The sequence below is a fragment of the Photobacterium satsumensis genome (assembly GCF_050336935.1).
Lineage (GTDB): Bacteria > Pseudomonadota > Gammaproteobacteria > Enterobacterales > Vibrionaceae > Photobacterium > Photobacterium satsumensis.
In genome coordinates this window covers 57,672-173,014 of sequence record NZ_JAKJSK010000009.1, presented here as the reverse complement: position 1 = coordinate 173,014, position 115,343 = coordinate 57,672, and the positions used below count along the sequence as shown (strand labels likewise).

General features: G+C 49.6%; 98 protein-coding genes (2 of these 98 cut by a window edge). 38 read left to right on the top strand and 60 right to left on the bottom strand.

The window, feature by feature from the left end; translation table 11 throughout:
* The 4 genes from L4D79_RS19295 to L4D79_RS19280 form a co-directional block, all read right to left on the bottom strand.
* Positions 1 to 72 carry the 5' portion of a hypothetical protein gene (locus tag L4D79_RS19295; protein WP_428653324.1) on the bottom strand. The gene continues 210 nt to the left of window position 1, outside the view, so the window shows 72 of its 282 coding nt (coding positions 1-72); the start codon lies at positions 70 to 72; its stop codon lies off the left edge, out of view.
* A 78-nt stretch (positions 73 to 150) separates the two neighbouring features.
* The gene (gene tsaB / locus L4D79_RS19290; protein WP_428653322.1) at positions 151 to 852 is read right to left on the bottom strand and encodes a tRNA (adenosine(37)-N6)-threonylcarbamoyltransferase complex dimerization subunit type 1 TsaB; all 702 of its coding nucleotides are present in this window, start codon (positions 850 to 852) and stop codon (positions 151 to 153) included.
* Entirely contained in the window at positions 853 to 2,811 is a 1,959-nt protein-coding gene (gene yoaA / locus L4D79_RS19285; protein WP_428653320.1) for a DNA repair helicase YoaA, read from the bottom strand.
* Positions 2,812 to 2,956: 145 nt separating this feature from the next.
* Positions 2,957 to 3,418 (bottom strand): group I truncated hemoglobin, encoded by a 462-nt coding sequence (locus L4D79_RS19280; protein WP_428653318.1) that lies wholly within the window; start codon positions 3,416 to 3,418, stop codon positions 2,957 to 2,959.
* A 174-nt stretch (positions 3,419 to 3,592) separates the two neighbouring features.
* On the opposite strand from L4D79_RS19280, the gene purU reads away from it, so the two are divergent.
* Positions 3,593 to 4,426 (top strand): formyltetrahydrofolate deformylase, encoded by an 834-nt coding sequence (purU, locus tag L4D79_RS19275; protein ID WP_428653316.1) that lies wholly within the window; start codon positions 3,593 to 3,595, stop codon positions 4,424 to 4,426.
* 151 nt (positions 4,427 to 4,577) lie between these two features.
* Here the strand turns inward: purU and L4D79_RS19270 are convergent, their stop codons facing one another.
* Positions 4,578 to 5,168 carry a VOC family protein gene (locus L4D79_RS19270; RefSeq protein ID WP_428653314.1) on the bottom strand — a complete coding sequence of 197 codons (591 nt, stop codon included), beginning with the start codon at positions 5,166 to 5,168 and terminating at the stop codon, positions 4,578 to 4,580.
* A gap of 423 nt (positions 5,169 to 5,591) precedes the next feature.
* Here L4D79_RS19270 and argS point away from each other — a divergent pair, with 423 nt between their 5' ends.
* Both argS and L4D79_RS19260 read left to right on the top strand, forming a co-directional pair.
* On the top strand, positions 5,592 to 7,322 hold the full coding sequence (argS, locus tag L4D79_RS19265) for an arginine--tRNA ligase (protein ID WP_428653312.1): 1,731 nt from the start codon (positions 5,592 to 5,594) through the stop codon (positions 7,320 to 7,322).
* A gap of 134 nt (positions 7,323 to 7,456) precedes the next feature.
* Positions 7,457 to 8,476 carry a GGDEF domain-containing protein gene (locus L4D79_RS19260; RefSeq protein ID WP_428653309.1) on the top strand — a complete coding sequence of 340 codons (1,020 nt, stop codon included), beginning with the start codon at positions 7,457 to 7,459 and terminating at the stop codon, positions 8,474 to 8,476.
* Positions 8,477 to 8,564: 88 nt separating this feature from the next.
* On the opposite strand, the gene L4D79_RS19255 is transcribed toward L4D79_RS19260, so the two are convergent.
* Positions 8,565 to 9,170, bottom strand: coding sequence for a DUF924 family protein (locus tag L4D79_RS19255; RefSeq protein WP_428653307.1), 606 nt, complete (start codon positions 9,168 to 9,170; stop codon positions 8,565 to 8,567).
* Here L4D79_RS19255 and L4D79_RS19250 point away from each other — a divergent pair.
* Positions 9,169 to 9,585, top strand: coding sequence for a hypothetical protein (locus tag L4D79_RS19250; protein ID WP_428653305.1), 417 nt, complete (start codon positions 9,169 to 9,171; stop codon positions 9,583 to 9,585). The two genes, L4D79_RS19255 and L4D79_RS19250, sit on opposite strands and share 2 nt — an antisense overlap.
* Before the next feature lie 118 nt (positions 9,586 to 9,703).
* Positions 9,704 to 10,135: an HIT domain-containing protein gene (locus L4D79_RS19245; RefSeq protein WP_428653303.1), complete on the top strand. Its 432-nt coding sequence runs from the start codon at positions 9,704 to 9,706 to the stop codon at positions 10,133 to 10,135.
* A 53-nt stretch (positions 10,136 to 10,188) separates the two neighbouring features.
* On the opposite strand, the gene L4D79_RS19240 is transcribed toward L4D79_RS19245, so the two are convergent.
* The 5 genes from L4D79_RS19240 to znuA all read right to left on the bottom strand — a co-directional run bounded on the left by L4D79_RS19240 (position 10,189) and on the right by znuA (position 18,409).
* Positions 10,189 to 10,434, bottom strand: a complete 246-nt coding sequence (locus L4D79_RS19240) for a FeoC-like transcriptional regulator (RefSeq protein WP_428653301.1) — start codon at positions 10,432 to 10,434, stop codon at positions 10,189 to 10,191.
* Complete coding sequence (feoB, locus tag L4D79_RS19235) at positions 10,431 to 12,710, bottom strand: Fe(2+) transporter permease subunit FeoB (protein ID WP_428653298.1); 2,280 nt, start codon at positions 12,708 to 12,710, stop codon at positions 10,431 to 10,433. The genes L4D79_RS19240 and feoB overlap by 4 nt, the downstream gene beginning before the upstream one ends.
* Positions 12,710 to 12,937, bottom strand: coding sequence for a FeoA family protein (locus L4D79_RS19230; RefSeq protein WP_428653296.1), 228 nt, complete (start codon positions 12,935 to 12,937; stop codon positions 12,710 to 12,712). Before L4D79_RS19230 ends, feoB begins: the two co-directional genes overlap by 1 nt.
* A gap of 361 nt (positions 12,938 to 13,298) precedes the next feature.
* Positions 13,299 to 17,111 (bottom strand): ATP-binding protein, encoded by a 3,813-nt coding sequence (locus L4D79_RS19225; RefSeq protein ID WP_428653294.1) that lies wholly within the window; start codon positions 17,109 to 17,111, stop codon positions 13,299 to 13,301.
* Between the two features lie 170 nt (positions 17,112 to 17,281).
* Positions 17,282 to 18,409: a zinc ABC transporter substrate-binding protein ZnuA gene (znuA, locus tag L4D79_RS19220; protein ID WP_428653292.1), complete on the bottom strand. Its 1,128-nt coding sequence runs from the start codon at positions 18,407 to 18,409 to the stop codon at positions 17,282 to 17,284.
* 93 nt (positions 18,410 to 18,502) lie between these two features.
* Here znuA and znuC point away from each other — a divergent pair, with 93 nt between their 5' ends.
* Together znuC and znuB are read left to right on the top strand one after the other, a co-directional pair.
* Positions 18,503 to 19,288, top strand: a complete 786-nt coding sequence (gene znuC, locus L4D79_RS19215) for a zinc ABC transporter ATP-binding protein ZnuC (protein ID WP_428653289.1) — start codon at positions 18,503 to 18,505, stop codon at positions 19,286 to 19,288.
* A complete protein-coding gene (gene znuB / locus L4D79_RS19210) occupies positions 19,281 to 20,066 on the top strand; it encodes a zinc ABC transporter permease subunit ZnuB (RefSeq protein WP_428653287.1) in 786 nt (261 codons plus the stop codon). The genes znuC and znuB overlap by 8 nt, the downstream gene beginning before the upstream one ends.
* A 96-nt stretch (positions 20,067 to 20,162) precedes the next feature.
* Here the strand turns inward: znuB and L4D79_RS19205 are convergent, their stop codons facing one another.
* The 9 genes from L4D79_RS19205 to sdhC all read right to left on the bottom strand — a co-directional run bounded on the left by L4D79_RS19205 (position 20,163) and on the right by sdhC (position 30,134).
* Positions 20,163 to 20,465, bottom strand: coding sequence for a VF_A0006 family four-cysteine protein (locus tag L4D79_RS19205; protein ID WP_428653285.1), 303 nt, complete (start codon positions 20,463 to 20,465; stop codon positions 20,163 to 20,165).
* Positions 20,466 to 20,581: 116 nt separating this feature from the next.
* Entirely contained in the window at positions 20,582 to 21,454 is an 873-nt protein-coding gene (sucD, locus tag L4D79_RS19200; RefSeq protein ID WP_428653283.1) for a succinate--CoA ligase subunit alpha, read from the bottom strand.
* The gene (gene sucC / locus L4D79_RS19195) at positions 21,454 to 22,620 is read right to left on the bottom strand and encodes an ADP-forming succinate--CoA ligase subunit beta (protein WP_428653281.1); all 1,167 of its coding nucleotides are present in this window, start codon (positions 22,618 to 22,620) and stop codon (positions 21,454 to 21,456) included. Before sucC ends, sucD begins: the two co-directional genes overlap by 1 nt.
* Positions 22,621 to 22,748: 128 nt before the next feature.
* A complete protein-coding gene (gene odhB, locus L4D79_RS19190; protein ID WP_428653279.1) occupies positions 22,749 to 23,966 on the bottom strand; it encodes a 2-oxoglutarate dehydrogenase complex dihydrolipoyllysine-residue succinyltransferase in 1,218 nt (405 codons plus the stop codon).
* Positions 23,967 to 23,997: 31 nt separating this feature from the next.
* A complete protein-coding gene (gene sucA / locus L4D79_RS19185; protein ID WP_428653277.1) occupies positions 23,998 to 26,808 on the bottom strand; it encodes a 2-oxoglutarate dehydrogenase E1 component in 2,811 nt (936 codons plus the stop codon).
* A 108-nt stretch (positions 26,809 to 26,916) separates the two neighbouring features.
* A complete protein-coding gene (locus tag L4D79_RS19180; protein ID WP_428653275.1) occupies positions 26,917 to 27,630 on the bottom strand; it encodes a succinate dehydrogenase iron-sulfur subunit in 714 nt (237 codons plus the stop codon).
* A gap of 15 nt (positions 27,631 to 27,645) precedes the next feature.
* A complete protein-coding gene (gene sdhA / locus L4D79_RS19175; protein ID WP_428653273.1) occupies positions 27,646 to 29,412 on the bottom strand; it encodes a succinate dehydrogenase flavoprotein subunit in 1,767 nt (588 codons plus the stop codon).
* The gene (gene sdhD, locus L4D79_RS19170; protein ID WP_428653271.1) at positions 29,413 to 29,760 is read right to left on the bottom strand and encodes a succinate dehydrogenase, hydrophobic membrane anchor protein; all 348 of its coding nucleotides are present in this window, start codon (positions 29,758 to 29,760) and stop codon (positions 29,413 to 29,415) included.
* Positions 29,754 to 30,134 carry a succinate dehydrogenase cytochrome b556 subunit gene (gene sdhC, locus L4D79_RS19165; RefSeq protein ID WP_428653268.1) on the bottom strand — a complete coding sequence of 127 codons (381 nt, stop codon included), beginning with the start codon at positions 30,132 to 30,134 and terminating at the stop codon, positions 29,754 to 29,756. The genes sdhD and sdhC overlap by 7 nt, the downstream gene beginning before the upstream one ends.
* Before the next feature lie 407 nt (positions 30,135 to 30,541).
* On the opposite strand from sdhC, the gene L4D79_RS19160 reads away from it, so the two are divergent.
* The gene (locus L4D79_RS19160) at positions 30,542 to 31,831 is read left to right on the top strand and encodes a citrate synthase (RefSeq protein WP_428653266.1); all 1,290 of its coding nucleotides are present in this window, start codon (positions 30,542 to 30,544) and stop codon (positions 31,829 to 31,831) included.
* A 283-nt stretch (positions 31,832 to 32,114) separates the two neighbouring features.
* On the opposite strand, the gene L4D79_RS19155 is transcribed toward L4D79_RS19160, so the two are convergent.
* From L4D79_RS19155 to L4D79_RS19145, 3 genes are all read right to left on the bottom strand, one after another.
* On the bottom strand, positions 32,115 to 34,868 hold the full coding sequence (locus L4D79_RS19155; RefSeq protein WP_428653262.1) for a cation-translocating P-type ATPase: 2,754 nt from the start codon (positions 34,866 to 34,868) through the stop codon (positions 32,115 to 32,117).
* 447 nt (positions 34,869 to 35,315) lie between these two features.
* Positions 35,316 to 36,074 (bottom strand): Nif3-like dinuclear metal center hexameric protein, encoded by a 759-nt coding sequence (locus tag L4D79_RS19150; protein WP_428653259.1) that lies wholly within the window; start codon positions 36,072 to 36,074, stop codon positions 35,316 to 35,318.
* Between the two features lie 121 nt (positions 36,075 to 36,195).
* The gene (locus tag L4D79_RS19145) at positions 36,196 to 36,402 is read right to left on the bottom strand and encodes a DUF2517 family protein (protein WP_428653257.1); all 207 of its coding nucleotides are present in this window, start codon (positions 36,400 to 36,402) and stop codon (positions 36,196 to 36,198) included.
* 133 nt (positions 36,403 to 36,535) lie between these two features.
* Here L4D79_RS19145 and L4D79_RS19140 point away from each other — a divergent pair, with 133 nt between their 5' ends.
* A complete protein-coding gene (locus tag L4D79_RS19140; RefSeq protein WP_428653255.1) occupies positions 36,536 to 37,339 on the top strand; it encodes a DUF1853 family protein in 804 nt (267 codons plus the stop codon).
* Positions 37,340 to 37,488: 149 nt separating this feature from the next.
* On the opposite strand, the gene pgm is transcribed toward L4D79_RS19140, so the two are convergent.
* Complete coding sequence (gene pgm, locus L4D79_RS19135) at positions 37,489 to 39,135, bottom strand: phosphoglucomutase (alpha-D-glucose-1,6-bisphosphate-dependent) (protein ID WP_428653253.1); 1,647 nt, start codon at positions 39,133 to 39,135, stop codon at positions 37,489 to 37,491.
* A gap of 39 nt (positions 39,136 to 39,174) precedes the next feature.
* Positions 39,175 to 39,729: a replication initiation negative regulator SeqA gene (gene seqA / locus L4D79_RS19130; RefSeq protein ID WP_428653607.1), complete on the bottom strand. Its 555-nt coding sequence runs from the start codon at positions 39,727 to 39,729 to the stop codon at positions 39,175 to 39,177.
* A 102-nt stretch (positions 39,730 to 39,831) separates the two neighbouring features.
* Here seqA and L4D79_RS19125 point away from each other — a divergent pair, with 102 nt between their 5' ends.
* From L4D79_RS19125 to fldA, 3 genes are all read left to right on the top strand, one after another.
* Entirely contained in the window at positions 39,832 to 40,599 is a 768-nt protein-coding gene (locus L4D79_RS19125) for an alpha/beta fold hydrolase (protein ID WP_428653251.1), read from the top strand.
* 77 nt (positions 40,600 to 40,676) lie between these two features.
* A complete protein-coding gene (locus L4D79_RS19120) occupies positions 40,677 to 40,898 on the top strand; it encodes a DUF2788 domain-containing protein (protein WP_107298499.1) in 222 nt (73 codons plus the stop codon).
* A 154-nt stretch (positions 40,899 to 41,052) separates the two neighbouring features.
* Entirely contained in the window at positions 41,053 to 41,580 is a 528-nt protein-coding gene (gene fldA / locus L4D79_RS19115; protein WP_428653249.1) for a flavodoxin FldA, read from the top strand.
* A gap of 63 nt (positions 41,581 to 41,643) precedes the next feature.
* Here the strand turns inward: fldA and L4D79_RS19110 are convergent, their stop codons facing one another.
* Positions 41,644 to 42,162, bottom strand: coding sequence for a DUF4442 domain-containing protein (locus L4D79_RS19110; protein ID WP_428653247.1), 519 nt, complete (start codon positions 42,160 to 42,162; stop codon positions 41,644 to 41,646).
* Between the two features lie 208 nt (positions 42,163 to 42,370).
* On the opposite strand from L4D79_RS19110, the gene fcrX reads away from it, so the two are divergent.
* Positions 42,371 to 42,817 (top strand): ferric iron uptake transcriptional regulator FcrX, encoded by a 447-nt coding sequence (gene fcrX, locus L4D79_RS19105; protein WP_107350256.1) that lies wholly within the window; start codon positions 42,371 to 42,373, stop codon positions 42,815 to 42,817.
* 131 nt (positions 42,818 to 42,948) lie between these two features.
* Here fcrX and glnS read toward each other — a convergent pair whose 3' ends face one another.
* From glnS to nagE, 3 genes are all read right to left on the bottom strand, one after another.
* On the bottom strand, positions 42,949 to 44,613 hold the full coding sequence (gene glnS / locus L4D79_RS19100) for a glutamine--tRNA ligase (protein ID WP_428653244.1): 1,665 nt from the start codon (positions 44,611 to 44,613) through the stop codon (positions 42,949 to 42,951).
* A gap of 175 nt (positions 44,614 to 44,788) precedes the next feature.
* Positions 44,789 to 47,470 (bottom strand): beta-N-acetylhexosaminidase, encoded by a 2,682-nt coding sequence (locus L4D79_RS19095; RefSeq protein ID WP_428653242.1) that lies wholly within the window; start codon positions 47,468 to 47,470, stop codon positions 44,789 to 44,791.
* Positions 47,471 to 47,711: 241 nt separating this feature from the next.
* A complete protein-coding gene (nagE, locus tag L4D79_RS19090; protein ID WP_428653240.1) occupies positions 47,712 to 49,202 on the bottom strand; it encodes an N-acetylglucosamine-specific PTS transporter subunit IIBC in 1,491 nt (496 codons plus the stop codon).
* 256 nt (positions 49,203 to 49,458) lie between these two features.
* Here nagE and nagB point away from each other — a divergent pair, with 256 nt between their 5' ends.
* From nagB to asnB, 5 genes are all read left to right on the top strand, one after another.
* The gene (gene nagB, locus L4D79_RS19085; RefSeq protein WP_428653239.1) at positions 49,459 to 50,259 is read left to right on the top strand and encodes a glucosamine-6-phosphate deaminase; all 801 of its coding nucleotides are present in this window, start codon (positions 49,459 to 49,461) and stop codon (positions 50,257 to 50,259) included.
* A 14-nt stretch (positions 50,260 to 50,273) separates the two neighbouring features.
* Entirely contained in the window at positions 50,274 to 51,410 is a 1,137-nt protein-coding gene (nagA, locus tag L4D79_RS19080; RefSeq protein WP_428653237.1) for an N-acetylglucosamine-6-phosphate deacetylase, read from the top strand.
* 2 nt (positions 51,411 to 51,412) lie between these two features.
* Positions 51,413 to 52,627, top strand: a complete 1,215-nt coding sequence (gene nagC, locus L4D79_RS19075) for a DNA-binding transcriptional regulator NagC (protein ID WP_428653235.1) — start codon at positions 51,413 to 51,415, stop codon at positions 52,625 to 52,627.
* 231 nt (positions 52,628 to 52,858) lie between these two features.
* Positions 52,859 to 54,445 (top strand): cation:proton antiporter domain-containing protein, encoded by a 1,587-nt coding sequence (locus tag L4D79_RS19070; RefSeq protein WP_428653233.1) that lies wholly within the window; start codon positions 52,859 to 52,861, stop codon positions 54,443 to 54,445.
* A 347-nt stretch (positions 54,446 to 54,792) separates the two neighbouring features.
* Positions 54,793 to 56,463, top strand: a complete 1,671-nt coding sequence (gene asnB / locus L4D79_RS19065) for an asparagine synthase B (RefSeq protein ID WP_428653231.1) — start codon at positions 54,793 to 54,795, stop codon at positions 56,461 to 56,463.
* An 88-nt stretch (positions 56,464 to 56,551) separates the two neighbouring features.
* Here asnB and L4D79_RS19060 read toward each other — a convergent pair whose 3' ends face one another.
* The 4 genes from L4D79_RS19060 to htpG form a co-directional block, all read right to left on the bottom strand.
* Entirely contained in the window at positions 56,552 to 57,856 is a 1,305-nt protein-coding gene (locus L4D79_RS19060; protein WP_428653229.1) for an inosine/guanosine kinase, read from the bottom strand.
* Positions 57,857 to 58,020: 164 nt separating this feature from the next.
* On the bottom strand, positions 58,021 to 59,016 hold the full coding sequence (hemH, locus tag L4D79_RS19055; protein ID WP_428653227.1) for a ferrochelatase: 996 nt from the start codon (positions 59,014 to 59,016) through the stop codon (positions 58,021 to 58,023).
* 171 nt (positions 59,017 to 59,187) lie between these two features.
* Positions 59,188 to 59,832 carry an adenylate kinase gene (gene adk / locus L4D79_RS19050; RefSeq protein WP_107350267.1) on the bottom strand — a complete coding sequence of 215 codons (645 nt, stop codon included), beginning with the start codon at positions 59,830 to 59,832 and terminating at the stop codon, positions 59,188 to 59,190.
* A gap of 178 nt (positions 59,833 to 60,010) precedes the next feature.
* Entirely contained in the window at positions 60,011 to 61,912 is a 1,902-nt protein-coding gene (gene htpG / locus L4D79_RS19045; RefSeq protein WP_428653223.1) for a molecular chaperone HtpG, read from the bottom strand.
* 241 nt (positions 61,913 to 62,153) lie between these two features.
* On the opposite strand from htpG, the gene L4D79_RS19040 reads away from it, so the two are divergent.
* Both L4D79_RS19040 and L4D79_RS19035 read left to right on the top strand, forming a co-directional pair.
* The gene (locus tag L4D79_RS19040) at positions 62,154 to 63,020 is read left to right on the top strand and encodes a winged helix-turn-helix domain-containing protein (protein ID WP_428653221.1); all 867 of its coding nucleotides are present in this window, start codon (positions 62,154 to 62,156) and stop codon (positions 63,018 to 63,020) included.
* Entirely contained in the window at positions 63,011 to 63,559 is a 549-nt protein-coding gene (locus L4D79_RS19035) for a regulatory protein ToxS (RefSeq protein WP_428653219.1), read from the top strand. Before L4D79_RS19040 ends, L4D79_RS19035 begins: the two co-directional genes overlap by 10 nt.
* 895 nt (positions 63,560 to 64,454) lie before the next feature.
* On the opposite strand, the gene L4D79_RS19030 is transcribed toward L4D79_RS19035, so the two are convergent.
* The 7 genes from L4D79_RS19030 to L4D79_RS19000 all read right to left on the bottom strand — a co-directional run bounded on the left by L4D79_RS19030 (position 64,455) and on the right by L4D79_RS19000 (position 70,519).
* Complete coding sequence (locus tag L4D79_RS19030; protein ID WP_428653217.1) at positions 64,455 to 64,622, bottom strand: hypothetical protein; 168 nt, start codon at positions 64,620 to 64,622, stop codon at positions 64,455 to 64,457.
* A gap of 99 nt (positions 64,623 to 64,721) precedes the next feature.
* Positions 64,722 to 65,750, bottom strand: coding sequence for a porin (locus L4D79_RS19025; protein WP_428653215.1), 1,029 nt, complete (start codon positions 65,748 to 65,750; stop codon positions 64,722 to 64,724).
* 365 nt (positions 65,751 to 66,115) lie between these two features.
* Positions 66,116 to 66,718 carry a recombination mediator RecR gene (gene recR / locus L4D79_RS19020; protein WP_428653213.1) on the bottom strand — a complete coding sequence of 201 codons (603 nt, stop codon included), beginning with the start codon at positions 66,716 to 66,718 and terminating at the stop codon, positions 66,116 to 66,118.
* A 3-nt stretch (positions 66,719 to 66,721) separates the two neighbouring features.
* Positions 66,722 to 67,051 (bottom strand): YbaB/EbfC family nucleoid-associated protein, encoded by a 330-nt coding sequence (locus L4D79_RS19015; protein WP_107350272.1) that lies wholly within the window; start codon positions 67,049 to 67,051, stop codon positions 66,722 to 66,724.
* Positions 67,052 to 67,078: 27 nt separating this feature from the next.
* Entirely contained in the window at positions 67,079 to 69,328 is a 2,250-nt protein-coding gene (gene dnaX / locus L4D79_RS19010) for a DNA polymerase III subunit gamma/tau (RefSeq protein WP_428653210.1), read from the bottom strand.
* A 109-nt stretch (positions 69,329 to 69,437) separates the two neighbouring features.
* Positions 69,438 to 69,983, bottom strand: coding sequence for an adenine phosphoribosyltransferase (apt, locus tag L4D79_RS19005; protein WP_428653208.1), 546 nt, complete (start codon positions 69,981 to 69,983; stop codon positions 69,438 to 69,440).
* A 155-nt stretch (positions 69,984 to 70,138) separates the two neighbouring features.
* A complete protein-coding gene (locus L4D79_RS19000) occupies positions 70,139 to 70,519 on the bottom strand; it encodes a YbaN family protein (protein ID WP_428653206.1) in 381 nt (126 codons plus the stop codon).
* Positions 70,520 to 70,976: 457 nt separating this feature from the next.
* Between L4D79_RS19000 and L4D79_RS18995 the strand changes: the two genes are divergently transcribed.
* Positions 70,977 to 71,342, top strand: a complete 366-nt coding sequence (locus tag L4D79_RS18995; protein ID WP_428653204.1) for a conjugal transfer protein TraR — start codon at positions 70,977 to 70,979, stop codon at positions 71,340 to 71,342.
* Between the two features lie 151 nt (positions 71,343 to 71,493).
* On the opposite strand, the gene L4D79_RS18990 is transcribed toward L4D79_RS18995, so the two are convergent.
* Entirely contained in the window at positions 71,494 to 72,135 is a 642-nt protein-coding gene (locus L4D79_RS18990) for a YccT family protein (protein WP_428653202.1), read from the bottom strand.
* A gap of 107 nt (positions 72,136 to 72,242) precedes the next feature.
* A complete protein-coding gene (locus L4D79_RS18985) occupies positions 72,243 to 73,220 on the bottom strand; it encodes a porin (protein ID WP_428653200.1) in 978 nt (325 codons plus the stop codon).
* Positions 73,221 to 73,758: 538 nt separating this feature from the next.
* Here L4D79_RS18985 and dinG point away from each other — a divergent pair.
* The 15 genes from dinG to lpxM all read left to right on the top strand — a co-directional run bounded on the left by dinG (position 73,759) and on the right by lpxM (position 90,736).
* Positions 73,759 to 75,840 carry an ATP-dependent DNA helicase DinG gene (gene dinG, locus L4D79_RS18980; protein WP_428653198.1) on the top strand — a complete coding sequence of 694 codons (2,082 nt, stop codon included), beginning with the start codon at positions 73,759 to 73,761 and terminating at the stop codon, positions 75,838 to 75,840.
* A gap of 13 nt (positions 75,841 to 75,853) precedes the next feature.
* Positions 75,854 to 76,627: a sulfite exporter TauE/SafE family protein gene (locus L4D79_RS18975; protein WP_428653196.1), complete on the top strand. Its 774-nt coding sequence runs from the start codon at positions 75,854 to 75,856 to the stop codon at positions 76,625 to 76,627.
* Between the two features lie 26 nt (positions 76,628 to 76,653).
* Positions 76,654 to 77,205, top strand: a complete 552-nt coding sequence (priC, locus tag L4D79_RS18970; protein ID WP_428653193.1) for a primosomal replication protein PriC — start codon at positions 76,654 to 76,656, stop codon at positions 77,203 to 77,205.
* Entirely contained in the window at positions 77,205 to 78,137 is a 933-nt protein-coding gene (locus tag L4D79_RS18965) for a histone deacetylase family protein (RefSeq protein WP_428653191.1), read from the top strand. Before priC ends, L4D79_RS18965 begins: the two co-directional genes overlap by 1 nt.
* Positions 78,138 to 78,155: 18 nt before the next feature.
* Positions 78,156 to 78,329, top strand: coding sequence for a pleiotropic regulatory protein RsmS (gene rsmS / locus L4D79_RS18960; protein WP_428653189.1), 174 nt, complete (start codon positions 78,156 to 78,158; stop codon positions 78,327 to 78,329).
* Positions 78,330 to 78,735: 406 nt separating this feature from the next.
* Positions 78,736 to 80,118, top strand: coding sequence for a hypothetical protein (locus L4D79_RS18955; RefSeq protein ID WP_428653187.1), 1,383 nt, complete (start codon positions 78,736 to 78,738; stop codon positions 80,116 to 80,118).
* Between the two features lie 118 nt (positions 80,119 to 80,236).
* Positions 80,237 to 80,650 carry a hypothetical protein gene (locus L4D79_RS18950; RefSeq protein ID WP_428653185.1) on the top strand — a complete coding sequence of 138 codons (414 nt, stop codon included), beginning with the start codon at positions 80,237 to 80,239 and terminating at the stop codon, positions 80,648 to 80,650.
* 71 nt (positions 80,651 to 80,721) lie between these two features.
* Positions 80,722 to 82,020: a TolC family protein gene (locus tag L4D79_RS18945; RefSeq protein WP_428653183.1), complete on the top strand. Its 1,299-nt coding sequence runs from the start codon at positions 80,722 to 80,724 to the stop codon at positions 82,018 to 82,020.
* A gap of 8 nt (positions 82,021 to 82,028) precedes the next feature.
* The gene (locus L4D79_RS18940) at positions 82,029 to 83,645 is read left to right on the top strand and encodes an efflux RND transporter periplasmic adaptor subunit (RefSeq protein ID WP_428653180.1); all 1,617 of its coding nucleotides are present in this window, start codon (positions 82,029 to 82,031) and stop codon (positions 83,643 to 83,645) included.
* Positions 83,642 to 86,770: an efflux RND transporter permease subunit gene (locus L4D79_RS18935; protein ID WP_428653178.1), complete on the top strand. Its 3,129-nt coding sequence runs from the start codon at positions 83,642 to 83,644 to the stop codon at positions 86,768 to 86,770. Before L4D79_RS18940 ends, L4D79_RS18935 begins: the two co-directional genes overlap by 4 nt.
* A gap of 45 nt (positions 86,771 to 86,815) precedes the next feature.
* Positions 86,816 to 87,367, top strand: coding sequence for a cupredoxin domain-containing protein (locus tag L4D79_RS18930; protein ID WP_428653175.1), 552 nt, complete (start codon positions 86,816 to 86,818; stop codon positions 87,365 to 87,367).
* A gap of 16 nt (positions 87,368 to 87,383) precedes the next feature.
* Positions 87,384 to 87,914 (top strand): CueP family metal-binding protein, encoded by a 531-nt coding sequence (locus L4D79_RS18925; protein ID WP_428653173.1) that lies wholly within the window; start codon positions 87,384 to 87,386, stop codon positions 87,912 to 87,914.
* 186 nt (positions 87,915 to 88,100) lie between these two features.
* On the top strand, positions 88,101 to 89,054 hold the full coding sequence (gene dmeF / locus L4D79_RS18920) for a CDF family Co(II)/Ni(II) efflux transporter DmeF (RefSeq protein WP_428653171.1): 954 nt from the start codon (positions 88,101 to 88,103) through the stop codon (positions 89,052 to 89,054).
* 13 nt (positions 89,055 to 89,067) lie between these two features.
* The gene (locus tag L4D79_RS18915; protein WP_428653169.1) at positions 89,068 to 89,484 is read left to right on the top strand and encodes a MarR family winged helix-turn-helix transcriptional regulator; all 417 of its coding nucleotides are present in this window, start codon (positions 89,068 to 89,070) and stop codon (positions 89,482 to 89,484) included.
* Positions 89,485 to 89,797: 313 nt separating this feature from the next.
* A complete protein-coding gene (lpxM, locus tag L4D79_RS18910; protein ID WP_428653167.1) occupies positions 89,798 to 90,736 on the top strand; it encodes a lauroyl-Kdo(2)-lipid IV(A) myristoyltransferase in 939 nt (312 codons plus the stop codon).
* Positions 90,737 to 90,851: 115 nt separating this feature from the next.
* Here lpxM and L4D79_RS18905 read toward each other — a convergent pair whose 3' ends face one another.
* The 4 genes from L4D79_RS18905 to L4D79_RS18890 all read right to left on the bottom strand — a co-directional run bounded on the left by L4D79_RS18905 (position 90,852) and on the right by L4D79_RS18890 (position 94,625).
* On the bottom strand, positions 90,852 to 91,361 hold the full coding sequence (locus L4D79_RS18905) for a glycine cleavage system transcriptional repressor (protein ID WP_428653164.1): 510 nt from the start codon (positions 91,359 to 91,361) through the stop codon (positions 90,852 to 90,854).
* A 210-nt stretch (positions 91,362 to 91,571) separates the two neighbouring features.
* Positions 91,572 to 93,017: a methyl-accepting chemotaxis protein gene (locus L4D79_RS18900; protein WP_428653162.1), complete on the bottom strand. Its 1,446-nt coding sequence runs from the start codon at positions 93,015 to 93,017 to the stop codon at positions 91,572 to 91,574.
* Between the two features lie 253 nt (positions 93,018 to 93,270).
* On the bottom strand, positions 93,271 to 93,759 hold the full coding sequence (locus L4D79_RS18895) for a hypothetical protein (protein WP_428653160.1): 489 nt from the start codon (positions 93,757 to 93,759) through the stop codon (positions 93,271 to 93,273).
* A gap of 170 nt (positions 93,760 to 93,929) precedes the next feature.
* Entirely contained in the window at positions 93,930 to 94,625 is a 696-nt protein-coding gene (locus L4D79_RS18890; protein WP_428653158.1) for a class I SAM-dependent DNA methyltransferase, read from the bottom strand.
* Positions 94,626 to 94,831: 206 nt separating this feature from the next.
* Here L4D79_RS18890 and L4D79_RS18885 point away from each other — a divergent pair, with 206 nt between their 5' ends.
* Positions 94,832 to 95,461 carry a LysE family translocator gene (locus L4D79_RS18885; RefSeq protein ID WP_428653154.1) on the top strand — a complete coding sequence of 210 codons (630 nt, stop codon included), beginning with the start codon at positions 94,832 to 94,834 and terminating at the stop codon, positions 95,459 to 95,461.
* Between the two features lie 109 nt (positions 95,462 to 95,570).
* Here L4D79_RS18885 and nagA (L4D79_RS18880) read toward each other — a convergent pair whose 3' ends face one another.
* The 4 genes from nagA (L4D79_RS18880) to L4D79_RS18865 form a co-directional block, all read right to left on the bottom strand.
* Positions 95,571 to 96,770, bottom strand: a complete 1,200-nt coding sequence (gene nagA, locus L4D79_RS18880; protein WP_428653151.1) for an N-acetylglucosamine-6-phosphate deacetylase — start codon at positions 96,768 to 96,770, stop codon at positions 95,571 to 95,573.
* Between the two features lie 2 nt (positions 96,771 to 96,772).
* Complete coding sequence (locus L4D79_RS18875; RefSeq protein WP_428653149.1) at positions 96,773 to 98,119, bottom strand: class-II fumarase/aspartase family protein; 1,347 nt, start codon at positions 98,117 to 98,119, stop codon at positions 96,773 to 96,775.
* Between the two features lie 3 nt (positions 98,120 to 98,122).
* Positions 98,123 to 99,682, bottom strand: coding sequence for a PTS transporter subunit EIIC (locus L4D79_RS18870; protein WP_428653147.1), 1,560 nt, complete (start codon positions 99,680 to 99,682; stop codon positions 98,123 to 98,125).
* Between the two features lie 97 nt (positions 99,683 to 99,779).
* The gene (locus L4D79_RS18865; protein WP_428653145.1) at positions 99,780 to 101,330 is read right to left on the bottom strand and encodes a PRD domain-containing protein; all 1,551 of its coding nucleotides are present in this window, start codon (positions 101,328 to 101,330) and stop codon (positions 99,780 to 99,782) included.
* An 821-nt stretch (positions 101,331 to 102,151) separates the two neighbouring features.
* Between L4D79_RS18865 and gbdR the strand changes: the two genes are divergently transcribed.
* Positions 102,152 to 103,228, top strand: coding sequence for a choline metabolism transcriptional regulator GbdR (gbdR, locus tag L4D79_RS18860; RefSeq protein ID WP_428653142.1), 1,077 nt, complete (start codon positions 102,152 to 102,154; stop codon positions 103,226 to 103,228).
* Between the two features lie 5 nt (positions 103,229 to 103,233).
* On the opposite strand, the gene L4D79_RS18855 is transcribed toward gbdR, so the two are convergent.
* The 10 genes from L4D79_RS18855 to L4D79_RS18810 all read right to left on the bottom strand — a co-directional run.
* Positions 103,234 to 104,025: an electron transfer flavoprotein subunit beta gene (locus L4D79_RS18855; RefSeq protein WP_428653140.1), complete on the bottom strand. Its 792-nt coding sequence runs from the start codon at positions 104,023 to 104,025 to the stop codon at positions 103,234 to 103,236.
* Positions 104,012 to 105,301, bottom strand: a complete 1,290-nt coding sequence (locus L4D79_RS18850) for an electron transfer flavoprotein subunit alpha/FixB family protein (RefSeq protein WP_428653138.1) — start codon at positions 105,299 to 105,301, stop codon at positions 104,012 to 104,014. Before L4D79_RS18850 ends, L4D79_RS18855 begins: the two co-directional genes overlap by 14 nt.
* Positions 105,298 to 107,220 carry a (Fe-S)-binding protein gene (locus tag L4D79_RS18845; RefSeq protein WP_428653136.1) on the bottom strand — a complete coding sequence of 641 codons (1,923 nt, stop codon included), beginning with the start codon at positions 107,218 to 107,220 and terminating at the stop codon, positions 105,298 to 105,300. Before L4D79_RS18845 ends, L4D79_RS18850 begins: the two co-directional genes overlap by 4 nt.
* A gap of 10 nt (positions 107,221 to 107,230) precedes the next feature.
* The gene (locus L4D79_RS18840) at positions 107,231 to 109,291 is read right to left on the bottom strand and encodes an oxidoreductase (RefSeq protein WP_428653134.1); all 2,061 of its coding nucleotides are present in this window, start codon (positions 109,289 to 109,291) and stop codon (positions 107,231 to 107,233) included.
* 9 nt (positions 109,292 to 109,300) lie between these two features.
* Positions 109,301 to 109,864, bottom strand: a complete 564-nt coding sequence (locus L4D79_RS18835; protein ID WP_428653132.1) for a DUF5943 domain-containing protein — start codon at positions 109,862 to 109,864, stop codon at positions 109,301 to 109,303.
* 51 nt (positions 109,865 to 109,915) lie between these two features.
* Positions 109,916 to 110,896 (bottom strand): dipeptidase, encoded by a 981-nt coding sequence (locus L4D79_RS18830; protein ID WP_428653130.1) that lies wholly within the window; start codon positions 110,894 to 110,896, stop codon positions 109,916 to 109,918.
* 53 nt (positions 110,897 to 110,949) lie between these two features.
* Positions 110,950 to 112,671, bottom strand: coding sequence for a formate--tetrahydrofolate ligase (locus L4D79_RS18825; protein WP_428653129.1), 1,722 nt, complete (start codon positions 112,669 to 112,671; stop codon positions 110,950 to 110,952).
* 61 nt (positions 112,672 to 112,732) lie between these two features.
* The gene (locus L4D79_RS18820) at positions 112,733 to 113,620 is read right to left on the bottom strand and encodes a methylenetetrahydrofolate reductase (RefSeq protein ID WP_428653128.1); all 888 of its coding nucleotides are present in this window, start codon (positions 113,618 to 113,620) and stop codon (positions 112,733 to 112,735) included.
* Positions 113,621 to 113,695: 75 nt separating this feature from the next.
* Entirely contained in the window at positions 113,696 to 115,033 is a 1,338-nt protein-coding gene (locus L4D79_RS18815) for a glycine cleavage T C-terminal barrel domain-containing protein (protein ID WP_428653127.1), read from the bottom strand.
* 121 nt (positions 115,034 to 115,154) lie between these two features.
* Positions 115,155 to 115,343 carry the end of a sarcosine oxidase subunit alpha family protein gene (locus L4D79_RS18810; protein WP_428653126.1) on the bottom strand. Its footprint extends 3,453 nt past the window's final position, so 189 of the gene's 3,642 nt are visible here — the last part of the coding sequence; its start codon lies off the right edge, out of view — the gene reads right to left on this strand; the stop codon is at positions 115,155 to 115,157.

The window sequence follows — 115,343 nt, the reverse complement described above, 5'->3', positions numbered from 1 at the left end:
AGAGGCGCGGGTAACTTTCGTCTTTGACGGCGTTTGGGGGATTGTGACGGGAAGGCGCTGAATAGAAACCATAGGAAACGTCCAGTATCCAAGTGATTGCCGAGTATGCTATACCCATAGTTATGCATACACGGCAATGAGGCAAGCGTATTATTCGCGACCTGGCAACTTTTTCCAGGTAACTGTATCACGAAGGTACACCGGGCTGGCCTCCTCGGCTACCACGGCCTCGCCACGAGCCAATGCATATTTGGCCAAATGCACCATATCTGCGGCATCCGGGTAAAGTACTGAACCAGATACGGCTTCAACAGGCAATTGTGCCAGTAGATCAGCATAGCTTTCCCAACCTGTACCAGCCGTTAACCACTGGCCTTCACTCACTGGCAGTTGCGTGATCAGCATCTCAGGCTTGATAACTAGTTCACTGCCTTGCAATGCCCAGTCGCCATCTGCCTGACGGCGGTACTGACCCCAGTATATTTCATTCATGCGGGCATCGATGGCGGCCATGACCTGCTCGGCCTGATGCTGGCGATATGTCCCTTGTGCCATCGCGGCCAAGGTCGAGATGCCTAGCATCGGCAGATCTGCGCCAAATGCCAAACCCTGAGCAATACCAATGCCAATACGTACTCCAGTAAAGCTACCTGGGCCGCGGCCAAAAGCCAGCGCATCGAGTTGGTTTAATTTCAGGCCAGCCTGCGCCAGCACGTTATCCACCATAGGCAGCACCTTGGTGGTGTGCTCGCGTGGCGCATACTCACAGTGAGAAATCACTTCATCGCCCACTAGAAGGGCAACGGAACAGTTTTCGGTGGCAGTATCTACTGCAAGAATTTTGTTGCTCATTCAAGCCTCTGAATGCTGTTCTTCGATTGTGGCAGGCTCTTGGGGGCCATTAACCGAAGATAAGAATTGCCCGACGCTGACAACATCCCGAGTTCGCGGGATAGACGGCAGGCTGTTAAGAAATACCGCGCCATAAGGACGCGTTACTAACCGGTTGTCACAGATCACCAGGACACCTTTATCCTGTGTATCACGAATAAGTCGGCCGACACCCTGCTTGAGGGTGATCACCGCATCCGGGATCTGCACTTGCGCAAAAGGATCACCACCACGTAAACGGCAGTCCTCTATACGCGCTTTCAGCAGCGGATCATCCGGTGCTGTAAAGGGTAATTTGTCAATGATAACACAGCTTAGGGCCTGCCCTCTAACATCCACGCCTTCCCAAAAGGCGCCGGTCGCTATCAACAAAGCATTGCCCCGCTCAAGGTATTCCGCCAGCAGCTTCTGCTTGGTGGTTTCGCCCTGTACCAATACAGGGAGGTCGAGCTTGGCCCGGAACCCTTCGGCCAACTCACGAACCATCTGGTGTGAGGTACACAGGAAGAAACAGCGCCCTTGGTTTTCTTCGATAACTGGGGCCATCATCTCCACCAACCTGTCAGCAATACCAAAACTATTGGGCTCCGGTAAAAAGCGGGGCACGCACAGCAAGGCCTGTTGTTGGTAATCAAAGGGGCTTTCAAGTGAAAACTGCTGCTTTGGCTTGAGTCCCAAGCGCTGACTGAAGTGGCTAAAGTCATCATTCACCGCAAGGGTCGCCGAAGTAAAGATCCACGCCCCACCTTGCTGCTCGATCTGCTCGTTAAACTTATCGGCAACCGACAACGGCGTAATGTGCAGGTTAAAATGACGAGGGGTACATTCATACCAATAGGAATAACCGGTAATGCTGGTATCACAGACCCGCTCTAGCCGCGCCTTGATCAGGGTCGCCCGCTCAAAGGCCGCATCCAGCAACTGGCTCCGGCCCAGTGCCAGCTTGAGCACTTCATGGGTGAGATCCAAGGCGTCAGTCAACCGTGTTATTTCACGTTGAATTGCCTGACTGGTTATCGCTTCGCGCCAGTTACCACGAAAACCGGGTTCACCAAGCACAATACGCATATCAGCCGCCGCTTGGTGTAGTCGGTCGGCCGTTTTTTGCAGCTGGCGCATATCCTTGGCTTCGGTGCGATAACCTATCTCGACATCTTTCGCCAGCTCTTGGATCTGGCGACTAGATAAACTCTGGCCAAAATACTGGCTGGCGATATCTGGCATCTGATGGGCTTCATCAAAGATGAATACTTCAGCTTCAGGGATCAACTCACCAAAGCCGGTTTCCTTGATTGCCTGATCGGCCAAGAAAAGATGATGGTTTACCACCACGACATCAGCTTCCATTGCCCGACGGCGCGCTTTGACGACAAAACAGTCTTCATAGGATGGGCATTCCCGACCGAGGCAGTTTTCATTGGTCGAGGTGATCATCGGGATCACCGGGCTGTCTTCGGCAATATCTTCACAATCGCCCAAGTCACCGCTCTTGGTCGATGATGACCAGCCCCGAACCTGAACCAGTTGGCTGAGCAGCTTCGGATCGGTATGGACGCCGTGGCTTTCAGTGATTTGACGGCTCAGCCGATCAAGGCACAAGTAATTAGACCGCCCTTTGAGCAAAGACACCCGACCGGTAAAGCCGAGCGCATCCGCCATTAACGGCAGATCCCGGTGGAACAATTGTTCCTGTAGGTTCTTGGAACCCGTAGAAATTATGGTTTTTTTTCCACTGACCAAAGCCGGCACCAAATAAGCAAATGTCTTACCGGTTCCCGTTCCCGCTTCAACAACAAGCTGGCTCTCGGTCTTGATGGCATCGGCCACGGCTTGTGCCATATCGATTTGCGGTTGGCGGGCCTGGAATCCGGGGATGGCTTTATCTAGCGCACCACCGGAGGCAAAAAACTTGGCTATCATAGGCTTTCGGATATCTGGACTTTAGGCTATCTTGCTTGAGAAAAACGGGCTTAAGGGCAACACCGTCGGTGACCGGGCATTATGCCAATATTCCCCCCCAGCAGCCATGATTTATTCCAGCGCCACAACCAACAGCACATTGCTGTTATTCGGCCGTCACAATGTCTGCCTTGGTGGTATCGACAATGGCCAGCAACTCTTGCTGCTCTTTCTCTGGTATCTCAAATTTATCAAACACACCGATCAGCAAGACCACCATGTGCTGCCACTCCGCGGTTGTGATATTAAGGTGCTGGTGCGAGTCCTTCATTGAGCGCCCAATATATTGGCAAGGGCCACCCGTTGCTTGACAGACCATGCTGGTGACCTGATATTTCAAATACGGTGCCGGTACCGCTTTCCTCGAGGCATCGATAGCCGGGTTGGCATTCAGGGTATCATCCACCACGATGACATCAATAAACTCGCTGACTACCACCGAGAGAGGAGCCAATCCGCCTAAACGTTCATATAGCGTAGGGACTTCTTCACTGGTCGCAAGCGGTGACACCGCAATGGCGAGACTAATAACACTCGCCTTTACAAGTGGTTTTCGTAGGGAATTCATATCTCAACCTTCTTCTTTTCTGGCACAAGTTATATGAGTCGCTTATCCCTTCGCTGAAAATAAATACCCCACTGAATAGTACCCAGTTTGGTATTAGCCTTTGACCCAGAAAGCAATCCAAGGTAAATACTAAGAAATCGGATTAGATCAAATAGTAGTTCAAGGAAGAGCACCATGGAAAAGAAAACCCTGCTGACCGACTGCCCAGATGCAATGGGCCTGATCAGCAAAATCACCAACCTCTGTTATAAGCACCAGCTCAATATTGTTCACAACAATGAGTTTGTCGATAACTCCCATAGTCAATTTTTTATGCGTACTGAGCTGGAAGGCTACTTCAATGACGAGACCTTCCTGTACGATTTGGACCGCGCACTCCCCGAGGGAAGCCATCGCCGCCTAATCGGCCCGGAACGCAAGCGTATTGTGATCATGGTAACCAAAGAAGCCCACTGCTTGGGCGATATACTGGTCAAAACCTTTGACGGTACCTTGGATATCGAGATTGCCGCTATTGTCGGTAACTACGACCATTTGGCTGAACTCGCCCGCAATTTTGGCATTCCTTACCATCACATTAGCCATGAAGGGATCAGCCGGGACGAACATGAGGCCCAATTGCTTGAAGCGGTACAGCAGTACACGCCCGATTATGTCGTGCTGGCCAAATACATGCGTATACTCACGCCGAATTTCGTCGCCCAGTTCCCGCATAAAATCATCAACATCCACCATAGCTTCCTGCCCGCTTTTATCGGTGCCAAACCGTACCAGCAAGCGTTTGAACGCGGGGTGAAAATTATCGGTGCCACTGCCCACTTTGTGACTAACGACCTTGATGAGGGCCCGATCATTACCCAGAACGTGATTCCGGTTGACCATAACTTCAGCGCCAAAGACATGGCACGGGCAGGTAAGGATGTTGAAAAGTCAGTGTTGAGCAAAGCGCTAGGCTTAGTGATTGATGATAGGGTCTTTGTTTACGGTAACCGGACTGTGATTTTGTAACCACCACGCCACATACCTTTCCTACCAACAGTATTTAGCAAGGGTGAGATTTCAAAACCTACCCGCCAAGGATGGCGGGTCGGAGCGACAGGGATGTCTTCATGCGTTTTTGAAATTTTACCCTGCTAAATGCAGGAATCTAGGAGTACGCTTACTCCGCTTCACTTTCAATTACCGCCTTCAACGAATGCGGATGCAGCTTGATACACACACCGTCATGCTTGAAGGCATAGGTTGGGTTCGACAGGCGCTCTTTCTCACCTGACGGGCTGCTCGCTTTCACCTTAATGCCCTTATCGGCTAATTTATCCCATTGACTCGCTAGCTCAGGAAACGCTTGATCCAACGAGACCTTCAATGCATCGGTATCGGCAGCCTTTGACGGGATCACAAACTCGACATGCTCCCACCCTTCCTGCGGATACGATTTCTCACCCGGGTACGGTAATTCGAGTGCTTCGATCTGCCAAGGGCCGCAGCTAAGCGGGGTATCAAAGCCAATCACTACAATCGGCCGGCCGTTGATTTCATTGGTCGACCATTCGGTGCCATAAGCCAGCCAGGCTTGGTGCAACTGCTCTGCAATCTCCCAATCATTGACTCGCAAAGCAATGTGATCAGCCTGGTAACCGGCAAGCGATAGGCCCAACTGTTCAGCAAGGCGCTCAATTTTCGCCATAAAGGCTGGCAACTCGGCCAACATTTGCTCTGGTAACAGGCCTTTTTGTTCTAGCTTGTGCATCTCTTTTCTCCGATTATTCACGCTGAGCGATTGAACGCATAATTATCCATAGTTTTCGGCTTGACAACAGCCCTATTCGCACCGGCAAAGCCCTTGTGCTTGCTAGACTCCTGCATATTTTTCACCCCGCAATGGATATTAAAAAAAAATCGCAATCTATTGTCTTTACGGCTTGCCAAACCACCTAAATTTGTGGGTATTATTAGGGTAATGCAACCAGCGTATTCAAGATGTTCCCCCTCTTCCACTTCTGAGGCGGCCCCGTCAAAAATACTCACGTAATTAAATTATCACTTGGTGCTATCTTTATAGGCCAATGGTCGTGATTATTTTTGACGGTTATATCCCTTGAATACGGTGCCGTTTTTGCCTCGCCAATTTGCATTACTTATTGGCGTTACAAACGATTTAAAGGATAAGCGTGTGAACATTCAAGCACTCATTAATGACAAAGTATCTCAGGCGCTAGAAGCCGCAGGCGCACCTGCCGGCAGCCCTGCTGCAGTTCGCCAGTCTGCGAAAGCACAATTTGGTGATTACCAAGCCAACGGTGTTATGGGCGTAGCCAAAAAACTGGGTACTAACCCTCGCGAGTTCGCACAAAAAGTTATCGAGCAGCTAGACCTTGACGGTATCGCTGAAAAAGTTGAAATCGCCGGTCCTGGCTTTATCAACATCTTCCTGAGCAAAACCTGGCTTGCCGAGCAAGCTGAAAATGCCCTGAAAGATGCACGTCTCGGTGTTTCGACTGAAGAGCAACAAACTATCGTTGTTGACTACTCTGCACCAAACGTTGCCAAAGAAATGCACGTCGGTCACCTACGTTCAACCATCATCGGTGATGCAGTTGTACGTACCCTTGAGCACCTAGGTCACAAAGTGATCCGTGCTAACCACATCGGTGACTGGGGTACACAGTTCGGTATGCTTATCGCTAACCTTGAGCGTGTACAGAAAGAGTCTGGCGAAGTATCAATGGAGCTTTCTGATCTGGAAGCTTTCTACCGCGAATCAAAAAAACTGTACGACGAAGATACCGAGTTTGCCGCGCGCGCACGTAACTACGTGGTAAAACTACAGGGTGGTGACGAGTACTGTGCTGATATGTGGAAGAAGTTGGTTGATGTCACCATGATCCAGAACCAGCGTAACTACGATCGCCTAAACGTATCGCTAAGCCGTGATGACGTGATGGGTGAGTCAATGTACAACGATATGCTACCTGGCATCGTTGCAGACCTAAAAGAAAAAGGTCTGGCTGTTGAAGATGACGGCGCGCAAGTTGTGTTCCTTGAAGAGTACAAGAACAAAGACGGCGAGCCTATGGGTGTGATCATCCAGAAGCGCGACGGCGGTTTCCTTTACACCACCACTGATATTGCTTGTGCCAAATACCGTTACGAGCAGCTTGGTGCAAACCGTGTGCTTTACTTCATCGACTCCCGTCAGCACCAGCACCTAATGCAAGCTTGGACTATCGTCCGTAAAGCTGAGTACGTGCCAGAAGATGTGACCCTTGAGCACCACGCTTTCGGCATGATGCTGGGTAAAGACGGCCGTCCATTCAAGACCCGTGCCGGTGGTACTGTTCGCCTAGCCGACCTTCTTGACGAAGCAGAAGTACGTGCAGCGAAACTTATCGAAGAGAAAAACCCAGAGCTAGACGCTGAAGAAAAAGCCAACATTGCCAACACGGTTGCAATGGCTGCGGTTAAGTATGCGGATCTGTCTAAGCACCGTACGACTGACTACATCTTCGACTGGGACAACATGCTAGCCTTCGAAGGTAACACGGCACCGTACATGCAGTACGCATACACCCGTGTCGCTTCTATCTTCAAGCGTGCAGATGTTGAGCTTGCTGATCTGACTCACCCTATCGTGATTAACGACGAGAAAGAACAAGCATTGCTTTCTACCCTACTTCAGTTCGAAGAAGCGGTACAAAATGTTGCTCGTGAAGGTCAGCCACATCTAATGTGTACCTACCTATTCGAGCTTGCTGGTAAGTTCTCAAGCTTCTACGAAGCTTGTCCGATCCTAAACGCAGAAGAAGACGTTAAGCAAAGCCGCCTGAAACTGGCACTATTTACTGCGAAGACAATCAAGCAAGGCTTGGATCTTCTGGGTATCGAAACCCTTGAGCGCATGTAATAAAACGCTGATATAATTCGATAAATATCTAATAATTCATAGCCTTCTAAGGTATCCTTAGAAGGCTATTTTATTATCTGTAGCAATATTCATAGCAATTGGCGTCAGAAGACCAGTAATAATGGATGTTAGGTATGAGTAACGACAACTTTGCGAAATCAACGGAGATCTTAAAACAAGCCGTTCCCCTGATGATCAAGCATAAGGTCCCCACCACCCCAACCAACTATGCTCTGTGGTACACCTATAGCTCTCAGCAAAATCCACCGCTCAATATGGCTCTCGACAGTGGTATCGAGGCAGTCGGCCATTGTACGCCGACGTTGTGCGAAACCCTGTACCAGGACCATCTTGCCAGCCAAACCGATAGCGACGTCAAACAACTCAAGCTTAGCCTCACTGCTATGATGCAGGAGCTTTCGCACAGCATGGCAGATACCCTGTCGGATACCAACAGTTTCCACAATGCCTTGGAGTCAACGTTCGGCCGGCTGGAGCAGGTTGGAAAAGAAGGGATATCCCTTGAAGAAACCGTTGGCTTGGTCCGCGAACTGCTTCGCGAGTCACAGCAGATGCGCCAATCAACAGGGCTATTCAAAGGCCAGCTCGATTCTGCCCAGCAAGAGATCCAAACTTTGCGGGCTGCACTTAACAAAAGCCAGCAACAGGCCAATGAAGATGCATTGACCAAGCTCTACAATCGCCGAGCCTTTGATCAGGATATTCAAAGCTATCTCGACAACCAGATCCCGACCAGCCTGATTTTGCTAGACATTGACCACTTTAAATACTTCAATGATGAGTTCGGCCATCTTATGGGCGATCAAGTCTTGAAGATGGTAGCCAAAAGGCTAGCGGAGTGCTGCCGTGATTATGCCAAAGCCTATCGCTTCGGAGGGGAGGAATTTGCTATTTTGCTGCCGCATAAATCACTGCCTTCAGCCCGCCAACAAGCGGAAACCATGCGTAGAGCCATTGAGAAGATTTCGGTACTCGACAAGAAGTCCGGACAGCGGATCAATTCGGTGACTGCCTCATTTGGTATCAGCAGTTCCAAGGAGGAGGTACACAGTGTGGCACTGATCGAGCGCGCCGATCATTTCCTCAACCAAGCCAAGCAGTTGGGTCGAAACCGCGTACTACCGATTTCCTAGCATAACATTACCCGATACAGCTCACCAAAGCATGTACTAGTAACAAATCAGCGGCCAGCTGATTGGCTGGCCGCCTCTAAACCGTCAGCTACTGACCAAACCGCTGGCCTCCTTTATGCAGCCATTCCAGCTCTTCCTGGGTCGATAAACGACCAAAAGCAGCATTACGGTGCGGGAAGCGTCCAAAGCGCTTAATCACATCGTGGTGGCTCACCGCATATTGATAGAACCCTTTGAAGGTATCAGCATGTGCCGGGCTCACCGTCTGCATCAGGCGGTCGAAACGAAATACAGCTTCTTCTTGATCTTCGATAGTTTCTGAATGCTCAAGAGGCAAGTAGAAAAATACCCGCTCTATTGGCGTCAGTTCCAAATCCTGGTTCTTTGCCAAGCCTCGCTTGCACAAGGCCAGTGCCAATGAGTCATAGCGAAATGCAGCGCTTAAGCCACGATAAATATTGCGGGTGAATTGATCGAGCAGAATAATCAGCGCGAGAGTTCCCCTTGGATCTTCAGTCCAGACACTCAGTTCACCGAGTCCAGCTTTGCTCACTTGATGTTGGAAACGTTCAGCGATAATTTGATCCGTTTCTTCCCCGCCACGAAACCACAGTTTATTCCGATCCGTGACCGTTACTTCTTCACCTAACTCGCCGAACCAGAAGTCCAGCACATCTTGATATTGAGCACTCATGTCTCACTCCCGCCTAGAACGTCGTCACGATACCGCTGATTTCTCAACACGGATAAACCCGAACTCACTACCTGATCACAACCTATTTCACCTGTCCGTAAAAAAAACACCAACTGCCATGGCAGAAAGCATTGCTACTGCATTATATTCACACTATCGTACTGTCATCAGTGCAGCTCCTGATGCCTATATACCCAAGTTACCTCAAGGTGCAGGATTCAGAGAGTTGTCAGCACATTCAATACAAGGCGAAGGTTTGCAGGAATGGCATTCCCTTTCAAAAAGCTTCAACGAAGGAGTGAATGGGCTGACACCCTCCCGAAGGGCGAGTTTTCTAAGCTTCTATACCGCGTTATTGTTTATTGATTTAGAGCCACTAGATCTTCAAAACAATGCCTTGTCTATAAGCTTATAAATTCTCGCTGAACCTACATCTTGAGGTTACTTGGGTATATCCTACCCCAAAGCCCATTTTGGGCTGTTGGCAAATATCTCAGCATGTGAGCTACACAATACAATTAAGGAATATCCCCATGCAGTTTTCACTTCATCCGAGACTGGCCGCAGATACTACGATTGTCGGTAACCTTCCCCTCTGCCAAGTATTATTGTCTAAAGAAGCACTCGGCCCTTGGCTTATTTTGGTGCCACGCAAGGATGCTCTGCGCGAAATCCATCACTTGCCTGAAGCCGAACAGTTGCAATTAATGAAAGAATCCAGCGCGGTAGCGACGGTACTAGAAACAGATTACCAGGCCGACAAAATCAACGTCGGAGCATTAGGTAACCTTGTCCCACAATTGCATGTTCACCATATCGCCCGCTTCAAGGATGATATTGCCTGGCCGGGTCCTGTGTGGGGCAATACCGACGGCACCCAGCGCGACGACGCTCTGCAGCAAGCCCTGACTGAAGAGCTCAGGGCCGAGCTGAGCCACATCGATGGTTTCTGCGCCGTGGAATAAGGTAAAAAAAAGGCAACCCGCAGGTTGCCTTTTTCTTTTCGCTTGTTTGCTTGCTAGCCACGCATAACGGTGACGGAAAGCTCATCACTCTTGAGCGGACGATACCAGATCTCTTGCGCACCCTGGCAGCACCCATCACTGTCGCAGCCGATCAGCTCCTTGCCCAACTTGCCTTTGCGGATCCATACCTCCAGCATGGCCTCGACGCCGTCTTCCGACATCCCGAACCGCATTGCCAATGCCTTGCGGCTGGCGCGCCCGTGTTGCTCAATGTACTGTTTCAACTGCTGCAGGATCATAGGGTGACTAGCTCCTCAGTTTGCACCTGTTGTCCCTTGCGTTTGAAGGTAATAAACAGGCCAGCATTGATTGCCGTGAACAGACCAATCCACATCATGCTCGTTGCCGGGTGATCGGCAAAGTGAGCGATCTGGTAGTAATACGTCGCGAAGGTATACGCCAGTAACATGGTGTATGACGCAATGAACAGCGAATATTTCTGGCCGAATTCACGGACATAGGCACCCATAGCTGCGGCACAAGGCGTGTATAGCAGAATGAAGATCAGGTATGCCATTGCCGCTGCAGAGCTAACAAAGTGTGCTTGAATATTACCAAAGATTGACGCATCGACTTCCTGCTCTTCTGCAACCGCCGCCGTATCTTCTAATTCACCGACATCGATACCCAGCGGATCAGAATAGCTAAGTCCAGACAGGTTATCACCAATACTCGCTACCGCTTCTTGCAGGCTTCCCACCAAGTCGTACTCGGCTTCTTCCTCACCTTCAGCTGGCGCATACAAGTTATTCAAGGTACCCACTACCGCTTCTTTCGCGAAGATACCCGTCAGGATACCCACGGTAGCAGGCCAGTTATCTTCCTTCACACCAATGGGTGCCAACACAGGTGTTATTACCTGAGCCGTTTTTGCCAGTACCGAGTTTGGCGTATCTTCGTTACCGAACGAGCCATCGGTGCCAAGCGAGTTGAAGAAGCTCAGAATGGCGACAACCACGACGATAGTCTTACCGGCACCCAACACAAATTTCTTCAGTTTCTGCCACGTCTTGATACCCACATTACGTAGTGTCGGCATTTCATAGTCTGGCATTTCCATGATAAAGCTATCGCTGTTACCCGGGTAAATGGTATGACGAAGCACCAACCCAGTCAGAACTGCAGCCGCAATACCCAGCAGGTACAAGCCAAATACCACGTTCTGACCGTTTTCAGGGAAGAAAGCGGCGGCAAAAAGTGCGTAAACTGGAAGTCGAGCACCACAAGACATGAATGGAGCCATCGCTGCTGCCAGTTTGCGCTCGCGCTCCTGCTCCAGCGTACGGGTTGCCATGATTGCCGGTACGTTACAGCCAAAGCCCAGCACCAATGGGACAAAAGCTTTGCCCGGCAAGCCGACTTTCTGCATCACCTTATCAAGAACGAAAGCGGCACGTGCCATATAGCCTGAGCTCTCGAGCATTGCCAAGAACAGGTACAAACAGGCAATAACCGGAATAAATGTTGCGACAGTCTGGATACCACCACCGATACCATCGGCAATCACAGTCGCGAGCCATATCGGCAGGTGATCATCAAGCAGGTAATGGCCGCCATCGACCAGAATGGCGCCGGCACTGATATCGAAAAAATCGATAAAGGCGCTACCGATGTTGATGGAGAACATGAACATCAGATACATCACGACAAAGAAGAAGGGAATACCAAATGCACGGTTGAGTAATACACTGTCAATTTTGTCGCTCAGGCTACGGCTCAGCTTGCCTTCCTGGCGGCGGACTTTGCTGCAAAGTTGATGCAAGTAGCTATAGCGGACATCGGCAACCTGGATGTCTGGGTCAACGTCAACCATCAAGGTATTGCGAACATTGCATACCTGATTCTTTTGCTCTTCAGAAAGCCCGTTGATCACTAGCGTGTCGTTTTCCAACGCCCTGATAGCTTGCGCGCGACTGTTTAGCTGGTCAGTGGTAAAGAAAGATTCAGTCTCGGCAATAGCCTGCTCAAATTGAGAACCGTAATCCAGTGTAAGTTCATTAACCACAATCCCCTGGGCCAGCATTTTATGCAGGTGGGTTTTAAATTCGGTAACCTGCTTAAGGTTATTTGCCGACAGGCTCAATACCGGGCAACCCAAGGCCTTCTCGAGCCCTTTGATGTCCAACTTCTGACGCTGGCGCTCTAGCACATCCATCTTGTTCAGCACGACAACCATTGGTCGGCCCAACTCACGCAGCTGAAGAGTCATGTACAGGCTGCGCTCAAGGCAAGAGGCATCAACCACGTTGATGATGACATCTGCCGGCATGGTCAAGATGGCGCGGGAAGCAATCGCTTCATCCAAACTATTGACGTCGTTGGCGCTATCAAGATTGTAAATACCAGGAAGATCAGTCAGCGCAAAGCTATCGCCAGCACACTCATATCGACCTGTTTTCTTTTCTACGGTTACCCCAGCCCAGTTACCAACCTGCTGTTTGGCCCCTGTCAGGCCGTTGAACAAGGTGGTTTTACCGCTATTAGGGTTACCTACTGTCAGAATACTGTACTGCATCAGTTCACCTCCACATCAATGCTTTCTGCTAGTTGTTTACGCAATGCGATATCCACACCACGCACTCGCACCTGCAGAGGATCCCCTAAAGGAGCAACACGAATAACACTCACCGGCGTATTCGGCAGCATCCCCATTACCATAAGCTTTTTACGGGTAGCGGCTGGTAAGCCAGCTAAACTGGTAACCTTCCCCTCGGCCCCGCATGACATTTCTGACAGTTTCATTCTAAATCGCTACCCTAAATAAGAATAATTAGCATTAGTGCTTACAATGTTACAGATTGAAACACATTGGTTGTTGTTTTAAATCAAAAAAAAGCCCTCATTTTTGCATTCATTGTTTGCAAAATTGACAGGCGGCACATTTTAAAACCTAACTGGTTGGCTTTTGACTATTCAGGTGAAAACGTCAACACAAATATGCTTTTAAAACATTGGCTTAGTATTAAAGATAGGTAATAGGTAATTCAAGTTAATATATGTAGCATCTACATATCCCCAAGCGACATTGCGTCGCTTGGGTAAAATGAGCATTAAAGAAGGAATACTTTGGGCACGTGATAGGGTCCGTCGGCTATCTCACGCTCTATTCTTCGTCAGAGGAAACGCCGCAGGCAAACTCGGAAGGTGACTGGCCACAATAGGCCTTGAACCTAGCACTGAAATAGGAAGAGTCCTTGAACCCACATGCAAGAACCACATCTGACACCTTGTCTCCTTGCCTAAGCATTACCGCCGCTTGTTCAAAGCGAAACTGAGTAACGTAGTCTTTAAAAGGTGCACCGAACTCCTGCTTGAAACGGCGCTGGAAAGTCCGCTCCGACATAAGAAGCGTCCTGGCTGCAGCTGAGGTGCCAAAATCAGGGTAGTGAAAATGATCCGAGACCAAAGACTGGACATTATCCTGCCATTTATTTCCTTGGTATTCTTCAACGGATGTCCCCCTCCCTAGACCCGCTTGCTGTTGCCTGAGCAAGTGGTCAATTTCAGAAAACATCGGTTGCGCTTGCAATGGTTTCGTCAATACTCTATCGGCCCAACGGACTGGGTGAAGATCATATTCATTACTTTTTGTCGCGCTGCTGACAACGACAATCCAAGGTCCATTATTACCAAAAAAGTCATCTCTTAAGCCCTTAAGCAACTCTTCATCACTTGGCTCAAGTACTGACAGATCAACGATCAAAACATCAGGAAAGGGACCATCAAGTAGCATTAAATCCTCATAATCTCCCCGCGTATGAGTAACATGAAAGTGTTCAGATAGCAGTTTACTCCACTCACTATCAGCATCTGCCTCTTCACCGATGGCCATCACCCAAAACCGTAAATCTGGCGACTCCTTCTGGGCTTTCTGCATTGAATTCCCCGAGGGACTAGCGATTAATGGCAAGCGAATAATAAATTCACTCCCCACACCTTGATAACTAATTACCGAAATCGTCCCATGGTAAGTCTCCACCAGCTGCTTAACAGAACTCAGCCCCAAGCCAAAGCCTCCTTCTGGGCTATATTGAGGCTCTTCTTGATAATAGCTATCGAACAAATGGGCCTTGGTCTGCTCTGACATTCCACGGCCAGTATCACTGACCGAAATAACTAGCTGCTGTTCTTGCTCCTTCACATTGATCGTTATCCCCCCTTTGCTATCAGTGTATTTCATTGCATTGGATAATAAGTTGCCCAACATGATTTCGAGGTGATAAGGGGCAAGATCAATACAAGTCTCGGCTGAGATATGATCTTCAAGACAAAGGGCTATCTGCTTTTTCTCGGCTTCGATTTGCCAGCTCATACAACAAGCCTGAATAATCGGGCCAACCAACTGTTCACACGTTTTGTCAGGTTCGACCAACGCAAAAACATCGCGAGCCAACAACTGCTCAGTGACGTGTAAGGCGTGGGCAATATTCCTTTCGGTGATATCAATCTTGCTCGGGGTCTGGCAATACGGTCGAAGATCGGACAATAAGCCGAGCGACAGCTGCAATGGGGTTCTCAATTCATGGGAAAGGTGCGCCATGATATGCTGCCTAACATCCAATATCCGCTGCAAATGCACATTACTCGCATTGAGCTGTTTCTTCTGCAACTCAATCTTGGCCGTTTTATGAAAAACCGCCTGCTTGAGCTGCTGCGCTTGATCCCGAAACACCCTACTTCGCCAATAGAAGAGCAGCAACACCAGTAACAAGGTCGATAAAACCACAAAGCCTATCAGCGCTTGATAGACCCGCCAGGCAGATTGAACTCTGAATACATAGCTCAGCTCGACCCCTTCGTCATCAGATGGCTTAACCCGACGAACTTCCAACGTATAGCGCCCAGCAGACAAGGTCCCAACGGATAAAAGTGGTTGTGCTGCAATTTGCCACTCTCCCGCCTGCTCGTTTTCATCGACTAACCGATATTGATACAGCAGCGAACGTGACGGCATCGTCTCGAGCTTAAAGGCAATGGCCGCTCCATAAGGCAAGCGTCTCAGCTGGCTCCAGGAATCTCCCAGCGGCCAAATATCATCATCAACCCACACTGCGCTGAGTGACAGTTCAGGCTCGACGGTATATTCGTCAAACAATACCTCATCAGGAATACTCAGCAGCCCTTGCCGATATCCGAGCACCAATGCATTCATGTCATCCTGTAAACAGGCACGGGAGCCCACATCATCAGGCAGTAAACCGCTACCGAAGCCAAAGTGCTGCTTTAAATCGGCATAATAGCTTACAAACGAAAGCCCATTACTTGAGGAAAGCCATACCCCATTGCTGCCACCAGCAAGGCAATATGGCCGAACAAGATCAGACGAAAGTTGGACTTCTTGCAGCTTGATCGGCTTCAAGCCCTGAGATACCAGCAGCGTGTGGTTCGTCGCCACCCACAACTGCCCCATTCGGTCCTCATAAATATCAACGATCCCCCCCAGTTCAGCGGTACCCGGCACAAAATGGAGCATGCCAGCATCAAACTTGTACATACCATAGGTTGTGCCTACCCAAACCTGATATTCACTGTCTTCCACAATACTGGTGATCTGCTCGCCGCCCACCGGATCCCTCAGCCAATGGCTGCCAAAAGGCATCCACTCCCTGAACTCCGGCCAATATCGGTACAGCCCGTTTTCGGTCCCGACCCAAACCGAGCCAAAGTGATCCACCACAACTCGATTTATTGAGTGGCCTTGCATATCTTGCGGCATGCTGATGCGCTGTATACGGGACTGTCCAATCTCATACAGCGCCAACCCATCCTCCAGCAGTATCCAAAGTCGACCCTCAGACAAAATCAGCTGCTTGATTGCTCCTAAGTCAGGGATATGCTGGACAACACCGAACATTGGCGAGAGTTCAAATAAGCCATTATCGGTTGCCAACCAATAATGACCATTGCTGGCATAAGCAACATCGGTAATCAAACCAGCATCTATCTGCCCTTTCCCTTTACCCAGTCGGATCCGATTTAGCCGATGAGAACCCGCTGGCAACTGGCTCACACCCTTTGAGGTAGAGACCCATAGGTTCCCCTGAAGATCTTGATGGAGATCCAACACACGGCGGCCAGGCAGTGAATATTGGTCGTAGTCAGAGGGCATAAAATGCTGGTTGAGGGTCATATCCAGCCCCATCAAAAAGAGTCCCATGGTACTGCCAACCCACATGCCTTCCGGGGTTGCTTGCAGGCTAAGTACAGCCCTGTCGTCACCTTGGCCAGCGAGAGGTTGCAACGTACCGTCCTTGCCTTTGACGACTCCTCGACGTGTACCAAACCATAGTTCACCTAACAGATCTTGCTCCACTGCCGTAACATGGTGATCATCGAGTATTTTCGTGGGGGGGAAATCCGGTGACAGATATTCATAGACCCCTTGCTGAGCTGCAACATACAGATGATTGTCGGCCACGTATAAACCCGACAGCTTTATCGGGTGGGGAAAGGGCAAGAATTGCACATTCGGCTCGGCCTCCGAAAGGCGGTACAACCCCCGACGATTGGCAAACCAGGCGACATTGTCCAGTTTAACCACCGACTCAATAGGGATCTGGCTAATATTGTGCCTTTCCAGTTGGGCAAGTTGCGGAGAATAAGAGTAGGCATGGCTGTCTTTGACCAACCACAGTGTTTTGTTCACCACGGCCATATCGGTCACACCGGTGATTGGCTTGCCTTCTCTGTCAAGCGCGGGCTTGAGGTTAGAGCCATCATAAAATTGCAGTTGGCCACGGATATCAACCAGCCACAGCCCCTTATTGGAATCATTGATGATTTTACGAACGGACAGTGTACTTGACCCGTTTAGTTCTGACATTGAACGGAAGAGGTAACTCGAGGCAAAAACTGACGCCGAATTAGCCAGTCCCATGACCAAGATAAAGGCCACAAGTAATAATCGTCTGTCCATAACAGCGTAAAAAAAATCCCAACCTCATGAAAACCCCATTTATTATGCAGTATTGACCGTTTTAATATAAGCTGACATTTATAAAATGAGGCAAGATGCATAAAAAAAACGCACCTGGGTGCGTTTTTATCATTCTCATGCCAGAAAGCGTTAGCTATATAGGCGACTACTTATTTCAGGCATTTGCTAAAGCTGTTACCCAGTGTATTGAGGAACTCCACATAGCTACCATCACCATAGGCAATATCAGTACCCATTGGATCCAACGTGCCAATATTGACTCCTGTTCCCCTTACAACGCTGTCAACCACAGTAGGTGAGAACTGAGGCTCACTGAAGACACAGTGCGCATGCTGATCTTTCAACGAGTTACGGATTGAGATCAAAGTCTTAGCACCTGGTCGACGGTCCGGTTCAACGGTAAAGTGACCCAGGTTGTTAAGCCTAAACTGCTCTTCGAAATAGCCATAGCCATCATGGAAGACAAAATATCCACGATCTGCTACTGGGGCTAGCGTCTGCTCGATAGACACCACAGCCGCTTTCACTTCATCAATAAAATTAGCGAGGTTTGCTTCAAACTTCGCTTTATGAGCAGGGTCAAGTTCAACCAATTTGTCAGTGATCACTTGTGCAGCTTGGATTGCCTGCTCTGGCCCTAACCACAGGTGGGGGTCGATACCATCGTGGCTGTGGCCATGGTGATCATCATGACCGTGCTCATTGTGAGCGTGACCTTCGTGGTCATCATGACCGTGCTCGTCGTGAGCGTGACCTGCGTGGTCATCATGACCGTGCTCGTCGTGATCATAGCCTTCGTGGTCATCATGGCCGTGCTTGTCGTGATCATGGCCTTCGTGGTCATCATGGCCGTGCTCATCGTGAGCGTGACCTGCGTGGTCATCATGATCGTGCTCGTCGTGATCATGGCCTTCGTGGTCATCGTGATCATCGTGAGCATCACCATAGTGGCGGAACTGAATACTGTCTTGCGCCGTCAACGTCAGGACGTTTTCTTTATCTTCAAGTATCTTGGTCAAGAATTGCTCCAGTTCAGGTCCAACCCAAATGACCAAATCTGCATCGTTCAGCTTTCTCGCATCCGAAGGACGTAACGCATAGTCATGTGGTGATGCACCTGCTGGTAACAGTGTCTCTGTCGACGTTACCCCTTGGGTCAACTCCTGGACAATCATAGTGATTGGCTTCACGGTCGAAACCACTTTGAGATCTTGAGCGTAAAGTGAAGGTGAGCACAATAAGCCAAGTGTGCTACATGTTAGGAGTATACGGCGCATAATAGTTTCCCTGAATAATTCTTGATTACAACAATCCCCAAAGATGTTATATTATAACATCTCACTTTGGCAAATATCTAAGCAAAGAAATATATGACCTCCTTAGTTGAATTACAGTCGGTCACAGTCACGTACTCTGAAAGGCATGTGCTGGATCAGGTTTCCCTGAAATTAGAGCGGGGACAGATCACGACCCTGATCGGCCCAAACGGTGCCGGCAAGTCGACCCTTGTCAAAGTCATCACGGGTTTGAATAAGCCAACAACAGGGAAAGTTATTCGCCAGAAAGGACTTCGTATTGGCTATGTGCCGCAAAAGCTCGCGCTCAACAGCTCGCTGCCGCTTAGCGTCGACCGGTTCATGCGCTTGGCAGGCCGTTACAATGAGTCCCAGCGTATCGAGGCTTTAGAGCTGGTAAGCGGCAAACACCTTCACCACAGCAATATGCACTCGCTGTCTGGGGGCGAGATGCAGCGCGTCCTGCTGGCACGCGCGTTACTGCAAAAACCTGATCTACTGGTGCTGGATGAACCGGTGCAAGGGGTGGATGTGAACGGCCAGTTGGAGTTATACAGTCTCATTGAATCACTACGAGATAAGCTCAGCTGTGCCATCTTGATGGTTTCGCACGACTTGCATCTGGTCATGGCAAAAACCGATCATGTTATCTGCCTGCACCACCATATTTGCTGCTCTGGCGAACCGGAGGCAATCACCAGCCATCCATCCTATGTCGCACTCTTTGGCCGCCACCAGAGCGAACAGCTGGCACTCTATCAACACCACCACAATCACGAGCATGATTTATCTGGCAATCCCGTCGGCCCTTGCCAGCATGAGCACCATCATACAGAACAACAAGAGACCAATAATGCTTGATTTATTGCTTCCCGCACTGATTGCGGGCATTGGCATCGCCGTCCTTGCCGGCCCACTTGGCTCCTTCGTCGTTTGGCGAAAAATGGCCTATTTCGGCGATACCCTTTCCCATGCATCCCTATTGGGCATTGCGCTTGGTTTCCTTTTCAATATCAACCTTAACCTTGCGCTGCTCATTTGCTGTCTGGCATTAGCGGTCATTCTTGTCGGCCTACAAAAACAAAAATATGTCGCTACCGACACCCTACTCGGCATACTCGCACACAGTGCGCTTTCGCTTGGTTTAGTTGCCGTCAGCTTCCTCGACCATGTCCGTATCGACCTGATGTCGTACCTATTTGGTGATTTGCTCGCGGTTACACCTTCTGATCTACTGTGGATCTATGGTGGCGGCGCGATTGTGATGACCATGCTAATCACCTTGTGGCGACCATTGCTATCGATGACCATCAATGAAGAACTGGCGCAAGTCGAAGGGGTAAATGTCGATTTAATGCGTCTTTTGCTGATGATTATGGTGGGCATGGTAATTGCCGTTGCGATGAAATTTGTCGGCGCGCTGATCATTACCTCCCTGCTGATCATCCCTGCCGCCACTGCGCGCAAGTTCTCGCGCAGCCCTGAAATGATGGCTGCGATGGCATCCGCTCTCGGTATCATCGCTGTGATGTGCGGCTTAGCCATGTCGTGGCATTATGATACCCCGGCAGGCCCTTCGGTCGTGGTTTCGGCTGCAGCTCTGTTCCTTATTAGCCAATTCAAGCGCAGCGAAGCTTAATTCAGCACAAACGAAAGCATATACGCAGCAGTCCAAGCTTTCCCTAAAGGGGCCAGGGCTGCTGTTCCCCTCCCTTCCTGCGTACCTGACCCGTCATTAATTAAATAAGCTACGGTGCCTACTGTTACAGGCGCTCTTTACCTGCATAGCTGTCCGTAAATGCTTAGTCTCCGGTAGATAATCCAACAGGCATTGGAAGTAAGCCTGGTCGTTGTCTGACAGCATGAAGTTATCGATATAAAGCCGGTGACAGGCATTGGTCATCAAGTTGGCTGCCGTTCCATTCTCAGCCAATGACACATGCTCAAGTATGCAGGTTTCATAGCCTGCTTTGTCTTCTTTGGCCAAGCACAGCCCTGAACTTAAAACGGCAACCAGCAGTAAGGTAAGCTTGTTCACATTCCGACCTCTAAACGCAGATCTCCTTTAAGCTTATACCCATGCTGTTGTCCTAAGCGGATAAACAAAAAAACCCGCCGATTGGCGGGTTTAATATATACAGCGAATGTTGGGATTTACCAACCAGTCACTTCACGCAGGGCTTTGCCGATATCAGCAAGGCTTTTCACGGTTTTCACACCTGCAGATTCCAGTGCCTGGAATTTATCTTCAGCCGTACCTTTACCACCAGAGATAATCGCACCGGCGTGACCCATACGCTTGCCTGGAGGCGCCGTTACACCGGCAATGTAAGAGACAACAGGCTTGCTGACATTCTCTTTGATGTAGGCAGCCGCTTCTTCTTCAGCGGTACCACCGATCTCACCGATCATTACAATCGCTTCGGTCGCAGGATCTTTCTCGAACAACTCAAGCACATCGATAAAGTTAGAACCCGGGATCGGGTCACCGCCAATACCGACACAGGTCGACTGACCGAAGCCTTCATCCGTTGTCTGCTTAACAGCTTCATAAGTCAGTGTACCTGAACGCGACACAATGCCGACTTTACCCGCTTTGTGGATATGGCCCGGCATGATACCGATCTTACACTCGTCAGGAGTAATAACACCCGGACAGTTTGGACCAATCATACGTACACCCGCTTCATCTAGGCGTACTTTGACATCCAGCATATCCAGCGTTGGGATACCTTCTGTGATCGTCACAATCAGTTCGATACCCGCGTCAATCGCTTCCAGGATCGCGTCCTTACAGAACGGAGCCGGTACGTAGATAACCGTCGCTGTTGCGCCTGTGGCTTCAACGGCTTCACGCACAGTATTAAATACCGGCAGACCTAGGTGCTTAGTACCGCCTTTACCCGGTGATACGCCACCGACCATCTGCGTTCCGTACTCAATCGCTTGCTCTGAGTGGAATGTACCCTGACCGCCAGTAAAGCCCTGACAGATCACCTTGGTATCTTTATTAATTAGTACAGACATTATTTACCCTCCGCCGCAGCAACAACTTTTTCCGCTGCTTCAGTTAGGGAAGTCGCAGCAATGATATTCAAACCACTCTTCGCCAGGGTTTCAGCCCCCAGCACCGCATTGTTACCTTCAAGGCGAACGACAACCGGTACTTCGACACCGACTTCCTCGACCGCGCCGATAATACCTTCAGCGATCAGATCACAGCGAACGATACCACCGAAGATATTTACCAATACCGCTTTAACATTGGTATCAGACAGGATGATCTTGAATGCTTCGGTAACACGCTCTTTAGTCGCGCCGCCACCAACATCAAGGAAGTTAGCTGGCTGGCCACCGTGGAGGTTTACGATGTCCATAGTACCCATTGCTAAGCCTGCACCGTTGACCATACAGCCAATGCTGCCGTCAAGTGCAACGTAGTTCAATTCCCACTGTGCCGCATGCGCTTCACGCTCGTCTTCCTGTGAAGGATCGTGCATTTCGCGAAGCTTAGGCTGGCGGTACAAAGCGTTGGAGTCAATGTTGATCTTACCGTCAAGACAAAGCAGGTTGTCGTCACCGGTGATCACCAATGGGTTGATTTCTAGTAGGGCTAGGTCGTAATCAGCAAACATATTGCCAAGGCCTAGGAAGATCTTGGTAAATTGCTTGATCTGGTCGCCTTTCAGGCCCAGTTTGAATGCCAGCTCACGGCCTTGGTAAGGCTGTGGGCCAACTAGCGGATCAATCGCCGCTTTGTGGATTAGCTCAGGGGTTTCCTCAGCAACCTTTTCGATTTCCACACCACCTTCTGTCGAGGCCATGAACACGATACGACGTGTACCACGGTCGACAACCGCACCGAGGTACAGTTCGTTGGCAATGTTAGAGGCTTCTTCAACCAAAATCTTAGTGACTGGCTGGCCATTTGCATCTGTCTGATACGTTACCAGGTTCTTACCCAACCACTTCTGGGCAAAGCCCTTGATACCTTCTTTGGTGTCATGAAGCTCCACACCGCCCGCTTTACCACGGCCACCGGCATGAACCTGACATTTCACGACCCATTTGTCGCCACTAATTTTGCCTGCAGCTTCTGCAGCTTCCTGTGGCGTATCGCAAGCGTAACCTTCTGGAACTGGCAGACCGTACTCGGCGAACAGCTGTTTCGCCTGATATTCATGCAAATTCATGATGTTCTATCCGTTTTCATATCCCTTGGGGAATTGTTATATCCATGTGAAATACTCTTCGGTATTTCTTCGATTGTAACTGCAAAAATGGCAGGCCACTGTCGAGCCGCACCGGCCTGCCTGCAGGGTTACACGTCTAGAAGCAGACGTGTAGGATCTTCAAGTAGTTCTTTGATGGTAACCAGATAACCCACTGACTCACGACCATCAACCAAACGGTGGTCATAAGACAGGGCTAGGTACATCATAGGCAAGATTTCAACCTTGCCATCAACAGCCATTGGGCGGTCAGCAATCTTGTGCATACCCAAAATTGCCGATTGAGGCGGGTTGATAATCGGCGTCGACATCAATGAGCCGAATACACCGCCGTTGGTAATAGTGAAGTTACCACCGATTAGCTCATCAACCGTCAGTTTGCCGTCGCGTCCCTTGATTGCCAACTCACGGATCCCTTTCTCGATTTCCGCCAAGCTCAGCTTGTCACAGTCACGCAGTACCGGCGTCACCAAACCACGCGGCGTTGATACCGCAATGCTGACGTCAAAGAAGTTATGGTAAACAATATCGTCACCATCAATCGAAGCATTGACTTCAGGGAAACGCTTCAACGCTTCAACAACAGCTTTCACGTAGAAAGACATGAAGCCCAAGCGGATACCGTGGCGCTCTTCAAAGATGTCTTTGTACTGCTTGCGCAGATCCATGATTGGCTTCATGTTGACTTCGTTGAAAGTAGTCAGCATCGCCGTGCTGTTCTTCGCTTCCAGCAGGCGCTCAGCCACACGCTTACGTAGGCGTGTCATCGGTACGCGCTTCTCACTACGGTGGGCAAGCGGCGCTTCAATCTTGGCTTCAACAGCAGGAGCTACAGGCGCAGGTGCAGCCTTGCCCTCTTTCACATAGGCTTCGACATCTTCGCGTGTAATACGGCCACCGACACCGGTACCTTTCACATCACCCGCATTGATGCTGTGCTCCGCCAGCAGGCGACGTACAGCAGGGCTTAGCGCTTCATTGGTCTCATCACCCAACGCTGCAGTATTGCGCTTGTTAGGCGATGATTCTGCTTCAGCAGGGACATCCTGAGTCGGCTCGCCAGCAACTGCGCCGGCTTTGATCTTACCAATCAGCTGCTTGGTCAGTACTGTGGTACCTTCACCTTCAAGAATTGCTTCTAGAATACCGTCTTCCGGTGCCGGTACTTCCAACACCACTTTGTCTGTTTCGATATCAACCAGAACTTCATCACGGCTTACAGCATCGCCTGGCTGCTTATGCCAAGTTGCTACTGTTGCATCTGCAACTGATTCAGGTAAATCGGGAACCAGAATTTCGATCGTCATATCGGTTTTGTCCTTTTTGTTCCAGTTCTTACTAATTTATTGTCAATGCGTCTTCAATCAACGCTTTTTGCTGTTTCAGGTGAACCGACATGTAGCCTACAGCCGGTGATGCCGAGGCCGGACGGCCTGCATACTCAAGCTGGGCACCGGCCGGAAGCGCAGAACGGAAGTTGTGCTGGCTGGAGTACCATGCACCTTGGTTCTGAGGCTCTTCCTGACACCAAATAAAATCAGTCACATGTTGATAGTCTGCCAGAGCAGCTTCAACGTCTTCTTTCGGGAATGGGTAAATCTGCTCAATACGAACGATGGCAACGTCAGTCTGCTCGTTCTTACGACGCTGCTCTAGCAGGTCGAAATACACCTTACCCGAACAGAACACCACGCGCTTGACCTGTTTCGGGTCAAGCTCATCCACTTCACCAATCGCCGGTTGGAAAGACCCGTTAGCCAAATCATCCAAAGTGGACGTACATAGCGGGTGACGCAATAGCGATTTCGGTGACATGACCACCAACGGACGACGCATAGGACGAACGACCTGGCGACGCAGCATGTGATATACCTGAGCAGGAGTAGACGGGATCACCACCTGCATATTCTGCTCTGCACATAGCTGGAGGTAACGCTCAAGACGAGCCGATGAGTGTTCTGGGCCTTGACCTTCATAACCGTGAGGCAGCAACATGGTCAAGCCGCACATACGGCCCCATTTCTGCTCACCGGAGCTAATAAACTGATCAATCACGACCTGGGCACCATTGGCGAAATCACCAAACTGGGCTTCCCAAAGCGTTAGGCCACTTGGTTCTGCCGTTGCATAGCCATACTCAAAGGCCAGCACCGCCTCTTCAGACAATACCGAGTCGAAAACTTGGAATGGACCCTGTTTGTCATGGATATTGGCAAGCGGGATATACGTACTGGCATCGCCTTGGTTATGAAGCACCGAGTGACGGTGGAAGAACGTACCACGGCCTGAATCCTGACCGGTGATCCGGATACGGTGACCTTCATCGACCAAGGTGGCATACGCTAAGGTTTCAGCCATTCCCCAGTCTACTGCCTTCTCTCCAGCAGCCATCGACAAGCGATCGTTGTAGAGTTTCTGCACTCGGCTCTGAAGTTTGTGGCTTTCAGGGAACTGACACACTCGCTGAGCCAATTCGTTCAAACGCATTGGATCAATCTTGCTTGGCCAATCCACCGTCCAGTCATGACCGATATACGGTTCCCAGTCAACAGAGTGGAGCTTCATCGGACGCCATTCTTTGACCACACACTCACCACGATCAAGGGCATCACGGTATTCGTTAATCAATGACGTTGCCGTTTCCAGATCTACCGCCCCTTCATCGGTCAAGGCATCAGCATAGATCTTACGCGGCGTTGGGTGCTTCTTGATTTTTTGGTACATCAACGGCTGAGTCGCATTGGGCTCGTCCGCTTCATTGTGACCGTGGCGACGGTAACAAACCAAATCAATCACCACATCGCGCTTGAAGGTGTTACGGAAATCAAGGGCAATACGAGTAACAAATGCTACAGCTTCAGGATCATCGGCGTTCACATGGAAAATCGGCGCCTGCACCATCTTGGCAATATCGGTACAGTACTGGGTAGAACGCATATCGTGTGGGTTCGACGTAGTAAAGCCAATCTGGTTATTCACCACGATACGGACAGTACCGCCAACACGGTAGCCGCGTGACTGCGACATATTAAATGTCTCAGCAACCACCCCTTGACCCGCAATCGCTGAGTCACCATGGATAGTGATCGGGAGCACTTGTGAGCCGTCTTTATCGCCCAAACGGTCTTGTCTTGCTCGTACCGAGCCGACAACCACTGGGTTTACAATTTCCAGGTGAGACGGGTTGAATGCCAATACGAGATGCACGTCACCGCCTGGTGTTGCAAAGTCAGCCGAGAAACCTTGGTGATATTTCACATCACCGGTACCCCAAGTGTCATCATGCTTACCGGCAAACTCGTCGAACAAGTCCTGTGGCTTTTTACCCAGAACGTTGACCAGCATGTTCAGTCGACCACGGTGAGCCATGCCGACCACCACCTCGCGGGCACCATTGGTACCGGCGTAGCGGATCAGCTCTTTGACCATAGGGATCAGGGCATCACCACCTTCTAGTGAAAATCGTTTTGCGCCTGGGAATTTAGCACCTAAATAACGCTCAAGCCCTTCAGCCGCCGTTAACTCATCCAAGAAAGTCAGTCTTTCTTCCTCGGAGAATGCGCCACGACCGACCACCGACTCCAGACGCTGCTGAAGCCAGCGTTTTTCATCAGTGTTGGTGATGTGCATGTATTCGGCACCAATTGAACCACAGTAGGTTTTTTTCAGTGCATCATAAAGTTCTGACAGCTTCATGGTCTCCTGCCCAATGGCAAAAGAGCCGACATTGAATGTCTCGTTGAAGTCGTCGACGGTCAGGTTATGGTACTCAGGATCGAGGTCGGATACTCGCTCCTGCTGCCATAGCCCCAACGGATCTAAGTTTGCATGCTGGTGCCCGCGGAAACGGTATGCGTTAATCAACTGCAATACCTTAACCTGCTTAGCATCAACATCTGGATCGCTGACGGTAGCACTTAGATGGGTTGTTTCCTTCGCTAGACGCCGGAAGTAGTCACGAACCCGCGAGTGAGGCTGTTCAACAACGGTCTCATTCACGACAGGCAGTTCACTGAAAACGTGACGCCATTCTTCATCTACTAATTCTGGGTCGCTAAGATACAACTCGTAGATTTCCTCTACATAAGTTGCATTGGCGCCAGCCAGGTGTGAAGACTCAAGCCAAGCCTTCATAACGCCGTTCTGCATTGTTTTCCCTTAACCACTAGTTATCGCCATTTTCCCGGTTCGCTGACCGGAATTGAGGCTGGCTCCAGAGAGCGAATCATGAAGCCAGCATATCGATAATACTTATATTTATACCGCGCGTTTTAACAACATCGTCTTGATGTGTCCAATCGCTTTCGTCGGATTTAACCCTTTAGGACAAACATTTACACAGTTCATGATGCCATGGCAACGAAAAACGCTAAAAGCGTCGTCCAGATCAGATAAACGTTCATCTGTTGCAGTATCACGGCTATCAATTAGCCAGCGATAGGCAGCCAGCAGACCTGCTGGTCCGATGAACTTATCCGGGTTCCACCAAAATGACGGGCACGACGTTGAACAACAAGCACACATAATACACTCGTAAAGTCCATCAAGATGGGCACGTTCTTCTGGCATTTGCAGGTTTTCACGCGCCGGCGGCTGAGCGCCCTCGTCAATGAGGAATGGCTTTACTTTGGCGTAGTTGGTGTAGAACTGCTCCATATCAATGATCAGGTCACGGATAACAGGCAGGCCAGGCAGCGGGCGGATCACTATGGTGCTCTGGTCAGTCAATGCCGACAGCGGTGTGATACAGGCCAAGCCATTTTTACCATTCATATTAATACCGTCTGAACCACATACCCCTTCACGGCAGGAGCGGCGGAACGACAGGGTCGAGTCTTGCTCTTTGAGCAAAATAAGCGCATCGAGCACCATCATGTCAGAGCCTTCAGGCACCTCTAGGGTGTAGCCCTTCATATGTGGCGCATTGTCTACATCAGGGTTATAACGGTAAATCGAGAAATTCAGTTTCATAATTCTATCCTCCCCTTAGTAAGTACGCGCTTTAGGCGGAAATGCCTCACGATGAACCGGAGTCATATTGACATCTCGCTTGGTCATCTGCTCTGTCTCTGGGTTGTAGAGTGAGTGACACAGCCATTGTTCATCATCGCGCTCAGGGAAGTCGAAACGGGCATGGGCACCACGGCTTTCAGTACGGTAGTTAGCCGCCACCGCCGTTGCGTACGCCGTTTCCATCAAGTTTTCAAGCTCTAGGCACTCAACTCGCTGGGTGTTGAACTCTGTCGATTTATCAGATAAATGGGCGTTTTTCAGACGTTCACGAATGACTTTAAGTTCTTCCAAGCCCTTCGCCATGGCATCACCTTCACGGAATACCGAGAAGTTATTCTGCATACACTGTTGTAGGTCTTTACGGATTTGCGTCGGGTCTTCACCACCGGTACTGTTTTCCCAGCGGTTATAACGCTCTAGAGAGGCTTCGATATCAGCGTCAGTGGCAGGTTTCGCTTCCGCTTGCTTCTGCAAAGTTTCACCAAGGTGAAGCCCTGTTGCACGGCCAAAGACCACTAAATCTAGCAATGAGTTACCGCCAAGACGGTTCGCACCATGCACCGATACAGACGCAATTTCACCACAAGCAAATAGGCCCTGAATCTCAACATCAGTGCCATGTTCATCTTGCTTGATCGCTTGACCAGACACTTGGGTTGGTACACCACCCATCATATAGTGACAAGTAGGGATAACAGGGATAGGCTCTTTGACCGGATCGACATGAGCAAAAGTACGCGACAGTTCACACACACCCGGTAGGCGAGATTCAAGGACCTCTTTACCTAGGTGATCAAGCTTCAGCTTGATATGCGGTCCCCAAGGGCCATCACAACCACGGCCTTCACGGATCTCGACCATCATTGAGCGAGCAACCACATCACGGCCAGCCAAATCCTTCGCATTTGGCGCATAACGCTCCATAAAGCGTTCGCCATCTTTGTTGAGCAGATAGCCACCTTCACCACGGCAACCCTCTGTCACAAGAACACCGGCACCCGCAATTCCCGTCGGGTGGAACTGCCACATTTCAATATCCTGCATCGGTACGCCAGCACGGATCGCCATACCCACGCCATCACCAGTATTGATGTGTGCGTTAGTTGTTGAGGCGTAAATACGACCGGCACCACCGGTAGCAAGAATGGTTGCCTTCGACTTGAAGTAACAAACCTCACCGGTTTCCATACAAAGTGCAGTACAGCCTAAGATGGCTCCGTCTTCATTCTTGACCAGATCCAGTGCATACCATTCAGAGAAAATGGTCGTTTTATGTTTAATATTCTGCTGGTAAAGGGTATGAAGTAAGGCATGACCGGTACGGTCTGCTGCAGCGGCGGTACGAGCTGCTTGCTCACCACCGAAGTTCTTCGACTGGCCGCCAAATGGACGCTGGTAAATGGTGCCATTATCAAAGCGAGAAAACGGCAAGCCCATTTTTTCTAGCTCAATAACAGATTTTGGCCCGTTCTTGCACATGTACTCGATAGCATCTTGGTCACCGATGTAGTCCGACCCTTTGACGGTATCGTACATATGCTGTTCCCAATGATCTTCATGTGCATTACCAAGGGCAACAGTAATGCCTCCTTGTGCCGATACGGTATGAGAACGGGTTGGAAAAACTTTGGATAGCAACGCACACTTAAGGCCCTGCTCAGAAATTTGTAGTGCGGCACGCATTCCTGCACCACCAGCACCGATTACTACGGCATCAAACTCACGTACTGCAATGCTCACTTACGCACCCCACACAATAAAGAAACCTGAAAACAGGTAAACAAAAAGAACAGCTACGACACAAAATTGAATACCCGCTCGAAGCGCGGCAGGCTTAATGTAGTCAGTCAGTATTTGCCACAGGCCAATCCAGGCATGAATTAAGATCGACAGCAATGCCAACATGGTGAAGACCTTGGTACTCAACTTGCCAAAAAAGGCCGTCCAGGTGTCAAAGGTCAATTCCGGGCCAAAGGCAAAGAAGCCCACCATATAAAAGGTGTATAGCGTAAGAATGATGGCGGTAGCACGGATCAGGATAAAGTCATGAATTCCATTGCGGCCGATTGTTGAGACGTTGCTTACCATACCAGGCCTCCTGCAAACAAAGACAGAACACCGACGATGACAAAACTCACTTTGGCACTTTTGATCCCGGTTTCCATTTCTTCAAAATATCCCATATCCATCAGTAAGTGACGGATACCCACCACGATGTGATAGAACAGCGCTGTCAAAATACCCCACAGCACCAGTTTCACGAAGAAGCTGTCTACAATACCAGCAGCGCTCGTGAATCCTTCAGGGGATGAAAGGGAAAGGCTTAGCAGCCATAGCAAGATAGCCACGGCAACGAAGGTGATCACGCCGGAGACGCGATGCAAAATAGACGCTATCGCTGTAAGGGGGAAGCGAATCGTCTGTAGGTCGAGGTTGACAGGTCTTGGCTTATTTACTTTCACGGTGATTGCCCACTCAGCTCCATTGAAGCAATGTTATTGTTATCACTCCCTGCTTCCACTGACGCCGAACAAGTGCATTAACACAATTGTAACTCTAGGTTGCAATTATGTTTTACATGCAAATGTAAAACAGTGCCTTACCTAACTTACTATAATTATTGATAACTTTGGCAATTGTGTCTGGCGACGGCAGAACCAGAGACCTGCCGCGAGTATACGCCCCGCAACAATCAAATACAAACCCCGTTACATGACCTCTAACACGGTTTTAGAAATTTGCATATTTTTCTCCAAAGTTATTAACAAGCGCACACAAGCGGGCACAAAAATTGACATTTGGGCCGCTGATCGGTACAACAAACGTACATCCGCCTTGGATTAGGATTATAAAAACAAAGGAGATTGTTATGGCAGACAAGAAAGCTACTCTTCACATTGAAGGGAAAGCACCCGTCGAACTGCCGATTATCGGGGGCACTGAAGGGCCTGAAGTAATTGATGTACGTAAGCTTGGAGCTAACGGTTATTTTACATTCGACCCTGGTTTTCTAGCCACTGCATCATGTGAATCTCAAATTACTTACATTGATGGTGATAAAGGTATTCTGCTTCACCGCGGATACCCGATTGACCAATTGGCCAATAACGCCGACTATCTGGAAGTTTGTTACATCCTTCTTTACGGTGAGGTTCCGACCCGCGAACAGTACGAAACATTCCGTACCACTGTTACTCGTCACACCATGGTGCATGAGCAAATCTCAAGCTTCTTCCACGGCTTCCGTCGTGATGCACACCCGATGGCTGTAATGTGTGGTGTGGTAGGCGCACTGGCTGCGTTCTACCATGATTCACTGGATATCAATAACGATACCCACCGTGAAATCACGGCGTTCCGCCTATTGTCGAAAATGCCGACATTGGCTGCAATGTGTTACAAATACTCAAACGGTCAACCTTTCATCTTCCCGCGTAATGACTTGGATTATGCAGAGAACTTCCTGCATATGATGTTTGCTACACCGTGTGAAGAGTATGAAGTTAGCCCTGTTGTCGCGCGTGCCATGGATAAAATCTTTACCCTGCATGCCGATCACGAACAAAATGCATCAACTTCAACCGTTCGACTAGCCGGTTCTTCTGGCGCTAACCCGTTTGCCTGTATTGCCGCAGGTATCGCTTCACTATGGGGCCCAGCGCACGGCGGAGCCAATGAAGCTTGCCTGAAGATGCTGGAAGAAATTGGCAGCGTAGACAAGATTCCTGAGTTCATTGAGCGCGCGAAAGACAAAGATGACCCATTCCGTCTGATGGGCTTCGGTCACCGTGTTTACAAGAACTACGATCCACGCGCAACGGTTATGCGTGATGCCTGTCACGATGTTCTTCAGGAGCTGAATATTCAGGATCCGCTGTTGGATGTTGCGATGGAACTTGAGCGTATTGCCCTGTCTGATGAGTACTTCGTAGAGAAGAAGCTATACCCGAACGTTGATTTCTACTCAGGTATCATCCTAAAAGCGATTGGTATCCCGGTTTCAATGTTTACGGTTATCTTCGCTATGTCACGAACGATTGGTTGGATTGCCCACTGGAACGAAATGCATAACGATCCAGGCAACCGCATTGGCCGTCCTCGCCAGTTGTACACCGGTTACAACCAGCGTGATTTCAAACCACTGTACGAGCGTGAGTAATCATAGTTCGTTAAATGAAAGGGCCTTCGGGCCCTTTTTTAGTGAATGCAGGTACGAGGTTAAGAGCGTTCCTAGTTCCTAGGAAGAGCAAAGAGCAAAACCAAGAGCTAGGTTCTTGGTTGTACAGGCAGAACCTGATAGTCAAAACACTATATCCAAGCTTTTTCGCTCTTGGTCTTTTCCCAGGAACTAGGGCCAGATCTTCCCAGAGCCGCTCTTCGATTCACAAACAACAAAAGGGCCCGAAGGCCCTTTTTATTATCTAATGATCAGCTGTTTGTGATTAAACAAACTTAATCTTGGTCACTTCTTTCAAGCCAGATAGTACTAGCGTTGGAAGCGATGCTGCTAAGAACACGGTGATTAGGTGGCTAGCAGACAGACCTTCAGTGCTGAAGATGAACTGGCCAACACCGGTGTAGATAACACCTAGAGACAGCGTTGCAGATACCGCTACCGCACCCAACAGCGATTTGTTGGTGAATGGGTTCTTGCGGAATAGCGTGCTGAACGTACGTGAATCAAAGATGTGCCATAGCTGACAGAATACGAGCATTGCAAAGGCCATTGTCTGTGCGTAGTTAGCGCTTAGACCCGCGTTCATTGCCCAGTTGAATGCCACGAAGCTCATACCACCCTGTGCCAGACCACGAATCACGATACGGGTACCTAGGTGATCGCTGAAGAAACTCTCGTTACGCTTACGCGGTTTACGTTCCATCAGGTCCTTCTCTTCTGGGTCAACACCAAGTGCCAGAGCTGGTAGACCATCTGAAACCAGGTTGATCCAGAGGATCATCAATGGCGTCAACGGCAGTGCCACTTCAGGCCCCATGAATAGGAAGGCAAACAGGATTACCGATACTTCACCCACGTTCGCAGTCAGTGCCTGACGGATGAACTTACGTAGGTTATCGAAAATCTGACGTCCTTGACGTACAGCCTTCACAATGGTGCTGAAGTTATCATCCAGCAGGATAAGGTCACCAGAGTCTTTCGCGACTGAAGTACCAGTGATCCCCATTGCAACACCGATATCGGCACGGCGTAGTGCTGGTGCGTCGTTCACACCGTCACCTGTCATTGCGGCAACTTCGTTGTTGTACTGTTGAGCCTGTACAATACGTAGTTTGTGCTCTGGTGTTACACGTGCAAATACAGCAACCTGAGGACAAATGCGACGTAGTTCCTCATCGTCCATGTCATCTAGCTGGCTACCCGTTACAACCAGATCCTCTTCGCTACGGATGATACCGATATCACGAGCGATGGCTGATGCCGTTAGGGCATGGTCACCGGTGATCATTACCGTGCGAACGCCTGCATCGTAACAGCTGTCAACCGCTGCACGTACTTCTGGGCGTGGTGGATCCATGATGCCGTACAGGCCAAGAATCGTTACATCTTTCTCAAGTTCTGCTGGGTCACGCTTCAGATCATCTTCGGACAACTCGCGAATACCAACAGCTAGGGTACGAAGTGCCTGCTGGGCAAAATCCTGGATTGCCGCTTCGTAGCTCGTTACCAGTTCATCTGCTAGGTTAGCCGCTACCGCTAGGTTGCCTTCAGCAACAGCTGGCTGGTGTGCAACAACGTCACCGTTAACCATAAAGCCTGAAGCATTGCGCAGTACGACATCAGGCGCACCTTTAATCGCTAGGAAATGCTTTCCTTCAGGGCCTTTAACAATAACCGATGCCATTTTACGTGAAGAATCAAACGGGAACTTCTCGACGATTGAGTAACCACCCGTTGACAGCATTTCTGCTTGCTGTAGGCCAGCTTTAGCCGCAGCAACAATCAGCGCACCCTCAGTTGGATTACCGCGTACAGAAGAGTTGTCTCCATCTTGAATGTACTCAGCATCGTTACACAGGGTCGCAACAACCAAACCTTGCATCATTTCAGGGCTGTCTTTCACATCAGTGCTGTGTGAAAGTGGCTTGAATTCACCTTTAGGAGAGAAGCCTTTACCGCTTACTTCCCAGTTACGGCCTGATGCATCGTAAGCTTTCATTACCTGCATCTGGTTCTGAGTCAGTGTGCCTGTCTTGTCCGAACAGATAACAGTGGTAGAGCCCAGAGTCTCAATTGCTGCTAGCTGCTTAGCCAGTGCGTTGCTCTTAACCATACGGGTTGAACCCATAGTTAGAACGATAGTTACAACTGTTGGCAGACCTTCAGGGATTGCAGCTACAGACAGTGAAATACCCGTGTTCAGGATTTCAAGCCATGGCATACCGTGGTAAAGACCGATAACACAGACAACCGCTACAACACCTAGTGCAACAATCATTAGCGTCTTGGCAATCAAATCCATACGCTCTTGCATTGGGGTCTTGGTTTCTTCGGTATTTGCCATCATGTCAGCGATGTGGCCAACTTCAGTCTGCATACCCGTCCCTACAACGATACCCAAACCGGTACCTGAGGTCACCATCGTGGTCATGAAGCCCATGTTAATCTGGTCACCCAGGCTGATATGGCCATCTTCCAATGCATCAGCTGCCTTATCAACAGGCTCTGATTCACCGGTCAGTGCCGCTTCGTCAATAGACAGACGATTCGCTTCAACGATACGAACATCGGCAGCAAGGATGTCGCCGGTGCTGATCTTAAGGACATCGCCCGGAACAATTTCACGAGCTGGGATATCGACCCATTCGCCATTACGACGGACCTGCGCCATCGGTGCAGCCATATCACGCAATGCTTCCATCCCTTTCTGGGCTTTGAATTCCTGCCAGAAAGCGATAAGCACGTTGATAACAATGATGACACCGATCGCAACAGCATCAATCAAGTGACCTGTAAAGAAGGAAACAATCGCACCGACCCCTAGAATAAAGATCAATGGATTTTTAAATTGGTGGGCTAGCAGCTCAAGCACAGTCTTACCGGCTTGCTCTTGCAGTTCATTGGCGCCAAATTGTTCCTGGCGCTGTTTCACTTCTTCAGAAGATAAACCATTCTCGGTTGACGTACCCAAATTGGACACAGTACTGGCAACCGTTTCGGTAAACCATTTTTTAGTCATGGGGGAATCTCCAATTAAATACATTCAGTCGACATCAGTACAAATTCAAACTGATAAAAAGCATTCGCTGAATAGGTCAAAGTAATTTAAAACTCGTTATTAAAGGCATCGTGCCAATTAATTTTTCTTACATCCCTGAATGCTTACTGAATAAAGCATTCGAGTTCATTAAAACGAGTAAATTTAAATTACCTGAAAGAATGGTTGCTTGTAATTATATTTCGTAAGGCTTAACGACAGTTCAGGTCGAATCTTTGACAATTATCAAGATTTAGACCGAATCCAGCCTAAAACCCGACAACAAGTTGAAACAAAGTATGAATTAGACCCAGCTCTAACAGAAACAACACCTCCAAAATAACGAAATATGAAATTTTACAACACAAAATAAAAGGCTTAATGCGCTCACATTAAGCCTTTTAGTGTCACTGTTTTGGTTAAATAGTGTTAAACCGGATTATCTACATCAATGAACGTAACATCGAAATTATGATTTTCGGCTAAATACTCACCTAGAGATTTTATTCCATATCGTTCAGTTGCATGATGGCCAGCGCTAAAATAATGAATGCCTAATTCTCGGGAAATATGAACTGTTCTTTCGGAAATCTCTCCTGAAATAAAAGCATCCAATCCTTTATTAGCGGCTAATTCTATAAAGTCCTGGCCACCACCAGTACACCATCCTAAGGTTTTAATTTCCTGTGGCGCATTATCGCCAATATGCAACGGCTCACGGTGTAAGGTAATAGAAAGCCTTGCAGCTAGCTCTTCACCACTCAAAGGCTGTGCCAATTGACCGTAGATTGCCACCGAGTTTGGGTTCCCCTCTTCCAAGCCACCCAGTACTTCGATATCCAACAGCTCAGCCAGTTTTGCGTTGTTACCCAGTGTCGGATGGACATCTAATGGTAGGTGGTAGGCATATAGGTTGATACCATTCTCAATAAGCGCTTTGATTCGACGATATTTCATGCCGCGAATTTCAGCCGCCTCCCCCTTCCAGAAGAAACCGTGATGCACCAATAACGCATCGGCTTGCTCTTCGATAGCTCTGTCAATCAGGGCCTGACAGGCGGTTACCCCTGTAATGATCTTCTTGACCTCGGACTTACCCTCAACCTGCAAACCATTTGGGCAGTAATCTTTGATTTGATGGGGACTCAGCAGTTCGTTAAGCACTGATTCTAATTGGATATTGTTCATCGTCTGTTTCCTTCTCCGCAATAGCGATATTTTATACCCAAACCCCGGTGCCTGTTGACCTAAAAAAGCTGCCGATCGGCAGCTTTATTTAGTAAGGTCACTATAGCGGTGGCAGAAAGACTCAATAGAGATGCTGAGCTGCAAGCTCTGTCTGGGTCAGCCAGACGGGTTTAGTACTGGTTTTCAGCCACACCCGATGAAGGTAGCTATATAGCCGTGAGCGTGTTTCCATTGCGGTGAACATCATGACAGGAAAGGTCACTACACCGACAGTGACGACATACGTACGGCGAAAAAAAATACGCAATGGTGAATAGCGAGTATACATAACGCCTCCTTGGCCAAGCAGAACGACATACTGGTCTTATAGTTCTAATCTATTGAAATAACCTAGAGTCAACACTCTAAAACAGGGTGTTTAATAGTTAATATCATTATAAGAAGAAGGGTTTTATAGCGAAATGTCCATTCTTTACAATAAAACAACGGCTAGCGATCATGCTGATAACAGCTTCAACGCCGTACTTGCCCTTCCACCACTATTAGACGGTCACCCGTTCATTGCCGACCAGCGCTGGCTTGATAAATTTTCCAGTAACGCCATTATCCCGCAAGGTATAGAGTACCAAGGTGGGCGCCGTATCGGCTTTTTCTACCAATGGTTATGGCAACAACTGATCCTGCATCATCCGTGTTATGAACTGCTTGCTGAGGAAATCCAACTGACTGTCGACAAGCGCACCCTTGGCGCGGTTGACTTTCTGGTTAAGGATCTACGCAGCGGACGGGTCGAGCACTGGGAGGTGGCTATTAAATTCTTCCTTGCCTATGAAAATAGTTGGCCCGGTCCCAATGCCCGTGATGATCTGGATAAAAAGGCCAATAAGATGCTCAGCCACCAGCTGATGATTTCTGACCATCCTGCATTCATTGAGCAGTACCAAGCGCAATTTGGCAAGATTGAACGCCGCCGCCTGATCATGCAGGGCCGCTTGTTCTACCCTGCCTTCGCTGGTTATACCGGCTCAGATATCAAATTGGCAAAAGATACCACGCATGGATTATGGTGCTATTCGCAGCAAGCCGCTGACTTAGGTCTGCGCCCTATCGCCAAGCCTGAATGGATTGCACCACCGCGCTTTAGCCAACTCGCTGCAGAGCCTGCACTACTGTCCGTCAGTAACCCGACCATGGCAATCGCACCTGATGATAAAGTGTGGTTCGTCATGCCCGAGCACTGGCCCCACTCTTCAATGAAAAAATAGCTCAATGAATCAATTACCAATAGCCAATAGCCAATAGCCAATAGCCAATAGCCAATAGCCAATAGCCAATAGCCAATGATATAGACATAAAAAAACGCCCGCTGATAGCGGGCGTTTTCAATACAAAATCACGAAAGGACTGTGAAAAGTTACAGACCAGCGTCGGCAAATACCTTGCTGACGATTTCCTGTGCTTCTTTCTCAAGCAGAGCTAAGTGCTCCTTGCCTTTGAAGCTCTCACAGTAGATCTTGTAGATATCTTCCGTACCTGACGGACGCGCAGCAAACCAACCGTTTTCAGTGGTCACTTTCAGACCGCCGATAGCAGCACCGTTGCCCGGCGCATGGGTCAGACGTGCAGTGATTGCATCGCCAGCCAGCGTTTCAGCTGCAACCATCTCAGGAGATAGTTTGCTCAGTACCGCTTTCTGCTCACCGTTCGCTACCGCTTGCAAGCGATTGTACTCAGAGGCACCGTGCTTGGCAGCCAACTCTTCGTAGTACTGCTGCGGGTTCTTGCCGGTTACCGCTGTAATTTCAGCGGCAAGAAGGCAAAGTAGAATTCCGTCTTTGTCAGTAGCCCAAGGTGTGCCGTCCATGCGTAGGAATGATGCCCCTGCACTTTCTTCACCACCGAAGCCAAGCTCACCGCTGTAAAGTCCATCAACAAACCATTTGAAACCAACCGGTACTTCGCAAAGCTCACGGCCCAGATCAGCAACAACGCGGTCGATCAGGGCGCTTGATACCAAGGTCTTACCAACGGCTACTTCCTGTGCCCAATCTGGACGGTGGCGGTATAGGTAGTCAATACATACTGCTAGGAAGTGGTTCGGGTTCATTAGACCAGCAGGCGTTACGATACCGTGACGATCGTAGTCAGGGTCGTTACCGAATGCCAAGTCATACTTGTCTTTGTGTGCCAGCAGGCCCGCCATCGCGTAAGGCGACGAACAGTCCATGCGCACAACGCCATCTTTGTCCAGAGACATAAAGCGGAAAGACGGGTCGATAGACTCATCCACCAACGTAAGATCCAGGCCGTAATGCGCAGCAATCTGACGCCAGTACTCAATGCCTGAACCACCCAGTGGATCCACACCGATTTTCAGGTTGGCTTTCTGGATCGCAGCCATGTCAATAACATTGACCAGATCATCAACGTAAGGGGCCACCAAATCACGCTCTTCAACCAAGTCGCTTGCAAAAGCGTCTGCGATTGAAACACGCTTAACATCAGCCATACCCGCTGCAATGATTTCATTGGCACGGGTTTCGATTGCTGTTGTCAGTGCACCTTCTGCCGGACCACCGTGGACCGGGTTGTATTTGATCCCGCCGTCTTGCGGTGGGTTGTGCGATGGCGTGATAACGATACCGTCAGCTTTGTCTTCCTGTGCCTTGTTGTGGCACAAAATAGCATGGGAAATACCCGGTGTAGGGGTATAACCACGATCTTGCTGGATCACAACCTGCACGCCATTTGCCACCAAAACCTCAAGCGTCGAGGTAAATGCTGGTTCAGACAGTGCGTGGGTATCTTTACCGAGGAAAAGTGGACCTGTTACGCCGTTGGCAGCTCGAACTTCAGCCACAGCCTGGGCAATCGCCCAAATGTGGTGCTGGTTAAAGGTTCCTTTGTCGGCGGTTCCGCGGTGACCAGAAGTACCGAATGCGACCTTCTGTTGCGGATTTTGAGCACTTGGCTCAACCAGGAAATAATTTGCCACCAACGCGGGAATGTTGTGCATATCTTCTTGCAGGGCGCGTTGCCCCGCACGAGGATGAATAGCCATTAACGTATCCTTGTAAAAACTAAATTGGCATAATGCCGGTTAAATTTCACCGCAAACTTTTTCAATGATATCGCCACCGAAGCTCATCTTGACCATCAGTTGTTCAACCATCTGACGTTTACGATCAGTATTCGTGTTCGTGATCACCCAGAAAGGTGTTTCCGGAATTGGCTTAGGCTTAGTGGTTTTGCCACTCGCTAGCAGCTTCTCTTCAGTATCGGCGAAGTAAATACGGGTACGCCCTTTAATAGCAGCCGCTTCAGAGAAACCTTGAGGATCAATACGATAAAGCGAGGTTAATACCAGCATAAATCGGCCAATCGCTTTTTCCTGCACGGCAAACTCGTCAGAAATCAACAACGAACGCATTTCTTTTACGCGATCATTATTAGGTACCACGTTGCCCGCATCTTTGCTCACCACGACCCCTTTAGGACGCACCGGCATTACTACCTCATGCTGCAAGGTCGCAACAGATTGATGATCAGGCACCATCAGCAAGCGGCGCAGGATATCCGAAGCACTTTCACCAATGTGCTGGGTCTGGCTCGCGATATAACGATATAGCTCTTCGTCTACCTCAATAGTCTTCATCGTAGTGTTCATTATCGTTCCGTTTAAAAATCACCGAGAGATTATAACGTGATCCGAGGTTATACTCTACGGTAAAGCGTTAACTACAAGAGAAAATAGTCAGTGAATCTTCATTACCAAGTCGATGGCCAAGGCGATGCGATCGTCTTGATCCACGGCCTGTTCGGCAGCGCCGATAATCTAGGCCTAATGGCCAGATCATTGAAAGATAAATATAAAGTGATCAGCGTTGATCTGCGTAACCATGGCCGCTCCCCACACAGCGATCAATTTACCTACCGCGAAATGGCACAGGATATCCTGACCGTTATCGACCAACTCGACATCGAGCGCTTCTCGCTGATTGGTCATTCTATGGGCGGCAAGGTGGCAATGGCAGCAACCGAGCTCGCCGCGGCCCGTATCAACCATTTGTTGGTCTTGGATATGGCACCGGTTCACTACCATGTCCACCGCCACGAAAACGTGTTCAACGGGCTGCGCGAAGTCTCCCGCCACACGGTTAGCAAACGCAGTGAAGCCGAACCGTTGCTAGCCAAACATGTGGTTGAACCGGGTGTTCGCCAGTTCCTGTTAAAATCCTTTGCCAAGCAAGAAAGCGGGCTGTTTGACTGGCGTTTCAATGTCGAGGGCCTAATTGCCAACTATGCCACGATTATGGGTTGGCAGGACATCACGCCGTTCACCGGCAAGACCTTGTTTATCAAAGGCCAGAATTCTGAGTATATTTTACCCGAACACCGCACGGCGATTGGTACCCAATTCCCCAATGCCAAGGCACACTTGGTCGCCAACACCGGCCACTGGCTGCATGCTGAAAAACCAGAAACGGTTAATCGTATCATTTTGAACTTCTTGCAGGCTGCTTAGCGTTAACAGGCGGGCATTGTCTATGATATAGTGCGCGCCTGGCTCAAAAATGACGATAATGTGGAAAGGAGACACACATGTTGTATGAGCACATGGATTTGCTTGAATCTATTGGGCTAGATTTGCTCTTTGCCGCGATATTTTTCTTTATCGGCATGGCCATTAAAGACGTGCTAAAACAAGGCAATGTTCCGCCTTTTGGCCGAAAAATCGTCTGGCTGGTTCTTTTCCTTGGATGTGCCGGTTTTATAACCAAAGGCCTGATCCAAATCAGCTGGGAAGGCGCAGGCATCGGCTAATACTTAACGAATACTGTCATTGATTGCCAAAAGCAGCAGCGTGCTGACTTTACATACCGCGATCATTGACCATCAGGGTATACTCCTGACAAAGCTATTTCTATCGTTGGCAAGTAGGCTAACAGTCAAACATTAATAACGGGTAATTTCTACTATGGCAAGTGTAGGACTCTTCTTTGGTAGCGACACTGGTAACACAGAAGCGGTCGCTAAAATGATCCAGAAACAACTGGGCAAAAAGCTAGTTGAAGTCAAAGATATCGCAAAATGCAGTAAAGAAGATATCGATAACTTTGACCTACTGTTGCTAGGTATCCCAACTTGGTACTACGGTGAAGCACAGTGTGACTGGGATGATTTCTTCCCAGAGCTAGAGCAAATCGACTTCTCAACCAAACTGGTTGCTATCTTTGGCTGTGGTGATCAGGAAGACTACGCTGAGTACTTCTGTGATGCGATGGGCACGGTACGTGAAATCGTTGAAGGCCGTGGCGCGACTATCGTTGGTCACTTCTCTACCGAAGGCTTTGAGTTTGAAGCCTCTAAAGCCCTTGTAGACGACAACAACTTCGTTGGCCTGTGCGTTGACGAAGACCGTCAGCCAGAGCTGACCGAAGAGCGTGTACAAAAGTGGGTTAACCAGATTTTTGATGAAATGTGCCTAGCAGAACTTGCTGACTGATTTCTCATCGACCTGATGACTAAAAAGCCGGGCCAGCTGCCCGGCTTTTTTATATCTGTTCACCTAAGAGAGTGCCTCACGCTCTTCAAGCGTACTCTTACCCTCGCCTTCCCCCCCTTCACGATACTGCGGCTTCTTGCGCACGTATAAAACCCGTTTTACTTGAGAAACGACATCGCCCCGGGTGTTTTTTACCTGCACCACAAATTCAGGAAAATATTTGTCACCATTTATCGTCGCACTACGAATTTGACCAAGTTGATCTTCGCTGATCACAAAGTCCGCATACAAATCGGTATCACCGGGCTTAATAAAGTGAATTTCAGCCTGCTTATCCCAAACGAAATATTCTTTTCCGAGGATCCCTATCAGCATCAAGGCATACATAGGATCGGTCAGCGAAAAAATGCTACCACCGTATTGAGTACGATTAGCATTTTTATTCCACCATCTTAACTTTAATTTGATTTGTACTTCGCGGAAATCATCAGAAATGCGAACAATACGTATTCCCGCCCCCCAGAAAGGAGGCCATAGATTAAGGGCAAACTTGATAATTGAGGGTCGGAAAAATTGATACACGGCGGCACACTCCGATTACTGGTACGATGAGTTTATCATATCGTGCAACCACACACTCCCGCAACATTTAAGCAACAAAAAGAAAAGTTAGATATCAGCAAGATTGACCTGTTTTTAGGTTTATTGTTACCTTGTGGTCACTTATAATGAAGAAAGAAGAGAAAGACTACCGTATCATGAGGGTGCGGGTAGCCAATAGGAAACTCCAATGTCAGATAACAATCACGCACTAAAACAAGCTGGCCTGAAAGTAACCCTTCCACGCCTAAAGATTCTGGAAGTGTTACAACAGCCGGATTGCCAGCATATCAGTGCTGAAGACTTGTATAAGAAGCTAATCGATATCGGTGAAGAAATTGGCTTGGCGACGGTATACCGCGTTTTAAACCAATTTGACGATGCCGGCATTGTGACGCGCCACCACTTTGAAGGCGGCAAATCGGTATTCGAACTGGCAACACAGCATCACCATGACCACCTAGTATGCCTAGACTGTGGCAAAGTTATTGAGTTCTCTGATGACATCATCGAAGAACGCCAAAAAGAAATCGCTGCTAGTTTCAATGTTCGCCTGACCAACCACAGCCTGTACCTGTACGGTCACTGTGCAGAAGGCAACTGCCAAGAAGACAGCACACTACACGACAAAAAATAATTAGGCCCAAGTAAAAAACAATAAGGCCATGAGCTCAACACTTGGCCACTCAACCAGCCTCATTTTGTTGTTGTACACCAATAAAAAAACCAGCCATTTGGCTGGTTTTTTCATATCAGGCTCGGGGAGGCTTAGTCGCCAATCTTCGCCCAAGTATCACGTAGGCCAACTGTGCGGTTAAAGACCAGCTTCTCTTTCGAAGAGTCTTTGCTATCGGCACAGAAGTAACCCATACGCTCAAACTGGAACGCTTTTTCCGCTTCAGCTTCAACCAGTGACGGTTCAACCACGCCATTCATCACGCTCAGTGAATCAGGGTTGATCACTGACACGAAGTCATCAGCCGCACCTGGGTTTGGAACGGTAAATAGACGATCGTAAAGACGGATTTCAGCCGGAACACCCTGCTCTGCAGATACCCAGTGGATCACGCCTTTCACCTTGCGGCCATCAGCAGGGTTCTTGCCCAGCGTTTCATTATCGTAAGTACAGAAGATAGTGGTAATGTTACCGTCTTCGTCTTTCTCGATACGCTCAGCCTTGATCACGTACGCACCGCGTAGGCGAACTTCTTTACCCAGAACCAAACGCTTGTATTTCTTGTTGGCTTCTTCGCGGAAGTCTTCACGCTCGATGTACACTTCACGAGTAAACGGTACAGTACGGCTACCCATCTCTGGCTTGTTCGGGTGGTTAGCAACGTCTAACATTTCCGCTTCGCCATCAAAGTTTTCGATTACCACTTTGATCGGATCAAGAACAGCCATTGCACGCGGTGCATTTTCGTTCAAGTCGTCACGGATACATGATTCTAGCGAGCTCATTTCAATGGTGTTGTCTTGCTTGGTTACACCAATACGCTTACAGAATTCACGAATAGACGCAGACGTAAAGCCACGGCGACGTAGACCAGAAATAGTCGGCATACGTGGGTCATCCCAACCTGACACCAAGTTTTCAGTCACAAGCTGGTTCAGCTTACGCTTAGACATCACGGTGTATTCAAGGTTTAGACGGCTAAACTCATACTGACGTGGCTGGCAGTCGATGGTGATGTTATCCAGTACCCAGTCGTACAGACGACGGTTGTCCATGAACTCCAAGGTACAGATAGAGTGCGTAATGCCCTCTAGCGCATCCGAAATACAGTGAGTGAAATCGTACATCGGGTAGATGCACCACTTGTCACCGGTTTGGTGGTGAGTGGCAAAACGTACACGGTAAATAACCGGATCACGCAACACCATAAACGGTGATGCCATGTCGATTTTAGCGCGCAGGCTCATTTTGCCTTCTTCAATTTCGCCGTTCTTCATTTTCTCGAACAGCTCAAGGTTTTCTTCTACGCTGCGATCACGGTATGGGCTGTGCTTACCGGCTTCGGTAAGGGTGCCTCGGTATTCGCGCATTTGCTCTGGACTTAGCTCATCAACATACGCTAAGCCTTTATTAATCAATTCAATAGCAAACCCGTGCAGCTTATCGAAGTAGTTCGATGAGTAACAAATCTCACCACTCCACTCAAAGCCCAACCAGTTAACATCGTTCTTAATAGACTCAACGTATTCGATGTCTTCTTTCTCAGGGTTTGTATCATCGAAACGAAGGTTACATTGACCCTGATAGTCCTGAGCAATACCGAAGTTCAAACAAATAGATTTCGCATGGCCGATATGCAGGTAACCATTCGGTTCCGGCGGGAATCGGGTATGTACGCTTGTATGTTTGCCACTCGCTAAATCCGTATCAATAATCTGGCGGATAAAGTTAGTTGGACGAGCTTCAGATTCACTCATCAATTAGACCTCGTGTGCTTACAGGATTTTTAAGTCCCCTATGATCCATAAATATAGGGGCCGACTCAACAAATAGTGTACATTGTTTGTCGATATGAATAAAAAAACCCCGCAATAGCACGGGGTATCTTAGAGAATAGGCCGAAACAGGCGGGGTTACCCCCGCCAATTGCAATTACAGCGTGACTGAGCGGCTAAAGCGCTGGCGGTCTGCACTCATCGCTCGTACCTCAACATCCCCTGTTATCGCAGGCTTGCGCTTGGCATCATAAGTCTGCCATGTGGCCCCGGCATCAGTCGAATATTGCAGCGCCAAACCCGGCATGCTGATATTCATATGCAACACTCCACCTTCTACTTTGGCGCCCGGTACCGGTACCCGGTACTGGATGCCGGCAACATCTAGCTTGGCGAGCTCACGCTGGCCTAGCAAGTTAGCAAACTGCGACCAATCACTATGCAATGCTACCTTGTCGACATACTGAGTCGACTGGCTATATTCCACACCCGGCTGGTAATCACGCTCCCAGCTGGCTTGGTGCCATGCACGCTCAGCCGCAGCCAAAACGCGCGGGAAGACCATGTATTCATACTGCTCGTCAGTACGTACCGTCTCGCTCCACAATTGGGCTGACAAACCATGGAAGCCATCGAACTGCGCGGTCCCTTTGCTGCTAAAGCCGTTACCGTCGCGATCGACTGACGTTTCTGCATTCTGCGGCAAGTTCTCCGGGGCAAAACCGAACATCTTACGGGTGTCGGTTGCACGGGTTGCCCAGTAATAGCCACGCTCCTGCGGATCCACTTCGTATGGCATGTCCATGTAGACATAATCCGGGTTGGAGAGGATCAAGTCGTACCCTTTTGCCGCCCAGTCATAAGCCGACGCACCGCCGCCCCAGTACAGTACGTCCCAGAAGTTGACACGCACATTGTCAGTCGCAAATGCATCGGCACCCTCGGAGTACTTCAGGCCATCCTGCCATGCTTGGAAGTTTGCGATACCTTTATCAGCGACCACCTTACTGACTTTTTCGGCAAAGTAGCTCGGCAAGTGGGCAAAATCCGATACCACACCGTCAGCTATCGCCTGCTGGCACATTGGCGATTTAGCAAACGGTTTGTCTTGCTGGGACAGGTCCAAGTCCCCTTTCCACTCGACCTGGTCGGTTGCATTGACATCCTGGAAGCCGGCGCCCAGTTTGATATTCTTGGCTTCATCACCCCCGAAATGCCAGGTATTCAGCGGCATGCCAGCCTGCTTGTGCATTGCTGCCATTTCGCTGATCACTTTATCGACAAAGTTCAGCGAGGAGTCCATACAAGGGTTGATGAAACTGCGCTTGTCGTAGAACTGCACCGTCGTCACGTTGGACGTATCTTGCGGATCCATCAAACGATACTGGCTGGCAGCAGCCAGATTGCCTTCTGCCGCCAAGCGCCGATAGCGGGCTTCCATCGCCACAACAGCCGCACGTGAGTGTGCTGGCATATCGATCTCCGGGATCACCTCGATCCCGCGTGCCTTGGCGTAGGTCAGGATGTCGAGATAATCCTGCTTGCTGTAGAAACCTGAGCCAAAGTTGTTGTTATCTGGTCCTGAACCCAATTGCGGCAGCAGGCAAGTGGTCTCCGACAAGTCATGACAGCGCTGTCCACCGATCTCTGTCAGCTCTGGCAAGCCCGGGATTTCAATACGCCAGCCTTCATCGTCTGTCAGATGGAAATGAAATTTATTCATCTTGTACGCCGCCATTTGATCCAGCGTGCGTAAAATGGCTTCTTTCGAGTGGAAGTTACGGCCAACATCCACCATGACACCGCGATAATCAAAACGCGGTGCATCGTTCACCGTCAAGGTAGGGATCGTCTGATCGGTGCCAGTCCCCATCAAAGACATCAGCGACTGCAATCCGTAAAAGGCACCTTGGGAATCATAACCGGTGATTGTGGCTTTGCCTTTGTTGATCTCAAGCTTGTAGGCTCCAGAAACTTTGTGGGCCTTATCAAAGCGCTGTGGGTCCAGTTCCAGCTTCACTGGATACTGGCCTTGGGTATTAACCCCCAGGGTCGCCATACGCTCAGTAGCCGCCTTCAGCATTGGGGTCGTCAGTGCTTGATTATCAATACTGATCCCCTCAGAGAGAGACACTGAACTGCCAGTCAGGTGAGTTTCCATCGGCGTTGGGATAATTGTCCCTGCCAGCTCTTCCTTGGCCAACAAGTCAACATCACTGTTTTTCTCAAATCGCGATTGTGCTGTTGCCAAGGTATTGTTATCTGACGGCGTGCGCTTCCAGTTTTCGCCGTCGATGGCAGACAGGTAAGCCGATGGGTCTTCACTGTCCATGCTGACCAGCGTTTTCGGCTCCGAGTCACCAGCAACCACATAGGCACGAGGCATGTAATCATTTTCAAACAGGGTCCAGTACTCACCGATATACGGGATCACGACGCTTTCCCCTGCATCAAAACCCTGGAACTTGTCCGTTGGCTCCAGAGTATGCAAGTCACCCGTAACATGAGTCACTTTGAACTGTTCGTTCTGAACATCCAAGATCATACGGATACTGTGGAAGTAGATTTTCCAGTCAGTATCGGTCAGTGCCGGACCATTATTGGTCAGCGTCAGGTTGATCAAATCACATGACGCCCATTCCGCGGCCAGCTCTCGGCATTTCAAACCTTCGTTCGCACCATGGTTGGTCACGACTTGATAGTTTACGCCCAAGTTTGCCGCCAGCACATCAGCGAGTCGCTGATCAGCTTGGGCATTTGAGCGAGATGAATCAGAAGCACAACCTGTTGCTGCCAGCGCAACCACAGAGGCCAATAGGCTTAATTTGAATGTTCTCACGAGTAACTCCTTATCCCGAACCCCGGGGCAGTACCAACCGCAGGTACCCTCCCGGGCAAACAAACATAACAATGATCTGAAACCGCAGGCACCCAGCATCGCCCTTAATGACACAGGCACAGGCCTGAAAGGAAGAGATTGCTTTGACGGTGTGGGGTAACAGGTGATTGTTGAGTCTTAAGGAATATCGGCCTCCGAATGGAGGCCGATAAAGTCGTTATCTATGACTTAGGAAAAGTCATTAAGGAAGTTTTACCGCTGATAGATCTTCGTTCGGAGAGACTTTCTTCATCTCACCAGCAACGATTTCAGCTAGAGGGCCAAGGATAACCTGTAGGTTGTTAGAACCTAGTTTCACCACACCCATTGCACCCAATGCTTTCAGTGTCTTCTCGTCAGCAAGGCTGCTGTCTTTTAGCGTTAGACGTAGACGAGTGATACATGCATCGATGTTTTCTAGGTTAGATACACCACCTAGAGCAACGACGTACTGCTTAGCTAGCTCACCTGTTTCCTGAGAACCACCTACTTCTGAAGAAGCTTCATCTTCATCTTCACGACCAGGCGTTTTCAGGTTGAACTTAACGATAACCGTGCGGAAGATTGCGTAGTATAGGCCGAAGAATACTAGGCCCTGTACAATCAGCATGTACCAGTTAACCGCTAGCGGGTTACGTGTAGATAGAATCATATCCACAAGGCCTGCAGAGAAGCCGAAGCCTGCAATCCACTGCATTGAAGCAGCGATGTAAACAGAGATACCCGCCAGGAATGCGTGAAGTACGTATAGGCCTGGTGCTAGGAACATGAATGAGAATTCTAGCGGCTCAGTAACACCAGTGAAGAATGAAGCGAAACCTGCAGCAATCATGATTGATGCAACTTTTTCTTTGTTCTTCGCTTTAGCTGTGTGGTAGATAGCTAGCGCAGCACCTGGTAGACCAAACATCATGATTGGGAAGAAACCAGCCTGGTACATACCCGTAACGCCTGGAGTTGCAACGCCTTCAGCAATTGACTTCGCGCCACCTAGGAAGTTAGGGATATCGTTGATACCAGCTACGTCAAACCAGAATACTGAGTTCAGTGCGTGGTGTAGACCCACTGGGATTAGTAGACGGTTGAAGAATGCGTAGATACCAGCACCTAACTCACCCATACCCTGGATACCTTCACCGAAGTTTACTAGACCACCGTAAACTGTTGGCCATACGTACATTAGTACGAAGGCAATAAAGATACCGGCAAAAGAGGTCAAGATAGGTACAAGACGCTTACCAGAGAAGAATGCCAGTGCTTTATGCAGCTCAACGTGTGAGAAGCGGTTGTAGATCTCAGCAGACACGATACCGACTAGGATACCAACAAACTGGTTGTTGATCTTACCGAAGGCCGCTGGAACAGCGCTTGGGTCAATACCTTGAATCTGAGCGACTGCGCCCGGAGAAAGTAGTGTGGTAACAACAAGGAAACCAACGAAACCAGATAGTGCCGCGGCGCCATCCTTATCTTTAGACATACCGTAAGCAACACCAACTGCAAACAGTACAGACATGTTATCGATGATTGCGGCACCAGCTTTAATCAAGAAGGCTGCCAGTGCACTGTTAGCACCCCAGCCATTCGGATCAATCCAGTAACCAATACCCATTAAGATTGCAGCTGCAGGAAGCGTGGCGACTGGCACCATCAATGCTTTACCTACTTTTTGAAAATATCCAAGAATGTTCACCCTTAGTTCCCCCTATGGTTATCTTAGATTCGATGTTGGATAACTTATTTTAGCTATCCGATTAAGTTACTTGCAGTTTAAGAATTTTATTTCGCCCCGCAAATTAAAAGGTCATCATTTGTGATCTTAGTCACCAGTATTGGCAATTGGCAGGCGATTTTGCTAGCTCGATCATAAAACTTATTTTATCATGCAAAACAAATGCGATATCACGCTATGATTTAAATGTAATCTAATTTTGGAATGAGGTGTCACTGTGAGACTAATCCCACTGAATGAAGCTAAAGATGTAGGTTTGTGGTCAGCACGCTATATTGCTGATCGTATTAACAAATTTAAGCCAACAGCGGAACGTCCTTTCGTACTGGGCCTACCAACAGGTGGCACCCCGCTAGCGACGTACAAGCGTCTTATCGAGCTTTATCAAGCAGGCGAAGTAAGCTTCAAGCATGTTGTTACCTTCAACATGGATGAATACATTGGTATCCCAGCTGACCACCCAGAGTCATACCATAGTTTCATGTTCAACAACTTCTTCAATCACGTTGATATTCAAGAAGAAAACATCAACTTGCTTAACGGCAACACTGAAGATCACGACGCTGAATGCCAACGTTACGAAGACAAAATTAAGTCATACGGCAAAATTAACCTCTTCATGGGCGGCGTGGGTAACGACGGTCACATTGCATTCAACGAGCCAGCGTCTTCTCTTGCTTCTCGTACCCGCATCAAGACCCTGACAGAAGATACCCGCATCGCGAACTCCCGATTCTTCGATGGCGATATCAACCAGGTACCAAAATACGCACTGACTATCGGTGTCGGTACCCTACTAGATTCTGCAGAAATTTTGGTTCTAGTAACAGGTCACAACAAAGCCCTAGCACTGCAAGCGGCGGTTGAAGGCTCTGTTAACCACCTATGGACAGTTTCTGCCCTTCAGCTTCATCCTAAATCTCTGATTGTATGTGATGAGCCATCCACACAAGAGCTAAAAGTGAAGACCGTTAAGTACTTCCGTGAGCTTGAAGCTGAAAACATCAAACATCTGTAATCAAGGAGTTATTCATGTACGCGCTAACCAATTGCCGCATTTACACCGGTAGCGATGTGCTGAATAACCACGCCGTCATTATTGACGGCGTGAACATTCACGCTGTCTGCCCTGTTTCAGAACTTCCTACGGATATCGAAATCCGTGATCTTGATGGTGCCAATCTGACACCAGGCTTTATCGACCTTCAGCTGAATGGCTGTGGTGGTGTCATGCTCAATGATGAGATCAATGCCGACACTATCCATACCATGCACCGTGCAAACCTGAAATCAGGCTGCACCAGCTTCCTACCAACGTTGATCACCTCTTCTGACGAAGATATGAAAGCAGCTATCGCTGCCGAGCGCGATTACCAGAGCCAATATCAAAACCATTCACTGGGCTTGCACCTTGAAGGTCCTTACCTGAATGTGATGAAAAAAGGTATCCACTCTGTTGATCACATCCGCCGCTCAGACAACGCAATGATCAACGCCATTTGCGAAAACGCCGATGTGGTAACCAAGGTAACCCTAGCGCCGGAGCAAAACGACCATCACCATATTGAGCAACTGGTTGAAGCCGGTATCGTCGTATCAGCGGGTCATACCAACGCGACTTATGTGGAAGCCCGCAAAGGGTTTGCGTCAGGGATTACTTTCGCTACCCACCTGTTCAATGCCATGACTCCGATTGCTGGTCGTGAGCCGGGTATGGTCGGGGCAATTTATGACACACCAGAAGTCTATACCGGTGTGATTGCTGACGGTTTCCATGTCGATTATGCCAACATCCGTATGGCCCATCGCATGAAAGGCGACAAACTTGTTTTGGTCACCGATGCAACTGCACCTGCAGGAGCAGACATGGATCACTTTATTTTTGTCGGCAAGAAAGTATATTACCGTGATGGTAAGTGTGTTGATGAAAATGGCACACTTGGTGGTTCGGCACTCACAATGATCGAAGCGGTTCAGAATAGTGTCGAACATGCAGGTATCGCCCTGGACGAAGCGATTAGAATGGCCACCCTCTACCCTGCTCGCGCTATCAGCGTCGATCAGAAGCTGGGCGCCATCAAAAAAGGCATGGTTGCAAACTTGGCCATTTTTGATCGTGACTATAAAGTTCGGGCGACTGTTGTTAACGGTGAATACGAGCAGAATTAAATATGACAGGCGGACAAATTGGTAATGTTGATCTGGTAAAGCAGCTGAATAGTGCAGCTGTTTACCGGCTCATCGACTTGCAAGGCCCTATATCTCGAATCCAGGTTGCTGATATCAGTCAGCTCGCACCTGCAAGTGTTACTAAAATCACCCGCCAACTGCTGGAGCGCGGCCTGATTAAAGAGGTCGCGCAGCAGGCTTCCACCGGAGGCCGGCGTGCAATTTCGCTGACCACAGAGTCAGCACCTTTCCACTCGATTGCGATTCGCCTCGGGCGAAACTACATCGAGCTAACGATTTATGATCTCAGCGGCAAGCATATTGTCGGTACTGCACATCCTTTCCACTACACCAACCCGCAAGAACTTATCGATGGCTTGCTTGAGCATATCCGAAAGTTCATTGCCGATAACCAGAATGTTCTGCGCGAGCTGGTTGCCTTCGGGATCACCCTACCGGGCCTGATTGATCCGGAGAGCGGTGTGGTTGAGTACATGCCCCATATCGACGTCGATAACCTGCCATTGTCGGAAATCATCACAGACAAATACGGTGTTGCCTGCTTTGTCGGCAATGATATCCGCGGCTTGGCACTGGCTGAGCATTATTTCGGTTCGAGCAAAGACTGCAAGGACTCTATCCTTGTTAGTGTCCACCACGGTACCGGTGCGGGGATCATCGTCAACGGTCAGGTATTCTTGGGCTTTAACCGAAATGTCGGTGAGATAGGCCATATTCAGATCGACCCACTTGGTGACAAGTGCCAGTGTGGCAACTTTGGCTGTCTAGAAACCGTCGCTGCCGATCCGGCTATTATCCGCCACGTTCAAGCCCTGCTTGACCAAGGCTACCCGAGCTCTCTGCAAGAGCTGGAAGATGTCACCATGCCTGCTATCTGTGAAGCGGCCAATAAGGGCGACGAACTGGCAAGCCAGGCGCTGATCAAGGTGGGTAACCAGTTGGGCAAAGCCCTGGCAATGACGATCAACTTGTTTAATCCACAAAAAATTGTCGTGGCGGGTAATATTACCCAAGCCAAAGATGTGATTTTTCCGGCAATTCGCCGCTGCGTGGAAACCCAGTCGCTATCAACCTTTAACAAGGATTTGCCAATCGTAGAGTCGGAGCTATACACCCAGCCGACTATCGGTGCATTTTCGATGATCAAGCGTGCCATGCTCAACGGCGTCTTGCTACAGCGCTTGCTAGAAGAGTAACGATAGCAAAGACTAACGCGAGACCAAGACGATAAATAAATAGCTTTCTAAGTTATTCATCCTGTTACAAAATATTAAGGGCAGACTTCAGACAGAAGACTGCCCTTTGTGTTATATTTCGCCAACTATAAGTACCCGCAAACACAAAGGTACATACCCAAGGCCAGTCCGCACATCTAATAAATCCACTTTTGGGTCTGGCTAAGAACCATAAAGGAACGTCAGCCTAGCATGGAACTTATCTATATTATTGCCGCCTTTCTGGCCGGCTTCATCGCACTTAGGTGCAAACTCCCACCATTGGTGGGCTTCCTCGTCGCCGGTTTTGCCCTTAATACCGCAGGCTATGAATCAACCCCGGTATTATCGACCCTCGCTGATCTCGGTGTAACACTACTGCTCTTCACCATCGGCCTGAAACTTGATGTCAAAACCTTGCTGGCCAAAGAAATCTGGGGCGGAGCAACTCTACACAACCTGCTCACGACCGGCTTGTTTACCCTCGCTTTGCTTGTCCTCAAGCAGCTAGGGATTGGTATGATGGCCGATCTCGACGTGACTCAAATTGCCTTGCTGGCTTTTGCCCTGTCGTTCTCAAGTACAGTATTTGCCATCAAGGCACTACAGGAGAAAGGCGAACTCAACGCAACCTACGGTACCCTCGCTATCGGGATCCTGGTCATGCAGGATATCTTTGCCGTACTTTTCCTAACCGTCTCGACCGGAAAGATCCCTGAAATCACAGCATTGGCACTCTTTGCCCTGCCACTACTGCGCCCTTCGCTGTTTAAGATCCTCGATCGAGCCGGACACGGTGAGATGCTGGTGCTCTACGGGATTTTCCTTGCGCTGGTCGCTGGTGCCGGGCTATTTGAATTTGTCGGTATGAAGGCTGATCTCGGTGCGCTGATCATGGGTATGATGCTTGCCGCCCATCCCAAGTCATCCGAGATGTCAAAGTCGCTGTTCAACCTCAAAGAGCTGTTACTGGTCTGCTTCTTCCTCAACATTGGCTTGGCAGAACAACCGACGCTCGACGGGCTGCTAATGGCACTGCTACTAATGGCTATGCTGCCGCTCAAGGGGATTTTGTACTACGTTATCTTTAATTTGTTCCGATACCGGGTCCGCACCTCCCTGCTCGGTACCCTGACGCTATTTAACTACAGTGAATTTGGTCTTATCGTCGGCGGTCTCGCCTACAAAATGGGGATGCTTCCGGGCAGCTTCTTGGTCGCTATCGCGATTGCGGTCTCTCTCTCTTTTCTTATTGCCGCCCCGCTCAACAGCTTGGGCCACCGCCTGTACAAAGACGCCTCAAAGTGGCTCAAAGAATTTGAGCCTGAAAAACTCAATGCCGGTGATCGCCTGATTGATTTAGGGGATAAGCAAATACTGATCTTGGGTATGGGGCGTATTGGTAGCGGGGCCTATGATGAGCTGGTTGCCACCTACGGCAACAAGATCATCGGTGTCGAAGCCCGTGAAGACTCGGTCGAGCTGCATCAGGAGCAAGGTCGTCATGTCATCCATGGCGATGCTACCGACTCGGATTTTTGGGCCCGGGTGATATCCAAGCAAAATATTCAACTGATCCTACTTGCCATGCCGCACAGCCAAGCTAACAATTTTGCCCTCGAGCAAATCCGTGAGCGCAACTACCAAGGCCAAATCGCCGCCATCGCCAAATATGACGATGAAGAAGAAGAGCTCAAAGCGTTGGGGGTCGATGCTGCCTTCAATATCTATCATGAAGCAGGTAGCGGTTTCGCCCGCCACGTGTGTGAACATTTGACGCCACAAATTAAGTCGAACTAATTTTCACCTCTTCAGGGAAAACGGCAGCTTCGGCTGCCGTTTGCTTTTGTGCGCAAAATATCACCCTCAATTAACTTTCATTCGTTTTTTACCGTATATTTTAAATATTATTCACTAAGAGCTCTTTTTGTTTATCGAATTGAAATTGATGGTTGCAATTCATTGTTGAATACGCAATTTTAACAATTAACGAAAGGACAGCGATGATGTGGCCAAGATCTGCCTAGCACATAACAAAGTGCTAACGCATCAGAGAGCAAACCCATACTAGAGGTTATGCACACCGCCACGCTGGTTCCGACAATTTTCATGGATAGCAACATTTAGTTAATTTTGGGGTAGGTAGTATGTGTTCAGTATTTGGGATTCTAGACATCAAGAGTGATGCCACGGCATTACGTCAAACCGCATTGGAAATGTCTAAAAAAATGCGCCACCGTGGCCCTGACTGGTCTGGTATTTATTCATCGGATAAAGCTATTCTTGTTCACGAACGTCTGGCTATCGTCGACCTGAACAGCGGTGAACAGCCACTTTACAATGCTGATAAAACACATGCTCTTGCAGTAAATGGTGAGATTTACAACCACAAAGAGCTGCGTGCGGAATTTGCCCCTGACTACCCGTTCCAGACCGAGTCTGATTGCGAAATTATTCTGGCGCTATACAAAGAGAAAGGCCCCGAACTACTTGATTACCTCAACGGTATTTTCGGCTTTATCCTGTACGATGAGCAAGAAGATGCCTACCTGATCGGCCGTGACCATATCGGTATTATCCCGCTATACCATGGTCACGATGAGCATGGTAACTACTATGTCGCTTCAGAAATGAAAGCACTGGTCCCTGTGTGTAAGACCATCAGTGAATTCCCTCCAGGTTCCTTCCTGTGGAGCAAAGCCGGTGAACCAACACGCTACTACAAGCGTGACTGGATGGAATTTGATGCTGTGGTTGAGGCCAAGACGGATAAGGTCGCGTTGAGCGACGCACTGGAAGGTGCTGTTAAGCGCCAGCTAATGACCGATGTGCCTTACGGTGTACTGCTTTCCGGTGGCTTAGATTCCTCGGTAATTTCAGCCATTACCAAGAAGTTTGCCGCCCGCCGTATCGAAGATAACGAAGAGTCTGATGCTTGGTGGCCAACCCTGCACTCCTTCGCCATTGGCCTAGAAGGCGCACCGGATCTAAAAGCAGCGAAGGTTGTTGCCGATAGTATCGGTACGGTCCACCATGAGCTAACCTATACCGTTCAGGAAGGTCTTGACGCTATCCGTGATGTGATTTACCACATCGAGACTTACGATGTCACCACCATCCGCGCGTCGACTCCGATGTACCTGATGTCACGTAAGATCCGCGCAATGGGTATCAAGATGGTACTGTCAGGCGAAGGCGCCGACGAAGTGTTCGGTGGCTACCTGTATTTCCACAAAGCCCCGAACGCAAAAGAGTTCCACGAAGAAACGGTCCGTAAGCTACTCGCACTGAACATGTTTGACTGTGCCCGTGCCAACAAATCAATGGCAGCATGGGGCATCGAAGCCCGCGTACCTTTCCTCGATAAAGAGTTCCTGGAAGTGGCTATGCGTCTTAACCCTGAAGACAAGATGTGTGGCAACGGCAAAATGGAAAAACACATTCTCCGCGAGTGTTTCGGCCATTACCTACCAGAATCCGTTGCTTGGCGTCAGAAAGAGCAATTCTCTGACGGTGTGGGCTATAGCTGGATTGATTCCCTGCGCGAGGTTGCTGAAGCAAAAGTGTCTGATCAGCAACTTGAAACAGCGAAATTCCGTTTCCCATACAACACACCAACGACCAAAGAGGCTTACGTGTACCGTGAGATCTTCGAAGAGCTGTTCCCGCTAGAAGATGCCGCTAAATGTGTTCCAGGTGGCCCGTCAATCGCGTGTTCTAGCGCTAAGGCCATTGAGTGGGATGAAAGCTTCAAGAACAGTGCCGACCCATCAGGCCGAGCTGTCGCAGCCGTCCACAACGAAGCCTACGATGCATAAGCGCAAAGCCGCTTAACGTTTGATAACCCATAACAAAAAACCGCCAACAAAGGCGGTTTTTTTATGCTCAGCATTCAAGAAACGACGATTAACGTTCCCAGTATGCTTCTTCCAAGCTGTCTTCACGCTCTGGCAGGCCACGAGACAGGCGAGGAGAATGCTGCGCCAGTACTTCGTAACTCACTCGGTTCGAGTACAAGCAAACCTGTGAGAAAGACGAGTAAGTCAGGAAGTCAAACTGGTGTTTGCTCGACTTAGGCACATTGTCTTTATGGTAACGGTTAGCAGACATGTCGTGCAACAGTGCAGACAATGCACCATCACCAGCACCGTTGGTGTTCTTGATACGCTCAGGGCCACCCATGTATGGGGCAATGTGCGAGTACACCTTGATTGGAGTCTGACACTCCGATTTCAGCATTGGACGGCTGAATTCGTAACGGTTGAACTCAGGGATTTCACCCGGTAGCAGCGGCAGGCTTGTTTCTCGCTTGGCTTCATCTTCGGTGTAACCCGCAGTGTACAAACCAACAGGGCCCGCAGTGCATAGCACCAAGTCTACCCACTCAAGGGTTTTCTCTGATGCAATCAGAGGATCGGTCTCACCGGTCAGGGCTTCGGCTTCATCTTCGTTCATCGCGACAACCGTCACGTGATCACGCAGGAAGTCACGCCACCACTGTGGGTCATCTTCAATCACAAACTTGGTACCCAATGTCAGGACGACAGGGACATCATGTTTCTTAGCGTACTCAATCGCCTGCATGGTGGCTGCTGGCATTGGGTCACCGTCTTTACAACGTACCAAGTAAGCAGTCAGTACCAAAGCAGAAGCACGCTTGAATACCTCTTCAGGAACACTGCTTGGCTCAAGTTGGTTCATGCGGCCTTCGTTGATCGCGAAGGTACGCTCACCTTCTTTAGAGATCAGGGCGAAGCAACGACCAATAGGGCCATTGACTGGCTGCAGGTGATTCATATCCATACGGCTTGATGTGTTGCACAGATAACGGTAGGCATAGCTGCCGATCTCGATATCTTTACTCATCACACCCAGCAACACTGATTTATCATCAGCCAGTACCGAGTAGTTATGAAGGGTATTACCGATAGTACCACCAGCAAATTCGTGGCTGATCATTTCTTTTTCTTTCAGCTCACGATACAGCGCTTCGGCTTTCTCATCTGAGATCACCAGCGAATGGCCTTTACTCAGCTCATAGCGTTCCAGGAATTCATCTTCGACACATGCTTCAATATCAACCAGAGTCTGGTCGATACCGACAATATGCGTGCGCGTTAGTCGCTTGTCTTGCTTGGCTTGACTAAGAAGGGGATCACGAGCATGGACCGGGAAGTAATGCTTCGATTTGCGTTGGCCTGGAAATTTCATGTCAATGAGCTGTCTGTTGAGAAATTTTTGCGAATTCTATCACAGAATATAGAACAAAAAAGAAAAAGCTCTCACAGAATGTGAGAGCTTTATTGTCAATCAGGCAGGTTATCCATACAGGGTGTTAAGCTACATCTACACTCAACCGCAGCTTAGGTTACCGGCTACCACCCCTTGCTATGTTGCTGCACCAACGACGCCATCAAATCAATATGAGCAGGATTGTCATTCAAGCAGGGAATCAGATTGAAACATTCACCACCGGCCTCAAGAAAGACCTCTTGGCACCCTTCGGCTATCTCTTCCAATGTTTCAAGGCAATCAACCGAAAACGCCGGGCAAATAACATCAAGTCGCTTCACACCTTTTTGAGCTAATTCACGAATCGTGCCTTCGGTATATGGCTTGAGCCATTCCTCACGGCCAAAGATGGACTGATAGCTCATACTCATTTGCTCACGCGGCATGTCAATCTTTTCCGCAAGCAAGGCGGTGGTAGCATTACAATGCTCAGGGTATGGATCGCCATTATCAGCATAGCGCTTCGGGATCCCATGGTAAGAGCACAGCAGATAATCAGCCTTTCCATTCTCTTGCCAAAACTCAGTGACGGATTCAGCCAGCGCTGAGATGTAGTCAGGATGGTCAAAATAGTGGTTCACAAAGCGCAGCTCTGGGATCTCAGCCCTCGCCTTCAGCACCTTCGCGATTTTATCGAACACCGCCGCAGTGGTGGTGCGTGAGTACTGCGGGTATAAAGGAAGCACCAATACGCGTTCGCAGCCCTGCTGCTTGAGCGCATCAAGGCCATCAAGCATACTCGGACTACCGTAGGTCATCCCCAACTCAACCGGTACACCCAGGGTGTCTTGTAATGCCTGCTGCTGGCGTTTCGAATACACCATCAGTGGGGAGCCCTCATCCATCCATACCGACTGATACAACTTGGCAACTTTCGGCGCGCGGACAGGCAAAATCACCCCGTGTAAGATCGGACACCAGAGCCAGCGGTTCATATCAACCACACGGTGGTCATGGAGAAAATCGGACAGAAACCGCTTCACCCCTGCAGGTGTCGCTTCATCAGGCGTTCCTAGATTAACTAGTAGCACCCCATACGGGCGGGTTTGATTATTGTTATTGATACTTTGCTCGCTCATATCATCCTTCACGCTCAAGACGGTAATATTCAACTCTACTTAACTGTATCAGAGTTCTTTTCAGCCAGTTATCCCCTATCAGGTATTAATTGGATCATTTTTCTGGCTTATAAAAAAAAACGGGCTGACCCAATGGCCAGCCCGCTTGTGAACTTGCTAAGCAGCTTGCGATTAAGCCAGTGCTTTTTCCAGCTCTGCGCTTACAGCGGCTACAGGCTGAGTACCGTCGAACTTCAGGTACTTAGTGTTGCCTGCATCTGCTTCTTTGTTGTAGTAAGCAATCAAAGGAGCAGTTTGCTCGTGGTATACACCTAGGCGAGCACGTACGGTTTCTTCTTTGTCGTCATCACGAACAACAAGATCTTCACCTGTTACGTCGTCTTTACCTTCAACCTTAGGCGGGTTGTAAATTGCGTGGTAAGTACGACCAGAAGCTAGGTGAGCACGACGGCCAGCCATACGCTCAACGATCACGTCGTCAGCTACGTCAAATTCGATCACGTAGTCAACTTCAACGCCGATTTCTTTCAGGCCATCAGCCTGAGGAATTGTGCGTGGGAAGCCGTCAAGCAGGAAGCCTTTTGCACAGTCGTCTTCAGCAATACGCTCTTTAACCAGACCAAGGATGATGTCGTCTGACACAAGCTGGCCAGCATCAATGACGGATTTCGCTTGTTTACCTAGCTCAGTACCTGCCTTGATTGCTGCACGTAGCATGTCACCAGTAGAGATTTGTGGAATACCAAATTTCTCCATGATGAATTGTGCCTGAGTACCTTTACCTGCACCTGGAGCGCCCAGAAGAATGATGCGCATCTTGTTCCCCTATAGATTTGAATGGAGTTTTCAAAGAAGTGAAAAATACACTGATTACGGCATAGTCGCAAGCCCAGTCCCTGACTAGGCTGCGATTACATGCTGTATCAGAATACTATTTGAGGCCGGTAACAGGCGATTAGACCTTCGTCCTACCTGTTCCGGTTTATTTTTCTTACTATTTACCCAGTAATTTATTCACCGCGGCAAGGAACTGGGACGGATCGTCCATCGTGCCCTTCTCGGCCAGCATCGCCTGCCCCAATAACATTTCGACCCAACGTCCAAAGACTTCCTCGTCAGCTTCATCGGCCATTTTGGTCACCAATGGGTGCTCCGGGTTCAGCTCAAAGATGTATTGTACCTCTGGTGCGTCATGACCTGCCGCAGCCAACAGTTTCGCCATCTGGGTACCCATCTCGTTCTCGTCGGTAACGACAACGGCTGGGGTGTCTTTTAGCTTGAACGTGGTGCGTACATCTTTCACACGCTCGCCAAGGTATGTTTTGCTTCGCTCAACCACCGACTGAAAGGCTTCTTCTGTTTCCTTGCGCTTCTCTTTCTCTTCTTCCTGCTCAAAAGCAGACAGGTCAAGATCCGCTTTGGTGATCGCTTGGAACGACTTACCATCAAATTCTGGCAGGTGGCCCATCAACCACTCGTCGATGCGGTCATGCATTAACAGCACTTCCAGGCCCTTGGCACGGAACTGCTCCAAGTGTGGGCTGTTCTTCGCCGCGCTGAAGCTATCAGCCGTCAGGAAGTAGATCTTATCCTGGCCTTCTTTCATGCGCTCGATGTAACCAGAAAGCGAAACGGTCTGCTCAACCGTTTCGGCATGGGTCGAGCTGAAACGAAGCAGCTTGGCAATCTTTTCGCGGTTTGCGAAATCTTCCACCGGGCCTTCTTTCAGTACCTGACCGAATTCATTCCACAATGTTTGGTATTTCTCGGCGTCTTTGTTCGCCAGACGCTCCATCATAGTCAGGGCACGCTTGGTACATGCCTTGCGCAGTGACTGAGTCACCTTGTTGTCCTGCAAGATTTCTCGCGATACGTTCAACGGCAAATCGTTCGAGTCAATAAGACCGCGCATAAAGCGCAGGTAAGACGGCATGAACTGCTCAGCGTCATCCATAATAAAGACGCGCTGAACATACAGTTTCAGGCCGTGCTTACTATCGCGATTGTGCATGTCCCAAGGCGCTTTAGATGGGATATACAGCAAACTCGTGTAGTCCTGCTTACCTTCAACCCGGTTATGGCTCCAAGTCAACGGCTCGGCAAAGTCATGTGAGACATGACTGTAAAATTCTTTGTATTCTTCTTCGGAAATATCTGACTTATTGCGGGTCCAAAGTGCTTGCGCCTTATTGATTTGCTCCCACTTACGGCCTGTTTCCTTGCCTTCCTCGTCGCGCTCAACGGTCTGGATATGAACCGGAATACCGATATGATCTGAGTATTTACCGATGATCTCACGCAGGCGGTGCTCACTCAGGAACTCCTTCTCGTCTTCACGAAGGTGAAGCACGATCTCGGTACCACGGCTCTCTTTTTCAATATCTTCAATCGTGTAGTCACCTTCACCACCCGATTGCCAAGACACGGCTTGATCGGCGGCAAGACCGGCCGCACGGGTGTTCACCGTCACGGAATCTGCCACAATAAAAGCAGAATAGAAGCCGACACCGAACTGACCGATCAGCTGGGAGTCTTTCGTCTCGTCTTCGCTAAGCTTGGCGAAGAAGTCTTTAGTTCCCGATTTAGCAATCGTCCCTAGGTGCTCAATGACGTCGTCACGGGTCATACCAATACCGTTATCGGTGATGGTTAACGTGCCTGCCTGCTCGTTGAATGATAGCTTTACACCAAGCTCGGCATCATTTTCATACAAACCTGGCTGAGATAATGCACGGAAACGCAGCTTATCCGCGGCATCGGACGCATTAGAAATCAACTCACGCAAGAAGATCTCTTTGTTGGAGTACAAAGAATGGATCATCAATTGCAACAGCTGTTTCACCTCAGACTGAAAACCACGGGTTTCCTTATTTTTGTGGATAGTTTGTTCGCTCATTTCAACTCCGAAACTTGTATCAATAAACATTCAGGGCTTATAACAGCCGCTTTCCTTGTGCTGCTTCCCTTTACCAAGTGCTTGAGTATATAGATGTGGTCAAACGCATCAATTTCAACCTAAAATACACGTTTTATATTTTTATGTTTTTTCAGAACCGTTTTTTATAATTTTTACATTCAGAAGAGATTCAGGGTGTCCATGGTATACATTCGCCGTAGGCGTACCCTTGGTGCTAAAAATGAATAAATTAGAAAGTAAATTCCTTATTGGTCAACGCTTTTTGTTTGACCCATATGATAATAGCTTGATTGACCAATATGAAAGTGATGAGCTGACTCGACTCGGCAGTAATGAAAGCCGGGCACTCAGTTTGCTTATCGAAGATCCAGGAGCCATCATTACCCGCCACCGTCTGCATGAATATGTATGGCGTGAACAGGGTTTTGAGGTAGATGACTCCAGCCTGACCCAGGCTATTTCGACCTTAAGAAAAGCGCTTAAAGACTCGACAAAATCACCGGAGTTCATCAAAACCGTGCCTAAACGCGGCTACCAGATGATTGCATCCGTTGAGTCCCTGTCGGAAGTCGCTTCAAGTCATAACGCTGAACAAGCGGAAGCCTTAGCAAATAAACTGGACGAACCTTCTGAGCTTGAACGTGAGTTGTTCGAGCACAGTCAACAAACGACACCCGTAAAAACGGTAGCAACAGCTACCCATTCCCAACGCAACAAGCCAAAACTACCGATGGCGGCCATTTCAGGTGTGTTAGTGCTCATTGCCCTGTTGCTACCCGTTATCGTCAATCTCAGCATGCCACCTAAATCAGCTGCTTTTGAGCCTTATGCTGTGATAGACAATGTGCCGATTCTGATCCCGGCCAACCACCCGTCCCTGAGCCAATGGGAAGGCATGATCACCCAATGTGTTGAAAGCTACCTTCGTTATCACCCAGAAAGCAAACGCCCAATGGAAGTGATTGTGTCTGGCGGCCAGAACTCTCAGCTGTGGGTCAATTATGTTCACTCACTGAACAACCCCTCCGAGAATGTGACCCTTCGGTTGTTGACTAGCCAAAAGGACAATGTTGCGATATGTCAGTAAATACTCACAAGCAGTCGGTTAAACACTTCGTTTACCAATATTGGGCGTTTATCATTTTGGCCCTGTCAGTCCTGTTCTGCGCTTGGCTGTACTACTCCAGCGACTACAAGCAAGAGCAACTTCTGATCTCGCGTGAATGGCAGTCAAAGACTGTCAGCCGCATCGAAGAGACCGAACTGGAACAACTTGGTATGTTGCGCCGTGTCGAACAGACCAGCCACGTGGTATACCTGCCGAACAATACCTATTCGCGGATCACTTTGATGAGATTGTTCAGTACCAACGAACAGCCACTCACCATTCACATTTCGGAATCAGGTAACTGGGATGTTAGCGGTAAGTACCTACTGACTGAGCCAACGGAATTTAAAGATATCACCTCGGGTACCAATGAAGACTTCCAGCCGGAGCACCTACGGATCATCAACCAGATCTACCGTATGGATGCCCAGCAGAGCCGCAGAATGGATGTCATCGACGAGAAGACCATCTTGCTTACCAGCTTGTCGTATGGCTCGCATATCCTCTACTCGCTGTAAGTTAAAAATTCGCACTTGATGGCTATTCAAACCGCTCAGAAATGGGCGGTTTTGTTTTTTGGGTTCTGGGTTCTGGGTTCTGGGTTCTGGGTTCTGGGTTCTGGGTTCTGGGTTCTGGGTTCTGGGTTCTGGGTTCTGCAGTCAGCATTAGCAATAAAGTCAATCACTTCAATCTTTTGACTTTGCTTTTCCTAGGTCCGAGGGCCAACTCTTCCTAGGGCCAGTGCGATAATCAATAAGATAAGTAATATAGCTAAAGCGCTTAAATGGGGATATCGGAAGTGTTTTGCTTAACGCAAAAAAGAACGGGCGCAACTTTCGTTGCGCCCTTAGGTCTTACATGCAGCAGTCCCGCTACTATGGTGCTCCCTGCATCATTCCATTGAATTGCTGTAGTCCGTCAGCATATTCCTTTTATTCTTCGTCCTGAAGTTGTCCTTAGGCCATCCTGACCTGCCAGCATATCCTATCCTGACTCTCAACATCCTTCCTGGAGGGGTCCCTAACTTCGTCCTGAAGTGGTCCTTTTGTCATCCTGACTGGCAAACATCCTGCTTACCATTTTGCCGTTCCTCGGCTATCCCTTCACAGTCCTTGTTCGATATACCATCCTAGTACACCGGTCTCATCCTGAGACTCCCCAATCCTTGGGTATTTCCTGTTCCGTTCCGTCAGTTCCTTCCGACACCTATAAATATACGCCGATCAGCTGATTTAAGTAGCCGTTCTGGAATAACATCTCATATGCAATGCTATTGAAATATCGCCAACACACAACAAAATCGAATAAAGACAACCACTTAAATCAAATAACAGCGATTAAACCCTATACCTATCACCTCAATATCCCACGCGCTTGTAAGAGATCTCTCACAAAGGTGATAGAGTATTAGTATTAAGACGCAATAGAGTGCTGGGTACTGGGTACTGGGTACTGGGTACTGGGTACTGGGTACTGGGTACTGGGTACTGGGTACTGGGTACTGGGTACTGGGTACTGCAGGATATTAAAAAACGATTGAACTTCAAACTCTTTCTTTGCTTTTGATCTGCCTAGGCCCAAGGGCCTGCTCTTCCTAGTACCTCTATGCTTCTGGAATTAAAAAAGGGGGGAAGCCAAGCTTCCCCCAAACACAATGAACAGTCTAGCAATTATCTAAAATTAGAAGTACAGACGCATACCGATAGTGAATGCGTTATCGTCCTGACCTGCGTTAGCCTTATCGAAGTCCTGGTCAGCGTATTCCATGTAAGAAACAACCTGACTGGTTAGCCAGTAGTCAGCACCAATCGTGTACTGGTTTAGCTTGTCGTTTTGGGTATCAAAGTCAACGTAATCATATACGCCGTATAGACCGAAGCCCATTGGGAAGTCGTAACGGGCCATGGCACCGACACCGGTTTGCTCGTCACCAGCAAAGTCGTAATCAGAGTACATTGCCGCTAGAGATAGCGCCTGCCATTCATAAGTGGCGTTTAACGTCCAAGACGTGTCTTTATCGTCATTGTAGATACTCTTCTCAGTACGCTCCGACTGGGTGTAGGTACCCGATAGGCCTAGGCCGAAGTTCGAGTTCCATGCAACACCTAAAGCAAATGCCTGGTCAATACCTAGCTCACCAAAATCAGGGTTCATAGCACCAGTAGCATCAAGCCCTTCATCACCCGTATGGTACTGCGCCATTACTGTGAAATCGCTGATATCGATTTTGTACTGAATACCGTTAGTCAAGCGATCTGTTGCAGCAGCATCTGACTTGATGTTTGCCGTACCGCCGTATTCCCACGTAATATCGTATTGGCCTGCCAGTGTATCTTGCACTGCTGACATGCGACCCATGCGGAACTCACCGAAGTCACCACCGATAGCCACAGAGCCGAATTTCAAGAAGTCTTCACTATCGTCAAAACCATCACCGTTTTCTGGGATGATATTGAACTCTTTCAGTACATCACCGTTGATGTACATGTTGTTGTCCAAAAAGTAATTAATGCTTAGGCCAAGTTCAGTACCTTCACCGGTGAAAGTGCTGTCTGCGCCCATATGACCATTATCTGTTGTCTCGTAGCGGGCACGTAGGTTACCGTACACGTTAACAGATAGATCATCTGATTGATAAACCTCTGCCGCCATTGCTGACGCACTAGCCACTACCGAGCCGATCACGGCTGCAACTACTGTCTTTTTCATGTTCACTCCTAATCGTTCCCTGACCTTAAATAGTCGAAAACTTAGTATTAATTTTTTATGTGATACGCCGGTAATGACGGTTCATTTACAACCATCAATAATTACTTCCCGGCAAGTAACGCTACTATTTAATACATGAAAACAATTAGTTAGGAACAAAAATTCTATTAAAGAATATTTTGATAGAAATAATTAGAAAACAACTCCAGCTAAAAACTAAATTTTTCTTTACTGATCTAAAGCAGCTAAATTTGGCTTTATAAGTGGTTGATAAGGCAAGTAAGTGATAAAAAGGCAAAAAAATACCAACGATGAACGTTGGTATTTTTATGAAATAACTTTATATAAAACAAGTTTTATATTTATCAGTAAAGTTTTTGTCGTCCTGCTAGGGAGTGGGACAACGTCGTACCATCGACAAGCTCTAGCTCACCACCAACAGGGACCCCATGGGCAATCCGTGAGGCCGGGATCGAATACTCACTGCATAGCTCTGCAATGTAATGAGCGGTCGCTTCACCTTCTACCGTCGGGTTAGTGGCCAAAATCAACTCGTTGATCGGCTCGTTCTGCAAACGAAACTCAAGGGTATCCAGACCAATGTCCGAAGGACCAATGCCATCGAGTGGTGACAGGTGCCCCATCAACACAAAGTAACGGCCAGAAAACTGCCCCGTCGCTTCTACCGCCACGATATCTGCCGGCGATTCCACCACACAGATCTCACCGTTTTCCTGACGACGCGGGTTGGAGCAAATTGCACAAACCTCTTCCTCAGTAAACGTACGGCAGTCGCGGCAGTGGCCAATCTCGGTCATTGCCTTACTCAAGGCATCAGCCAATTGCAGGCCACCCTGTCGATTTCTCTGTAACAAACTGAAGGCCATACGTTGCGCTGACTTGGGGCCGACCCCAGGCAGGCACCGTAAGGCCTCCATTAGTTGTTCCAGTAAGTGACTGGTACGCATTAATTAGAATGGCATCTTGAAGCCGGCTGGTAGGTTCATACCACCGGTTACGCCTGCCATTTTTTCTTTCTGCGCTTCTTCGATACGACGAGCTGCGTCGTTGAACGCGGCCGCAATCAGATCTTCCAGCATGTCTTTGTCGTCTTCCATCAAGCTTTCATCCAGCTCAACGCGACGTACACTGTGGCTACCAGTTAGAGTCACTTTTACCAGGCCAGCACCAGACTCGCCGGTCACTTCCATATTTGCGATCTCTTCCTGCATTTCCTGCATGCGCTCTTGCATCTGCTGCGCCTGCTTCATCATGTTAGCCATACCGCCTTTACCAAACATATCTTCTCTCTCTGTGGTCTGGTTAATCTATAAGGGTCTTACGCTATCTTCATCAAGTACAGCAGAAAAACGCTGACAAATGAAATTAACGTTCGGATCGGACATTAAGCTTTGCTTGGCCTGATCCAATTTCTGCTGATAAATCGCCTCACGCCATTCAAGGGGCGAGCGGCCTTTATCACTCAATTCAACTTCCAACGACACGGTCTCGGCAAAAAGTTCACTCATTGCCATAGCCAGTTGCTCCCGCGCCTTGGGGGTATTCAGGTGCTGCTGAGAAGGACGGAGGCATAATTTTACCTGATTACCTTCTCTTTCGAACGCCGAATTAAGTGCCAGCTGCTGAACCATACGTCCAACTTGCAGCTTGGTCACCCAATCCGACCAACTATCCTGATTTGCTGCTTCCTTGACAAGCAATTTCACCATTTCAGGTGTCTTTTCATGCTCTAAGGCTTGTTTCAAAAGCTTCGGAGCAACGACTTGCTGAGTCTCGGTTTGTTCAGGAAGCGTGGTCGGGCGCCATTGGTACTCAGAGGAACTGTCGTCTAGCTGATCCATGGCGTCAGTCTGCGCTGCCGCTGTTGTCGGTGCACCCGGTACCGGCATCGCATTTCCAGCCGCCTTTACCTGACCGTTTTGCTTGTTGGCAATACGATCAAGTACGCTGCTGCTTGCAACCTTTTTAGCCCGTACCGGTTCACCCTTTTTTCCGTTGTCCGGCGCACTGCCGTCACGCTTGGTTTTACTGCGAAGCTGGTTTCTTGCCGCCAGCAACCCTGATGCAGCCGATGAGGGTTGGGACTGGGGTTGAGCTTGAGCCGGTGCTGCTGTCGGCGCCATTTGCTGATGTGGCGCAGCCTGGGTCTGTTCCGGCTGATAGCTTGGTGCAGTGCCTGCAGGATCATAACCCGCTGGCGGCTGCGACGCGTAATTCGCCGGAGGCTGATTTACAGGAGCTTGATTTACATGTGAATAGCTCGCAGGTGACGGCTGCGGCTGCCCCTGTGGTGGCATATTCTGCTGTGGAGCCGGTGCTGCCATTTGTTGCGGCTGCGGGGAAGACGCCTGACCGCCATTCATTTGCGCTTTCAGTGCCTGCACCCGCTGAATACCTTGCGCCTGCGACGGCGGTGCCGCAGCTGGCTGAGTGGCAGGTACAGCAATGGGCTGCGGCGTCACGGCATTAACCGATACCGGCCTAAAGGCCAGCATACGAAGTAACACCATTTCCAGTCCGGTCCGGCCATCAGGGGCAAAAGCCAAGTCCTGACGCCCCTGAAGGGAAATTTGGTAACACAACTGAACTTCTTGCGGTGATACCGATTGGCTCAGCGTGCTAATTCGCGAAGCATCCGGGGCACTGTCATCCAGTGAGGCCGGCAGGGCCTGATGCATCGCAACACGGTGAAGCTGGGTAGCCATTTCACGTAACAGGCTGTCCCATTCGACACCGACCGAGGCAAGCTCTTCCAAACACGCCATCGCGGGCTGTGCTTCGCCGCCAGCAACCGCTTCGAGCAGATAAAGTGCCTGTTCGGTATTGAGGGTGCCCAACATTTCCGACACAGCATCCGCCTGAACCTGACCATTACCCAGCGCAATCGCCTGATCGGTCAAGCTCAGAGCATCTCGCATACTGCCTTCGGCGGCACGGGAAATCAGCCCCAGTGCCCGAGCGTCGAATTCAACTTGCTCCTCGCCCAGTACCTTTTCCAGCTGCGCCTGGATCTGGCTATTATCCAGATGCTTAAGGTGGAACTGCAGGCAGCGGGACAGGATAGTCACCGGTAGTTTTTGCGGGTCGGTGGTCGCCAGAATAAATTTCACGTATTCAGGCGGCTCTTCAAGCGTTTTCAGCAAGGCGTTAAAGCTATGACGAGAAAGCATGTGCACTTCGTCAATTAGGTAAACCTTATAGCGGCCACGCGCCGGCTTATACTGGACGTTATCCAGTAGATCTCGGGTATCTTCTACCTTGGTACGCGATGCCGCATCGATTTCCAGCAAATCGACAAAACGACCTTCATCAATTTCACGGCAGGTTTCGCACTGGCCACATGGCGAGGCTGTGACGCCTTGCTCACAGTTCAGACCCTTGGCAAAAATACGGGCAATCGTGGTTTTACCTACCCCTCTTGTTCCACTGAACAAGTAGGCATGGTGAAGACGATTATGGGCAAGCGCATTGGCCAATGCCGTCAAGACATGGGACTGACCGACCACATCATCAAACTGGTGCGGGCGCCATTTACGTGCCAGAACCTGATAACTCATGTTAACTAACCTTACAGAATCAAGAACTCAATGCTAGCACAGGGAGGATTTTTGAGCGAGAGGACGCTCCGACGAGCGCCCAATGATTGGCCAAATCAGTAATAGATAATTAGTGGCCGTCGAAATCGCAGATACTGAACACGTTCAGGTCGATCCCTTTCAGGCGCTCTTCACCACCGATGTCCGGTAGGTTGATAACAAAAGCAGCATCTTCAACGATACCACCCAAGCGGCGCACCAGCTTAGTTGTCGCTTCGATCGTGCCGCCTGTCGCCAACAGATCATCGACGAGCAAGACCTTGTCGCCTTCTTTGATTGCATCGACATGGATCTCAAGCGTATCCTGACCATACTCAAGCTCGTAGCTCTCGCCAATCACTTCACGTGGCAATTTGCCAGGCTTACGTACCGGCACAAAACCCACACCCAATTCAAGGGCTAGCGGTGCACCGAACAAAAAACCACGCGCTTCAGTACCAATTACCTTAGTGATCCCTTTATCTTTATATTGTTCGATAAGGATTTGCATGGTCGCGCGGTAAGCATCTGGATCTTCCATCAGGCTAGTCACATCGCGGAACAGGATCCCTGGCTTTGGATAATCAGGAATGGATTTGATGCTATTTTTGATCAACGCGAGCTTTTCTTGAGTCATAATTTTTTTCCATTAAACAATACGGCCATATGATGACACACCGCCGAAAAAACTGGTTCAAATAGTAGTTTTTTTCCCATGGCGGGGCAAGGACTGCGACATTCTCAGCACCAAGAGAATGATCCAGATAGCATCAATAGCACAGCGTGGACCGATTAGCCCTGCAGTGTGGGATTATCCCGCTCAGGCAGTCGGTTGAACCAGACCAGTAGAATGACCAGCATGGACACCAGCATCACTTTGTGCCAAAGCAGAGGAACGAGGAAAATAGACAGGGAAAAGCTGGCCACAATCATAATATTGGCCCGACGTTTAACGTGCTTGGACACCGCTCGGTGATGGTGCCAATTCTGCAAAATGGGGCCAAACCTCGGGTGGTTAAGCAGCCAATGGTTGAGCTTTGGCGATCCCCGCATGAAACAGGCACTGGCCAGCAGCAAAAAAGGGGTCGTGGGTAACAATGGCAGAAAAGCCCCGACAAGCCCCAAGGCAACACAGATCCACCCACATAACAACAGAAGTGTTTTTCTAACCATATGACCTAACCAATGTGAAACGGCTCTTTACCCTTTACTACGAGTGTACCAGCTAAAACAAAAATACCAACAACCCATCTCTGTCAGTATAAGTTGTAGGTATTTGCTTTTGGCTGAACTCGTTAAGTACTTACGATGAGAGCATACCGACAAAAGTCAAGATAGCGGGTAGCGTCGGCAATGCCAACACGGCAATAAATCCGAGGAAATATTTAACGTTGTATGGATCTTGATATCCCTGCTCCATGGTAGACTTCCTTTATTGACTGATTAGATGTTAACGGCTCTTGGGCCATCGATTATTTGTGCAGCCAATATAGCGGAATAGTATGATGACAAAAACCGAGGGAATTTAAGGTTATTGTCATACAACCCCATAATTGTTTGATTCAAATCACAATCGTTATCAAGAATCGTCTTAGACTAAAATAATCACTAATAAAAAAATAAAAGGCTTATGACAACGTCAGATAAACTTTACGAGCAGCTGCAACAGCGCCTGGAACAAGAACACGGCATGTTGTCACGCGAGCTCAAGCACGAGATGCTGCTCAATACCTTGGTGCCGTCAGCAACAGCGATTGAGAATGCAGAATTGAGCGAGTTAATCGTGATGGCCAAATCTTCTTTTATTCCCAACCTATTCGATTTGGCTATACGGATGGAACGCATCGACGCGGCAGTTTGCTCGGTGAAACTGGGGATGTATGGACTGTGTGTCGATTGCGAAGAAGAAATCGCGATTGAAGATCTTGAAAAAGACCCAGCTCAGCCGCGCTGCAACAGTTGCCGCGAGCACAGCCGCTACCACCACGACAGCTAATCCAACAATAAGCGGGCTTTCCCGCCTATTGTTCTACTCGACCTGTTCAGCTAGACCTGTTTTGCTTGCCCCGTCATTTACCGGCCTGCGTTTTACTCGAGCTGCTTTACTGAGTATCAATCTTTGTCTTGATACCTCAGGGCGATTATAGCTATGGCGCAGACTGCTGCTTGACCCACTGTTCAAACGCCTCTCTTTCTTCAACATTGGCTTTGCTGTACCAAAGCTTGAGCTGGACAAACGCATCACCAGTAATACTGACCTCCCCCTTGTCACTCACTTCTACCGCTGCCTGTTCTAGATCAACCGCGTAACCTTCTTCAAAGGTAATACCGTGCTCGCGATTATACTCGGCCACCAAGCCTTCCATATCGCTGTAAGCGGCAAAGCCTTTGCCTTGCAGTTCGACATGCTCAAGGGTCTTGGTACTGCCATCAGCCAACTCAAGCTGCCACTCTGGGCCGCGCTGGAAATACGCTTTAGCTTGGCTCATGCTCGATAAACGAGGCAAGACGATGGTGGCATCTTGCTTGGGCACGTCCATCTCAAACAGGTATGGACGCGTGGTATACATTTTACTCTTCGAGCCATCTTTGAGCTCACCGTCAAAGCGCACGACCACCTGATGGCGACCTTCGGTCAAATCAATGCTGTCAGCTTCAGACCAGAAAGAGGATTCGACTTGTTTACCATCCACGACCAGCAGTTTGATGTTCTGGCCGGTACTCAGTGTGGCTGCCTGCAGACCCATCGGCAATGCCAATAGGCCAAGGGTGACTAACCATTTTTTCATTGCTATTCCCTTACTCACTGTCATAACACAATTTTGTCATCACTAAGATAACAAAAAGCCGCCTGGGGAGGCGGCTTTTTTGGAGAGTTTTTAACCGAAAAAGACGATTAGAATACTACTTCCATACCTACTAGGTAACCTACATCTAGGTCAGCAAGGTCAGAGTCAGCCCAGCCTAGTTCACCGTAAACTTTCACGTTGCTGTGTAGTTGGTGAGTTACGTTACCGTATACGTTGTCGATAGTGTCGTTTGACGCATCATCGTCAAGACGGTTGTAACCTAGAGCAAACGTGTTTTTACCCATAGTGTAAGAACCAGCAAGTTCAATTACGTCAGCGTCAACAGTTTTAACACCAGCAGTCTTGTTCTCGATTTGGCCGTAAGAAGCAGCAAATGCGAATTGACCCATTACGTACTCAGCTTCTAGGTTGAAGATGTCACGCTCTTTCTTTTCAGAGTCTAGAGATGAGTTCTCTGCAGTGTAGTAGTAACCACGTACATCGATGTCACCGAAACGCGCACCAAGGCGAGCATCAGTAATAGTACCGTCAGAGTTTAGGAAATCAGTAGCAGCATCGCCATTAATGCCTTTTGATTCAGCATCAGCATCTAGGTCGTGAGATAGACCGAAGTAGAACTGACCGTTGTCGAATACGTACTTGATAGTTTCGTTACCTTCAGTAACACCGAAGTCGATTTGCTCGAAACCTAGCTCGTAGTCTTTACCGATACCTGCGTCATCAGAAATAAGTAGCTGACGACCGAACGTTAGCGTACCGAAATCGCCGCCAAGACCAACCCATAGCTCATCGTTAGTTACGTCACGTTTTTCGAACGCAAAACCGATACCCGCAACTGCGTTTAGCTGGTCGTTAACTGCGATTGTGGTGTTTAGCTGTAGGTCACCGTCATCTAGGTGAATGCCTGAGTCAGCGTTGCTGTCTTTGTCTTGGATTGGCTGAAGGTACTGAACTTCAGCTGCACCTGAAAGGTCTACAACTACGCCGTTTGCGTCATATAGGTTAATGCCAGCTTGTGCTGAACCTGCTGCTAGTACTGATAGTGCTAGAAGAGTCTTTTTCATGATATCCACTGCCTTTTCTTATTTAGACTGGAATTCCTGTTTCCAGAATTCCTTTTCTTTTTTTATCCCCAACTTCTTATGCCTTATAAACATATAACGCAATAAGAAAGCTAAAGAGTCGAAATTTATGGAACTCATCCTGACAGAAGATTCCACTTTGTGTCAAATCTTCTAAACCCAAGCTAAAAAAACATCAACACCCATCAAATTCAACAACTTACAAATCAAACGAATGCTAATTGAGCATTGTTTTTATATAAAAAATGTCTATTCATAAAAAAGTAACCATTGAATTATCAACACAAAAAACTACAAATTTAGCAAAATAGAGCAATTAGAAGCACAAAATATCATGCCTAGCAGTTATTTGTGGTGAATTAGCATTGAAAACCACCTACGCAGATCTGCTTCTAACTAGTTCAATCTTATTTCGTGAACTGGTTCTCATTTTTAAAAGGCAAACCTCAAAAACCTGCGAGCGGTCACATTCAGATGTTCATGCTATAATGCGCGCCCCAGTCCCGATGAAGTTTCAGATATGCTACACAACCAGATAAAGAGTGATATCAAGCAGTGCTATGAGAACCTGAGCAATCAGCTCGATAACTTTATACCTAGAAGGGCTCAAAACTATCTGGTTGCCGAGATAGCAAAGACACTGGGTGGTGAATACCATGCCAAACACCGTATGCTGGTCGGCGAAGCTGGTACAGGGATCGGTAAATCACTCTCCTATTTACTGGGGACGATCCCGTTCGCGGTGTTTAACAATAAGAAAGTATTAATTTCCACCGCGACCGTTGCTCTGCAAGAGCAGCTGATCAATAAAGACCTGCCGCTTTTCAACCGCATCTATCCCAAAGAGTTCAGTTTTATCTTGGCCAAGGGCCGTCAGCGCTATTGCTGTAACCATAAATTAGAAGCCAGTTGCAATAGTGATGAAAGTCAACAAGTTAGCCTTTGGGATGAAAAACCTAAAAAGTCAGATTTAGATCTTTTGAAGCGGATGTTGATAGCCAGCGAGGGCGGAAAGTGGGATGGCGACCGGGACAGTTGGCCTACTACCATCCCCGATCGCATCTGGCAGCAGATTGTCGCCGATAAGCACAGCTGTCATGCCGGCTTGCCCAAGCACCGGGACTGTCCGTTCTCCAAGGCCCGCGAGCACTTGGAAAAAGCCGACGTCATTATTGCCAACCATGCCCTGCTGATGGCAGATATTGAATTGGGCGGCGGTATTATTTTGCCGGAGCCGGAAAAAACCATCTATGTCATTGATGAGGCACACCACTTGCCTCAGGTTGCGCGTGATTTCTCCTCGGCAGCGGCCAGCCTTAAAGGCGCTGCCAGCTGGTTGGAAAAGCTCAACCAATCTGTCGGCAAACTGGCTGAGCTGGCTGATTATAAGAAATCAGGCCGATTCCAGACCGCACTGAGCGAGAACATTGCAACGCTAATCCCGACACTGCGCCAAATCGCCAGCAGTATCGATGACACCCAATTCAATAAAGACGGTGTTTACCGCTTTGAGCATGGGGAACTGCCTGCTTGGCTGCAAGAAGAAGCCAAAGGCTGTAAAGATGCCAGCAAGAAGGCCTTGCAAGCGCTGGGGAAAATTCACGATTTGATCTCTGAGCGCACTAAAGACAATGAAATCTTACCTAGGCTCGGTGAGCAAGCGCTTGCCGAATCAGGCTTTTATCTACAGCGACTTGAAAATCTTGAGAAGGTCTGGAGCTTGATGGCCCAGCCCAACAAGGATAAAGGCGCCCCGCTCGCGCGCTGGATTGAAAAAAGCCAAGACCGCGAGAATGACTACATCATTGAAGTCTCCCCGCTTGAGGTCGGCTATCGCCTAGACCAATTACTTTGGAGCCGTGCTGTCGGTTCCATTCTGGTTTCGGCAACCCTGCGAGCATTGAACCAGTTCGACTACTTTTGCCGCCAAGCCGGCATTTACGAAAAAGAAGCCACCCGCTTCTTGGCTTTGGCCTCGCCGTTTGACTACCAGAACAACGCCCGGTTGGTGATCCCGGCTCTGCCTCTTGAGCCGCAAGCAGACAAATTTACTGATTTGCTCATCGACACTCTGCCGGAATACCTCGAGGGAGAGACATCTAGCCTTGTCTTATTCTCTTCCTATTGGCAGATGAACCAAGTCGCCGACAAACTCCGACCGCTGGCCAAGAAAAATCGCTGGGAACTCCTTGTTCAAGGTGAAGAGTCACGTCAGATCACTCTAAAAAAACATAAAGAGAACTGTCAAAAAGGTAAAACTAGTATTTTATTTGGCACTGGTAGCTTCTCTGAAGGCCTTGATTTGCCTGGTGATTTACTTAAAAACCTGATTATCACCAAGATTCCGTTCGCCGTACCGACCTCTCCGGTGGAAGAAGCCCATGCGGAGTACATCGAAAGCCGTGGCGGTAACCCGTTTTTGCAAATATCAGTACCAGAAGCGAGCAAGAAACTGATCCAGTCTGTGGGCCGCCTGCTGCGTAAAGAAGAAGACACGGGCAGAGTTGTGCTGCTCGACCGACGGGTGATCACCAGACGTTACGGCAAAGCCTTACTCGATTCACTGCCACCCTTTGAACGTGTTATCGAACACGTTCGATAGTCGGTGATAGCTCATGATTGAAACGCTTGAACCCGGAATGTGGCTCTTACTTGGACTGATTGCCCTGCTTGCCGGTTTTATTGATGCGGTTGCTGGCGGCGGTGGCATGCTGACCGTCCCAGCACTGCTGTCTATTGGTCTGCCACCCCACATTGCATTAGGCACCAATAAACTGGCGGCCACCTTTGCTTCATCAACAGCCGCTTGGACCTATTATAAGAAGCAGCTTTTTTCACCTTCATTTTGGCGCCAGTCCTTCATCGCCACCCTAATCGGTGCGATTGGCGGTACCTTGGTGGTTGATCTGCTATCTACCGAATGGTTGGAGAAAATACTGCCGCTGATCATTCTCGCTGCCGCGGTATACACAATTTGGCACCCACACCCCAAAGGGAGCAGTCATAACTTACCGGAGCCATCCACCAGTCTGACCAAGAAACAGTGGGCACAGGGGACAAGCCTAGGTTTTTATGATGGCGTTGCAGGCCCTGGCACCGGTGCCTTTTGGATCGTGTCGAATATGGCGCTTTACCGCCTCGACATCCTGATGGCATCTGGCCTTGCCAAGGCCATGAACTTTACCAGCAACCTGACCTCGCTGGTGACCTTTGCTATCTTAGGGCATATTAATGTATTGCTAGGCCTGACAATGGGCGTTTGCCTGATGATCGGAGCCTATATCGGCGCCCACTCCGCTATTCGCTTTGGCGCACGCTTTATACGGCCTGTTTTTGTCACCGTGGTGATTATTTTGGCCGTCAAACTGGCCCTGCAGGCTTGGTTTTAACCCGCCGCTGAATCTGGAGTCATACCATGCTCGATTTCCAACGACTGGAAAAAATCGTCACCCAACTGGCCGACGAAGCAGCCAGTACCGATAGTAAGCGGGGAGAAGCCCAGCGCCCGCTGTTTGATGAGCAATTGTTTCATTGTCGTAGCAAACTGCTAGGTCCTTGTGTCGAGGAGATCCATGAAGAAATCTTTGCACTAAGCCGCGAACACGCTCAAGGCAAACTCAATCCCAGCCGTACCCAACATGTATGTGAGCGCATCGTTTCACAGATCCAGGCTGTACAGCGGGAATTGGCCACTCAGCATATTCGCAAGAATGAACCGCAACGAACGAGAAGCTGGCGCAAACCCATATATGAACTCAAGCAAGATCTCGCGCAGCACCAAGAATGGGCCAAACGCTTAACCACTATGCAACGTACCAAAGAGCGAGCAGTGAGCCGATGTCGCTCAGTTGAAGAGCGACAGAGTTTGGAGAGCGAAGCCGCAACGTTAGCTGATCGCTTATACCGCTGCCGCGCCGCACTGGCAAAAATTGAAAAGCAGATCAGCATGCGGGAGAGAAAAGGTTAATGACACTTCATCTGGTTTATCATCCTATCTACTCACAGCTAGACCTGCCGCCACAGCACCGCTATCCCATCAACAAATACCGGATGCTGTATCAGCATCTGGACCAAGAGCTGGGGCTCGACGCCCACCCCCGGCTACAACTGCACCAGCCTCAACCTGTATGTATTGATGAGGTCAAACAGCTGCACCATCCCGATTACATTGATGCTCTGTTTGGCAACACCTTACCTGCCGCTAAAATGCGTCGCATTGGCTTTCCATGGAGTCCGCAGCTTATTGAGCGCACCCTGACCTCTTCGGGTGGCACCAAGTTAACCGTCGATTTAGCCTATCAACACGGCATAGGGATCCACCTTAGTGGCGGCTACCACCACGCCCACCATGATTTTGGCAGTGGTTTTTGCCTTATTAACGATCTGGCGCTGGCTGCCCGCCACGCCCTTACCCTAGACGGTATCGACAAGGTCATGATCATTGATTGTGATGTCCACCATGGCGATGGGACGGCAACCTTATTGGCGGATGATCCGGAAATCATTACCTTTTCCGTTCACTGCGACAAGAACTTCCCTGCCCGTAAGCCGGCGTCAGATATCGATCTCACCCTGCCTCGGGAAACAACCACCGAAGAATACCTCGACGCTTTTGCTGGTATCCTGCCCCTTGCGCTGGCACAGCACCAACCGGATATGGTGATCTACGATGCCGGTGTCGATATCCACCAGCACGATGAATTGGGCTACTTCAATGTGTGTACCGACGGTATTTACCGGCGCGATCATCTGGTCTTGACCCTTTGCCACACTGCCAGTATCCCTGTTGCGGCAGTCGTTGGCGGTGGTTACCGCAGTGAGCATCAACATCTGGTCAATCTACATGCCCAGCTTATATACTCGGCACTGGATATACTGGCGCAGCGCCCTTGTAACTAACCAGACAACGTGAGCATTATGACTGAATCAACTTCATCTCCCCTCGACAACGCCCCGGACGATATCAAATTGGCGGTAGATCTTATCTACCTACTCGAAAGCAACGAGGTTGATCTTGAAACGGCATTGTCTGCGATCAATATCGTGAAAGGTGATCTAGAAGCCAAGCTAAAAGCATCAAAAGACCAATAGTCCGACGTCTTTTAATACCGAGCATCACAGCATTTCAGAACAAGCAGCCTAACGAAGTCATCCTTAGGCTGCTTGTGCTTGCTATTTCCATAACTGTTTATGGCATTAGGGATATACCCAAGTTACCTCAAGATGCAGGATTAAGAGGGTTATCAGCGCATTCAATCCAAAGCGAAGGTTTGCATCTTTAATACCAAACGGCGTCATTCAACGTCAAAATAATGACTATTTCGTAATTACCCCGCCATGAAAAAATCCACGTCCTTTAATTGACATGTTTTTAAATAAATAATTAAACCATTAGTATTTAACTTATTTTTATATCGTTCTACAATCTTTCCGCAAATAAATCTAATTATATTTTAAGAACATATATTTACTCATATACATACCAATTGGAGCTGTAATGAAAAAGGGACTAACACTAACAGCCATTGCTGTTACTGTGCTTTTATCGGGCTGTGCGTCTGATTCTGATGCAACAAAAACGCTTCCTCTAGAAAGCAATCAATCTGAAATATCCACCCAGATCAATTCAATTGCCCAGCACATCAATCAAGCCAAAGAAAAGCTGAGCAATGCAAAAGCTGATGAGCTTCAATGGTTTGCGACTAAACATTTCCAAAGTGCTGATAAAGCACTCAATGATGCCAAAGAGTACTACGCCGTATTTGAAACAGATCCAAGCAAGGCGCACAGCAGTACCGGCTTCTTTAGCTCAAGAACCAACCTTCAAGCAACAGAAGACGCGCTGAATCAATTCAACTTAAATATTGCAAAATCAGAAATGATCCGCGAAAAAGCATTATCTGTTCTTGATGAGGCATTTTCTTACCGTGCACAATTAGCGTCTTTAGACGTCAATAAATATTACCCGAAAAGCAATGCACGTTTAGAAACTCAGCTTAAAACATTGGTCAACCATATTGCCGATGATAGAACAGAACGTGCGACTGCAGGCCAACCGGATTTGGTTAACCGACAGCGTGCACTGGAAGTAAAAACGGTTACGCGTATTTACCTATCCGACGCACAAAAAGAATTGGCACGATTGAAAGCAAGCAATACGGCCTTGCATGCACCAGATACCTTAGCGGTTGCGTCAACCCGAGTGACAGCTGCAGAAGCCTTTATAAGTGCAGAACCTCGTTCGTTTAGCAAAATTGAAGATAAAGCCGCAGAAGCCATGTTCTCAATTAAGCATGCTGAGCACATTGCAGACGTAGTACAAAAGCTGAAAGCCCTGCCAGAGAAAGACTATGAGCGCCATGTGCTGACGTTTGAAAAACTACTGGTCAATATTTCTAAAGCCCTTGGCAGTGACGATCTGCGTGATAACCCTATTAACCAGCAAGGTAAACGTCTTGTCTCGCTGATTGAAGAGCAAAAAGCCCAATCAAGCGAAGGTGAGCAGAACTTACAGCAACTTCTGGCACAGCTGACTGATGAGCAGGAGAAAGTGACTGAGCTAGAAGCCTCACTGACAACCAAGCAACAAGCTAACGCTCAAGCCGGTGAGAAAGTGAAGCAATTGGAAGCCAAGATTGCTGAACTGAATGCCGCTCTTGTCGTGGCTTATACCCAAGCTAACGAGCAAGTAGAAGCGGTTGCTCAAGAGCAAGACGCTAATACGGAAAACGCTGTAGATAATGTGAAAGTCGCTGAAGCGACGGATGAAACGGCAGAGGTAAAAGCAGTCGAAGCAAAAGCAGCAGAGGCTGAGGCCATCGACGTAGAAGCTGCTCCACAAAAGCTGACGGCTGAAATTGAACCAGAAGTAGCAAGCTAACCCCCCAAGCTCATATCAATGATGAGAAGTGGCAAATTTGCCACTTCTTTTTATTGACTTTTCCCCTAGGGGAAGGTTTACACTTATTGGCAATCTTATAATTTACAGTTAGATATTGATGACTTTGCGCCGACCGCACAATATGCTGGCATTACTTCTGGTATTGATGATCAGCCTGATTATCAAGCCGGTTTTTGCTATGCCGGGTCATCAGACAATGCCTGCACAGTTCGGCTCCATATCACACTGCTCTCCCGCTGAGTCGACCTGCTCTCACGCCAATCAAACTCACCAACAAGACCTGCATTGCAGTGCCTGTGATGACAGTGCAATGATGGACGGTAACCACTGCGGCGATATTGGGGATAAGCATAAATGCAAAAGCTGTAAAACCAGTCATGGGCAATACTCCACGCTGCCCGTTGTCTATCTCGTACAATCTAATCTCTCCGCTCAAAATTTACCGTTACAGATAACGGTCACCACACCGGTTTCTCGCCCCGAAAATAGCCTCCGCCCCCCTATTCACTAATTCGCTTCCGTTTACATCACTGGACCAGTTCGCTGTCCAGTCGCTATTTACGTCGAAAAAGTGAAAAACATATGCATAACAACAAGATCTACCGTGCGCTCGGCATGGTGTCTCTCATTGGTTTTGCTGCCAGTTCTTGGGCTAACTCTTATCCAGTCAATGCCTTATCTGAACCAGCAACACTAAATGGGCTCATTAACTGGGCAATTGAGCATGATGTTGCCCAGCAGCAAATACAGTTTCAAGCTGATGCGATCAGTGAGATGGGGATTGCCAATAGTCAATTGATGGATCCAAAAATGAAGGTCGGTATCGGTGGTTTGCCCGTCGATAGCTTTGCTTTCGATGAAGATCCAATGACCAATATTTCGGTCGGGCTAATGCAGCAGTTTGGCCGTGGCGATAGCCTGTCTCTACAGCAAAAGCAGAGCCAACAGCAAGCTGGGAGTGTCCGCAAACAAACTGATGTCCGCAAGTTGGATGTCACAAAGGCGATCACAACCTCTTGGATCGAGCTGACTTATCTTGAACAAAGCCATCAATTGATAAAGCAGAATCAAAATCTTTTCCGTGAGCTAACTCGTTACCTGAGTACCAACTATGGCGTCGGTGCCAGTCAGGCACAGGATTTGATTCAAGCAGAGCTGCAGGTCAACAAAATTGACGAACAGCTGCAGTCAAACCAGCAAATGCAGCAGCGCCTACGCGCCCAGCTATCTGAATGGCTGGGTGACCAAGCATGGCAAGTACAGCCAACTGCCTATCCGCAATGGCTGGCGTTGAATACTTACTTTGCGGCATCGACACAGGATCATTATCAGGCCCTCGCCAGCCACCCGAGCATTCAGGTAGCAGACGAACTGATCAAAAGTAATGAAACCGGGATTGAGCTCGCCAATGAGTCATACCAGCCACAGTTTGGCGTTGAAGTGATGTATGCCCATCGCCAAGCAGACCGGATGGATGGTTCTGCAGCACCGGATTTGGTCAGCGCCTATGTCACCATGGATCTCCCGCTATTCACTGAAAAACGCCAGGACAGGAAACTGTCTGCTGCCCAGCATCAGGTCGGAGCGGCCAGAACCCAGCGTGATCTCATGTTGCGCCAGATGCATGCACAGATCAGTGCCGCAGCCATTGACCGGGATAACACCCAGCAACGCCTGGAGCGATACCGCTCAATTTTGCTGAAACAAGCCAAAGAAAAAACCCAAGCGGTCGAGCGAGGCTACCAGAACAACACCAGCCAGTTGGATGAATATATCCGTGCCGCCAGCGAAGAGCTGGCTATCGAGCTGGAACAAGCACGCCTTGCTGCCGACTTACAACAAGCAAATAACAACTTGGCTTACCTGCTGAACAAATATTAAGGGATATCATGAAACAGTCTTTTTCTGTTGCTTTCATCGCCCTCGCCATCGGTGGTGGCCTAGGGTATTTCACGAACGCCTATTTCGCTAATGAGCAGTTAGGTGCAAGCCACAGTGCGAGCAGCAACGAGCCGCTTTACTGGGTGGCCCCCATGGATCCAAACTACAAGCGAGATAAACCGGGTAAATCACCAATGGGGATGGATCTGATCCCCGTCTATGAAGAGGATCTGGCTGGAAGCAATGATGATCCAGCCGGCACAGTTACAATCAGCCCGGCTGTCGAAAATAACCTTGGCGTCAAAACCACCCAAGTGACACACCAGCAGCTTGCACCTAAGATTGATAGCGTCGGTTACGTCAGCTTCGACGAAAGTCAGCTGTGGCAAATCAACAGCCGTGTCAGTGGCTGGATCAAAAATCTCAGTGTCAATGCCATCGGCGAGCGGGTGCTCGCTGGGCAAGTCTTGTTCGAAATCTACTCACCCGATCTGGTACGGGCCCAGGAAGAGCTACTCAATGCCAAGCGCATGGGCAAAGCAGTACTGGTCAATGGCGCCAAGGACCGCTTGCGCTCATTAGGTGTTGATAACGGCCAAATTAACGATATTCTCCGCCGTGGAAAAACCCGCCAGCACATTGCGATCAAAGCCCCTGCCGATGGCGTTATTGCCACCCTTAACATCCGCAATGGTGCTTACCTATCACCACAGCAAACCGTCATCAGCGGTGGCTCGTTATCTGATGTCTGGGTCGATGCCGAAGTGTTTGAGCGCCAAGCCCATTGGATCACCCCGGGGACAAGCGCAGATATGTGGGTTGATGCCCTTCCGGGTAAAAGCTGGCAAGGCCGGGTCGACTATATTTACCCTATTTTAGATCCCGCTACCCGCACCTTGAGAGTGCGCCTGAAGTTCAGCAACAGTGAAGCTAACCTCAAGCCAAATATGTTTGCTAACCTGAACCTAATCCCGCAAACCAAGGAATCTGTCTTGGTGATACCGGAGCAAGCGGTGATCCGTTCCGGCAGAATGGCACGCGTCGTCCTTGCCCTTGGTGAAGGTAAATACCGATCTGTTCGCATTGAAACAGGGCGAACCGCCGCTGGTATGGTTGAGATCCTCGATGGCCTGACCGCTGATGATACCGTCGTTACCTCAGCCCACTTTATGCTAGATTCTGAATCTAGCCAAAACGCTGACCTCAGCCGAATTAATACTCACACTCCAGCAGAACCCGTCAACCAAGTCCACACCACTGGTGTAATCCAAAATATCATGTTGGATCATAAAATGTTGACGCTGGAGCACCCACCAATCCCAGAGTGGGGCTGGCCAGCCATGACCATGGATTTCACCGTCAGCGATGACAGTGACTTGAGCCAGTTTGTCGGTGGTCAATCGGTCCGGTTTCTAGTTACCAAACAGGAAAATGGCCAATATACGCTTTCAGATATAAAAGTTGATGACGGGCAAAGCGGCACGATGACTGATCATAGCGCAATGGATCATAGTGCTCATGATCAACAAAGCAGTGATCACAGTACCATGGACCACAGCAGTATGGATCACAGCACCATGGACCACAGCAGTATGCCCCCTGTGAACAAGGAGGCTGAGCAATGATCAGTGCCGTGATCCGGTGGTCAATCCAAAATCGCTTTCTGGTTTTGGTTGCCACCGCTTTCTTGATTGCCTCTGGCCTATACAGCGTCAGGCAAACCCCGATTGACGCCATTCCGGACCTGTCTGACGTACAGGTTATTATCAAAACCAGCTACCCGGGCCAAGCACCGCAGGTGGTGGAAGATCAGGTCACCTACCCGCTGACCACCGCCATGCTGGCAGTACCAGGGGCAGAAACCGTCCGGGGTTACTCCTTCTTCGGCGATTCCTACGTCTATATCATCTTCAACGATGATACTGACATGTACTGGGCGCGCTCGCGGGTACTGGAGTACCTCAGTCAAGTTGCCCCTAACTTGCCTGATAGCGCTAAGCCAACATTGGGGCCTGATGCCACCGGTGTGGGCTGGATTTACAGCTATGTACTGGTGGATAAAACCGGCCAGCACGATTTGAGCGAGCTGAGAAGCCTGCAAGACTGGTTCTTGAAATACGAACTACAAACCGTTGAAGGCGTGTCGGAAATCGCCACCGTTGGCGGTATGGTCAAACAGTACCAAGTCCAGATTGATCCAAACAAGCTGCGTGCTTACAACCTGACGCTACAACAGGTCAATATGGCGATTCAGGCCGGTAACCAAGAAGCAGGAGCCTCTGTGGTTGAGATCGCCGAGGCAGAGCACATGGTTCGGGCTACCGGCTATGTCACCAACATCGACGATCTTAAGAACCTGCCGCTCAAGGTCACCGAAAAAGGAACACCGCTGCTGCTTGGTGATATTGCCGATATCAATCTCGGGCCGCAAATGCGCCGGGGGATCTCGGAGCTAAACGGTGAAGGCGAAGCCGTTGGCGGTGTTGTTGTCATGCGCTTTGGCGAAAATGCCCAACAAGTCATCAGCAACGTTAAAGACAAATTAGCAGACCTAGAGCGCAGCTTGCCTGATGGCGTGGAGATCGTGACCACCTATGACCGCTCTGGCTTGATCGACAGTGCGGTAAACAACCTCTACGAGAAATTAATCGAAGAGTTCATTGTCGTCGCTATCGTCTGCGCCCTGTTCCTGTTCCACTTCCGCTCCTCACTGGTAGTGATGATCAGCCTGCCGATCGGCATTCTGTCGGCATTTATCATCATGCACTGGCAAGGGATCAACGCCAACATCATGTCACTGGGCGGCATTGCGATTGCTATCGGGGCCATGGTCGATGGTGCCATCGTAATGATAGAAAACGTCCATAAGCATATTGAACGGACCCCGCTCACGGATAAAAACCGTTGGCAGGTGATCAGCCGAGCAGCGGAAGAAGTCGGTGCCCCGCTATTTTTCTCGCTCATTATCATCACCTTGAGTTTTGTACCTGTGTTTGCTTTGGAAGGGCAAGAAGGCAAGATGTTCTCGCCATTGGCTTTCACCAAAACCTACGCCATGGCAGCGTCTGCAGGTTTAGCCATCACCCTGGTACCGGTACTGATGGGCTACCTGATCCGTGGTAACGTGATGCCCGAGCATAAGAACCCGATCAACCGCGTGGTGATCGCGATCTACCGTCCATTGCTCAACTTTAGCTTGGCGTTCCCAAAAACCGTCATTGTCATTGCGCTGGCATTAATGGCATCGGCCTATTACCCAGTACAAAAGATGGGCAGTGAGTTCATTCCTCCGCTGGATGAAGGCGACTTGATGTACATGCCAACAACCTACCCGGGTATATCAATCGGTAAGGCACGCGAATTGTTGCAGCAAACCGACAAGCTGATCATGACCATCCCAGAGGTGAAGACGGTCTGGGGCAAAATTGGTCGGGCAGAAACCGCCACCGACCCCGCGCCGCTGACCATGATCGAGACCATTATCCAGCTCAAACCTAAGGAGGAATGGCGCGAAGGGGTCACCACAGAAAGCTTACGTCGTGAGCTGGATAGCTTGGTTCAGTTCCCCGGCTTGACCAACGCATGGGTGATGCCAATCAAAACCCGTATCGACATGCTGGCCACCGGTATTAAAACCCCGATAGGGATCAAAATTGCCGGCCCAGAGCTCAAGCAAATTGAGCAAATTGGGGCCCAGCTGGAAACCGTATTGCAAGAGGTTGATGGCACAGCGTCTGTCTATGCCGAGCGAGTCGCCGGTGGCCGTTACATCACCATGGATATCAAACGCCGTGAAGCCGCCCGTTATGGCTTGAGCATTCGTGATATCCAACAGGTGATCAGTACCGCTGTTGGTGGCATGAACGTTGGAGAGTCTGTCGAGGGGCTGGAACGCTACCCTATCAATGTCCGCTATCCGCAAAGCTACCGTGATTCATTGGATAAATTGCGTAACCTACCGCTTGTTACCCCTAACGGTGCCCGCATAGCACTGGCTGATGTCGCCGATATTCGCTTCGAAGATGGCCCACCGATGATCAAAACCGAAAATGCCCGCCCGAATGGCTGGGTCTTTATCGACATCGATGGCCGCGATCTGGGCTCTTATGTCCAGGATGCACAACAAGTGGTTGCCGAGCAACTTGCACTCCCGGCCGGTTATTCACTGGTATGGTCCGGCCAATACGAATACATGGAGCGGGCCAAGGCACGGCTAACTGTCGTGGTTCCTGCCACCATTGCCATCATTATGATGCTGCTCTACCTCAGCTTCCGCCGTGTCGGTGAAGTGATGATCATCATGGGCACCCTACCACTGGCGATGGTTGGCGGTATCTGGCTGATGGAATGGCTGGGATACAACTTCTCGATTGCCGTTGGTGTTGGCTTCATCGCCCTGGCCGGTGTAGCGGTAGAAATCGGGGTCATCATGCTGGTTTACCTCAATCAGGCCTGGAAGTACCAGCTGGAAGAAGCCGAGCACACCAACAAGCCATTGACGCTTGCGTCACTCAACAAGGCAATTCAGGAAGGTGCAGGGCTGCGGGTACGGCCAATCATGATGACCGTCTCCACCGTGATCATCGGCCTTATCCCCATTATGTATGGCTCAGGTACCGGCTCAGAAGTGATGCAGCGTATTGCTGCCCCGATGATTGGGGGGATGTCGTCAGCCTTGTTACTCACATTGGTGGTATTACCCGCGGCCTTCCAACTATGGAAACGCATTAGCTACAAACTCACGAAATAAAAACAAACAATATTCCCGGTGCTCAGCACCGGGTAAGGAATTATGATGAAACTAAAAGCGACTTTAACTCTTGCTCTATTGCTCACCACACCCATGACGTTTGCTGCGGGTGATCACGCCCATAACCATGGCGATCACAGCGCGATGTCGGGACATCACGCTATGTCTGGTCATGGAGAAATGTCTGGTCACGGAGCAATGTCTGGCCACGGTGATATGGCGTCAGCGGTTGGCATGCCAGCCCCTGCAGCTCAAGCGAGCCAAACCTATCAAGTGGTACTGACTGATGATATGAAAATGCGCATCGAGCCAAACCTGAACATTAAACAAGGTGATGTGGTGCGCTTTGTAATCACCAACAAGGGCCAGATCCCCCACGAATTTTCCATTGGCAGTCTCGACGAGCAGGCCAAGCACCGTGAAATGATGCGAGCCATGCCAGATATGGAGCACCATGATGGTACCACCATCACATTAGCCCCTGGTGAAACGGCGGAAATGGGCTGGCACTTCATGGGGCAGAACTTTGTTGAGTTTTCTTGCAACATTGCGGGCCACTCCGAAGCTGGCATGAAGCGTAATACAATTTTGAAATAACGAGATGGAATACACGATGAAATACCTACTACCTGCAATCTTCCTAGCACTGACCAGCGGCCAAGCATTAGCCAGTGGTGACAGCTTAGACCCAGCCCAAGCTTTCGCTGAACTCACGCCACAAGAGGCACTCAAGCAATCACACCAGTGGCATAGGACTGGCGAGGCAACCGTGAGAATCATGCCTGACGCTATCCATGCTGAGTTCGCCGATGGCACAAAAGCAACCGTACCGGTTGAAGAAGAGTTCCTACTCTCTATTGCTCCGTTCGAGAACGTGACCCATGGCTGTACCTTCCATGTTCCAACAGGCTGCCAAGGGGAAATGGTCAACAAAGCCATGATGGTGGAAATTACCGATACCCAAACCAATGAAGTGGTTCAATCTGGCATGGTGAAAACCCAAAAAGACGGTTTTATTGATTTCTGGATGCCAAAAAATGGTAACTACCAGTTCACCTTCACCTACCAAGACAAAACAGCCACGGAAGTACTGAGCACCGAAGGTAACAGCCGCACCTGCATCACCACTATGCAGCTAATCTAATTCGCTGCATCACGCTATAGCCAACACCCTGCAGACCATCACTCTGCAGGGTGTTTTTCTATACGCCACGAATTCTCTCACCTCTCACTATACTTTGACTTTCAAACTATATGATCGCAAAATACCTTGATAATCAAAATATATAATTACCAAACAAAATAGCTTATACCAATCTGGGGAACACGCATGCACAGCGAGAATTTGCAGCAATGGCAGCACAGCCATGATTTCGTCTCAATCAATCAACAAGGAGAGCGGAGAACACTTTGGGTTCTCGGCCTGACCATCGTAACCATGGTGGCAGAGATCACTGCGGGAACACTGTATGGCTCGATGGCTTTATTGGCTGACGGTTGGCACATGGGCACCCACGCGGCCGCTTTCCTCATAACCCTGTTTGCCTACCGCTATGCACGTAAACATGCCAACAACCCGGCATTCTCATTCGGTACGGGTAAAGTCAGTGTGCTCGGTGGTTTCACCAGTGCCATAGCCCTTGGCCTAGTTGCTTTGCTAATGTTGGTTGAGTCTTTCCATCGCCTACTCAACCCGCAGGCGATACAGTTCAATGAAGCCATTTTCGTCGCTGCGATTGGTTTGGTCGTCAACATCGTCAGTGTATTCCTTTTGCACGGAAACCATCACGATGATCACGGTCACCACCACCATAACCATGATCATGGGCACAGCCATGACCATCATCACGGACATGACCATAACCTGCGCGCGGCCTACTTCCATGTGTTAGCAGATGCGCTGACGTCATTATTGGCTATTGTTGCCCTACTGTTTGGTAAATACCTCGGCTATGACTGGCTTGATGCCATTATGGGCATGGTGGGTGCGGTCATTATTACCCGCTGGGCGTGGGGGTTGATGAAACAAACTAGCCCAATCCTACTCGATGGCAATATCGACCATGGATACCAACAAAAAATCATCGATACGTTGGAGAAAGACACCGACAACAAAGTCAGTGATATCCATATCTGGAAAGTCAGCGCCGATCACTACGCGGCCATGATTTCGCTGGTTACCCACCAGCCCAAGGCAGTCAACGAATACAAGCAATTACTGGCAGAATTCGATAAACTTAGTCATCTCACTATAGAGGTCAACCCGTGCCAAGAGGCACACTGACAACGAGAAAGAAATGAAAGACATTGAACAGTTGAACCATACCATTATCGAATTTTACGAAAAGCTTTCTTCATGGGAGCAATCTGTTGTCCGTGGCAAGGGGTTCTCTCTACCACAGGTCCATGTCGTTGAAATTCTTGGTGCCCATGGTGCGATGAGGATGAAGGAGCTGGCGGATAAAATTGGCGTCACAACCGGAACCCTGACTGTTCAGGTCGATAAGATGGTTAAACTGGGCCTGCTCGTGCGCCGTCCGCACGAATCTGATCGTCGCTCGATTCTGGTTGAACTGACCGAGGATGGCGAGGAGCTGTATCACGAACACGATCAGCTTCACCTTACCCTGACGCAGGACATTACGGCCAAGCTCAGTGCCGAAGAGCGACAGCTGCTGCTCGCATGCCTGACCAAAATGAACCAAGAGTTCTGATCAGAGCTTGCCAGCTCAATCTATACCGATACTGCTCAATACCTCCCCATAAACCCAAGTAACGCGGAGTTACTTGGGTTCGCTGTGCATTCGCACACTCATTGACTGGCTGAATAAACGTCACATAAACATCAATTTATCAATAAATTGTTGGTAACCTCACATCTCCTGCTTACAATCCTGAACCTTTACTGAATAACAGTTGTCTGCTTCTAGACACAACATTCAACACACGGCTGTTTACAGCCCCGGCCACTGAACTTGGTATGACAGAAAGTGACATAACCAAGCTTGGCCTGACATGGATACGGACATGAGTGATACCACCTACGGGCAGTACAACCCGGCTTTTCAGTTTTCCTTTTTACATCCTCGTCATTGGCTCTTATGGACAGTAATGCCCTTTATTTTTCTGCTGGCCATATTGCCGCACAGCGCAAGAAAAGTAATAGCTCGCTTTGCCGCCAAACTGATCTTAAAGAAGAAACGCGGTGCCAAACGAAGGGCGCTGAAAAACATCGAGCTCTGTTTTCCCGACTACGACGAAAAACAACGACTGGCCTTGCTGGAAGATACCTTCACCGTCGCTGGCTGTATTTTGCTTGGCTTTGCCCAACCTTTTATCAAAGGTCGCCGCTACCTGCTCGACAGCCATGATGTCCAGGGGCTTGAACACTTGGAAGCCCTACAACAGCAAGACAAGAACATTATCATGCTGGTGCCCCACAACTGGGCAATTGACTTTTCGGCACTCTATTTTGCCGCCAATGACATGCCGATGGTGGCTATGATCAAACCGCAAACCAATCCCATCATCAACTGGCTGATGAATTTACAGCGCAAGCAATTTGGCGGAAGGATTTACCAGCGCAGCCAAGGCATAAAGCCCTACCTTCGCTCGATCAAGGAAGGTTATCTCGCCTACTACCTGCCTGATGAAGAGCACCAGCTACAGCAAAGTGTATTCGCCCCGTTCTTCGGCCATGAGAAAGCCACAGTCAAAGGGGTCGGCAAACTGGCGAAACTTTCCAATGCAGCCGTGCTGCCGGTCTTTCCTGGCTACGACTTAAACACCGGAAAATTTACCATCACTATCCATCCAGCCTTGGCTGATTTTCCTTCGGGCAACGAACATCAGGATGCGAGCCGGATGAACCAAGAGCTGGAGACGATGATCCGCCAACAGCCGGAGCAGTATATGTGGATCCTCAAGATCTTGCGCACCCACCCGGATGGCAGCAGGCGCTATTAACATCACCAACATACCAGAATGAAAAAGGGCCGAATGCAGTTGCATCCGGCCCTGGTTCTTTCTATCGTTATTGTCTTCTACTGCGTCGTGATTAATACCCGATTAGGTATACGAGTTAAGCCGTTTCTAGCACTTTCACTATCAGGCCATTATCAACTTGCTGCAGCGCTTCAAGCAGTTGCTCAGTATCCACTTCGGTCGGAACATCGACCTGTAGCTCTGCAAAAAACAGGGCCTGTCCGAGATCGGGGACGCCGATACGGTGGTTTTCGATTTTCACGATACCAATGCCAATGTTATCCAAAATACGGGTAATATCATTAACGATACCCGGACGATCACTAGACTCGACCTTCAAGGTAAGGTGATCGGTTTTGATCTCACCCGCCTCCGCGGCTTCAACGATCCGAATATCCAATTCTTGCTGGGCTTGGAAAAGCTCTTTTAGCCGACCCACAGACTGCGCAGGAATATCAATCTTCAAAATCCCGACAACTTGGTTATCCAGCCTGTTGATCTTACTGATCAGCCATTTGCCCCCAAGCTCATGGGTCTTGGCCGCCAATTTATTGATAAGTTGAGGATGATCTTGTCCCGCCAATGTTACGGTTAGTTGAGTATTCATACGCGCTCCCCCTCTACAATCCAGCCAGAAACACACTGGCTATATAGTCAGACTAGCAAGCAAGTCGGCAATGTGCCGTGACCCGGCTCCATTCTGGTTATGAAAATCACGGTATTCCCATACTGGATTCACAAATCCATCTAAAAAAGCCAGTTACGGAAATAACTGGCTTATTCAGGACTGATGATCTTTCAAGCTGACTTAATATTTTCAGCTATTGGTGCGATATTTCTGCAAAACCTCACCCAGCTGACGAGAGGTATCCCCCAGGCTGGTACTGTTATCAACCGACTGCTCACTCATGGTACGGATCACTTCCGACTGGGAGCGGATATCATGCAGCTCTGAGGCAATATCATTGGCAACCGTGGTCTGTTGATGGGCTGCAGTCGCAATCTGGGTACTCATGTCCATGACCTGACGTGCTGATTCGGCAATATTATCCACATCGCGGCCGATTTCGGTGATCATCTCACGGCTGTGGTGCGACTGCTCAAGAGTCACTGCGGTAATGTTAGAGATACTGGTCGTCTCAAGCTGCAGTTTGTCTATCATCGACTGGATCTCAACTGTCGCCTGCTGAGTGCGTCCCGCCAGCGTTCTGACTTCGTCCGCGACCACAGCAAAGCCACGACCTTGCTCGCCGGCACGGGCCGCTTCAATCGCCGCATTCAGCGCAAGCAGGTTAGTTTGTTCAGATATTGCATTGATCGTCGTGATCACCGCATTAATTTCTTCAGCTTTCTCATTGAGGCTACCAACAGCACGTGAGGCTTCATCCGTTTGCTCTGACAGCTGGGTCACTTTAACAATCGCCTGCTGGACATTGTGGTTACCCTGCTCGATGCTTTGCATGTCGGCATCCGATTGATCTGAGGTTTGCTGTGCCAAACCAGCGATATCTTTTGCCGACGCTGTCATTTCTTCCATTGCCGTCGCCACTGAATCGAGCGAGGCATATTGCTGGTTCACTTGCTGGCCTGCACCTTGTGCATCATGACTGAAGTTACCCGCCGCAATCTGCAGGTTATGGGCACTGTGCTTAACGGTATTGACCAATTCGCTCAGGGTGTCCATGGTACGGTCTAACTCAAAGCCAATAATTCCGAACTCATCCCGGCCAACATGGAAACCTAACCGCGACGTCAAGTCACCATCGGCAATACGCTTGGTCGCCTGGTGCATCACCCACAAGGCGCCACCAAGGAAAGTAGCCATCCAATAACATAGCAAGCCAATCGGTAATAATGGGATCAGAGAATAGAAAAAGCGCTGCAAGGCCTGACCTTTTTCGGCCTGCAACAATGCTGATGACTCCTGTGGCAAGCTCACCGTCCCCAGAGGTGTCACCATCATCGCGTACTCTCGGGCAGCCCCACGAGTATTACCGGTAAAATTCACACCTTGCTGTTGCAACATACTGCGCTGGGCATCACTGTCCAAACCTGATGCCTGCACGGTTTCGACCATTGCCGCGAGCCTTGCTTCGGTTACCGCCATTTGCTGCAGCTCAAGTTGAGTCACGCTTTGGCGGTAGTGCAACCCGGCAATCGCCGTGACGACCGCGGCAATCAGTGCAAAGAGCACCCAAAACTTATCGTTGACCGACATTTTGACAAACAGTCTGTCAACGGTACGAAATTCAACCTCTCTCATTGTCGTTCCCTGTAGTTATTATTAGGTTTGCCATATGGTAACAGCTCACCGATTGCAGTTGTGATGCAGGGTATATTTTTACGACAACACGGATGGTTAATTTCACCAAAAGTCGATCTTTATCACGAACGATGTCGCGTTGATGCTTCTAGTGACATACGGACATAAAAAAACCGGCCGGTACCACTCCGAAACCCAGAGCGATACCAACCGGTTTTTACATACGATTTTTCGCGGATAAACGAAGCTGAGCTTAGATACCTGCGCGCTTGAACAAACCAGCCATCAATGGTGAGTTTGCTTTAACTTGCTTGGATTTAGTCTTGAACTCACGTGCTAACGAGGTATCTTTGATATCGTTGGCAATGTAAATCATTGACTGGTACATATCACCTGCCGTTTTGATACGAGCGGTATCGTTCATTGGGCTGATGATCTTCACCACATCGGTGCCTTTCATACCATTTTTAGTTGCGTAATTCTCAACAGAATCCAGCAGCTTATCTAAATCCACTACGAAGTCAGAATTTTCAACACCTAACTTCTTAATCTCTTTCAGGTTACGTTTGCGCACCCGATTAATAATAAATGCTGGCTTATTGATCATCTTGTAACCGAAGAAACCGGCAAGAATCAGCAAGGCAACACCACCAGCTACATAACCCCAAATCGAACCCGAAGATTCAGCAACCGGCTGGATCACTTCGGCGGCGGTTGTAACAGACACTGGTACATCAGACATATTGGTAACCTTTCATTTCTCTGGAACAGAACAACAGTGACATTATGCACTCCAGCAACAAAGAACTATGCGTTTTATCAATTTTTGTTGCAAATAGGGTGACCGACTTCAAGCTTTGGTGATTACCCTGGCAAATATATCGTGCCACAAAGCATAACATTTCACAAAAATCAGTTTTGGCATTTAATAAAAATGAAATTTGGCCTTGTCGATAACTGCTCAAAACGCTGTAGATCAATGTTAGCCATTTCAGGCGCAGGCTTGCCTTCTGAAAGCCCACTCACACTCATACCCGATAGCAAAATCGCGTCAAAGAGTTCGGTGAGCGATCGGCGATAAAATGACACTTCTACCGGTTGGCCAATGGTATCCCACTCTTCAGTGATCAGCTCTCGTTTGAAATAATTTCCCGACGGCGAAACCTCAAAATCCACCAGCGGGTGGTGGGTAGAAAACACAAAAACCCCGCCTTTTACCAAGCAACGTTGAACATCTTTGAATAACGGCAACAAATCCGGTAAGTAGTGTACGGCCAGCGGGCAGATAATAAGATCATAACCACCATCCGCTTCTTTCGGGAGGCCTTGATTCAAGTCCTGCACATAACACTGCAACTGACCAGAGAGCTTTTCATTGACCATTTCAACCATTTGTGGCGACACGTCAACTGCGGTTACTTCAGCGCCTTGCGCCAGCAAATACTCAGCATACACACCGGAACCACAGGCCAGATCCAACACCCGCTTACCTTTCAGTTCAGGCAGCATCGCCTGCAATGAAGGACGCTCAAGCATTGCATTAAAAATATTATCTTGGACTGCACGGTCATACTCTTTGGCAAAACGGCCATACATGGGGCTTTTCATGATTAAAAACTCTGCTAGTTGTCAATTGGGTTATATCGCTGGAAGGAAGGCTGGCACTGGATAAGTAGCAGGAATAGTGTATACCGTATTCACTTTTTTATTAATGGTTATGTCATTGTCTTTTCTTGTTGCTGCGTATAAATTCAATCTACTCGAACCACTGCAAAATGCTGCTGTGATCATGGCATAACTATTATAGAGAAATTATGAGTATCGATACCTTATTCGCTTTTGGCAGCATTGTCTTTTTTCTTGCGGTGATCCCCGGACCCAATGCCTTGCTGATCTTGTTTACTGCCCTGACCCAAAGCAAACGCTTTGCGATTGCCAATATTCTGGGTGTCAGCTTGGGATTTATGATCCATGCTTTTATTTCGGCTAAGGGGCTCAGCCTGCTGTTGTCCCAATCGGCGATGGCGTTCAATCTCTTTAAGTGGCTCGGGGTGATTTACCTGATCTGGCTCGGGATCAACAACATTAGAAATGGCTTTAAACTGGCAGACACCAAACTGCAGCTCGACAACATCATCAAAAAACAGAGCTTTAAAGACAGTTTTATCAAGGGATTACTGACAAACATGTTGAACCCGAAAATTGTGTTGTTCTACTTGTCTATCTTTCCGCAATTTGTCTCACCGGATCATATCTTGGAGCAAAGCCTGATACTGGGCCTGCTGCAGGCATCCATAGTGACCAGCTGGTTCTGCTTCGTTATCTTCTTTGCCACAAGAATGCGGTCTTTGCTCACTACCCCAAAAACCAGCAAGTGGCTTAATTATGTCAGCGGCAGCCTCTTCATTTCATTCGGTGTCGGACTGGCTAATACCAGAGTGTGATTGCGGCTTGGGCCTCAATATCTCCGGCAGCTTTCAGATCAAACATTGGCTGGTGAGTCCCACCAGCCAATAGCTTGATATCATGAATTGACTTGATGTCGGTATGACGTTACAAGGCCTGCTTTACACCGATGCAATACACGTCCAGCAGCTGCAGTTCTTGGTCCAGCACCAGAATATCCGCGTCTTTACCGGCTTCCAGGCGACCTTTGCGATCTGAGACCCCAGCCAATGTTGCCGGGTTTTCACTGGCGATTCGGGCAACGGAGCATAACCCGTAATCGAGACGGTCTACGACAGCCCGTACTGATTCGAGGAAGTTCATCTCCAGCCCTTCCACCTCTTTGTAGCAGCATGGGTTGACCTGCTTCACCGTGCCGTCGTCATGGGTCAAAAACAGCTGGCCATCTTTGACATTGAAAGTCTCTTTGCGCAGGTAGTGGTAGAACTCGTAACCATCCGGGAAGTCGGCATAGCCCATACAATCTGTCATCATCACCAAACGGCGATCTTTTTTCAGCCGATACAGGATATCGAACGCTTCATGGCGGATGGTGATCCCGGTTTGCTTGGCCACTTCTGCATACACATCCTGGTGGTACATCAAGGCACCAACCACGCCCAGCTCACGGTGGTGGAAGCCACGCATCCCGCTGAACGCATGGGTAAAATGGTTCAAGCCTGCTTCAATGGCTTCAGTGATCTGATCAAACGTCGCCGCGGTATGGCCCGCCGATGCCGTGATCCCCTTGCTGCGCATGTGGCGGATCAGATCGAGGCTACCCTCTACCTCCGGGGCCAATGTCATTAGGCGGACATTGCCACCCGATAGTGCATTGAAGTGATCAAATCCTTCAATACTCGGTTGCTGGATACTGTCCTCCCGCTGCAACCCCAGATATTCTTGGTTGATGTACGGGCCTTCCATATGTACACCTACCGGCTCGGCACCCATTGCAGGCTGATACTCGGCAATATGCTCTGCCGCTGCCTGCAGCGAACCTTCGAGGAAATCATTGGGCATGGTGCCACTGGTCGGCAGGTATGAGGTTACCCCGACCTTCGGCAAGTCTTCACTCATATGGCGCAGGGAATCGGCCGTACCCTTGTAGGCGAATGAGCCTCGGCCCCAGCCATGGATATGAATATCGATAAAGCCCGGCATGATATTGTGCTCGCTATGATCGATATACTCGCCAGCATACTCACTGTGGATAGCCGTGATCTTACCGTTTTTGACCTCAAGGAAGCCTGCTACCTCACCATCTGGGGTAATGATATGATCCGATTTAATAACAAAATGACTCACGGTTATTTCCCCTGTAAGGCCAGTTGGGCAAATTGCTCGGCAATCTCCGCACATAGCCCGGTATAACACGCAGGATCAAGCATCTCCTTGATTTCCTGCTCGCTGAAGTGTTCGGTGATCACCGGGTTATTAGCCAATACAATGTTGTAATCAATCCCCTGATGAGTACTTTCCATCGCCAGTTCGTACACCAGCTCATGGGCCGGGTCTTTACCCAAGCGCTCAACTAGGTTCATCATGATTTTCTCACTGTTGATCAATCCCTTGGTGATCATCACATTGTCGAACATCCGCTCGCGGTTAATGACCAGAGTCCGGGTCAGCTCCTCGGCACGCAGGATGATTTCAGCCATCAGCTCGATGCTTTCCTGCAAGCTGGCGTCATAGATGAAATATGCCGAGCTGTCGGCTTCAAACGGACGCGGTGCTACGTACATGCTGGCGGTCTGTACTGAATACAACTTCTGGGAATTGGCAATGATCCCTTTTGCCAGCTTCGGGTTGACCTTCTGCGGCATGGTGCTGCTACCCACCGTCCCCTTGGTGAAGGCTTCCGATACTTCGGCAAACTCTTCGCTGGACGTTTGATACACCTCTTCGGCAATCTTGTGGTAGGTCGTGGCCAGCAAGCACAGGTTGGTAATGTACTCGGCGCGGAAAATACGCGTATTGCGCGATGGAATTGGCATTGAGTGCATTCCCAGCTTCTCTGCCACAAGATCCTGTACCTTGCGGCCTTGCTCGCCGGTCGCATGGAAAGCGCCCACCGCACCGCCCATCATCACAGTGAACACCCGTTTTTCGGCTTCCTGCATTCGCTCTTTCGCGGCCATCAGCTCGTTAATCCACACTGCGACCTTATAACCGTAGGTAATTGGCAGCGCGTGCTTGCCATGGGTACGGCCCGCCATAACCGTATCTTTATGCTCAGCCGCCAGACGACCGAGATTAACAATGGTACGGTCAACAAAATCCATCAGCTTGTCGTGGAACTTCTTCACCTGTAATAGATGGGCACTCTGCTGGATATTCTGTGTCGTCACCCCGTAGTGAACATACTTGCCACTTTCTTCGTCGCAGGCCTCGACCAGCACCTTGATGAGAGGCACGAAGCCATGGCCGATTTTTTGGTAGATTTCATTCATCCGTACCAAATCAATCTTGTCGATATGGCTGTTTTCGGCGATGTTTCGGGCCGCTTCAGCAGGGATCATCCCGACCTCAGCCTGTGCCTGCGCCAGCGCTGACTCTAAATCAAGCCAGGACTGAATGCGGGCGTCGTTTGAGAAGAGAGCTTTCATCCCTTCGTCATCAATGGTTTTGCTCTTTGAATCGTATAAAGCACGCATCAGTTATGCTCCTTGGGCTAGATTGTCATCGACAGCGTTACGTACAAACTCGACATGTGGGCCGAATACAACATGGACATGGTTACTGGATGGGATGAACGTCCCTGAAGAGCCAGCGTCTTTGAATTTCTTCACATCTATAATTTTCTGATCTTTAACGTCAATACGAAGGCGGGTAACACAGTTTTCGACACGTTTGATATTGCCTTTACCACCGAGGGCTTCCACCACGATATCCGCGATCTTGCCGTACTCTTTGTTGATCAGCAGCGTGCTATCACCAACATCCTTCTCGCGTCCCGGCGTCGCCACATTGAATTTCACGATGGCGTAGCGGAAGACAAAGTAGAACACCGCAAAGTTGATCAGGCCGAGTATGACGAGGTTCAACCATTGGGTGTTTTCGTACATCAGGCCAAAGATACCGAAGTCAAAAATCGTACCTCGGATGTAGCCCATTGAAATATCTAGGTAATACATCGGCACCGTCAGCAGTCCACACAGCAGGGCGTAGACAAAGAACAGTTTTGGCGCGATGAACAGGAATGAGAACTCCAGTGGCTCGGTCACGTTACCCAAGAACGCCGTCAATACGATGGTCAGGATCAGACCTTTGGCAATAGTCTTGTTCTTGGCAAACGCCGTGTGGTACATCGCCAAGCCAATAGCCGGAATACGGAACAGGGTCGTTAGCATTTGTCCCGGTGCCAAGTAGGCCGAGATAGTCGGCATATACTCTTCCCATGCCGGATGGTTAGGGCCCAGCTCGAACAGGATCTGGTTCATCGTTGGCAAAATACCGGTGTAGGTGATGCCATCAATGACATAGATCCCGCCCGCTTCGGTAAAGCGGATTGCCGAACTGAAGACATGGTGAAGGCTAAACGGTATCAGCAAGCGATTGAGGGTCCAGAATATCCCAGGACCAAACCCTTCAGCCATGAAGACGCTCGATAGGCCGATCATGGCCGAAGTAAACATGTTCCAGAAGAAGGGGATCAGCAAGCCGATTGGCACAATAATCGCAATCGAAATAATCGCGACTGACTTCTTACCGCTGAAAAAAGCAAACGCGAGCGGCAGCTCCAGTCGGTAAAACCTGTCGGTGGTCAGGGCTGCCACCAAGCCGGCAATGATACCGCCGAGTGCTTCAATCTTGAGGGTGTGGACCCCCAACACGAGCCCTTGCCCCACCAAGCCGGGGTTATCGGTCGTCAGGGTACCGGTGAGTTGCAAGCTGACTTTCATCGAAATCAGCAGGGTCAGGTAGGCAATAACAGAAGCAAAGACGGCAATGCCTTTTTCTTTTTTCGACATGCCATATGCCACCCCCATTGCGAACAGCAAAGGAATATTAGAAAAGACGACGCTGGCAATATCACGGAGGGATTGAAACAGTGCAGTAAAAAAATCATTCCCTAGGAGCGGGAGTTTTTCCACCATGTATGCTTGCCCAAGCGCACTCGATACGCCCATGATCATACCTACCGGGGCTAACACCGCGATGGGGAGAAGCAAGGAACGACCAAACGTTTGGACTTCATTTTTGAAGTTGGAACTCATTGTCGGGTACCTATTGGATTAAGTTACCCTCATCATAAAATTTTGCTAAGGGCTATCAAGGTAAGAAAATCAGCTAAATCTGACGCACAAAGTGCCCTTAAATAAAATGTTCTTTGAACTGGTTTTTTAATAAATGTCGTAATTCATCCGGAGACAGCTGCTGGATCTGCTCAACAAAACGGTCCGCCGGGATCTTCCTGGCCGAGCGCGATAGGCCGAGCTGCTTAAGCGCCCTGAGATCGCTTTCTCCAAGCTGAAAATCCACTTTGACCGATGTCTTGCCATGAAACGATAAATAACGGGAGATTTTATTGGTAAAGGTGATCAATACATCGTATTGGTTTTCAGGTATATGAATAGTTTCATTACTGTTGACGATCCCTTTAATATCGACATGGAAGTGGGTTTTAAGTTTTTCAATAAAATAGCCAAGCTTGTTATATGACGAATTGCTGACGAGATAAATTCTTGCCCTTTCACGATCGATAGACTTGTTTTGGACAACATATTTCTTTATTACCATGGTAATGGTTGCAAGATGGTTTTCATTCAATTCAAGGCCAACACATCCCTCGACATCCGAGATGTATTTCTTCACCAGCTGGTAGACAAAATGATGGTTTTGCTCGACTTTTAATAACTTCTTATCCGGAAAAGAAATTCTCAGCTTTGCCTGAGTCAAGCAACTCTTTATGACACTATAAAGATCGGCAAAAAAGTCATTCCTGTTATGGATATGGGTTTGGATGTTATTACATATATTTTGGGAAAAGTACTCAATTCTTGGCGTAAGCCGAGGATCATAACAATTGTATTTCCCAGCATAAAAAGTAAGAGACGCAATAATACGGCTGGCCAGTAGGTTTTCTTCACGGTTGTCAAAGATGATGAAATATTGATTCGATAACCAGTCGTCAATATCCAGCGGCGATAACCGACTCCCTCGAGTCACTCTCAATAACGTCAGTGCAAAGTAAATGATAAGGAACTTCTTCGAATTATAGGAAAGCCGAACTCGGTATTGCTGCTCAAGCTGATCGTACATGGTCACCGAAGCACGTAGATACTTATGGCAGCTTGACAAAAAATGTTTGGCTATCACCCTGTTAACCGGCGTATTCGAGAGATGCTCAATAAGCAAGTTATCCTTGTCCAGCTCCAACGTATTGAGTACTGTTTTTGCTGTATGGATACGGATCTGTGCTTCTTCCCCTGTCAACCTCGTGCCTTTCTTCACGACGGTTTCATTCGCTAGCCCCAAGCTGTCCAAGGTTGAAAGAATATATTTCCGATCATTTTTGAGTGTGGTATCACTGACATTAAACAAAGTATAAAACTGCTTTTTATTAACCGTGTCCGTTAAAGCCATCTCAACTAGCAATGCCTTTATTCGTTCATCGGTATTAGTATGATACTGGTTTAATGATAATTGATTGAGTAATTGCGTATAACCCGAATATGAAAAGTTTGTGGTAATATTTTGTTTATCGAAGCGAATAAAATCATTTACCTCAATCAAGTCATTAATTTTATTAACACTTCTTACGATGGTCGATTTGGTTTTTTTAAAATAACTCTCAACCGTTTTTAGAGGAACAGGTGCATACTCCTGTATATATTTGGCAAGGGCTAAATCAAAGCTATTCATTGCTATTCTTTAATGATTATTCGGCGACAGCATTATATATACATTTCAACTCCATGGTGGTATTCAACAAAAAATCAGTGACAGTACTCACAATTAATATTTACTATAAAGTTTCAACAACATAAAACCTGTTATAACTAAGTTCACAGATAAACCACTAAAAGTTCATATTTAACCCACTGATATATAATAATTAATACGATAACAGCATCAAAACAAAATCAAATAAATTAAATTTATAGTAAAACCCAAAGCAAACATCCATATACACGCTTTAACATAGAGCCATAGGACCTTTTTCATACTCCCTCTCTATTACTAACGTGGAAAACTCAGGACCCGTTTAATGTCAAGACACAGCAAGGGCCTCAACCTCTTAACTAACAGCACCTTATATAGATTAATTAACCATAGTCACAATCAACCACCCCAAATGTCTCATTGCGGCGACGGTCTAGGTATCGCGATGACATCCATCATTTGTTACCGATGATTTTTGCATTCCAGCTATCGGTTTATTTGTTTAGAGCTCTAACCTTTTGCCAATTAAAGCACAGAGGCAAAAAGTGATTTTTTCGCTGATAAACGGGCATTGCACGCTGTTAATCGACGCTATTGGCTTGGATTGATGAATCTATAGAGCGAAAGATTTACTTTTTATTAAACCTGAATTACACAGAAAGAGAGGCTGTTTTTTTCAGCCATTTTAAACGCTGTGTACTGTAAGGATTTTGCGGTTATTGGCACCAAACTCATGTGCTAATGGTTAATCCGGAAACACGATACCCATCACGACCATGCGGCATATAAGGAGAACTGCAATGACCTCCACCACAACACAACAGCCCATGCGCATAGGTTTTTATCTCACTCACAATTTCACGATGATTGCGATGGCATCAGCTATTGAAGTGCTGCGCATGGCCAATCAGCTGTCTGGGAAAACACTGTACCAATGGTTCACTCTCAGCGAAGACGGTAAGCCGGTTGCCGCCAGTGATGCGCTGGAAGTGGGGGTCGATGACCAGATACCATCCCGACTCGCATTTAATGCCCTGATCATCTGTGGCGGCGTCCAAGTTGAGCGCAACTGTACCCCACGGCTGATCAGCTGGCTTCGCCAACTTGATCGGCAGCAGAAAACCCTTGGAGGGATCTGTACTGGCAGTTATGTGCTAGCCAAGGCGGGAGTGATGGTGAATCAGTCTTGTGCTATCCATTGGGAACATCTGGCTGGATTCCAGGAGCTATTTCCCTCGATAAAAACCACCAATAAATTATTTACGCTCAGCGAAAAACGAATGACCAGTACCGGGGGGACCGCCCCCATGGACATGATGCTTACATTGGTCGCCAATCACCATGGCAACAAACTCAGTGCGGCCATTTCAGAAATGTTTATGTGTGAGCGGATCCGCAATGGCGAAGATGTCCAGAAAATCCCACTACGCAGTCTGGTCGGTGCCTCACAGCCAAAGTTGCTTGAGATCGTCTCTCTGATGGAAGCCAATCTAGAGGATCCGATCGGTATGGATGAATTGGCGGGTTTTGTTGCCCTGTCGCGGCGACAGCTCGAACGGCTGTTCCAGAAACACCTGCAGTGCTCGCCTTCACGTTACTACCTCCAGTTGCGCCTCAGCAAAGCAAGGCAGTTACTCAAGCAAACCAATATGTCGGTAATTGAAATCTCGGTCGCCTGCGGGTTTGTTTCAACCCCTCACTTCAGTAAGTGTTACCGGGACTGTTTTGGGATCCCTCCTCGAAATGAACGGATAGGGGTTGCGGAGCCGAAACTTACTGCGAAAGGTAATACCACCGAAGTATCCGGGGTGGATAGTGAAGCAGGGCTCAACACAGGCTATGACGACCCAAACGCTATCCCACAGGAAGCTTACTGAGCCCATTAGCGCTTGAGCACCCCTTCTCGGCGCAACAATTCTAAAATTGCCTTGGCAGCCTGCAGGGGCGATTCTTCTTGCAACACCCGCCCGGTTTGGCCTTGCGTCACTGTCGTGGCCGCTTTCATTCGCTCTATAGCGGTGGTTGCGGTTATGACCTTAAGCCGCTTGGGACGGTGCTTTTCCGGCTGCAACTGCCACTGCTTGGGTTCATCATCTTCCACCTGTGCCAGACTTGGCTCAACGGCGCGGATAACGCCATCACGGGCCTTGGCAAAGGCACTTTGCCGAGCGGCTGGTGCGGCGCCATTGATCGTGACGACTACCGGTTGCCTGACTAATAACTTGCGACGCTGACCGTGCGGCAGCGCTTGAAGTAACTCAAGTTGTCCTTCACCCAGAGAGCTTAGGCCTGCAATGTGCGGTACCAGTGCCCATCCAAGCAGATCGGCCAACTGATAAGGCAACAGACCTGATGCTTCTCCCGACTCAGCCTGCTCACCGCACAATACCAAATCAGGCTCAGCTTGATTGACATATTGAGCGAGCATCGATATCCGCTCGGCGGTTTCAGGCAGATTAAGTACCGTTATCTGGCCGATCCCCATGCCCAAATAATCACGCAGTACCGGGTTAGCGCGGCTGCCAGCATGGACAACCTCCAGCATCGCCCCCTGTTGTTGCAGTGCCAGCTCTAAAGCCTGTGCATCTAGTGTTGCACGACAAGGCCGTCCGGATACCGGATGTATCCCCACCGATACCAGTACCATAATTTGCAGCGGCTCACCCAGCATCATCCCACCTCTCACCCGCTTCTTTGACCAAAGCCTGCATGATCTCCGTACTGTTACCAATCACGCTCAAATCAGCTCGGCCGACCATGGCACATCCCGGATCGAGGTTTATGGCTATCACTGTGTCGCAATGCTCCATCCCCTGCATATGCTGAATTGCCCCCGAGATCCCTACCGCGACGTACACCCGAGCCGAAACCCAAGTTCCCGACGCCCCCACCTGTGCCGCCCGTGGCATATTGCCATCATCAACCGCGACTCGGCTGGCCCCTTCGGTTGCCCCCAGCGCCGCTGCCGCCTGATGGAAAAGTGCCCAGTCCATCACCCCATTACCACCGGCAAACACAAACTCCGCCTCGGGCAAGGAGATCACGCCAGGATCGACGGCAATGAGCCCCATATCATCAATCCGCGCATGTACTTCAGGCAAGGCATCCAATGAGACCGATCTTGCCTGACAACGGTAGGCAGAAACCGGCTCGGCGATCTGCTCGGCCACCAGCAAGATACTCTCATGCGGACGACGGTACTCCTTGCCGCTATGGCCTGATCGGCACCACACCCAGAGATTGTCTATTTCCACGACGCCGGTCGCTGCCCGAACATCAAGACAGGCAGCGAGACGCCGACCAAGATCGGCACTGCTTAAGGTCATATCACCAAACAACCAATAGCGAGGTGCAAACTGCTGCTCAGCCTGTTGCAACAAAGCCAGTTGCCACTCCGGTTGGTAACCCTCTCCGGCGACGGAGGAGAGATCCAGCCATCGATCAACCCCAGCCTCGGCCAAGCTGTCACCGTTACTCGCCGTAAAGAGGATGGCTAATACTGCGCCGTCCCCATTCATGCCCTCCCTCTCGGCTTCAGGCTGTTGTCCGATCCCACCGTTGGCCAGTTGCTGCGCCAGTCCCAGCATATCTTTATCGCCAGCGGTTAACTTGCCACCGCTCATCTCAGGGATCACGGCAACATAAAATGCAGGCTCATCAACTTGATGGAGTGGCAAACGGTTGACTGAATGCAGATGGTTGACTGAATGGAGACGGCTGGCAGATGCTTCATCGGCTCCATGGGCATCAGGGGAGGCTTCCGCTAGGCGATCGATACGCCGCAGCCCGTTGGGGCCGATAAAGCCACGTTGATGGGGGCTCTTACGCTCTACGACAGAGCCACCTTTCGGCGCAGTACTCGCCCCTGATAACAGAGCCTGGTGCAAAGGATGAAGCCGGTTACGTAATATGTGCTCGCGACGAGGACTACGCCTTGGCAAGTGGCTCATGGTGACTCCTCCACCACTCCGGCTTGCGGCAACTGAGCCTCAACAGGTAATGCCTGCAACAATAGCTCGGCAATATCTTGTACTTCAGGACGGGGGAGCACAACGCCTTCGAGCATCAGGCTACACTGTGGGCAAGCCACCACAACGATTTCAGCCCCTGTCTCCTTCACATCACCCATCCGCAAATCGGGAATGCGCAGCTTTCCGGGGATATCCGTTACCGGCGCCCCACCGCCACCGCCGCAACAGCGGGAGCGGAACCCCGATCGTGCCATCTCCCTCACATCGACACCCATGGCATTTAACAGCAATCGCGGGGCATCATAGCCGCCGTTATAGCGCCCCAGATAGCAGGGGTCGTGGTAGGTCACCGATAGCCCCTGTACCGGTGCCAGTACCAGCTCTCCCTGAGACACTAGATCAGCCAGTAGTTGAGTGTGATGCCAAACCTCATAGTGACCACCAAATTCGGGATATTCGTTTTTCAGCAGATGAAAGGCATGCGGGTCGGCAGTCACTATGCGCCGAAAGCGATATTTGCCCATCACATGCACATTGGCTTTGGCAAGGCGCTGGAATGTCGCCTCATCACCAAGCCGGCGCGCCAAATCACCACAGTCGAGCTCTTCATTGCCCAGCATGGCAACATCAAGCTTCGCCCTTTTCAGCAAGGCCACCAAGGCGCGCAGCGTTCGTTGGTTACGCAATTCAAACGCACCATCCCCAGCCCAGAGCAGCACATCGGTTTGTTTTACCTCGGCCAGAAGCGGAATTTGCAGATCGACAGCCCAGTTATGGCGTTGTTGCGGCGGGCGACCATTGGGGTTATCCGTCGCGATCAGGTTATTAAGTACATCGGGCCCTTTACCCGGTGTCATACCCTGCTCCAGGGTCAGATGCCGTCGTAGGTCGACAATCGCATCCACATGCTCAATCATCATCGGGCACTCTTCCACACACGCCCGGCAAGTGGTACAAGACCAGACAGTCTCCGGCTCCAACAGTCCTTCTAACAACGGCTTGTCTGGCCCGCCGCAACCAGCATGCTGCCCTTGGCCCGGATGGGGGCTGCCATGGTAGTTGGCTGAAGTGCCACCTGCCATACCGGTCACCATATCCTGGATTAGCTTTTTCGGGTTGAGCGGTTGCCCGGCGGCAAAAGCAGGGCACACTTTTTCGCACCGGCCACACTGCACACAGGCGTCAAACCCCAACAACTGGTTCCAACGAAAATCTGTCGGCTTTGCCGCCCCCAACCGAGGCTCGGTCAGGTCGATGGACTTTAGCCCTGTTGATCGGCCGCCACCAAACCGCTCTGGACGTGAATGAAAGGCAAGGTGCAGTGCGCCAGCAAAGGCATGTTTCATCGGTCCACCCCAGGTTAGCCCAAACAGCATCTCGCCTAATCCCGCCATCACCGCAACCGCAACCGGCACCAACAACAGCCAGGGAAGCGAGTGAATGCCGAACAAACCCAGCAGACTCAGCAGCAAAAACGTGCCAGAAAACACCATCAGGCTTTTTGGCAGACGCATCCACGGTCCTGCGGATAAATGGGCGGGCAGCTTGTGTCTGCGCCGCGCCACAAAGACCGACCCAGCCAACATGACAGTGCAGGCGGCAAACGCCAGAAAATGCATGGCTCCCTGATTGAGACCAAACAGGTAAATGAGGATCAGTATTACCATGGCGGCAACAAAGCCACCGGCAGTCGCGACATGGGTGTGAGCGATAGACTTGTCACGGGCCACCACATTGTGAAGGTCGACGAGATAACGCCGTGGCACACTGGCAAGCCCGGCCCAGATATTGACCTTGGAAGGGCGCCCCCGACGCCACATCCTTACTCTGCGAACAGCACCTGCAAGAGCCAGCAGCAACCCTAATAATAACAGCACCGCAACCAAAGATGTCAGCATCGCCTATCCCCTAGAAGTCCTTACACAAACGTAAGGCATCATAAATTGCAGCATGGATATTGCGCTGCGAAGCACAATCTCCAATTCGGTATAGCAAATAACCTTCGCCATGACGGGCCAGACCCGGCTGCGGCCGGGCGGCATACAGCGCTTCGAGATCAACCTGCCCTTTATTAAGCGAATTCGGTTTTAATTGGTAATACAGTGACTCGGCGGGGCGGATGCCATTTTCTATCACTACCTGATCCAGCACCCGCTCCTCCCGTTGCTGGGTGTATTCATTTTCCAGCACGGCAATCACGTTATCCCCTTCGCGATAAACCTGATCCAAGCGCATATCCGGTGTCATGATCACTTCACGCTGATAAAGGCTACGGTAATAGGTCGGAAACGTAGTGCCGCCCACCGCGGCCCCGGGTTTCACATCATCGGTAACTAGCTCAACCAAGGCGCCTTTCGCCGCCAAGTAGTCTGCCACCGACATGCCGGGGAACTCGCAAATGGTGTCATAGACCAAGACATTTTTACCCGGTTCAACCTCGCCGCTGAGAATATCCCAGCTACTGACCACCAAGCCATCTTTTGCCCCCCAGCCCGGACACTGGTCGACAAATGGCTGGCCGCCTACCGCCAAGATCACCACATCAGGCTGTTGGGCCAGAATACGTTTCTCATCGGCCTCGCAATGCATTTCCAGCGTGACACCAAGCCTTGCCAGTTCCAGGGCAAACCAACGGGTGATCCCGGCAATCTGCTCCCGCTGCGGCGCTCTAGCCGCAAGGTTGATCTGCCCGCCGAGCTGGGCGCTTTTTTCTAGCAAAGTCACCTGATGGCCCCGCTCGGCACACACCCGAGCAGCTTCCATCCCCGCCGGCCCGCCACCGACCACAACCACCTTGCGTACGGGGCCGCGGGTCTTGCTGATAACGTGCGGCATCGTCGCTTCCCGGGACGTTGCCGCATTTTGCAGGCACAGGACATCCAGCCCCTGATACTGGCGATCAATACAATAATTGGCCCCTACGCACTGGCGGATCTGGTCAACCTGCCCCAACTTCACTTTGGCAATCAAATGCGGATCGGCAATATGGGCCCGAGTCATACCGACAAAATCGACATAGCCACCTTCCAATACCCGCTGCGCCTGAGTCGGATCTTTTATGTTCTGGGCATGGATCACCGGCACCTTGACCACCTGCTTGATGCCTGCCGCCAAATGAAGAAAGGGTTCAGGTGGATAGCTCATGTTGGGGATCACGTTGGCAAGCGTATTGTGGGTATCACAACCGGAACCGACCACCCCGAAATAATCCACCAGCCCAGTGGCATCGTAGTAAGCGGCGATTTTCTTCATGTCTTCATGGGTCAGGCCATCGGGATGGAACTCATCGCCGCAGATCCGCATTCCCACAGCAAAATCGGGCCCAACTTCGCGCCGCACGGCTTCCAGTACCTTAAGGCCAAACCGCATCCGGTTTTCAAAGCTGCCGCCCCATTCATCATCACGCTTGTTGACTCGTGGACTCCAGAACTGGTCAATCAGGTGCTGGTGTACCGCAGATAACTCGATACCATCCAAGCCGCCTTGTTTGACCCGTCGCGCCGCCTCAGCAAAATCGAGGATAATCCTATCAATCTCTTCCGGTTCAATGGTTTTACAGGTGGCACGGTGTACCGGCTCACGCACCCCGCTCGGGCTGAGCAGATGCGGCCAGTCGCCCCCGTCCCAGCGCGAACGGCGTCCCATATGGGTGATTTGAATCATGATATGTCCGCCGTGCCGGTGAACGGCATCAGCCAGATTTTGCAAATGAGGAATAACATCGTCGATACTGAGGTTGACCGATTTCCACCACCCCTGCGGGCTATCAATAGAAACCGGACTCGATCCTCCACAGATGCACAGCCCGATCCCGCCTTTGGCTTTTTCCTCGTAATAGCGGATATAGCGCTCGGTCGGCATGCCGTTATCCGTCGCATAAACCTCGGCATGGGCGGTACTGACAACCCGGTTACGGATCATCAACTGGTTGATAGCCAAGGGTTGAAAAATGGCATCAAACTGAGACATACCTGCTCCTTATTCCCTTTCCTGCGGCATTACTTCAAACAGACCGTAATCACAACCAGTCTGGGCCTCGCTCTGCCGCTGAACAGCCACCGTACTGATTGGCAGTCCTAGCGCCTTGGTGATCTGATCCATTGCGCCGGCAAACCAACCGGTAAACATGTAGTCAACTTTACGGTCGACCTTGCCGTAATGGCAGACAAAGGCAGAATGCTCGAGCCTTACCCGGGCCCGCCCCTGCGCCACGTCCAGCATTTCAACATGAAACTGCCCCCAGCCCCGTTGCGACAGCCGCTTCATGTAGTGCTCAAACACCGCCGCCCCTTCAAGCCCGTGGGTTTGGGCTTCTTTTTCACACCAGTAATAGGCCGACTGGAAACCGGCGTCGTATAGGATCTCGGCATACTTTTCCGCCCCGAGTGCCGACTCCACCGCCGTATGGTTATTGATAAAAAAGTGGCGGGGTACATACAGCATCGGTAAGCCATTGGTGGTCCAAATCCCCGTCTCATCATCAACTTCAATCGGAATGTCCGGACTGTGCGTATTTAAACCAGGTGATGTTGGTATTGTCATCGACAGCTTCCTTTTGCTAAACGGCTATTGACTCACCCACTATGAATCCCACTACTCTCCCCAGACCTCTTTCAGGACCCGGACCCAGTTTTCCCCCATGACTTTCTGCACCCGACGCTCAGGCCAACCATGTTCGAGCAACGCTTGAGTCAGATTGGGGAACTCACCGATAGTACGGATCCCTTTGGGGTTAATGATCTCGCCAAAACGGGTCAAACGGCGGGCATAGCCTTTGTCGTGGGTCAACCATTCAAAGAAGGCCTGATCATGCCCTTGGGTGAAATCGGTACCGATCCCGACACAGTCTTCGCCGGCAATATTGACGATATAATCGATCGCCTCGACATAATCCTTGATGGTCGACTTGATGCCGTTTTTCAGGAATGGAGCAAACATGGTAACGCCAATAAACCCGCCGTGATCGGCAATGAATTTGAGCTCATCATCGGACTTATTGCGCGGATGCTCCTTAAGCCCGAGCGGTAGGCAATGGGAGTAACAGACCGGTTTTTCTGAAGCCAGGATCACCTCCTGCGACGTTTTTTCCCCGACATGGGAAAGATCGCACATCATGCCGACCCGGTTCATTTCAACGACCACTTCATGGCCGAAACCAGACAGCCCACCATCCCGCTCATAGCAGCCCGTACCGACCAGGTTCTGGGTGTTATACGCCATCTGGGCGATCCCCACACCGAGCTTTTTGAATATCTCCACATACCCGAGCTGATCTTCAAAAGCATGTACATTCTGGAAGCCCAAAATGATCCCAGTCCTTCCCTCCTCCTTGGCCCGGTAGATATCCTCAATACCGCGTACCGGACGGATCAAATCACTGTGGTCACGGAAAAATCCGTTAAACTCGACAATATTATCCATGGTGGCCTGAAAGCCCTCCCAGACTGACACCGTACAATTAGCGGTGGTGAGCCCCCCCTTCGCCATATCCTCGAACAGGGCTCGATCCCATCTTGCGATGATCAGACCATCAATAATGATAGATTGCTGGTGCAGTTGCGCAGCTTCAGACATGATTCCCCTCCCGGCCCTTTAGGCCGTCATCATTGAATGCATACAAAACACGGTCAAAACAGTCCGACGATCTCCCCTTGCGCATCGAGCTTAATATCCAAGGCTGCCGGATGGCGCGGCAAGCCGGGCATGGTCATAATGTCGCCGCATACCACGACCACAAATCCCGCCCCGGCCATTAGGCGCAGCTCCCTTACCGGAAGGGCATGATTAATCGGCGCCCCCTTCACATCAGGCTCCGATGTGAAACTATAGGGCGTCTTGGCAATACAGACAGGCAGGTGGCCAAAGCCAAGCTGGTGAATTTCTTCGAGTTGGCGCAGCGCAGCAGTACTGAACTGTACCTCGCAGGCTCCGTAGAGGCGGGAAGCAACAGTATGGATTTTCTCGTCCAGCGGCATGTCGTCCGGGTAGAGCGGTGTCACGGTTGGCGATGGATGCTGAAGTTGCTCCAGCACCAGTTGGGCAATATCCAATGCCCCTTCACTGCCGCGCGCCCAATGCTCAGCCGAGGCAACACGGACTCCCGATGCCAAACAACAGCGTTGGATCACCGCAATTTCTTCTTCGCTATCACCGGGAAAACGGTTAATCGCAACCAGCGGGGCAAGACCGAATTGCTGGATATTCTGAATATGGCGCAGCAAATTGGCCGAGCCAATTTCGACCGCAGCAACGTTGGGCAGATCAAGGCTATGCTTCTCTACACCGCCATGCATTTTTAATGCCCGTACCGTACAGACCAGCACCACCGCATCGGGAGACAACCCTGCCAGACGGCACTTGATATCAATAAACTTTTCGGCACCTAGGTCAGCGCCAAACCCAGCTTCCGTCACCACCACGTCGCTCAGTGCAAGCGCCGCACGGGTCGCCATCAGGGAGCTGCAGCCATGGGCAATATTGGCAAAAGGACCGCCGTGAACCAGCACCGGATTGAACTCTAGGCTCTGGATCAGGTTCGGCATCATGGCCTCTTTGAGCAATACCGTCATCGCACCGTCAGCCCCCAGATCACGGACTGTCACGACACTGCCGTCACGCCGGTAACCAATCATCATCGCACCGAGACGGCGCTGGAGATCCTGCTGATTTTCAGATAGGCACATCACCGCCATGATTTCCGAGGCGACGGTGATATCAAAGCCAGATTCACGCGGCACGCCATGGGCCGCTCCCCCCAAGCCGCAGACAATATTACGCAGGGCACGTTCATTGAGATCCATGACCCGCCGCCAGCTGATTCGGCGCAGATCCAATTCCAGCTCATTTCCCCAGTGGATGTGATTATCGATCAGTGAGACCAACAGATTATGGGCGACTGTGATGGCATGAAAGTCACCATTGAAGTGCAGGTTCAGATCTTCCATCGGTATCGCCTGCGAGCGGCCTCCCCCTGCCGCTCCCCCCTTCATACCAAAACACGGCCCCAGTGATGGCTCGCGCAAGCACGCAGTGCTGTTTACACCCAACGCGTTTATCCCGTCTGACAGGCCGATGCTGGTGGTCGTTTTCCCCTCCCCGGCCGTGGTCGGTGTTATCGCCGTCACCAGTACCAACTTGCCACGCTGGTGTCCTACATCAAGCTGGGCCATGTCTAATTTAGCCTTGTAATGGCCGTAGGGAATTAAGGCATGAGGTAACAGCCCCAGCCTTTCAGCAGCAACCTCAATGATAGGTTTCGGTGTCACCGCACGGGCAATATCAATATCAGGGCTCCCCGGAGGCGGTAAATTATCCGGTGGTAGCAGGACAACGTTAGAATCGTTATTCACCGTTAACCTCCTTCGTCGAAACGGCAGGACATGTACAACACGTTATAAATAGGGACTCGCGTCAGTAGTTGCCTCTCAGCCACTGGGCTGACTGCTTCAGTCCGCCAAACGGGTAAAGATGGATCCCACCAAAAGCGGTGGTAGGGTTCACGGCCTTATAACGTGCCATCTCCTGTACCAGCAAGGTCGGTGTCCAGGGTTTCAATAACTGGGATGCCTTCAAATTACGGCGCAATGCGCCAACAGACTCCACAACCCCGCATTGCGCCGCATAGTAGAGCAAGTTTTTCAGCCGTGTCGGTCCCGGCATCCCCAGATAAACAGGCAAAGGGCCAAGCCGCTCCTGGTTGTCTTCAAGCCAGCGGATAAAGCGCTCCGCACCAAATGAGAACTGGGTCACGATCCACATCTCAATCTGGTGCCTTTCGGCATACTCCCGCTTGAAAGCAAGCGCAGAGCTTAACTCCTGGTGTGTTGCTACCGGATGTCCTTCGGGGTGACCGGCCACACCGATGCCCAACAACGGATGATCGGCCAAAATCCCCGACGCCAGCAAGGCGATGGTATTGGCAAAAGGACCAGACGGTGGATTTTTTTCACCGGCAATCAGCAAAATATGCTGAACACCGATATGGTTCAGCGACCACAGCCATTGGTGCAAAACGCCTTCACTGGGTACCGAGCGAGCCGGAATATGGGGGATAGGAACCATCCCCCAGGTCAGCAGCCGCTCACACGCTTCAAAGGTGTCTTCAAACCGTGCTTTCGGCAATAACGGAACATATACCCGAGTGCCGATCCGCAGCCATTCCGGCATGGTGGTGAGCTTCAAGACCTGCTTGGGGGTCGCTTCAAGGGTGGCTTCCGCCAGCAATTGATGCAGGATGGGGGCAATATCGAGCTCATGGAATCCGCCCCCGCTGCTCTCGTTATACGCGTCACACTTCATACCGTACTCCAGCGCACCCAGGTTTATTACTAGGATTTAAAACCCTAGTTTGGGTGCCTAGCCAAGTCCTGGTTTCTAGTCGACAAAATCGCTACCGCGGGATTTTGCCACCTCGCGCGAGTTAGGGTTGACTGATGGCCGGAACGGTACCTCTACCACCTCGGCATCAACCACGCCACCGCCGTACTCTGAGGGCAAAGATACGCGCAGTTTAGTACCGATCTCTTTCAACTCCCAAGGCACATGGGCCAGTGCAATATTGGTTTGTAGCTCGGGCGAGTACCATGGTGAGGAGACATAACCGAGGGCCTCACCACCTGCTTCACCGTAAACCAACCAGAAATCATTGGCATAGTCGGTGATTTGCTCACCACCAAGCACTATGCCCACCATGGTGAGCTTAAACGGCGGTGTCCCGGCATCAATTTGCTCTCGCGCGTTTTCCAGAGCGGCCTTACCAACATAATCGGCATCTTTATTTCGCGGCACCTGATACGCGAGGTTGCACTGAAACGGCAGGGTTTCCTGATCGATATCCTGTCCCCAGGAGAGGATCCCGGCAGCAATACGACGGTGGTGAGCCGGGGCGATCACCCGCAGTTTATGGGCTTTTCCTGCTTCCAACACGGCATACCACAGCTTCTCGGCATCTTGGGTAACATTACGGCAGTATATTTCATAACCTTTTTCTCCGGTGAATCCGGTTTGTGAAATCACCACCTTACAGCCCGCGATCTCGGCTTCCATCAGGCCATAGTAGGGGATCTGACTCACGTCCTCGCCAAACAGATCCACCATCAGAGCCTCAGATTTTGGTCCCTGGATCTGTACCGGGGCAACATCGATCTCGGCAATCGAGACGTCATATTGCTTGCCGAGGTTTATCCCCCGTAGCCACAGCTCCAAATCACTGTCCGAAATAGAAAACCAGAACTCATCTTCAGCAAGGCGTAGCAATACCGGATCATTGAGGATCCCACCATCCTCATTGCACAAAATCACATACTTGCCATGCAAAGGCTGAATTTTGGCCGCATCCCGGGTGATCACATAATTGACGAAGGCTTCTGCATCAGGGCCCTTGACCTGGATTTGCCGCTCGACCGCAACATTCCACATGGTGACATCGTTAACCAAGGAGTCATACTCCACCATAGCTCCGCCGTCTTCTGGCAAGATATAACCACGAGGATGGTAAATACGGTTATAAACTGTCGCCCGCCAGCAGCCGGCCTCGATAGAGAGGTGCCAGTACGGCGATTTCCTTACCCGGGTAGAAATCAGCATTTCAACAGGCGTCGGTCCTGACTGTCGCAAGTTGATCGGCACGCGACGATGCGATTGATCAACACTGGTTTCGTGGCGCGCCACCCCGGCGCGCGCTTGCAGTAATCGTTTGTCGTATTTGGTCATGGCTTTTACCCTCGTCCCCTTAACGGTGTCCCCCTTAAATGTGACTGTTTTGGGAAAATTGATTTTCCAATCTACGACATGAATGAATCCAAAAACGTCGTGCAGCCTCTTTAGAGCAACATTATTGCCATTCCAAACCATATTCTTCGCTGGCATCTTGCAACCAGAGCCAGAGATAATCAGCAAAGCTGCGTCGGACCACCAACTCAAACTCCATCTCGGCGCTGCGCCGCAATACCACCTGTGTTTTGGCAAACGCCGTGCCGACACACTTACCGACCGGCATCGAACGGATATCAACATCATAAGG

Coding starts and splice junctions, on each gene's coding strand:
- fldA (WP_428653249.1), top strand. CDS start 41,053: ATGGCAAGTGTAGGACTCTTCTTTGGTAGCGACACTGGTAACACAGAA.
- L4D79_RS18895 (WP_428653160.1), bottom strand. CDS start 93,759: ATGTCTGATGTACCAGTGTCTGTTACAACCGCCGCCGAAGTGATCCAG.
- L4D79_RS19040 (WP_428653221.1), top strand. CDS start 62,154: ATGAATAAATTAGAAAGTAAATTCCTTATTGGTCAACGCTTTTTGTTT.
- L4D79_RS18900 (WP_428653162.1), bottom strand. CDS start 93,017: ATGAGAGAGGTTGAATTTCGTACCGTTGACAGACTGTTTGTCAAAATG.
- apt (WP_428653208.1), bottom strand. CDS start 69,983: ATGACTCAAGAAAAGCTCGCGTTGATCAAAAATAGCATCAAATCCATT.
- purU (WP_428653316.1), top strand. CDS start 3,593: ATGGAAAAGAAAACCCTGCTGACCGACTGCCCAGATGCAATGGGCCTG.
- dmeF (WP_428653171.1), top strand. CDS start 88,101: ATGCACAGCGAGAATTTGCAGCAATGGCAGCACAGCCATGATTTCGTC.
- sucA (WP_428653277.1), bottom strand. CDS start 26,808: ATGCAGAACGGCGTTATGAAGGCTTGGCTTGAGTCTTCACACCTGGCT.
- L4D79_RS18835 (WP_428653132.1), bottom strand. CDS start 109,864: ATGACAATACCAACATCACCTGGTTTAAATACGCACAGTCCGGACATT.
- L4D79_RS18840 (WP_428653134.1), bottom strand. CDS start 109,291: ATGTCTCAGTTTGATGCCATTTTTCAACCCTTGGCTATCAACCAGTTG.
- nagA (WP_428653237.1), top strand. CDS start 50,274: ATGTACGCGCTAACCAATTGCCGCATTTACACCGGTAGCGATGTGCTG.
- dinG (WP_428653198.1), top strand. CDS start 73,759: ATGCTACACAACCAGATAAAGAGTGATATCAAGCAGTGCTATGAGAAC.
- dnaX (WP_428653210.1), bottom strand. CDS start 69,328: ATGAGTTATCAGGTTCTGGCACGTAAATGGCGCCCGCACCAGTTTGAT.
- L4D79_RS18885 (WP_428653154.1), top strand. CDS start 94,832: ATGAGTATCGATACCTTATTCGCTTTTGGCAGCATTGTCTTTTTTCTT.
- L4D79_RS19255 (WP_428653307.1), bottom strand. CDS start 9,170: ATGAGTGCTCAATATCAAGATGTGCTGGACTTCTGGTTCGGCGAGTTA.
- L4D79_RS19240 (WP_428653301.1), bottom strand. CDS start 10,434: ATGATCCTGCAGCAGTTGAAACAGTACATTGAGCAACACGGGCGCGCC.
- L4D79_RS19070 (WP_428653233.1), top strand. CDS start 52,859: ATGGAACTTATCTATATTATTGCCGCCTTTCTGGCCGGCTTCATCGCA.
- L4D79_RS18830 (WP_428653130.1), bottom strand. CDS start 110,896: ATGTCTGAAGCTGCGCAACTGCACCAGCAATCTATCATTATTGATGGT.
- yoaA (WP_428653320.1), bottom strand. CDS start 2,811: ATGATAGCCAAGTTTTTTGCCTCCGGTGGTGCGCTAGATAAAGCCATC.
- sucC (WP_428653281.1), bottom strand. CDS start 22,620: ATGAATTTGCATGAATATCAGGCGAAACAGCTGTTCGCCGAGTACGGT.
- znuC (WP_428653289.1), top strand. CDS start 18,503: ATGACCTCCTTAGTTGAATTACAGTCGGTCACAGTCACGTACTCTGAA.
- rsmS (WP_428653189.1), top strand. CDS start 78,156: ATGACTGAATCAACTTCATCTCCCCTCGACAACGCCCCGGACGATATC.
- L4D79_RS18865 (WP_428653145.1), bottom strand. CDS start 101,330: ATGAATAGCTTTGATTTAGCCCTTGCCAAATATATACAGGAGTATGCA.
- pgm (WP_428653253.1), bottom strand. CDS start 39,135: ATGGCTATTCATCCTCGTGCGGGGCAACGCGCCCTGCAAGAAGATATG.
- L4D79_RS19230 (WP_428653296.1), bottom strand. CDS start 12,937: ATGAAACTGTCAGAAATGTCATGCGGGGCCGAGGGGAAGGTTACCAGT.
- lpxM (WP_428653167.1), top strand. CDS start 89,798: ATGAGTGATACCACCTACGGGCAGTACAACCCGGCTTTTCAGTTTTCC.
- L4D79_RS19035 (WP_428653219.1), top strand. CDS start 63,011: ATGTCAGTAAATACTCACAAGCAGTCGGTTAAACACTTCGTTTACCAA.
- L4D79_RS19250 (WP_428653305.1), top strand. CDS start 9,169: ATGTCTCACTCCCGCCTAGAACGTCGTCACGATACCGCTGATTTCTCA.
- L4D79_RS19150 (WP_428653259.1), bottom strand. CDS start 36,074: ATGAACAATATCCAATTAGAATCAGTGCTTAACGAACTGCTGAGTCCC.
- L4D79_RS18820 (WP_428653128.1), bottom strand. CDS start 113,620: ATGAAGTGTGACGCGTATAACGAGAGCAGCGGGGGCGGATTCCATGAG.
- L4D79_RS19025 (WP_428653215.1), bottom strand. CDS start 65,750: ATGAAAAAGACAGTAGTTGCAGCCGTGATCGGCTCGGTAGTGGCTAGT.
- L4D79_RS18815 (WP_428653127.1), bottom strand. CDS start 115,033: ATGACCAAATACGACAAACGATTACTGCAAGCGCGCGCCGGGGTGGCG.
- L4D79_RS19120 (WP_107298499.1), top strand. CDS start 40,677: ATGTTGTATGAGCACATGGATTTGCTTGAATCTATTGGGCTAGATTTG.
- L4D79_RS19270 (WP_428653314.1), bottom strand. CDS start 5,168: ATGCACAAGCTAGAACAAAAAGGCCTGTTACCAGAGCAAATGTTGGCC.
- seqA (WP_428653607.1), bottom strand. CDS start 39,729: ATGAAGACTATTGAGGTAGACGAAGAGCTATATCGTTATATCGCGAGC.
- L4D79_RS19000 (WP_428653206.1), bottom strand. CDS start 70,519: ATGGTTAGAAAAACACTTCTGTTGTTATGTGGGTGGATCTGTGTTGCC.
- L4D79_RS19280 (WP_428653318.1), bottom strand. CDS start 3,418: ATGAATTCCCTACGAAAACCACTTGTAAAGGCGAGTGTTATTAGTCTC.
- L4D79_RS18940 (WP_428653180.1), top strand. CDS start 82,029: ATGAAACAGTCTTTTTCTGTTGCTTTCATCGCCCTCGCCATCGGTGGT.
- odhB (WP_428653279.1), bottom strand. CDS start 23,966: ATGACGATCGAAATTCTGGTTCCCGATTTACCTGAATCAGTTGCAGAT.
- priC (WP_428653193.1), top strand. CDS start 76,654: ATGCTCGATTTCCAACGACTGGAAAAAATCGTCACCCAACTGGCCGAC.
- L4D79_RS19140 (WP_428653255.1), top strand. CDS start 36,536: ATGTCCATTCTTTACAATAAAACAACGGCTAGCGATCATGCTGATAAC.
- L4D79_RS18935 (WP_428653178.1), top strand. CDS start 83,642: ATGATCAGTGCCGTGATCCGGTGGTCAATCCAAAATCGCTTTCTGGTT.
- L4D79_RS18850 (WP_428653138.1), bottom strand. CDS start 105,301: ATGAGCCACTTGCCAAGGCGTAGTCCTCGTCGCGAGCACATATTACGT.
- L4D79_RS18845 (WP_428653136.1), bottom strand. CDS start 107,220: ATGCTGACATCTTTGGTTGCGGTGCTGTTATTATTAGGGTTGCTGCTG.
- L4D79_RS19145 (WP_428653257.1), bottom strand. CDS start 36,402: ATGTATACTCGCTATTCACCATTGCGTATTTTTTTTCGCCGTACGTAT.
- adk (WP_107350267.1), bottom strand. CDS start 59,832: ATGCGCATCATTCTTCTGGGCGCTCCAGGTGCAGGTAAAGGTACTCAG.
- znuB (WP_428653287.1), top strand. CDS start 19,281: ATGCTTGATTTATTGCTTCCCGCACTGATTGCGGGCATTGGCATCGCC.
- L4D79_RS19225 (WP_428653294.1), bottom strand. CDS start 17,111: ATGGACAGACGATTATTACTTGTGGCCTTTATCTTGGTCATGGGACTG.
- L4D79_RS19260 (WP_428653309.1), top strand. CDS start 7,457: ATGAGTAACGACAACTTTGCGAAATCAACGGAGATCTTAAAACAAGCC.
- L4D79_RS19015 (WP_107350272.1), bottom strand. CDS start 67,051: ATGTTTGGTAAAGGCGGTATGGCTAACATGATGAAGCAGGCGCAGCAG.
- L4D79_RS18925 (WP_428653173.1), top strand. CDS start 87,384: ATGAAATACCTACTACCTGCAATCTTCCTAGCACTGACCAGCGGCCAA.
- L4D79_RS19155 (WP_428653262.1), bottom strand. CDS start 34,868: ATGACTAAAAAATGGTTTACCGAAACGGTTGCCAGTACTGTGTCCAAT.
- L4D79_RS18985 (WP_428653200.1), bottom strand. CDS start 73,220: ATGAAAAAGACTCTTCTAGCACTATCAGTACTAGCAGCAGGTTCAGCA.
- L4D79_RS18875 (WP_428653149.1), bottom strand. CDS start 98,119: ATGCGTGCTTTATACGATTCAAAGAGCAAAACCATTGATGACGAAGGG.
- glnS (WP_428653244.1), bottom strand. CDS start 44,613: ATGAGTGAATCTGAAGCTCGTCCAACTAACTTTATCCGCCAGATTATT.
- htpG (WP_428653223.1), bottom strand. CDS start 61,912: ATGAGCGAACAAACTATCCACAAAAATAAGGAAACCCGTGGTTTTCAG.
- recR (WP_428653213.1), bottom strand. CDS start 66,718: ATGCGTACCAGTCACTTACTGGAACAACTAATGGAGGCCTTACGGTGC.
- L4D79_RS18995 (WP_428653204.1), top strand. CDS start 70,977: ATGACAACGTCAGATAAACTTTACGAGCAGCTGCAACAGCGCCTGGAA.
- L4D79_RS18905 (WP_428653164.1), bottom strand. CDS start 91,361: ATGAATACTCAACTAACCGTAACATTGGCGGGACAAGATCATCCTCAA.
- L4D79_RS18945 (WP_428653183.1), top strand. CDS start 80,722: ATGCATAACAACAAGATCTACCGTGCGCTCGGCATGGTGTCTCTCATT.
- L4D79_RS18955 (WP_428653187.1), top strand. CDS start 78,736: ATGAAAAAGGGACTAACACTAACAGCCATTGCTGTTACTGTGCTTTTA.
- L4D79_RS18915 (WP_428653169.1), top strand. CDS start 89,068: ATGAAAGACATTGAACAGTTGAACCATACCATTATCGAATTTTACGAA.
- znuA (WP_428653292.1), bottom strand. CDS start 18,409: ATGCGCCGTATACTCCTAACATGTAGCACACTTGGCTTATTGTGCTCA.
- L4D79_RS18965 (WP_428653191.1), top strand. CDS start 77,205: ATGACACTTCATCTGGTTTATCATCCTATCTACTCACAGCTAGACCTG.
- L4D79_RS18890 (WP_428653158.1), bottom strand. CDS start 94,625: ATGAAAAGCCCCATGTATGGCCGTTTTGCCAAAGAGTATGACCGTGCA.
- gbdR (WP_428653142.1), top strand. CDS start 102,152: ATGACCTCCACCACAACACAACAGCCCATGCGCATAGGTTTTTATCTC.
- sucD (WP_428653283.1), bottom strand. CDS start 21,454: ATGTCTGTACTAATTAATAAAGATACCAAGGTGATCTGTCAGGGCTTT.
- nagC (WP_428653235.1), top strand. CDS start 51,413: ATGACAGGCGGACAAATTGGTAATGTTGATCTGGTAAAGCAGCTGAAT.
- L4D79_RS18855 (WP_428653140.1), bottom strand. CDS start 104,025: ATGATGCTGGGTGAGCCGCTGCAAATTATGGTACTGGTATCGGTGGGG.
- L4D79_RS18950 (WP_428653185.1), top strand. CDS start 80,237: ATGACTTTGCGCCGACCGCACAATATGCTGGCATTACTTCTGGTATTG.
- L4D79_RS18870 (WP_428653147.1), bottom strand. CDS start 99,682: ATGAGTTCCAACTTCAAAAATGAAGTCCAAACGTTTGGTCGTTCCTTG.
- L4D79_RS19060 (WP_428653229.1), bottom strand. CDS start 57,856: ATGAAATTTCCAGGCCAACGCAAATCGAAGCATTACTTCCCGGTCCAT.
- sdhD (WP_428653271.1), bottom strand. CDS start 29,760: ATGGTAAGCAACGTCTCAACAATCGGCCGCAATGGAATTCATGACTTT.
- feoB (WP_428653298.1), bottom strand. CDS start 12,710: ATGCAGTACAGTATTCTGACAGTAGGTAACCCTAATAGCGGTAAAACC.
- L4D79_RS18990 (WP_428653202.1), bottom strand. CDS start 72,135: ATGAAAAAATGGTTAGTCACCCTTGGCCTATTGGCATTGCCGATGGGT.
- hemH (WP_428653227.1), bottom strand. CDS start 59,016: ATGAGCGAGCAAAGTATCAATAACAATAATCAAACCCGCCCGTATGGG.
- fcrX (WP_107350256.1), top strand. CDS start 42,371: ATGTCAGATAACAATCACGCACTAAAACAAGCTGGCCTGAAAGTAACC.
- L4D79_RS18930 (WP_428653175.1), top strand. CDS start 86,816: ATGAAACTAAAAGCGACTTTAACTCTTGCTCTATTGCTCACCACACCC.
- L4D79_RS19180 (WP_428653275.1), bottom strand. CDS start 27,630: ATGAAACTGAATTTCTCGATTTACCGTTATAACCCTGATGTAGACAAT.
- tsaB (WP_428653322.1), bottom strand. CDS start 852: ATGAGCAACAAAATTCTTGCAGTAGATACTGCCACCGAAAACTGTTCC.
- L4D79_RS18975 (WP_428653196.1), top strand. CDS start 75,854: ATGATTGAAACGCTTGAACCCGGAATGTGGCTCTTACTTGGACTGATT.
- L4D79_RS19160 (WP_428653266.1), top strand. CDS start 30,542: ATGGCAGACAAGAAAGCTACTCTTCACATTGAAGGGAAAGCACCCGTC.
- L4D79_RS19245 (WP_428653303.1), top strand. CDS start 9,704: ATGCAGTTTTCACTTCATCCGAGACTGGCCGCAGATACTACGATTGTC.
- asnB (WP_428653231.1), top strand. CDS start 54,793: ATGTGTTCAGTATTTGGGATTCTAGACATCAAGAGTGATGCCACGGCA.